This window comes from Paenibacillus sp. FSL R7-0313 (assembly GCF_037969885.1).
Taxonomy (GTDB): Bacteria; Bacillota; Bacilli; order Paenibacillales; family Paenibacillaceae; genus Paenibacillus.
Genome location: NZ_CP150219.1, coordinates 57,672 through 173,014, shown reverse-complemented (window position 1 = coordinate 173,014; position 115,343 = coordinate 57,672). Strand labels below are relative to the sequence as shown.

Annotated in this window: 88 protein-coding genes, 3 rRNA genes, 1 pseudogene and 2 riboswitches (2 of these 94 cut by a window edge); of the genes and pseudogenes, 62 read left to right on the top strand and 30 right to left on the bottom strand. The window is 46.4% G+C overall.

Annotated features, from left to right (window positions below; all coding sequences use genetic code 11):
• Positions 1–154, bottom strand: partial view of a saccharopine dehydrogenase gene (locus tag NSQ38_RS00660; RefSeq protein ID WP_339786206.1) — the beginning only. The gene continues 929 nt to the left of window position 1, outside the view; 154 of the gene's 1,083 nt are visible here — the first part of the coding sequence; the start codon lies at positions 152–154; the stop codon falls past the left edge of the window.
• A 99-nt stretch (positions 155–253) separates the two neighbouring features.
• On the bottom strand, positions 254–574 hold the full coding sequence (locus NSQ38_RS00655) for a metalloregulator ArsR/SmtB family transcription factor (protein WP_017690570.1): 321 nt from the start codon (positions 572–574) through the stop codon (positions 254–256).
• 184 nt (positions 575–758) lie between these two features.
• Here NSQ38_RS00655 and NSQ38_RS00650 point away from each other — a divergent pair, with 184 nt between their 5' ends.
• Entirely contained in the window at positions 759–1,157 is a 399-nt protein-coding gene (locus NSQ38_RS00650; RefSeq protein ID WP_091038905.1) for a DUF1801 domain-containing protein, read from the top strand.
• Positions 1,158–1,308: 151 nt separating this feature from the next.
• Here NSQ38_RS00650 and NSQ38_RS00645 read toward each other — a convergent pair whose 3' ends face one another.
• Positions 1,309–2,760, bottom strand: a complete 1,452-nt coding sequence (locus NSQ38_RS00645; protein ID WP_339786204.1) for a CAP domain-containing protein — start codon at positions 2,758–2,760, stop codon at positions 1,309–1,311.
• A gap of 173 nt (positions 2,761–2,933) precedes the next feature.
• Here NSQ38_RS00645 and NSQ38_RS00640 point away from each other — a divergent pair, with 173 nt between their 5' ends.
• The 3 genes from NSQ38_RS00640 to NSQ38_RS00630 all read left to right on the top strand — a co-directional run bounded on the left by NSQ38_RS00640 (position 2,934) and on the right by NSQ38_RS00630 (position 6,462).
• Positions 2,934–4,517: a glycosyltransferase family 39 protein gene (locus tag NSQ38_RS00640; protein WP_339786201.1), complete on the top strand. Its 1,584-nt coding sequence runs from the start codon at positions 2,934–2,936 to the stop codon at positions 4,515–4,517.
• Between the two features lie 4 nt (positions 4,518–4,521).
• Positions 4,522–5,070 carry a hypothetical protein gene (locus NSQ38_RS00635; RefSeq protein ID WP_339786198.1) on the top strand — a complete coding sequence of 183 codons (549 nt, stop codon included), beginning with the start codon at positions 4,522–4,524 and terminating at the stop codon, positions 5,068–5,070.
• A 405-nt stretch (positions 5,071–5,475) separates the two neighbouring features.
• Positions 5,476–6,462, top strand: coding sequence for a phosphotransferase (locus tag NSQ38_RS00630; RefSeq protein WP_339786195.1), 987 nt, complete (start codon positions 5,476–5,478; stop codon positions 6,460–6,462).
• 143 nt (positions 6,463–6,605) lie between these two features.
• Here NSQ38_RS00630 and NSQ38_RS00625 read toward each other — a convergent pair whose 3' ends face one another.
• A complete protein-coding gene (locus NSQ38_RS00625; protein ID WP_339786192.1) occupies positions 6,606–8,846 on the bottom strand; it encodes an S-layer homology domain-containing protein in 2,241 nt (746 codons plus the stop codon).
• A gap of 234 nt (positions 8,847–9,080) precedes the next feature.
• Positions 9,081–9,683 (bottom strand): hypothetical protein, encoded by a 603-nt coding sequence (locus tag NSQ38_RS00620; RefSeq protein WP_339786189.1) that lies wholly within the window; start codon positions 9,681–9,683, stop codon positions 9,081–9,083.
• Between the two features lie 347 nt (positions 9,684–10,030).
• Between NSQ38_RS00620 and NSQ38_RS00615 the strand changes: the two genes are divergently transcribed.
• The 3 genes from NSQ38_RS00615 to NSQ38_RS00605 all read left to right on the top strand — a co-directional run bounded on the left by NSQ38_RS00615 (position 10,031) and on the right by NSQ38_RS00605 (position 11,603).
• Positions 10,031–10,507, top strand: coding sequence for a GyrI-like domain-containing protein (locus NSQ38_RS00615; protein WP_339786186.1), 477 nt, complete (start codon positions 10,031–10,033; stop codon positions 10,505–10,507).
• Positions 10,508–10,716: 209 nt separating this feature from the next.
• Positions 10,717–11,166, top strand: a complete 450-nt coding sequence (locus tag NSQ38_RS00610) for a hypothetical protein (protein WP_076217251.1) — start codon at positions 10,717–10,719, stop codon at positions 11,164–11,166.
• A complete protein-coding gene (locus NSQ38_RS00605) occupies positions 11,163–11,603 on the top strand; it encodes a hypothetical protein (RefSeq protein ID WP_339786183.1) in 441 nt (146 codons plus the stop codon). Before NSQ38_RS00610 ends, NSQ38_RS00605 begins: the two co-directional genes overlap by 4 nt.
• Before the next feature lie 120 nt (positions 11,604–11,723).
• Here the strand turns inward: NSQ38_RS00605 and NSQ38_RS00600 are convergent, their stop codons facing one another.
• Positions 11,724–12,128: a CBS domain-containing protein gene (locus tag NSQ38_RS00600; RefSeq protein ID WP_047840578.1), complete on the bottom strand. Its 405-nt coding sequence runs from the start codon at positions 12,126–12,128 to the stop codon at positions 11,724–11,726.
• 177 nt (positions 12,129–12,305) lie between these two features.
• On the opposite strand from NSQ38_RS00600, the gene NSQ38_RS00595 reads away from it, so the two are divergent.
• A complete protein-coding gene (locus NSQ38_RS00595; protein ID WP_339786180.1) occupies positions 12,306–14,393 on the top strand; it encodes a penicillin-binding transpeptidase domain-containing protein in 2,088 nt (695 codons plus the stop codon).
• A 101-nt stretch (positions 14,394–14,494) separates the two neighbouring features.
• On the opposite strand, the gene NSQ38_RS00590 is transcribed toward NSQ38_RS00595, so the two are convergent.
• On the bottom strand, positions 14,495–15,250 hold the full coding sequence (locus NSQ38_RS00590; RefSeq protein ID WP_339786177.1) for a class I SAM-dependent methyltransferase: 756 nt from the start codon (positions 15,248–15,250) through the stop codon (positions 14,495–14,497).
• A gap of 278 nt (positions 15,251–15,528) precedes the next feature.
• On the opposite strand from NSQ38_RS00590, the gene NSQ38_RS00585 reads away from it, so the two are divergent.
• From NSQ38_RS00585 to NSQ38_RS00555, 7 genes are all read left to right on the top strand, one after another.
• Positions 15,529–15,945 (top strand): VOC family protein, encoded by a 417-nt coding sequence (locus tag NSQ38_RS00585; protein ID WP_091038947.1) that lies wholly within the window; start codon positions 15,529–15,531, stop codon positions 15,943–15,945.
• 162 nt (positions 15,946–16,107) lie between these two features.
• Complete coding sequence (locus NSQ38_RS00580) at positions 16,108–16,284, top strand: hypothetical protein (RefSeq protein ID WP_339786176.1); 177 nt, start codon at positions 16,108–16,110, stop codon at positions 16,282–16,284.
• 39 nt (positions 16,285–16,323) lie between these two features.
• On the top strand, positions 16,324–16,500 hold the full coding sequence (locus NSQ38_RS00575; RefSeq protein WP_190945045.1) for a hypothetical protein: 177 nt from the start codon (positions 16,324–16,326) through the stop codon (positions 16,498–16,500).
• A gap of 329 nt (positions 16,501–16,829) precedes the next feature.
• Positions 16,830–17,957: an FxLYD domain-containing protein gene (locus NSQ38_RS00570; RefSeq protein ID WP_339786173.1), complete on the top strand. Its 1,128-nt coding sequence runs from the start codon at positions 16,830–16,832 to the stop codon at positions 17,955–17,957.
• 14 nt (positions 17,958–17,971) lie between these two features.
• Positions 17,972–19,120: a trypsin-like peptidase domain-containing protein gene (locus NSQ38_RS00565; protein WP_338591000.1), complete on the top strand. Its 1,149-nt coding sequence runs from the start codon at positions 17,972–17,974 to the stop codon at positions 19,118–19,120.
• A 120-nt stretch (positions 19,121–19,240) separates the two neighbouring features.
• Positions 19,241–19,840: a TetR family transcriptional regulator C-terminal domain-containing protein gene (locus NSQ38_RS00560; protein WP_310342720.1), complete on the top strand. Its 600-nt coding sequence runs from the start codon at positions 19,241–19,243 to the stop codon at positions 19,838–19,840.
• A gap of 32 nt (positions 19,841–19,872) precedes the next feature.
• Positions 19,873–21,093: an MFS transporter gene (locus NSQ38_RS00555; RefSeq protein WP_036668281.1), complete on the top strand. Its 1,221-nt coding sequence runs from the start codon at positions 19,873–19,875 to the stop codon at positions 21,091–21,093.
• A 100-nt stretch (positions 21,094–21,193) separates the two neighbouring features.
• On the opposite strand, the gene NSQ38_RS00550 is transcribed toward NSQ38_RS00555, so the two are convergent.
• From NSQ38_RS00550 to NSQ38_RS00540, 3 genes are all read right to left on the bottom strand, one after another.
• Entirely contained in the window at positions 21,194–22,603 is a 1,410-nt protein-coding gene (locus tag NSQ38_RS00550) for a glycoside hydrolase family 1 protein (RefSeq protein WP_339786171.1), read from the bottom strand.
• 42 nt (positions 22,604–22,645) lie between these two features.
• Positions 22,646–24,544, bottom strand: coding sequence for a beta-glucoside-specific PTS transporter subunit IIABC (locus NSQ38_RS00545; protein WP_339786169.1), 1,899 nt, complete (start codon positions 24,542–24,544; stop codon positions 22,646–22,648).
• A gap of 184 nt (positions 24,545–24,728) precedes the next feature.
• The gene (locus NSQ38_RS00540) at positions 24,729–25,589 is read right to left on the bottom strand and encodes a PRD domain-containing protein (RefSeq protein WP_339786166.1); all 861 of its coding nucleotides are present in this window, start codon (positions 25,587–25,589) and stop codon (positions 24,729–24,731) included.
• A 312-nt stretch (positions 25,590–25,901) separates the two neighbouring features.
• On the opposite strand from NSQ38_RS00540, the gene NSQ38_RS00535 reads away from it, so the two are divergent.
• The 9 genes from NSQ38_RS00535 to NSQ38_RS00495 all read left to right on the top strand — a co-directional run bounded on the left by NSQ38_RS00535 (position 25,902) and on the right by NSQ38_RS00495 (position 35,894).
• On the top strand, positions 25,902–26,069 hold the full coding sequence (locus tag NSQ38_RS00535) for a DUF3934 family protein (RefSeq protein ID WP_074093608.1): 168 nt from the start codon (positions 25,902–25,904) through the stop codon (positions 26,067–26,069).
• Positions 26,070–26,235: 166 nt separating this feature from the next.
• Complete coding sequence (locus NSQ38_RS00530) at positions 26,236–26,667, top strand: MarR family transcriptional regulator (protein WP_074093609.1); 432 nt, start codon at positions 26,236–26,238, stop codon at positions 26,665–26,667.
• A gap of 80 nt (positions 26,668–26,747) precedes the next feature.
• Positions 26,748–27,923: an ABC transporter permease gene (locus NSQ38_RS00525; RefSeq protein ID WP_339786164.1), complete on the top strand. Its 1,176-nt coding sequence runs from the start codon at positions 26,748–26,750 to the stop codon at positions 27,921–27,923.
• A 696-nt stretch (positions 27,924–28,619) separates the two neighbouring features.
• Positions 28,620–30,172, top strand: a 16S ribosomal RNA gene (locus NSQ38_RS00520).
• Positions 30,173–30,489: 317 nt separating this feature from the next.
• Positions 30,490–33,415 (top strand): 23S ribosomal RNA (locus NSQ38_RS00515).
• A 75-nt stretch (positions 33,416–33,490) separates the two neighbouring features.
• Positions 33,491–33,607: ribosomal RNA gene (gene rrf, locus NSQ38_RS00510) — 5S ribosomal RNA — on the top strand.
• Together the 16S, 23S and 5S rRNA genes form the textbook arrangement of a ribosomal RNA operon.
• Before the next feature lie 199 nt (positions 33,608–33,806).
• Entirely contained in the window at positions 33,807–34,430 is a 624-nt protein-coding gene (locus NSQ38_RS00505) for a deoxynucleoside kinase (protein ID WP_017690540.1), read from the top strand.
• Positions 34,427–35,083, top strand: coding sequence for a deoxynucleoside kinase (locus NSQ38_RS00500; RefSeq protein WP_339786161.1), 657 nt, complete (start codon positions 34,427–34,429; stop codon positions 35,081–35,083). The genes NSQ38_RS00505 and NSQ38_RS00500 overlap by 4 nt, the downstream gene beginning before the upstream one ends.
• Before the next feature lie 328 nt (positions 35,084–35,411).
• Positions 35,412–35,894, top strand: a complete 483-nt coding sequence (locus tag NSQ38_RS00495) for a hypothetical protein (RefSeq protein WP_339786159.1) — start codon at positions 35,412–35,414, stop codon at positions 35,892–35,894.
• 568 nt (positions 35,895–36,462) lie between these two features.
• On the opposite strand, the gene NSQ38_RS00490 is transcribed toward NSQ38_RS00495, so the two are convergent.
• The 7 genes from NSQ38_RS00490 to NSQ38_RS00460 all read right to left on the bottom strand — a co-directional run bounded on the left by NSQ38_RS00490 (position 36,463) and on the right by NSQ38_RS00460 (position 43,644).
• Positions 36,463–37,206: a MerR family transcriptional regulator gene (locus tag NSQ38_RS00490; protein ID WP_339786157.1), complete on the bottom strand. Its 744-nt coding sequence runs from the start codon at positions 37,204–37,206 to the stop codon at positions 36,463–36,465.
• Positions 37,207–37,527: 321 nt separating this feature from the next.
• Entirely contained in the window at positions 37,528–38,193 is a 666-nt protein-coding gene (thiE, locus tag NSQ38_RS00485; protein WP_339786155.1) for a thiamine phosphate synthase, read from the bottom strand.
• A complete protein-coding gene (gene thiD, locus NSQ38_RS00480; RefSeq protein WP_339786154.1) occupies positions 38,193–39,005 on the bottom strand; it encodes a bifunctional hydroxymethylpyrimidine kinase/phosphomethylpyrimidine kinase in 813 nt (270 codons plus the stop codon). The genes thiE and thiD overlap by 1 nt, the downstream gene beginning before the upstream one ends.
• A complete protein-coding gene (thiM, locus tag NSQ38_RS00475; RefSeq protein WP_339786152.1) occupies positions 39,002–39,814 on the bottom strand; it encodes a hydroxyethylthiazole kinase in 813 nt (270 codons plus the stop codon). Before thiM ends, thiD begins: the two co-directional genes overlap by 4 nt.
• 1,009 nt (positions 39,815–40,823) lie before the next feature.
• Entirely contained in the window at positions 40,824–41,897 is a 1,074-nt protein-coding gene (locus tag NSQ38_RS00470) for an ABC transporter substrate-binding protein (RefSeq protein ID WP_339786150.1), read from the bottom strand.
• A gap of 162 nt (positions 41,898–42,059) precedes the next feature.
• Complete coding sequence (locus tag NSQ38_RS00465; protein WP_339786148.1) at positions 42,060–42,890, bottom strand: ABC transporter permease; 831 nt, start codon at positions 42,888–42,890, stop codon at positions 42,060–42,062.
• Positions 42,880–43,644 carry an ABC transporter ATP-binding protein gene (locus NSQ38_RS00460; RefSeq protein ID WP_339786146.1) on the bottom strand — a complete coding sequence of 255 codons (765 nt, stop codon included), beginning with the start codon at positions 43,642–43,644 and terminating at the stop codon, positions 42,880–42,882. The genes NSQ38_RS00465 and NSQ38_RS00460 overlap by 11 nt, the downstream gene beginning before the upstream one ends.
• 159 nt (positions 43,645–43,803) lie before the next feature.
• A riboswitch (TPP riboswitch) is annotated at positions 43,804–43,906 on the bottom strand.
• Positions 43,907–44,088: 182 nt separating this feature from the next.
• On the opposite strand from NSQ38_RS00460, the gene NSQ38_RS00455 reads away from it, so the two are divergent.
• The 3 genes from NSQ38_RS00455 to NSQ38_RS00445 all read left to right on the top strand — a co-directional run bounded on the left by NSQ38_RS00455 (position 44,089) and on the right by NSQ38_RS00445 (position 49,073).
• Positions 44,089–44,964, top strand: coding sequence for a radical SAM/SPASM domain-containing protein (locus NSQ38_RS00455; protein ID WP_338591071.1), 876 nt, complete (start codon positions 44,089–44,091; stop codon positions 44,962–44,964).
• A gap of 265 nt (positions 44,965–45,229) precedes the next feature.
• Entirely contained in the window at positions 45,230–48,064 is a 2,835-nt protein-coding gene (locus tag NSQ38_RS00450) for an S-layer homology domain-containing protein (RefSeq protein WP_339786143.1), read from the top strand.
• Positions 48,065–48,404: 340 nt separating this feature from the next.
• Positions 48,405–49,073 (top strand): pectate lyase, encoded by a 669-nt coding sequence (locus NSQ38_RS00445; protein ID WP_339786140.1) that lies wholly within the window; start codon positions 48,405–48,407, stop codon positions 49,071–49,073.
• Positions 49,074–49,262: 189 nt separating this feature from the next.
• Here the strand turns inward: NSQ38_RS00445 and NSQ38_RS00440 are convergent, their stop codons facing one another.
• Positions 49,263–50,216, bottom strand: coding sequence for a copper amine oxidase N-terminal domain-containing protein (locus NSQ38_RS00440; RefSeq protein WP_339786137.1), 954 nt, complete (start codon positions 50,214–50,216; stop codon positions 49,263–49,265).
• A gap of 160 nt (positions 50,217–50,376) precedes the next feature.
• Positions 50,377–50,487: riboswitch (TPP riboswitch) on the top strand.
• A gap of 230 nt (positions 50,488–50,717) precedes the next feature.
• On the opposite strand from NSQ38_RS00440, the gene NSQ38_RS00435 reads away from it, so the two are divergent.
• The 10 genes from NSQ38_RS00435 to NSQ38_RS00390 all read left to right on the top strand — a co-directional run bounded on the left by NSQ38_RS00435 (position 50,718) and on the right by NSQ38_RS00390 (position 64,699).
• On the top strand, positions 50,718–51,311 hold the full coding sequence (locus NSQ38_RS00435; protein ID WP_036672660.1) for an ECF transporter S component: 594 nt from the start codon (positions 50,718–50,720) through the stop codon (positions 51,309–51,311).
• Complete coding sequence (locus tag NSQ38_RS00430; RefSeq protein WP_339786135.1) at positions 51,312–52,883, top strand: ABC transporter ATP-binding protein; 1,572 nt, start codon at positions 51,312–51,314, stop codon at positions 52,881–52,883.
• On the top strand, positions 52,858–53,652 hold the full coding sequence (locus NSQ38_RS00425; protein WP_339786132.1) for an energy-coupling factor transporter transmembrane component T: 795 nt from the start codon (positions 52,858–52,860) through the stop codon (positions 53,650–53,652). The genes NSQ38_RS00430 and NSQ38_RS00425 overlap by 26 nt, the downstream gene beginning before the upstream one ends.
• 100 nt (positions 53,653–53,752) lie before the next feature.
• A complete protein-coding gene (locus tag NSQ38_RS00420) occupies positions 53,753–56,056 on the top strand; it encodes a PQQ-binding-like beta-propeller repeat protein (RefSeq protein WP_339786130.1) in 2,304 nt (767 codons plus the stop codon).
• Positions 56,057–56,187: 131 nt separating this feature from the next.
• Positions 56,188–56,997 carry a methionine ABC transporter ATP-binding protein gene (locus NSQ38_RS00415; protein WP_339786127.1) on the top strand — a complete coding sequence of 270 codons (810 nt, stop codon included), beginning with the start codon at positions 56,188–56,190 and terminating at the stop codon, positions 56,995–56,997.
• Positions 56,994–57,665 carry a methionine ABC transporter permease gene (locus NSQ38_RS00410; protein WP_237176880.1) on the top strand — a complete coding sequence of 224 codons (672 nt, stop codon included), beginning with the start codon at positions 56,994–56,996 and terminating at the stop codon, positions 57,663–57,665. The genes NSQ38_RS00415 and NSQ38_RS00410 overlap by 4 nt, the downstream gene beginning before the upstream one ends.
• A 46-nt stretch (positions 57,666–57,711) precedes the next feature.
• Entirely contained in the window at positions 57,712–58,569 is an 858-nt protein-coding gene (locus NSQ38_RS00405; RefSeq protein WP_339786124.1) for a MetQ/NlpA family ABC transporter substrate-binding protein, read from the top strand.
• A gap of 375 nt (positions 58,570–58,944) precedes the next feature.
• Positions 58,945–60,903 carry a methyl-accepting chemotaxis protein gene (locus NSQ38_RS00400; RefSeq protein WP_339790805.1) on the top strand — a complete coding sequence of 653 codons (1,959 nt, stop codon included), beginning with the start codon at positions 58,945–58,947 and terminating at the stop codon, positions 60,901–60,903.
• Positions 60,904–60,974: 71 nt separating this feature from the next.
• Positions 60,975–61,280 carry a PAS domain-containing protein gene (locus NSQ38_RS00395; protein WP_036672654.1) on the top strand — a complete coding sequence of 102 codons (306 nt, stop codon included), beginning with the start codon at positions 60,975–60,977 and terminating at the stop codon, positions 61,278–61,280.
• Positions 61,281–61,510: 230 nt separating this feature from the next.
• Positions 61,511–64,699 carry a response regulator gene (locus NSQ38_RS00390; protein WP_339786121.1) on the top strand — a complete coding sequence of 1,063 codons (3,189 nt, stop codon included), beginning with the start codon at positions 61,511–61,513 and terminating at the stop codon, positions 64,697–64,699.
• Positions 64,700–64,721: 22 nt separating this feature from the next.
• Here the strand turns inward: NSQ38_RS00390 and NSQ38_RS00385 are convergent, their stop codons facing one another.
• Complete coding sequence (locus tag NSQ38_RS00385) at positions 64,722–65,396, bottom strand: response regulator transcription factor (RefSeq protein WP_091034665.1); 675 nt, start codon at positions 65,394–65,396, stop codon at positions 64,722–64,724.
• A 135-nt stretch (positions 65,397–65,531) separates the two neighbouring features.
• On the bottom strand, positions 65,532–66,395 hold the full coding sequence (locus tag NSQ38_RS00380) for a helix-turn-helix transcriptional regulator (protein WP_339790803.1): 864 nt from the start codon (positions 66,393–66,395) through the stop codon (positions 65,532–65,534).
• 138 nt (positions 66,396–66,533) lie between these two features.
• Between NSQ38_RS00380 and fabF the strand changes: the two genes are divergently transcribed.
• Positions 66,534–67,772, top strand: coding sequence for a beta-ketoacyl-ACP synthase II (gene fabF, locus NSQ38_RS00375; protein WP_339786118.1), 1,239 nt, complete (start codon positions 66,534–66,536; stop codon positions 67,770–67,772).
• A gap of 146 nt (positions 67,773–67,918) precedes the next feature.
• Here fabF and NSQ38_RS00370 read toward each other — a convergent pair whose 3' ends face one another.
• Entirely contained in the window at positions 67,919–69,148 is a 1,230-nt protein-coding gene (locus tag NSQ38_RS00370; protein ID WP_339790801.1) for a nitrate/nitrite transporter, read from the bottom strand.
• A gap of 424 nt (positions 69,149–69,572) precedes the next feature.
• On the opposite strand from NSQ38_RS00370, the gene nirB reads away from it, so the two are divergent.
• The 8 genes from nirB to NSQ38_RS00330 all read left to right on the top strand — a co-directional run bounded on the left by nirB (position 69,573) and on the right by NSQ38_RS00330 (position 86,323).
• Positions 69,573–71,687: a nitrite reductase large subunit NirB gene (gene nirB, locus NSQ38_RS00365; RefSeq protein WP_339786115.1), complete on the top strand. Its 2,115-nt coding sequence runs from the start codon at positions 69,573–69,575 to the stop codon at positions 71,685–71,687.
• Positions 71,688–71,708: 21 nt separating this feature from the next.
• Positions 71,709–73,841, top strand: coding sequence for a molybdopterin oxidoreductase family protein (locus tag NSQ38_RS00360; RefSeq protein ID WP_339786112.1), 2,133 nt, complete (start codon positions 71,709–71,711; stop codon positions 73,839–73,841).
• 342 nt (positions 73,842–74,183) lie between these two features.
• Positions 74,184–74,603: a hypothetical protein gene (locus tag NSQ38_RS00355; protein ID WP_307539717.1), complete on the top strand. Its 420-nt coding sequence runs from the start codon at positions 74,184–74,186 to the stop codon at positions 74,601–74,603.
• A 24-nt stretch (positions 74,604–74,627) separates the two neighbouring features.
• A complete protein-coding gene (locus NSQ38_RS00350) occupies positions 74,628–79,598 on the top strand; it encodes a DUF4132 domain-containing protein (RefSeq protein ID WP_339786109.1) in 4,971 nt (1,656 codons plus the stop codon).
• Positions 79,599–80,245: 647 nt separating this feature from the next.
• On the top strand, positions 80,246–82,957 hold the full coding sequence (locus NSQ38_RS00345) for a glycoside hydrolase family 3 C-terminal domain-containing protein (protein WP_339786106.1): 2,712 nt from the start codon (positions 80,246–80,248) through the stop codon (positions 82,955–82,957).
• 147 nt (positions 82,958–83,104) lie between these two features.
• Positions 83,105–84,673: a glycoside hydrolase family 30 beta sandwich domain-containing protein gene (locus NSQ38_RS00340; protein WP_339790799.1), complete on the top strand. Its 1,569-nt coding sequence runs from the start codon at positions 83,105–83,107 to the stop codon at positions 84,671–84,673.
• Positions 84,674–84,819: 146 nt separating this feature from the next.
• Complete coding sequence (locus NSQ38_RS00335) at positions 84,820–85,290, top strand: acetyltransferase (protein WP_339786104.1); 471 nt, start codon at positions 84,820–84,822, stop codon at positions 85,288–85,290.
• 46 nt (positions 85,291–85,336) lie between these two features.
• Positions 85,337–86,323, top strand: coding sequence for a WXG100 family type VII secretion target (locus tag NSQ38_RS00330; RefSeq protein WP_339786102.1), 987 nt, complete (start codon positions 85,337–85,339; stop codon positions 86,321–86,323).
• A gap of 263 nt (positions 86,324–86,586) precedes the next feature.
• Here the strand turns inward: NSQ38_RS00330 and NSQ38_RS00325 are convergent.
• Positions 86,587–86,737 (bottom strand): annotated as a pseudogene (locus tag NSQ38_RS00325) (transporter); the annotation flags it as partial.
• Positions 86,738–87,327: 590 nt separating this feature from the next.
• On the opposite strand from NSQ38_RS00325, the gene NSQ38_RS00320 reads away from it, so the two are divergent.
• From NSQ38_RS00320 to NSQ38_RS00300, 5 genes are all read left to right on the top strand, one after another.
• The gene (locus NSQ38_RS00320; protein ID WP_053061450.1) at positions 87,328–87,882 is read left to right on the top strand and encodes a hypothetical protein; all 555 of its coding nucleotides are present in this window, start codon (positions 87,328–87,330) and stop codon (positions 87,880–87,882) included.
• 30 nt (positions 87,883–87,912) lie between these two features.
• Entirely contained in the window at positions 87,913–88,521 is a 609-nt protein-coding gene (locus NSQ38_RS00315) for a hypothetical protein (protein WP_047841718.1), read from the top strand.
• 336 nt (positions 88,522–88,857) lie between these two features.
• Positions 88,858–90,912, top strand: coding sequence for a hypothetical protein (locus NSQ38_RS00310; protein WP_339786099.1), 2,055 nt, complete (start codon positions 88,858–88,860; stop codon positions 90,910–90,912).
• 17 nt (positions 90,913–90,929) lie between these two features.
• Entirely contained in the window at positions 90,930–93,326 is a 2,397-nt protein-coding gene (locus NSQ38_RS00305; protein ID WP_339786097.1) for a hypothetical protein, read from the top strand.
• Positions 93,327–93,350: 24 nt separating this feature from the next.
• Entirely contained in the window at positions 93,351–95,465 is a 2,115-nt protein-coding gene (locus tag NSQ38_RS00300) for a DNRLRE domain-containing protein (RefSeq protein ID WP_339786096.1), read from the top strand.
• A gap of 124 nt (positions 95,466–95,589) precedes the next feature.
• Here the strand turns inward: NSQ38_RS00300 and NSQ38_RS00295 are convergent, their stop codons facing one another.
• The 4 genes from NSQ38_RS00295 to NSQ38_RS00280 form a co-directional block, all read right to left on the bottom strand.
• Positions 95,590–96,378: a formate/nitrite transporter family protein gene (locus NSQ38_RS00295; protein WP_017690511.1), complete on the bottom strand. Its 789-nt coding sequence runs from the start codon at positions 96,376–96,378 to the stop codon at positions 95,590–95,592.
• A 75-nt stretch (positions 96,379–96,453) separates the two neighbouring features.
• Positions 96,454–96,981 (bottom strand): hypothetical protein, encoded by a 528-nt coding sequence (locus NSQ38_RS00290; protein ID WP_339786095.1) that lies wholly within the window; start codon positions 96,979–96,981, stop codon positions 96,454–96,456.
• 27 nt (positions 96,982–97,008) lie between these two features.
• Entirely contained in the window at positions 97,009–97,227 is a 219-nt protein-coding gene (locus tag NSQ38_RS00285) for a hypothetical protein (protein WP_339786093.1), read from the bottom strand.
• A 393-nt stretch (positions 97,228–97,620) separates the two neighbouring features.
• Positions 97,621–98,610, bottom strand: a complete 990-nt coding sequence (locus tag NSQ38_RS00280; RefSeq protein WP_339786091.1) for a zinc-binding dehydrogenase — start codon at positions 98,608–98,610, stop codon at positions 97,621–97,623.
• A 181-nt stretch (positions 98,611–98,791) separates the two neighbouring features.
• Between NSQ38_RS00280 and NSQ38_RS00275 the strand changes: the two genes are divergently transcribed.
• The 4 genes from NSQ38_RS00275 (at position 98,792) to NSQ38_RS00260 (ending at position 102,300) form a co-directional block, all read left to right on the top strand.
• Positions 98,792–99,652 carry a LysR family transcriptional regulator gene (locus NSQ38_RS00275; protein WP_339786088.1) on the top strand — a complete coding sequence of 287 codons (861 nt, stop codon included), beginning with the start codon at positions 98,792–98,794 and terminating at the stop codon, positions 99,650–99,652.
• Between the two features lie 53 nt (positions 99,653–99,705).
• The gene (locus NSQ38_RS00270; RefSeq protein ID WP_339786085.1) at positions 99,706–100,806 is read left to right on the top strand and encodes a beta-eliminating lyase-related protein; all 1,101 of its coding nucleotides are present in this window, start codon (positions 99,706–99,708) and stop codon (positions 100,804–100,806) included.
• A gap of 113 nt (positions 100,807–100,919) precedes the next feature.
• Positions 100,920–101,390 (top strand): SMI1/KNR4 family protein, encoded by a 471-nt coding sequence (locus NSQ38_RS00265; RefSeq protein ID WP_339786082.1) that lies wholly within the window; start codon positions 100,920–100,922, stop codon positions 101,388–101,390.
• A gap of 31 nt (positions 101,391–101,421) precedes the next feature.
• Positions 101,422–102,300, top strand: a complete 879-nt coding sequence (locus NSQ38_RS00260; protein ID WP_339790797.1) for a LysR family transcriptional regulator — start codon at positions 101,422–101,424, stop codon at positions 102,298–102,300.
• Here the strand turns inward: NSQ38_RS00260 and NSQ38_RS00255 are convergent.
• Positions 102,297–103,286, bottom strand: a complete 990-nt coding sequence (locus tag NSQ38_RS00255; RefSeq protein ID WP_339786079.1) for an aldo/keto reductase family protein — start codon at positions 103,284–103,286, stop codon at positions 102,297–102,299. The two genes, NSQ38_RS00260 and NSQ38_RS00255, sit on opposite strands and share 4 nt — an antisense overlap.
• Before the next feature lie 105 nt (positions 103,287–103,391).
• Entirely contained in the window at positions 103,392–104,426 is a 1,035-nt protein-coding gene (locus tag NSQ38_RS00250; RefSeq protein WP_339786076.1) for a PocR ligand-binding domain-containing protein, read from the bottom strand.
• Positions 104,427–104,731: 305 nt separating this feature from the next.
• Between NSQ38_RS00250 and NSQ38_RS00245 the strand changes: the two genes are divergently transcribed.
• From NSQ38_RS00245 to NSQ38_RS00215, 7 genes are all read left to right on the top strand, one after another.
• Entirely contained in the window at positions 104,732–105,874 is a 1,143-nt protein-coding gene (locus tag NSQ38_RS00245; protein ID WP_338591140.1) for a glycerol dehydrogenase, read from the top strand.
• The gene (gene dhaK / locus NSQ38_RS00240; RefSeq protein WP_339786074.1) at positions 105,874–107,643 is read left to right on the top strand and encodes a dihydroxyacetone kinase subunit DhaK; all 1,770 of its coding nucleotides are present in this window, start codon (positions 105,874–105,876) and stop codon (positions 107,641–107,643) included. Before NSQ38_RS00245 ends, dhaK begins: the two co-directional genes overlap by 1 nt.
• Before the next feature lie 460 nt (positions 107,644–108,103).
• The gene (locus NSQ38_RS00235) at positions 108,104–109,159 is read left to right on the top strand and encodes a hypothetical protein (protein WP_339786071.1); all 1,056 of its coding nucleotides are present in this window, start codon (positions 108,104–108,106) and stop codon (positions 109,157–109,159) included.
• 503 nt (positions 109,160–109,662) lie between these two features.
• Positions 109,663–110,841 carry an alanyl-tRNA editing protein gene (locus tag NSQ38_RS00230; RefSeq protein WP_339786068.1) on the top strand — a complete coding sequence of 393 codons (1,179 nt, stop codon included), beginning with the start codon at positions 109,663–109,665 and terminating at the stop codon, positions 110,839–110,841.
• Positions 110,842–111,041: 200 nt separating this feature from the next.
• A complete protein-coding gene (locus NSQ38_RS00225) occupies positions 111,042–111,593 on the top strand; it encodes a MarR family transcriptional regulator (RefSeq protein ID WP_133386488.1) in 552 nt (183 codons plus the stop codon).
• Positions 111,594–111,710: 117 nt separating this feature from the next.
• Positions 111,711–112,883 carry an MFS transporter gene (locus NSQ38_RS00220; protein WP_339786066.1) on the top strand — a complete coding sequence of 391 codons (1,173 nt, stop codon included), beginning with the start codon at positions 111,711–111,713 and terminating at the stop codon, positions 112,881–112,883.
• Between the two features lie 86 nt (positions 112,884–112,969).
• Entirely contained in the window at positions 112,970–114,274 is a 1,305-nt protein-coding gene (locus tag NSQ38_RS00215) for a DUF1963 domain-containing protein (protein ID WP_339786064.1), read from the top strand.
• 607 nt (positions 114,275–114,881) lie between these two features.
• Here NSQ38_RS00215 and NSQ38_RS00210 read toward each other — a convergent pair.
• Together NSQ38_RS00210 and NSQ38_RS00205 are read right to left on the bottom strand one after the other, a co-directional pair.
• The gene (locus tag NSQ38_RS00210; protein ID WP_339786061.1) at positions 114,882–115,229 is read right to left on the bottom strand and encodes a DUF1801 domain-containing protein; all 348 of its coding nucleotides are present in this window, start codon (positions 115,227–115,229) and stop codon (positions 114,882–114,884) included.
• Positions 115,226–115,343, bottom strand: the final stretch of a protein-coding gene (locus tag NSQ38_RS00205) for a GNAT family protein (RefSeq protein ID WP_339786059.1). It continues 458 nt past the right edge of the window; only the last 118 of its 576 coding nucleotides appear in the window; the start codon falls outside the window, past its right edge; the stop codon is at positions 115,226–115,228. Before NSQ38_RS00205 ends, NSQ38_RS00210 begins: the two co-directional genes overlap by 4 nt.

Below are 115,343 nucleotides of genomic sequence, written 5' to 3'. Positions count from 1 at the left end.
TTTGGACACGATTGGATGGAAAAGGTGCTGCTTTACCCGCAGAACGGCCTCCCAGTACCAATTCCAGATCAGGATGCCTGTCATGCAAAATGCGGGCAAGCTGTGCACCTACAGCACCATAACCTCCAGCGATAAGAACTCTTTTTCTATTCATTCGATAAACCTCCGTTGATATGTTTATGCACTTATATGTTTAAACTATTAAACATAAAAGAGTGAAGAAAAGGAATGCAGTACACCAGCGCGGTATGCGCTAGCTCTGACATTCCACTTCCACGAGATGAACGAGCTGTTTGAGTAATTCAATCGCATCGTTGAACTCCAGCTTGTAATACATCTCCGTACCTTTTTTCTGAACCGATAACAGCCCGGATTGACGCAATATTTTCAAGTGATGAGAGACCGTAGGGCGTGACATGGGGACATGCTCTGCAATCTGTGATACGTTCATGCTCTCTTGATCAATGAGCAGCGATATGATTCGCTGGCGAACGGGATCTCCCAAACCTTGAAGATAAGGACTTAGATTCTCGAAAATATCAATAACTTTTTGGTTACCCATCGACTCGTTCATGGCTCACTCCGTTATAATGTTTAATTGTTTAAACGTATTATAAGGCTTAGTTCACTTAAAAATCAAATTTAACATTCCAAGTTGCAGGAAATTAGCTGTTCCGCTTGTCCATTTGAAGTACAATATAAGCAAATATGCCCGTACCACGGATCCATTGATGTATCCGTGGTGGAAGGAGTCCAAGATGGCTGAGAGTAACCATTATTCGGTGCTGGTAGATGAATATATCTCGGAGTTTGCACCTGATGTACAGGTGAGATTACAGGCAATAAGACAGATTATTCGTGAAGCGGCTCCGAACGCCGAAGAGAAGATCAGTTACAAGATGCCTACGTATGCACAGCATGGGAATTTGGTTCATTTTGCCGCATACCAGCATCATATTGGGTTTTACCCAGCTCCCAGGGGAATTCAAGCTTTCCAGGAGGAACTCTCCAAGTATAAAGGGGGAAAGGGATCTGTCCAGTTTCCACTGGATCAGCCATTGCCCGAGGATCTCATCCGCCGGATTGTGGAGTATCGGGTAAAAGAAAATGTGGAGATCGCGTTGGAAAAGAAACGCAAAAAAGGAGCACCGAAGTAATTAAAGCTCCTATCACAAAAGCTCGTATCATAAACTATAAAAAAACAGTCGGATGCCTATGCATTCCGACTGTTTTTGTTTTTAGATTCTAGGTTTTACTCTGGTCGTACTTCATTTTACTTTAGTTTATTCCTATGCTCTTGCTTCGCTTCTATTCAAAGGAATACGTAACGTCTGAATTACTTGCTGTAGGAATCAGATACATAAAGCTTGGGTCCACTTGCAAGTAGATGGTCAGGTCGGAAACACCCAGATTAGGGACAGTCAGACTGAATCGACCGTTAGCGTCCAGCTTCACCGTTTCAGTGCGAATATGTTTTTCGTCAGGTGAAGGACCGTGGATCTGGAATGAGAATGTTTTGCCTGCATAAGCCGTGAGTGTACCTCGTACTTTCAGCGTACGATCCGCTGTATATTCGAACTGCATTAGATGGTTATCCAGGTAATCCTCGTTCCCCGTATCCGGGTCCTGGGGCTCTGTTCCAGGGTCTTGTGGTTCTGTCCCAGGATTCTGTGGATCGGTTACAGGCTCTTGTGAAGGATTGATAACCGAGAAGAAACGTGTCTGATATGAAATTTCTGCTTTGGACCCGTCTTTCTTTTTCAAACCGGTAATGCGAACGTTGAACGTGTCGCCTGCCTTCAAGGATTTCAAATTATCTGGGCGGAAAATAACAGCATAGTTATACCCATAACCATCGGAATTTACATTGAAATAGGCCTTTGCAGGATCACTGCTAACCGGGGTTTTTGCTCCCAGTACCCAAGTTTTCTGATCGGATGAACGGACGATCTCCACCTGTACTTCGGAGTTGGAAGGCTTCGCAAAGATGTCCGGATTCAACTGTGCAGACCAGGCTTGTGACACATTGAATGCTTCAATCGGGAATGCCCCTTTATTCGGATACAAGTTGTAATTGTAATTGAGTTTTCCAGACCGGCTCGTATCCATCACTTGCATGGTGCTGAAGTGGCTCGCATAGTTTTTGTTGTCCCGGGATGCAATCCCGAATCCGACCTTCTTCAGTTGCGGACTCAAAATCCAGCGGCGATGGCCGAGTGCAGCAATGTTACTGGCATCCGAATCATCCATATAAGCTTCAACACTTTGGACTGCAAGGTTTCCTTGAGCACTATAGGAAGCGTACAGATTGGAGCTTGAAGCCGATTTGGCTCCCAGATCAAAAAAGTCTTTCGGCATATCTGCCGGACGAGCCGGGAAGTGAGTCAATTCTCCGGTAGAAACAACGACTGCTCCATGTTGGGCTTGACGATTGAGAGCAGCATCGAGAACGAGATCTCCATCCAAACCGGAGAGATAACGATAGAAGTTGGCTGCACCTAGGGCCTGCTCTAATGTGGAATCACTTACTACACCAGCGACATAAGGTGCCTTGGTCGAGGGATTCTGTGTGAATTTGGCAGTTTGGCTCTTGCCACTCATCCATTGCGTCCATTTCTGACTGATTTCTTGCACACTTCGCTCAGGCAGCAGACTGTCGACAGGGGCAGCAGCGATCTGCTGGGTCCCCAGCAGCATGAATAAGAGGCCTGCCAGAGGAAGAGAGAGTAACGAGCGGATGTACCTTTTTTGAATAAACATGTTCTAATCTCCTTCTAGTAAAAAAATATTATTATGTATTCGATGTATATTATCGACATTAAAGGTATAATTCGTTAGTTTAATGAATGCAATTGTTTATTCGAATTCAGCGATTTTTCAGCCAGAGCCATTATAATACTCACGGAATCCTGTAATCGAAAAGGAGTTTTGGCATGTCTAAGATGCTGCATAAGTCGTTTTATCTCATTTTGCTCGTGTTTGTTGCGGTGTTTATTGCTTCGTCCTTATTGGTGAGGGCACAGTACAACTACGCCTTGTATGGGGACAATCCCATTTTGGGCATGCAGCAGTGGAGTGTTTTTCTCCCGGTCATTCTTTTGCTTCTTGGTTCAGGTGTCGGGTTATATGCTCTGTGTCTGAAAATGAACAAATACAGCCCGAAGGTTGTTATTCCGATTGTGTTGTTATGTTCTCTGGTCATTCAGATCATCATCATTTTCGTATTTCCGAGAGTGCCTACCGATGATTCGCAGACCGTTCTTTCACTGGCCATGAACATGCTGTATGACCAAGACTACTCCTCGTTTGAAACGGGTGGTTATCTGCACATGTTCCCGTTTAACTACTCGATCGTGTTGTACTTGAAGACGTTGCTGTACCTGTTCCCGGATAACTATCTGGTCATCAAACTATTTAATATTTTGTTTTCAACGTTAACAACGTTCATGATTTATCTTATTTATAAACAAGTGAATGACAGATCTACGGAACGTGATTACGGTGTGTTGATCTTTGCAGCAACGTACCTGCCTTCCTTGTTCCTTAACAACCTGATCTATAACGATGTGATTGCCACAGCATTTCTGACATCTTGTTTATACTTTGTTATTCGTTTTGTACGTGAAAAGTCTTGGAAAACAATCGTCATTGCCGCCGTTTTTCTTGCGATGGCTAATTACTTCCGAAGCATCGGCGTGATCGTGCTAATCGCTGCCATCATAACTATCCTGCTGAATATGCGGAGCATCGGAATGAAGAAAGTCATCATTTCCATCGGTGTGTTGGGTATGTTGTTTAATGTCCCAACCTGGACTCAGAACGCGGTTCTTCAATCCTCTGGAGCTGTGAGCGAACCTGTTGGAGAGAACTCTGCACCGGTCTATATGTGGCTGAATATGGGGATTAATCTGGAGCGTTTTGGCTTCTGGGACAATATGGAGAGTTATCAGATCTATCAGAGGCAGGCCAACTACAATAAGGCTGAGAGCGCAGATTTATTCAAACAAGAGATTGGCAAGAAGCTGTCTGAAGCAAGTGCGAGTGACTTGGTGCAGATGTATTACAAAAAGATCATATGGACCTGGACCGAAGGGACATACCAGATGGATCGATACGGAATCGGCAATGAAAGTTCCATGGGTGCCGGAAGAGGAAGGGGAGGCGGAATCGCAGGCTCCTATAGTTACACGAATGTGATAACAGAACTGTTGCAGGGGGATTCGGCTTATCGGACGGGGTTACTCTGGATCGTATATGTGATGAATTTCTTGATGTACTGTTTTATTTTCATCCGGTTGGTCGGTAGAATTCGTCGTAAACGGTATGACGAAGTTTCATTGATCCTGGTTATTCTCGGATTCATCGGGTTTTATATTCTGTGGGAGATTAAGTCCAGATACATCTATCCTGTATATCCGCTGTTGGTTGTTCTGTCCTATATGGGGTTCAAAGATACGTATGACTTCATATTCCATCGTAAAGGTACCTTGGAGCAATATTCCCTGAGAAAAAGGTGAGCATATGCGAAAAAATAAATATTTCACATCGGTTACGTCACTCCTGCTGATGGGATGTTTGGTTATGCTGACGGCCTGCGATGTTATAACCGCCCAGAATATTACCAACACCGGTTCTGTGCAAGGCATGAATGGATTCGGCATGCCGAATGGTGGTGGCCTGGGCATGAATGGAGGGACACCGAGAGGTGGAAGGGGCGGCACGGGTATGAATGACCGTACAGGCAGTCCGGACATGACGCAGGGGATGATGAATGCCGACATGATAGGTAGAGTCATTTCTGTGAATGGAAACACAGTCACGTTAGCGTTACTTGAGGTGCAGGATACCTCATCCCCAGGCATGGAATGGAAGGATACCGGAATGGAGATGAAATTAAATATAAGTGATGATGTTGCTATCACGGAAGGCATGGGGACGCCGCGCTCGGGCAGTTCCAGCTCACGTGCGAATTCGTCCATTCAAGTGTCTGATCTTCAAAAAGAAAACATCGTGATGGTGTGGTATAAGGACAACACCGAGACGGTGGAACGGGTGATGGTTGTCCAGTAAAAAATGATGGGATTATCGTCATTTTGTAATTGCTTACATTTGGCTTATCGGCTATTATGGAAACAACTGGTTTTTTGAAGGGAGTGAGCGTCATGAAACGACGGTCTAAGATGGTATGTTCTATCACTACAATGAAGGTAAGCATAAATTGAATAATTCCGGCAGACCATTCAGATACGGTGTGGGACACATCCAGTTTCCCATTCCGATCTGAGATCTGCTGATATATAGGGATATAACTGCTCATTTTTTCTGGCGTATGCGAGTTTATTTGCTTGTGCAAATATCTCATACACTCAGAATTTTTAAAAGCCGCAGGCATAGCCTGCGGCTTTTTGCGCGCAAAAATAGGCATTCGTTGGCTACGAGCAATCCACATGCAATGATTAAAAAGGAGAAATGCCCATGTTAAAATTAAAATATTTATTTCAACATAATGCTCTTGCCGAGATGATTCTAAAGAATTGGAGTTATGATCCTGAGTCGCTGGACATGTTTCAGTATTATCGTATATCCTCCAATGCCGTGTATCCGTTCAGAGATCAGGGAGAAGTGAGATTGCTTCGATTTGCCCCGGTAGAGGAAAAAAATCTAGTCAACCTCAGCGCTGAACTGGAGTTCCTCCGTTATCTTCGAACGAAACAGTATGGAGCCATGGAGCCTGTACCTGCCCATTCAGGGGCAGAACTCGTAGAGGCTCACACCCCATGGGGAGTGTACTATGCTTCCGTATTCAAGCGAGTACCTGGATCGCAGTTAGGAAGTATTGATTTGAGTGATTCCATCCTGTACAGCTATGGTCAGGCATTGGGTGAGCTGCATCATCTATCGCGCGCATTCATGCCTGAGCAGAAGGAGAAACGCTGGACCTATAAGGATGTTTTGAATTGGATGCAGGAGATCTTGAAGGGTTTTCCTGGTGAAACGGCTGCTCTGAACGAGGTGGAGTTTCTCCGAACATATTTTGCGACTTGGCCGATGACCCAGCAAAATTTCGGACTCATCCACTACGATTTTGAATTGGATAATGTCTTCTATGACGAAGATAGCCAGTCTTGTTATGCCATTGATTTTGATGACTCAATGTATCACTGGTACGCGATGGACGTGGAACAGAGTCTGGATAGTTTACGTGAGGAGATCGAGCCTGATCAATGGGAGCAGAAGAAGCAATTGTTCCTGAACGGGTATTGGTCCAAGGCGGGAGAACGTTATGATCTGGAGGATATGTTCCCCGCTTGTCGTCGTTTTGCCAACCTGTACGGCTATGTGCGTATGCTTCGATCTGTTGCAGAGCAGTGGTCACATGAGCCAGAGTGGATGAGCGGACTAAGAGCGAGGTTAGCGAGGATAATGACAGAAAAGGCAGAGCAATTCGGTCATCCGATTTAAAGTCTACACTTAAAAAGTTATATCCACCAACACATTGAACACTAAACATTGAACGTATGTCATGTCTCATATCAAAATCAGTCCTCATAACAAACAAACCAGCTGGGAATTCAATGTAGAATTCCTAAGCTGGTTTTTACATGTTACTCGGTATAATCACTTATCGCAGTTCGCCCCGCCTCTACACTGATCCAGTAGGAATAATCTTCGCGTACGTCCACATAGAGGTTAAGTTCCTTCGCATCAAGGTTACTTACCGTGACTTTAAAATTGCCATAAGCATCTGTTGTAACCTGCTGCGTTTGGATATGCTCTACAGCAGGCGAAGGACCATGGATTTTGATCGGCATCGTCTGGTTGGCATACGCCGGGAACGTACCTTGAAGGACCAGCGTGTGATCGGCAGAATATACAGCTTTCATGGTCTGATCCGGCAGTCCGCCGTTCTTTTCATTCTCGGTAGCTTCAGTGGCATTCTTTGGTCTGCTCCATAGTTCGAAGCCTTTTTCTTTCAGGTTCTGGAGAAAAACAACGGCCTCTGCCCGGGTCAAGGATTCTTGTCCCGCATAACCTTGCACCGTAGCTGCTGTTTTGCCTGAAGAGTATCCCATGTTCAGCAGATACCGGATGGCATCGTCATCCTGGGTATAATTTTTACCGCCAAGCCCCGACACGATTACGGCTACTTCTGTTCGGTTCAAGGCATGATTGCGTATCTTCGGATTCTGTTTGCTGGCATCCAGATTCAGATTCAACGCGGAAGCATAGGTATAATAACGATCACTCCAGATGTTTCCTTTGATAGCTTGTCCCTCTGCAGCATCGATGCTCTGAATGACATGGGAATTCGCATACAGCTTAAACAACATGGAGAGGAATTCGGCTTCACTCACCTGATTGTTGGGTTTGAACGTTCCATCCTCGTATCCACTGACCATCTCCTGTTGAACGGCCCATTGAATGGCATCTTTCGCCCAATGTGTGCGGATATCACTTAATTGGGGAATTCCCGTTACCGTAACAGAGACAACCGCTTCTTTCCCTTCAAAACGAATCCGGATTTCGGCTTTACCGACCTGAAGTCCGACTATTTTTCCATCCTTGATGGCAATGCGATCTGACGTCGTGGTGAAGGAAACGTTAGATTGTGGAACATAGGATGTTCCGTTATCATTCACTGCAGTGATTGAAGGTAGATCAATCTGTTCTCCTGCTCGAACGTTCAGGTTTGGTTGTCCTGGCGTTATACGGGTAAGAGTGGCATCTTGAAGACCGTCAACATGGAAGAAACGTGTGGAGTATGAGATCTCCGCTGCTGTACCATTTTTCTTTTGCAGACCTGTAATTCGAATGTTGAACGTATCGCCGTTCTTTAACAATTGCACATCGTCCGGACGGAAGATGATGGCGTAGCCATATCCATATCCACCTGTCTCTACATTGAAATAGGCTTGATTAAACCATTGTTTATCCGCAGGGTCCACGTTGTAATCACCGGTTGGAAAGCCACTGTTCTGATTCTTGGCATTAAAGGTCCACGTACGTTGATCGGAAGTCCGAGTCATCTCGACCTGTACCTCAGATAGTGATGGTTTCGCGAATACATCTGTATTCAGTTGAACAGACCAGGCCTGTGTACTGCCAAAGGCTTCGATTGGAAATGCGCCCTGATTCGGGAACAGGCTGTAGTTGAACGAAGTTCCACCAGTTCTGCTTTTATCAAATACCTGCATGGCACTATAGTACTGATCATATGTCTTGCCTGCTTCACTACGAGTGGCGAGTCCAAAACCGATTCGTTGCAGTTGTGGGCTCAAAATCCAGCGCCGATGACCGAGTCGATCAATATTGGAGGCGTCTGAATCATTCATGTAGGCCTGTATGCTTTTTGTCAGGACGTTATTCTTGGCACTGCTGGTAACGTACAGATTGGAGCTGCTGGCAGACTTTGAACCGGTGTCAAAGAAATCCTTTGGCATATCTCCTGGCTGCTCTGGATAATGGGACAGGTATCCACCCGTGGAGACCACAACAGCCCCATGCTGGGCTTGACGATTCAAGGTAGGATCAAGGACAAGATCGCCCTGTAGCCCCGTGATAAAACGATAAAAGTTGGCTGCGTTCAGCCCTTGTTCCAGATAGGCGTCACTTACCACACCAGCAGAGTAGGGAGCACTTGTCGAAGGTGTCTCTGTATACAGGGGAGATGTATCATTGCCATTCATCCACTGATTCCACTTTTGAACGATCTCCTGCTGACTTCGCTCAGGCAACAAACTGTCGACCTGTTCCGCATGTGCAGCTTGAGCACCCCATAACAGAAACAGCAGGCCTGCCAAGGGCAGAGCGAACAACGAATGCATTTTATTTTTCCGGTAAACCATGTTTCCAACCCCTCTCATATCTGAACGTACAAAGAACATATGCATGTACAGCATTATGGTATATTCATCGACATTACAGCTGGTTTTGCTTAGAGCCAGACATGGGAAGATAAGGCCGAGCGTATGAAGGAGGGGGGAAATTAGGCAGTTGGTGATTCATCTGTGAAAAAAAGAGCACAGGCTACCCCGCTGATTCGGGACAGCTTATGCTCTTTCTACATATGTATCTACTTTTTAGTCGAGACTCAGGTCGAAATCAGGCTCACACATATAATCTAATGGGTACAGATCATCTCGTGCCGAGATTAATGCACGGAAATGCAGATAAAGATTATTGGGCTGTACCACAATGCCACCAACACGATGGGGCATAAGTTCAGCCACGACGAAGACATCCTCGGCATTGTTACATTTAAAAAGAACATTTTTCGGATGAATGACTTCCTCCAGGTAACTGTATGTCATCACGTGAAATGTTTGTCCGCGCCAGTTTGTCTTGATCACTCTATAGGACTGTGTGCGAACCAGATCCAGATAACGTTCCAGCTGGAACGTATGCTCAAATTGCGTAATGTAACCTTTTTTGTCCACATCAATCGTAAACTCCACATCATAGCTCACATGCATTTCATCTTTATAAGTTCCGTTCATGACCTTCATGTTGTCAAAGTGTGATCCGAATTCCGGATCTTCCACATAGGGAATGGTAACGAGTTCGGGATCAACATGATCTGTAATCTGGCTGTTACTGGAAGGTGGGGTGTAATACTTCGATGGCTGAAGATCAATCGATCCAATCATGCTTCCTGGGAAACCGGGGCTGCAAGTTATTCGCATAGTCATCTCCTTAGTTGTTGGTCAGTATTTAGACGAACGAGTAAGAATAAAGTTGCACCAGAATAAGGCAATGAAGGACGGGAAGAACCCAGTATGTCTATCTCCCAAAACATCGAGCAGGAACGAACGGTAGGCAAGTATTCTTTTAAGTCATGAATCGCACGTCTACTTCTGTTCCTGCTACTTTCATATGAACAGGAGTACTGGCACTATTTCCAATCTACTTACTCTTTTGATACAGTATCGGTAGGACATATCGGAGGTATATATTATGTATGGAACAATGTTTTCATGAATGGGTCATGGAGAACCGTGCCCCGTATCGCTCTCGGAGAGGAGTCCATCTAATGAATGTGAATGAACATGTGATCGAACAACAGTCCCTTACCTTTGTGGGCATCAAACGAACGTTCTCTTGTGTGGATGGTGAGAATTTAAGAGAAATTCCTAAGATGTGGCAGGATGCTTTGGCAGACGGAGTTGAGGAACGTTTAAACGGGTTCAATAACGGAGCTATTCCCGGTCTGGTGGGCATCTGTGTAGATCAGAGAGAGCTGCAGGACAATCAAATGGAGTACTGGATTGCTACCTCTCACTCTGGTGAAGTGCCTGAAGGTTTGGTGTCCATCGAACTTCCCGCGTCCCATTGGGTTGTATTTGAAGCGGATGAATTAAAGCCGGAGGCGATACAACGGTTGTGGCACCATATTATGACAGAGTGGTTTCCTTCCACTTCATATAAGCATGCAGGGATTCCGGAACTTGAAGTGTATAGAGGTCACGGCACACCTCCCCAAATCTGGATACCCGTAAAATCACTATAAGGGGTTGTTCAAAAAGTCCGCTTTTGATTACTAAGGATGCCTGGGGGCATCATCAGCATCGAATATGGAATTCAGCCGAAATGTCCGTTGCTCACGTAGTTATCCCTACGCTCCGCTACTCCATTTCTAGCTTCATCCCATCTTCTCGGTACTGAAAACCACTCTTTTTGAACAGGTATTATAAGCAAAATTGAATTAGGAGGTCTACGATGTTATCCAATAAAGTGATTGATCATTGCCAGGAGCAAGGCTGGTGGCATGAAGATGTTCCAGCAGCATACGAAGAAGCATTGCAAAAGCTGGAGATCGATCTTCAGTCGGATTTCGCACAATTTTATTTACATGCAGAGGATGGACCGACTTTTTACAGCAGGCATCAGGAGTTGTATCAGATCTGCTGGTTTATGGAGAACACCGTATATATGGAAGACATGAATGTAGCACAGCTTACACTGGGACTTCCCGAGGCGTATATTCCACTGGACAGTTTTGAAGGTGAAGGTGGATTTTTCTACAACCGTCAGACGGGAGAAGTGGTGCTGGTGGAACTGGGCGAATCGATTGAACGGTTTCTTAATGGTGAGAGTGAGCCGCAGTGGGCTGATTTCAATGCTTTTCTGGAGTGGTATTTCGTCCTGGAGGAGGAGACGGTGCAATGAAAGATCTGACACCGGAACATGCCGAACTGGAGCGACAAATTGTAGAAACGGTAGAAGCCGGTAATGTGCTGGATGAGACGCAACAACATGAACAAGCACTTATCTATTATGATCAGGCCTGGGGCATGTTGCCCGAGCCTAAGATGGAATGGGAGATTGCAAGCTGGATCGCATCCTGTCATGCGAATGCACATATCGATCTGAAGCAGTATGAACTGGCGAAGCCGTGGGCTGAGAAATCGTTAAGTACGCGGAGTTCGGATAGAAGTACGAGTCCGTTGATCGATCTCGGCATGATCTGCATGAGACTTGAACAGCATGACGAGGCGTATTCGTATCTGCATCAGGCGTATGAGTTCGGCAAAGAGCGGGCATTCCAGGGAAGCCCAAGGGACGTATTGAACTATTATAAGGAAGAGCGCGCCAAGCGTACCTAGATTGATTCCGACCATACCATGAAACAAAAAGGGTACCCCGGTTTGGCCAAACATGACCACAGGAGTACCCTTTCGAGTTGAATATTCGTTTATTACTTATTACAGGATGTTCCACTTCATTTAATCCGAAATGTTACGCGTATAGTATTCAATAATATCCTTACGACGGATAATACCGAGGAAGACACGATCGACATCCACCACAGGCACAAAATTTTGGTCTGCTGCAAGTGTCAGCATATCCTCCATTTCAGCCTCAATGAATACACATTCATTATATACCCGATTGTTAATCTCATGGACTTGAACCTGATCCATCGTATCAAAAGTCAATCCGGGTGTATTTCGCATTTTCCATAACAAATCGCCTTCGGACAGGGTAGCAACATATTTTCCATCCTGGTCAATCACGGGAATGGCGGTGTAGTGTTGCGATTCCAATTGCTCAATAGCATCTTTCATGGAAGCGGTAGACTTGATATAGGCCACTTCGGCTTTGGGGAGTAAAAAATAGCTGATTTCCATCATCGGGCTCCTTTTCAGCCTTTTGCATAGCAAAAAAGCTTTAGTATGTAATCTCACTCTCCTTATTTAAACATATTATGTGAGCTTTCGGCTATTTTTAATGATAAATTCGTCAGATTTGTTTCATTGTTTAAATGGCTCTGGAAATCTATAGTGTATATTAGAGGTGATGTAACCATGAAATCCAAACGTAAATTAATGTACGGACTGCTGCCCATCTTGTTTGCAGGTGGAATCGGAATGTATCTATACATGCAAAATAACAAAGAAGCAGAGGCCAAGCCCCAGACTACCGTGAATCAGTACATAGAGCATCTGCAAAAAAAAGAGTTTGACCAGTTGTACACCTTGATGACACCTGCTTCGCTGCAAGAGTCGGGCATGAACAAGGAACAATTTGTTGAGAAATACAATGCGATCTATTCGGGTATGGAAGTATCCACCGTCAAGGCGGAGGTTAAGCCTGTGGATGTTGCCGAAACGGCTTCCGATGGCAGTAAGACCGATACAGATAAACAAAACCCGGATACGTATGAGGTGGATTATAATCTGCAACTGACAACTTTTTTGGGAGAAGTCAGTGAGACGCATACATTAAAACTGGTCCGGCAGGAGCTTGAGGACGGCAGCAAAAACTGGCAAATTAACTGGCAGCCTTCGCTGATCCTGAATGACATGGTTAAGGGCAGTAAGGTACGAGTGAGGACGCTGTTCCCGGATCGTGGAGACATTGTAGATCGTGATGGTTTGCCACTCGCTACCAAGGGCACGATGAATGAATGGGGCATTGTACCTGAGAAACTTGGTGATAACCCGGACCAGATGATTGCTCGAATCGCGAGCCATTATCAGGTTTCGGAAGATGCCATTCATAAGGCGCTTGCGCAGACATGGGTGAAGCCGGAGTATTTTGTCCCGATTGGTTCAACGGAGGAGTTTGACGTGCCAGAATCTTTAAGCGGGGTTACGATGCAAAGCAAGGAAATCCGTTATTATCCACTCGGTGATGCGGCTGCGCACCTGATTGGTTACGTGCGTAAAGCCACCAAGGAAGATCTGGATAAGGATACGGAAGGGTATTATCGCGCAGAGGATTGGATCGGCAAAGCGGGTTTGGAGCAGTCCATGGAGAAACAGCTGCGTGGTGAACGTGGTGGTCTGATCGAAATCACGGATGAATCCGGTAACTCCCGTTCTGAGCTTATTCGCAAGGATGCTGTAGATGGACAGAATGTTCAGCTGACGATTAGCTCCAAACAGCAAAAGAAATTGTATCAGACATTATCCAGTGGTGGAGACGCAGGTGCAATGGTTCTAATGAATCCGACGGACGGCAACCTGCTGGCGTTGGTCAGTGCACCTTCCTATAACCCGAACAAAATGGTCACAGGACTTACTCAGGCAGAATGGGATGCTTATTCGGCGAATGAGAAGCTTCCTTTTATCAACCGAGTCACTACCCGATACGCACCAGGATCAACCTTCAAAGCAATTACAGCCGCAGCGGGACTGATGGAGAAGGTGACCACAGCGGACAAAACACATGATATCTCTGGCTTGCAATGGCGTAAAGACGATAGTTGGGGCGGCTATTATGTCAAGCGTGTGAAGAGTTTATCCCCGGTTAACATGGTCGATGCTTTGGTGTACTCGGACAATATTTACTTTGCCATGGAAGCGATCGAGATGGGCAGCGCCAAGTTTATTGATGGGATTCAGAAGTTTGGTTTTGGTGATAACTTTGGACTGGATGAAATGTATCTGAAGCCAAGCCAATATGCCAATGAAGCACATCTGGATCTGTCGTCTGAGGTATTACTCGCTGATACGTCTTACGGGCAAGGGGAAATGTTAATGTCCCCGATTCATCTTGCAGCGTCATTTACACCTTTTATTAATGAAGGGAAGCTGGTGAAACCTGTTCTGATCGAGGGAAAAGAAAGCACTAACCCTGAGGTAATTATTACTCCGGAAGCCGCACATACGGTTAAGGATGCTTTGGGAGAAGTTGTTTCCCGGCAGGGAGGCACCGCCCACACCTTGAATTCAATTCCTGGAGGACTCGCGGGCAAGACGGGAACAGCGGAGCTGAAAGCGAAGAAGGGAGAGAAGGGGCAGGAAAACGGATTTTTCGTAGTATTTGATACTGATTCTCCGACCTTCCTGTTATCAGCTGTAATTGAAGAGGTGAACGGCCGAGGTGGAAGCCACTATGTCGTGGATAAATTAAAGCCTTTTTTGGAAAAGTTGGAGATTACGCAGTAACTCCGATTTAATATATAGCTTCGCAAGCATAATTTAAAGACCCGGTCACCATGTTATCGTTCTCACATGTGACCGGGCCTTTTTTGGTTTCATTTTATCATTTATTTCCTTGCAGTGATCATGAAGCGTGCCGAGTTGGTACGAATGCCCTTCTCGTCGTGATTTTCTTTCACAGACTGCTGGAATCGCTCGAAGTCAGTGTCTACCTTTCCGAAATCAGGAATGATGGGTGCATGGGTTAGGAGAAACATCAAATCTTCGGGTGTAGCGTAATGCTCCACCACATTATATTCACTGGCCTGAATGTCATGGAAACCTGCTTTTTGAAGTTCATGTTTGTACCGTTCCATCAATGTACCAGGTTGAATGCCAAGGCTCTGTCCACGGCCAAAAGCTTCTGAAATGTTGGATTTATCGTGTTCGCTGACCTGCTGGGTTAGAAATATCCCGCCATCAGCAAGAACCCTGAATACTTCTGAAGCAGAGAATCCGGAGTGTCTGGAGGATACCACATCAAAGAAGTAATCTGGAAATACCAGTTTCTCTGCGTCCATATGCAGAAAGCGTACATTGGGATGAGCTCCCGCAGTCAGAAGATTATGCTGTGCGGTTTCAATCATTCCTTGAGCGAGATCAATTCCCACCAGTAATAAGGCATCTTCCGCAATGGATAGAATAGCTTCTCCGCCACCTGTTCCAATATCCAGCAACAGATCGGACGATCGCGTATGGCGAACAACTTCCTTATAGAAGTTCCATCCGATTTTCTCCGAGACAACGTTCATGGAGCTGAAGTTCCAGCCATTCGTCCGGCCTACTCGTTCATAAAAGTCAGCGTAATCTATTTTGTTTTTCATTTTCATATTCCTCCAATGTGAGTTTGTTTGAACAGGACAAGAGAGTTGTGCCAAATCGTTCTAGTGTAAATGGTCTAATAGGATCAAATGGGCAGACGTATCCCTTGATAGCTGGTACGCGTTTTGACCCAGCCCGACGACTAATTACTTCGAACAATACGGAGCAACATCCGTGTCACCTCACAAGTTGGAATGTCTCCATTATATTCAATTGACAGCGTATTCGCGAGGTGTTATTTTGAGGTGGAATCTATTCTATGAGTTCGAGGTGATCGATGGTGGCTATTCGTGCTAAGCAGATTTTTGTCAATTTACCTGTTCAAGATTTGAAGAAATCGGTTGAGTTTTTTACCAAGGTGGGGTTTGAGTTTGACGCCAATTTTACGGACGAGTCTGCTACTTGTATGATCATTGGGGAAAATATTTATGCCATGCTTTTGGTGGAGGAACGTTTCCAATCCTTCATCTCGAAAAAAATCTCCAATGCTGCTGATACAACCGAAGTCATCGTTGCCCTGTCTGTAGATAGCCGTGAGCAGGTAGATTCGATTGTACAAGCTGCCCTTGATGCAGGAGCGAAGCCATCCAACGAACCACAGGATCATGGATTCATGTATGGATGGAGTTTTCAGGATCTGGATGATCATCTGTGGGAAGTCTCCTATATGGATCTAAGCGCTTTTCCTTCGGCGTGACAAAATGAAAATAAGTAGAACCTTCCTATAGTATAATAGGAAGGTTTTTTGCATCTTTTCTTCATCCATTTATTATCGGAAGTATGCATTCACACATCCCCATGGACATGGACATGAATAGGATAACCCGAGCTTGTTAAAAACGATCACAGGGAGATGACCATGATTCGTTCAAACGTGAAAAGTTATCGCTATCGTATTGGTAAAAAGCAATATATCGTAATCCAGATTCACCAAACGGCGAAGGGCTATGCTGACTCAGGTAACGTACTTGCAAGTAATGCAGTTAACGTGCAGATTCTGAAACAGAAAGGTCGCCGTTCTTCTCGCAGACGTTAGTCTGGCAGCAGAGAAGAGAAGTAGGGAGGGGGATGAATAATGAGTACACGCAAAAAGAAAGCAAAACAAGTTAACCGGGTGGACGTGGACAAAAGCCGTTTGAAATTCCAAGCACGACAGTCAGCCAAAGCTTCGGTTGGACAGGGCGGTAATGCATTCGCGATCAATGCCAACGAACTGGGCAACATCCGGGTGCGCGCAGGACAGCAGGGCTGAACAGGAGGAGATACCGCGTGTCGGTATCTCCTTTTTCGTTTATGGAAACACGCACAGAATTTATCCGGATTACATATGGTGTATTTTACCTTTTTGCTATATGATAAGTGTCGATTCCTGTTGACACTAAGTATCGAAAGATGCCTAAAGCTGATGTACTAAAAAGTTAGAAGGTAAGTATACATACGTTTCTTTTTGATGGAGGGATTAGGATGTATTGTCACATATGTGGGACCAAAAGTAGTCCTGGGGATAGTACGTGCAGAAAGTGTAACACAAAACTGAAAGATGCAAGCTCCACAGAGGAACAGATCTGGGCGGAAACAGCCGTGGGTTTGGAAAAAAGAACAGAAGAAACAGCCGAATTATTATCCCGGCAGCAACAGCCTGCACCCAGACAGAGCAACACCAGTCAAGGCCGCGCATTTAGTTGGATCATTCCACTGCTACTTGCAGCCGTGATGGGGGCTTTACTAACGTTCTACTACAAGCAGGAGATGAGTATTAATGCGGAGGTGAAAACTCTGCATCAACAGGCGGAACAAGCTGCACTAGAGGGGAAATATAAAGAGGCTCTTCAGCTGCTGGACAGCGCTCTAACGAAACGACCGAACTATGATGCACTTATACAGGATCGGCAAATTACGGCGAAAGCGTTCAATCTGATGAATCAGTTGGATGAGGCATCCATAAGTCTGAAGACAGGAAAGCTGTCCGCAGGAGACAAGACCATTCAAGCTGTAGCCAAAGCGTTGATGGAGCGGGAAGAACCTGTTTTTGCCAAAGTGCGTGCCGCATTCAACAACAGAAAGGTAACGCTGGCCGTATTGAAGGTGAAAAAGGAAATCGACAGTTTGACAACAATTGAGGCACTAGCTGAGAAGCTGGATACCGTATCAAACTTGAAAGGCAAGGAAGCTGAGACGGTAGAGAAGCAAATTGTCGACAAGCTCGCAAGCATAAGTTATAAAGAGGCGGAACAGCAAGTAAAGCAAAAGAATTTCACAACTGCTTTACAAACGGTCGACCAGGGATTGTCCTATGCTCCGGAAAATGAAAAACTGACTTCGTATCGTGAACGGGTGCTCAGTGAAAAAAAGGCATTTGAAAAAGCGGAAGCGGATCGCATTCAATTGGCGGAGCAACAGGCTGCAGAAGAAGATCTGATGAATCGAACGGCGGCAGTAAGTGTCGTGAACGTTGATGCGACGCTTGATATGTACGGGGATCTTTATATTAGCGGTTCATTGATCAATAATGCAACTCGTCCGATCTCTTCCGTTACAGTTTTGATTGATATTTATGATATAGACGGTGTATACCTGGGCCAAACTTATGCAGATGTGTATCCAAGCTGGCTGGATGTAGGTGAAGAAGGTTTCTTTGAAACCTATTATTATGGTGTGTACGAGGAAGCGGAAATCTCTGTTGTGAATGCAACGTGGTATCTCGAATAGGGGGACAGGTTGGAATGGCCAAACGAACATGGAGTACGATCATATCCAGTGCTATTATCATTGGTGCTGGAGCAGGAGGCGTGTTCTGGATACACCAGCATTCAGCAGATCAGTTGCAGGATGGGCCCAGACTGGCAGTTGTTGCCGCTAAGGAAACGGAAAATGCGGCAGCGACGACTGCCTCCAAGCAACCTGTGAAGAAGACACGCAAACAGATTATAGAAGAAAGCCAGAAGAAAGTGGTAACGATCGAGAGTAGCAGCGGATTGGGCTCCGGTTTTATCTACAATGATCAGGGAGATGTCGTGACCAATGCGCATGTGGTGGAGGGGGCGAATGAAGTAACTATTCGGACCTTGAACCATGAGGAATACAAGGGGACGGTTATTGGTATTGGGGATGAAACAGACGTAGCTGTAGTCAGGGTTCCTGATTTGAAAAAAATTAAGCCGTTAATCATCGCCAAATCCAAAGCTGAGACCGGAGACGAGATTCTGGCATTGGGTAGTCCACTTGGGCTAGAGAACACCGTAACAACCGGAATCATCAGTGGATTGGGGCGTAGCTTTGAAATAGCGCCTTACATCTATAGTAACCTCTATCAGATTTCTGCACCAATAACACATGGCAACAGTGGTGGACCACTCATTAGTGCGGAGACTGGTGAAGTGATCGGCATTAATTCGGCGGTCGTGGAACAGGAAGGGGGAATAGGATTCAGTATCCCTATGACTAGTGTGCTCAAGCAGGTGCAGGCGTGGTCCAAAAATCCTTCTGGCACAACGTCGGTACGGACGGCTGGAGATACTAACTTGGGTTCAGCCACTAAGACATTGCAAGCAGAAGGAATTGTAACGGACTTTTATACAAGCCTTAATCTGAGTGATTATGTCACCGCTTATGCACTGCTCGGAAGCGAGTGGCAGAGTGCTACAACATATGCCAAGTTCAGAGAAGGATATCTGAATACAAGTGAAGTGACCATCAGTGAGGTGTCCTCAGTCAATAAAGGCGATGACGAGATGGAAGTGAAGGCAATGATTACAGCAAATGAACGCAAGGATGGGGAATATATACTATCGCAATATCGGGTCGAGTATCAATTGGGTTATGAGAATGGTCAACTGAAAATATTGCATGGTAAAGGTAAAAAAGTGAAATGATTGTGGAGGGAGAGTTGGCCTATGTGCCAACTCTCCTTTTTGATTGCTTATATTCGATGTATCTGTTAAAATACAGAACGAATGTTCAGTATGTATGGGACGGAGTGAAATGGAATGAATATGAATAAAAAGCAACTTCAAACCGAGCAGACCAAGAAGAAACTTGCGGATGCTTCCAAAGCCCTTTTTGTACAAAAAGGTTATAAAGCAACGTCCATCGAGGATATTGTAGCTGCGACGGGCAGCAGCAAAGGCAATATATATTACCATTTTAAAAGTAAGGAAGGTCTGTTCCTCTATCTAATCGATGAGTGGGATCGGGAGTGGGAAGAGAGCTGGGCGGCCAAAGAACATCTCTACCGCACCTCTACGGAGAAGATTTACGGCTTGGCGGAACAATTAGTGCTGGATGATATGAATCACCCGCTGACGAAGGCAGCTGATGAGTTCTTCACAGGGGAAAAGAAAGAAAATGATATTGAGGAGCGGATCTCCTTAATGTTTGAGCGGCATATTCAATTTAATAAACAAATGATAGAGCAAGGCATTGAGAGCGGTGAGTTCAAAGCAGACAATGTAGATAATCTCGCGCTCATATTGGAAAGTACCATTATTGGTCTTAGTCAGATGTCACGGGGCATGGAGCCAGATCAGGCTCTTGCGTTATACCGCCAGGCCGCCAGTGTATTCTTACATGGGATTGCAAAAGATAAAGATTAAGCAACATTTTGACAACTACGGAGGATGGAATCATGGCATTACTTACACGGAACAGGGGCGCACTGCTGCTGTTAATGTTTAATATTTTTCTTGTTTTTACAGGTATTGGTCTGGTTGTGCCGATCATGCCTGCGTATATGGATCTACTGCATATCACCGGATTCACGGTTGGATTGCTTGTAGCGGCATTTTCCTTCACCCAGTTTCTGTTCTCCCCGCTTGCGGGTCGTTGGTCGGATACGTGGGGACGTAAAAAAATTATCGTTGGCGGCATGCTGATCTTTGCCGTATCGGAGTTTATGTTTGGTGCGGTCAATGCACCAGTCTTGCTCTTCGCAGCCCGGATGTTAGGCGGTATTGGTGCGGCGATGATCTTCCCGGCAGTTATGGCATACACTGCGGATATTACAACAGAGGAAGAACGTGGCAAAGGTATGGGCTTGATTAATGCAGCGATTACAACCGGATTTATCATCGGTCCGGGAATTGGCGGGTACATTGCGGACTTTGGCATTCGAATTCCGTTCTACGCCGCTGGGGTTGCCGGTTTGCTGGCATCCATCATTACATTGATTATCTTGCCTGAATCTACGCGAAGCACAGGAGAACAAAGTAAACCTATCCCTGGCTTAACGAAGGTCAAAGCTCCAGGTATGGTATCCCAATTGCTGAATTCATACCGTGAACCATACTTTTTTAGTTTGATCATCGTGTTTGTTATGGCATTTGGTCTGGCGAACTATGAGACGGTATTTTCACTATTTGTGGATCACAAGTTTGGTTTCACGACCAAAGACATTGCATTTATCATTACATTTGGTTCGATCGCGGGTGCGGTTGTGCAAGTATCCCTGATCGGTTGGTTACTCAATCGGTTTGGTGAAAAAATGGTTATATCGGTCTGTCTGTTATTTGTAGCCGTATTTGTACTGTTGACCTTGTTTGTAAGTACGTACTGGATGATTCTTGTCGTAACGTTTATCGTCTTTCTGGGTATGGATATTTTACGTCCGGCGATCAGTACACAGATGTCCAAACTGGCACAAGAACAACAGGGCTTTGTAGCCGGACTGAACTCGGCGTATACCAGTTTGGGGAATATCGCAGGTCCAATCGTAGCTGGAGCACTGTTCGATGTGAATATTAACTATCCTTATGTTTCAGCAGCAGCCGTTCTGGCGATCTGTTTCCTGTTATCCCTGCGGGTACTCAGAGGGGCCAAAGCGGTAAAGCAACCGAAGGCTGAAATGTAATTCTATAATTTGAAAAGAAGTACTTTAATACGAAAAAACAGTCGATCACACCTAACGTGTGGTCGACTGTTTTTTATTATGATATTAAAGGATTACAGTATTAACGGATTTCTCCATTCGTTTCAATCAGTTTTTGATACCAGTGGAAACTCTGTTTGCGGATACGTCTCAATTCCTTGATATCGAATTCCTCACGATCCACATAGATGAATCCATAACGTTTGCTTGATCCTTGATGTGTGCTAACCAGATCGATCGCAGACCAAGGGCAGAAGCCAAATACATCCATGCCGTCCGTGATCGCCAGTTGAATCTGATCGATATGTTTCTTGAAGAACTCAATACGATACGGATCGTTAACCACGTCGCCTTCCTCCAGTTTATCAAAGGCACCCAGACCATTTTCCGTAACAATCAATGGCAGGTGGTAACGGGAGTAGATCTGGCGAAGGGTAGAGCGGAAGCCGACCGGATCAATTTCCCAGCCAAACTCCGTTTTTTGCAGATTGGGATTCACAGATCCTCTATATGCGCCCGGTTCACCTACGATTTCATGCTGATCTCCTGTATGGGAGAAGTCATTACCATCGTTCAGACTTTCACCAACCGTTTGAGAAGTATAGTAGTTAAACGCAATAAAGTCAGGGTTTCCTTGCGCCAGGATATCCATATCTCCGTCTTCAATGACAGGCGTATATCCTTTCTCTTCGAGATAACTCCAGGCAATATGATTATAACGTCCATATACCGCCATATCGAGATAGAGCCAGTTACGAATGGCAGCATAGTTATCAGCCGCGAGTGTGTCTTCTGGTTTGGAGCTCGCCGGGTAAATTACACCGATATTAGGAGCTGGGCCAATTTTGGCTTCAGGCAGCATTTCATGACATAGCACCATGGCTTTAGCTTGAGCAACCAGCATGTGGTGATTTTGCTGATACAGTGTTTTTTGCGGATCAACAAGTGTTGTATCCAGTGTCCCCAGAGAGCCGGGATGCAGGATCAGCATGTTTTGTTCATTGATGGTCAGCCAATATTTGACCCGATCTCCGTAGTTCTCATAAAGGGTCTTGGCATATTGTTCAAAAGCATCAATCGTTGCACGGTTGGACCAGCCACCTTTTTCTTCAAGTGCATAAGGAAGATCGAAGTGATACATCGTCACAATGGGTTCAATACCGTATTTAATTAACTCATTAATGAGAGAATCGTAAAAGGCGAGCCCCTTCGGATTAACCTCACCCGCTCCTTGCGGATAGATGCGTGTCCATGCGATGGAGAAGCGGTAGGCTTTAAAGCCCATTTCGGCGAGCAACGCCACATCTTCTTTGTACATATGATAGTGATCACTGGTTACCTTGAAGTCGGTTACGCCTTCCACATGATTGCCCATGTCGATGACAGAAGGGCCTTTGCCATCTTCATTCCAGGCTCCCTCGATCTGATAGGCAGAGGTTGAACCTCCCCAGAAGAAATCTTTAGGAAATGGTTTCAGTTGAGTATGTTTCATGGTTAGTTCCTCCTAAGTTGAATTCATAATATATAAGTTGGGTCAGACAACGAGAGTCAGCAGGACATCATTTTTCTGTACCTGTTCCTGAGTCGTTTCGAACACATCTACTTCTTGCTGCGTTAGGGTCACAATGACAGGTGTTACGGTTTCGTATCCGGCTTCCTTGATCTTATCGATGTCAAACTGGATCAACAGATCGCCCTGTCTGACGATATCCCCTTCCTGAACGACAGGAGAGAAGTGTTTTCCTTTCAGTGCTACTGTGTTGATGCCAATATGAATCAGGATTTCCGTCCCTGCGTTGGTGGTTAGTCCAATGGCATGTCCGGTCGGGAAGAGGGAGGTGACGACACCATCCACGGGAGCAACAACTTCGCCAATCTCAGGGACAATGGCCAAACCTTTACCCATGGCACCAGTCGAAAAAGCCGGGTCATTAATGGTACTCAGTGCTACGGCTTCACCTGTAAGTGGGCTATAAATTTGTTCTTTCTTGATTTCTGTTGTTTTGGTCTCAGGTACGACAGGAAGCTCTACCGGCGTACTTTCAGCAGATGTGCTGGAGACAGATTCATTTTTCTCGGAAACTGTGTCTTTCGTTTTGCTTTCATAACCAAACATCACCGTTAATACCGCGGCTACCGCAAAGGAGCAGGCAATTGCAATTACGTAGACAACCGTTGGTGTATAGACAGGAATGGCAAATATATTGTGGAACACATAAGCAGTCATTTTAACACCAAAGTGACCATTGATGGCACCGCCGATCGCACCTGCGATAACCACGATAGGAATCACACGTTTATAACGCAGGATCAGACCGTATACGATTGGTTCAGTGACTCCTGCAAGTAAACCTGTAAGGCTGGTCGAGCCAGCAAGAGTGCGCAGGGTTTTGTTTTTTTTCGCTTTCAGGAAAATACCGAAGGCTACACCGATTTGTGCAAATACAGCTGCAGCAGCCATGGCTTCAATTGGATCGCCGCCAACCCCGATATTCTGTATCGTGATTGGAGTGAAGCCCCAGTGGAGTCCGAACACAACCATGAAGGTCATGAATCCACCCAGTACAACCCCTGATAATATACCGCTGACGCCAATGAGCCAAGTTACGCCGGAGGAGATCCAGTCACCTACCGTAGTGCCGAATGGTCCAAAGGCCATTGCGGACAGCGGAACCATAATCATCAGAGCAATCATCGGTACAAGGAACAATTGCAGGTCTTTCAAAATGATTTTCTTGAGTAACTTATCGAGAACAGCGTAGATACTAATCGATATGAAGATTGGGAATACGCTGGCTGAATAATTCATCATGACAACCGGTATACCCAGGAACGATACATCTGAGCCTTTATCCATCAGTCCGGTGAAGTTCGGCTCCATCAGAGCGGCACCAATTACACCAGCTACATAAGGATTGGCTTTCAGCTTCATACCCAGTGTGATGCCGAGGAAAATGGGCAAGAAATAAAATACAGCGTTGCCGGCAGCAGATAAAATCAAGTATGTGTCACTTGTATCCGACATCCATCCGAGCATGGTCAGGACAGTCAGCAAAGCTTTTAGCATACCTGATCCTGCCATAGCCGGGATTAACGGCGAGAAACTTCCCGATATAATTTCAAAAACTTTGGATAATAGCGAGGTTTTTTCTCCTGTGGACTCAGCCGATGAGGAGGAATCTCCTCCGAAATCCCGGTTTTTCATGATCTCCGCATATACATGAGCCACGTTACTACCGATGACAACCTGGAACTGGCCGCCGCTTTCGACAACGGTAATAATGCCTTCATGCTTCTCAAGCGTTTCACGTTCGGCCTTTTTCGAATCTTTCAGGTCGAATCTCAGCCGGGTCGCACAGTGGACAAGACCATTGATATTGGCTTCTCCGCCGACGAGACGAACGATGTCATCCCCCATTTTTTTATGATTCATGTTCATTCTCCTTTGTTGTTAAGATTGCCTGAAAACAAAAAAATACCTAAACGAATGGCTATGATCATCGGAAAGATGATCTGTTGCCAATCATTTAGGTATCGCCTGCTTGAGCAGTAACAATCCTTGTCGTTAAGTTGTGAGACCTACTATATCTGACGCCGAAATCGTTTGCAAGCTTTTTTTATTCCACGTCAAGCAAATCGTTACGGGAAGTGACACGTTGAATATGGATCGTCAAATACACCTTTTCATCAATGGACATGGCACTTTCAAACTTATCTTCAAGGTACTGATTGATCCGTTGTGTGCACTCAAAAGCCTTGCTATATTTGTCCTTCACCTGCTCATACAGAAAGTTATCTCCTGAAGCAAATTGCTCCTGTTCATTACTCAACATTCGCTGCACAAAATATTGAAGATGGGTAATAAACCGGGAATAATTAAATGAATTTTCATCCAGGGCGATGTAGTAATGGTTGGTCACAATGTTGAAGATATCATCAATTACTTCAGTGATTTCAACGGTTTGTTTCATGCCTTGAGCATCTTGACGAGCGTTAACAAAATGCATCGCAATAAAGCTGGCCTCATGTTCATCCATCTGGATGCCGAATTGTTCCTGGATCAGCTCCACAGCGTTCATGCCAATCCCAAATTCCTTTTTGTAAAACTTCTTGATCTGCCACAAAAGGGAATTTTTCAGCCCGACGGATTTACGGTACCGGGTAATGGCAAACTGAATATGATCAATCAATGAGATATAGATATTATCACTAAAAATATCGCCCATTTCCTGTTTGGCATGGCCTACAATTTCGTCTGCTAACTTCAAATATTCGACCGACGTTTCCCCAATCAGATCGATTAATTTTTGCGGTATTTTATCCGATTTCAGCACAAAGGTTTTTTCGATTTTATCCTCATCCACGGGCTGTCCATTTTTCTTTTTGAAGCCAAGACCGTTGCCAATGACAACAAATTCGTGACCAACCTGGTTCTCAGCCCGGATGACATTGTTGTTAAAAATCTGACGGATGATCATATATGTGTTTCACCTCAATTGGTCGTAATAATAACAAAAAACCCAAACTAAGGCTTAATAGACAGCCTTGGTTTGGGTATCGCCTGCTTACCAGTAACAATCCCGAAGAAGACGCAGCTTCCTCTTTCAATTATGTCCACTATACCGCTTTCATAACAGAATAACAATACAATGATTTATGGAAATGGACGTAAAGGCGTGGATTTTTGGTATAATAAGAAATGCTGGAAGTGAATTAGATGGGCTGGGTTGCATGATAAGTTACCGAGGACGGTCATTTTTAAGCATATACAGGATTATTGGAGTGATAACATGAGCAATGCAAAAGGAAAAGGCGGCACCGGCCGTGGTACGGGTAAAAAAGGCTGGAACCGTTGGCAAGCCGCTGCTAACCGGGCGAAAAGTGCCCCGAAGCCTTATAAAAGCAAAGGTACCAAGAAGAAGGACGATACCGAAACTTCAAGTGGCAAGCCCGAGTAAGTGTGGCTTGACGATGCCAGAGGAGAGAGCTGCCTGACTATCGGGTGGGTCTCTTTTTGCTTGAAAAGATAAAAAAATTAAATTGACAGTATTGTAGATATGGTAATAATATAGAGCTTACGCAAATTAGATGGTAGTGCTACTATATAGAGAAAGGAGCATCAGCATGCCTGTTAATATGGATGAAAATCCACTTGGACTGATTCTGTCACGGACGTATCTGGCATACAAAAAAACAACAACCAGAAATCTGAGTGAACAGGATATTACGCCGGAACAATTTGCAGTTCTGAATGAATTGAGCAAGGCTGGAAGCCATATATCACAGAAAAAACTGGCTGAATTAACAGTGCGGGACCAGACAACGGTAGGCAAAATCATAGACAAGTTGATTCGCAAAGGTCTGGTGACAAGAGAAGAAGATCCACAGGACCGCAGAGCGGTTTTGCTTTGTTTGACGGCGGAAGGACTGGAAATGAATAACGTTCTGACACCTAAGTCAAAAAAGCAAGAGCAAGAGGCACTCGCCGATTGTTCCCCTGAAGAGCTTGAAGCATTTATGAATGTGATGAATCGGATCTACGAAAAGATGAAATAAATTTTTTTGGTCTAATATGTGCATGTGCATATATATGTAGTGCAATTATTTTAATTTTAACTAATGGGAGTCGTGAACGAATGAAAAGCTTCAAAGATTTTCTTAAAGTGCCACAGACAAAAATAGGGTTGGTTTTTGCATTGATTGTTCCGCTGTTATTTGTTGTGATCTGGATGACGGGTTATCATCAAGCCACGGAGAGAGTGGATCAACTTCAAGTAGCGCTGGTGAACGAAGACGGGACACAGGGAACAGAGGTGCAGAAGCAGATTGAAACGCTCGCGCCTTTCCATGTCAATGTACTGGATTCTGCCCAGGAAGCCGAGAAACAGATGAATGCAGGTAACTATGCGATGGTTATTGTTATTCCGGAAGGATTCACTGACCGGATTGAAGGCGGTACAGAGACGAGTTTGTCCTTCTATATTAATCAGGGAAATGCTGATGTAGCCAAATCCATTGTGGAACACGCGGCGACTGGAATGACTGCACAAATGGGACAAGGGATTCTGGAGTCCAAGGTTCAAGTCACCCTTAACCAGGATAGTATCAACAACGATGAGTTGAGTGCAGCTATTGGACAAGCGATGGCAAAGATGAATGAAGGGCCTGTAAAGGCTGAAATTAATAAAACGAACAGTGTGAGTGATTTTGCTACATCGATGCTTCCCATGATTCTGGGTTTTATCACCTACATTGCTGCGATGACTATGAACATTCAGTTTAATATTACGTCGAATATGATGAAGCGTACCCATTCCAAATGGGAAATCTTCTGGGGACGGCAAATGCTGTTATTGTGTATAGCAGTGATCGTTCCTCTAATAGTGGATACAGTTGCTCTTCTGTTCACGGATGTGGCGAGCTCCTTCGGCGCGTTGTATCTGTATCATGTGCTGGTGAGTCTGGCGTGTATCTGTTTTACACAGATGAGTTTTGCCCTGTTTGGCAATGCAGGCCCTCTATTTAATGTTGCGATGGTTCCACTCCAGTTGATGACAGCAGGAAATATCATTTCAGCCGAGATGCTGGCGCCATTCTACCGTTATATCGGTAACTTTCTGCCCGCTTCAAATGGGGTACAGGGATTTATGCGTTTGATCTATAGTGGAGAGGCAGTAGGTGGATACATGGTTCATCTTCTATTGATCTCCATTATTACGTGGGGAATTACGTTGCTGCGAGTTGGCATGCAAAAAGCAGGTAATGGACAGCTGACGATGACGCCTCCAGCATCAGCACAGGCACAACATTAAGAGTTTCCTTCTATATATAATGTAATAACACACAAGAAAGTGGTTCACGTATAGTTATATGCGTGCATCATTTTTTTTGTGTATCTTCTATAATACCTCTACTTATACTCGTGGTAACTTACAGTCACCCCAGTAATCTTGAAAGACGTTGATATGAGGGATAAGTATAATTAAGCATATTAATGAGGCTAAAATATATTAGAGAAGATTTAGCCCTATTAATTCTAAAAACAATCAGACATGTATTGCGTTGTATGAATGGATTTTAGGGTATAAAAACGATGCAACTGGGATAGAGGAGAGCAACACAGTAAAGGTGGTTGATTTGTGGTAAATGAATTTTATTAAATTAAGTATTGTAATTAATATCTATACGTGATATATTATTAATCCGGCCAAGAAAACACGGTTTAACACTGGTGCGGCAAGCAAATGAATTAAGCTTCGAAAGAAACTTGAAAAAAAGAGCTTGCAAAGTTGGTTCGGACATGATATTATATAAGAGTTGCTGAAGAGAACGACATTCGGTAACAAAATAAGTTTGATCTTTGAAAACTGAACAACGAGTGAGTAAACATTCTGCTTGCAGAATGAACGCGAAAGTTCGAGACAAGCCTTGGCTTGAATCGACTGGAGCACAAATGAGATTTTTAATCTCGTCAGATTCAAAATGAGCTTATCGCTCTTTTCAATACTTTATTGGAGAGTTTGATCCTGGCTCAGGACGAACGCTGGCGGCATGCCTAATACATGCAAGTCGAGCGGACTTGATGAGAAGCTTGCTTCTCTGATGGTTAGCGGCGGACGGGTGAGTAACACGTAGGCAACCTGCCCTCAAGTTTGGGACAACTACCGGAAACGGTAGCTAATACCGAATAATTGTTTTCTTCGCCTGAAGGAAACTGGAAAGACGGAGCAATCTGTCACTTGGGGATGGGCCTGCGGCGCATTAGCTAGTTGGTGGGGTAACGGCTCACCAAGGCGACGATGCGTAGCCGACCTGAGAGGGTGATCGGCCACACTGGGACTGAGACACGGCCCAGACTCCTACGGGAGGCAGCAGTAGGGAATCTTCCGCAATGGGCGAAAGCCTGACGGAGCAATGCCGCGTGAGTGATGAAGGTTTTCGGATCGTAAAGCTCTGTTGCCAGGGAAGAACGCTTGGGAGAGTAACTGCTCTCAAGGTGACGGTACCTGAGAAGAAAGCCCCGGCTAACTACGTGCCAGCAGCCGCGGTAATACGTAGGGGGCAAGCGTTGTCCGGAATTATTGGGCGTAAAGCGCGCGCAGGCGGTCATTTAAGTCTGGTGTTTAATCCCGGGGCTCAACCCCGGATCGCACTGGAAACTGGGTGACTTGAGTGCAGAAGAGGAGAGTGGAATTCCACGTGTAGCGGTGAAATGCGTAGATATGTGGAGGAACACCAGTGGCGAAGGCGACTCTCTGGGCTGTAACTGACGCTGAGGCGCGAAAGCGTGGGGAGCAAACAGGATTAGATACCCTGGTAGTCCACGCCGTAAACGATGAGTGCTAGGTGTTAGGGGTTTCGATACCCTTGGTGCCGAAGTTAACACATTAAGCACTCCGCCTGGGGAGTACGGTCGCAAGACTGAAACTCAAAGGAATTGACGGGGACCCGCACAAGCAGTGGAGTATGTGGTTTAATTCGAAGCAACGCGAAGAACCTTACCAGGTCTTGACATCTGAATGACCGGTGCAGAGATGTACCTTTTCTTCGGAACATTCAAGACAGGTGGTGCATGGTTGTCGTCAGCTCGTGTCGTGAGATGTTGGGTTAAGTCCCGCAACGAGCGCAACCCTTATATTTAGTTGCCAGCACTTCGGGTGGGCACTCTAGATAGACTGCCGGTGACAAACCGGAGGAAGGTGGGGATGACGTCAAATCATCATGCCCCTTATGACCTGGGCTACACACGTACTACAATGGCCGGTACAACGGGCTGCGAAATCGCGAGATGGAGCCAATCCCAACAAAGCCGGTCTCAGTTCGGATTGCAGGCTGCAACTCGCCTGCATGAAGTCGGAATTGCTAGTAATCGCGGATCAGCATGCCGCGGTGAATACGTTCCCGGGTCTTGTACACACCGCCCGTCACACCACGAGAGTTTATAACACCCGAAGTCGGTGGGGTAACCGCAAGGAGCCAGCCGCCGAAGGTGGGATAGATGATTGGGGTGAAGTCGTAACAAGGTAGCCGTATCGGAAGGTGCGGCTGGATCACCTCCTTTCTATGGAGAATCGTTTCCTGCAACGGAAACATTCAAATATAAAATCTAGCCAGGTCGGCTAGTTACTCACTCGTTGCTCAGTTTTGAGAGCTCAAACTCTCAAACAGCTTGCTTTTGCATGGAGCTTGTTCTTTGAAAACTAGATATCGAAACGAAACAAACGCGAATTAGAACATTCCTTTTTAGCTGAACTTGTGTTAAACAAGTTTCAATAAAAACGGTAGTCAAATTGCTTTTGTGATGGTATTGGATGGGAGCGACTTTTGGCTTTGCGCAAGCAAAACAAGGGAAGCGAGCAGTCAAAACCGGAACAAAATGGTTAAGCTACTAAGAGCACACGGAGGATGCCTAGGCGCTAGGAGCCGATGAAGGACGTGGCGAACAACGAAACTGCCTCGGGGAGCTGTAAGCAAGCTTTGATCCGGGGGTGTCCGAATGGGGAAACCCAGCTGGGGTAATTTCCAGTTACTCACAACTGAATACATAGGTTGTGTAGAGGCATACCAGGGGAACTGAAACATCTAAGTACCCTGAGGAAGAGAAAACAATAGTGATTCCGTCAGTAGCGGCGAGCGAACGCGGAGAAGCCCAAACCAGAGAGCTTGCTCTTTGGGGTTGTGGGACGTCTCACATGGAGTTACAAAGGAACCGGTTAAGCGAAGAGGTCTGGAAAGGCCCGCCAAAGAAGGTAAAAGCCCTGTAGTTGAAAGTCTGTTCCCTCCGAGACGGATCCCGAGTAGTGCGGGGCACGTGAAACCCCGTATGAATCCGGCAGGACCATCTGCCAAGGCTAAATACTTCCTAGCGACCGATAGTGAAGCAGTACCGTGAGGGAAAGGTGAAAAGCACCCCGGAAGGGGAGTGAAATAGAACCTGAAACCGTGTGCTTACAAAAAGTCAGAGCCCGTTTTAGGGGTGATGGCGTGCCTTTTGTAGAATGAACCGGCGAGTTACGTTCCCGTGCAAGGTTAAGGTGAAGAGCCGGAGCCGCAGCGAAAGCGAGTCTGAATAGGGCGACTTAGTACGTGGACGTAGACCCGAAACCGGGTGATCTACCCCTGTCCAGGGTGAAGGTGCGGTAACACGCACTGGAGGCCCGAACCCACGCATGTTGAAAAATGCGGGGATGAGGTGGGGGTAGCGGAGAAATTCCAATCGAACTCGGAGATAGCTGGTTCTCCCCGAAATAGCTTTAGGGCTAGCCTCGGAAAACAGAGTCGTGGAGGTAGAGCACTGATTGGGTGCGGGGCCCGCAAGGGTTACCAAGCTCAGTCAAACTCCGAATGCCATAGACTTACTTCCGGGAGTCAGACAGTGAGTGCTAAGATCCATTGTCAAAAGGGAAACAGCCCAGACCATCAGCTAAGGTCCCCAAGTGTGTGTTAAGTGGGAAAGGATGTGGAGTTGCACAGACAACCAGGATGTTGGCTTAGAAGCAGCCACCATTGAAAGAGTGCGTAATAGCTCACTGGTCGAGTGACTCTGCGCCGAAAATGTAACGGGGCTAAACACACCACCGAAGCTATGGCTTGATGCTTTGCATCAGGGGTAGGGGAGCGTTGTATAAGGGTTGAAGGTGTACCGTAAGGAGCGCTGGACATTATACAAGTGAGAATGCCGGTATGAGTAACGAAAAGATCAGTGAGAATCTGATCCGCCGAAAGCCTAAGGGTTCCTGAGGAAGGCTCGTCCGCTCAGGGTAAGTCGGGACCTAAGGCGAGGCCGAAAGGCGTAGTCGAAGGACAACAGGTCGAAATTCCTGTACCACCGTAAGCCGTTATGAGCAATGGGGGGACGCAGTAGGGTAGTGACGCGGACTGATGGATGTCCGTCTAAGCAGTAAGGCTGATGTGTAGGCAAATCCGCACATTGTAAGGCTGAGCTGTGATGGGGAGCGAAAATTGTAGTAGCGAAGGTCATGATCTCACACTGCCAAGAAAAGCCTCTAGCCAGGTGAAGGTGCCCGTACCGCAAACCGACACAGGTAGGCGAGAAGAGTATTCTAAGGCGCGCGGAAGAACTCTCGTTAAGGAACTCGGCAAAATGACCCCGTAACTTCGGGAGAAGGGGTGCCCCGGTAGTGTGAATAGCACGAGGGGGCCGCAGTGAAAAGGCCCAAGCGACTGTTTAGCAAAAACACAGGTCTGTGCGAAGCCGTAAGGCGAAGTATACGGGCTGACGCCTGCCCGGTGCTGGAAGGTTAAGGGGAGTGGTTAGGAGCAATCCGAAGCTGTGAACCGAAGCCCCAGTAAACGGCGGCCGTAACTATAACGGTCCTAAGGTAGCGAAATTCCTTGTCAGGTAAATTCTGACCCGCACGAATGGCGTAACGACTTGGGCGCTGTCTCAACGAGAGATCCGGTGAAATTTTAATACCTGTGAAGATGCAGGTTACCCGCGACAAGACGGAAAGACCCCATGGAGCTTTACTGCAGCTTGATATTGAATTTGGGTACGATCTGTACAGGATAGGTGGGAGCCTTTGAAACGTGAGCGCCAGCTTGCGTGGAGGCAACGTTGGGATACCACCCTGATCGTATCTAGGTTCTAACCTGGTACCGTAATCCGGTGCGGGGACAGTGTCAGGTGGGCAGTTTGACTGGGGCGGTCGCCTCCTAAAGAGTAACGGAGGCGCCCAAAGGTTCCCTCAGAATGGTTGGAAATCATTCGAAGAGTGCAAAGGCATAAGGGAGCTTGACTGCGAGACCTACAAGTCGAGCAGGGACGAAAGTCGGGCTTAGTGATCCGGTGGTACCGCATGGAAGGGCCATCGCTCAACGGATAAAAGCTACCCTGGGGATAACAGGCTTATCTCCCCCAAGAGTCCACATCGACGGGGAGGTTTGGCACCTCGATGTCGGCTCATCGCATCCTGGGGCTGAAGTAGGTCCCAAGGGTTGGGCTGTTCGCCCATTAAAGCGGTACGCGAGCTGGGTTCAGAACGTCGTGAGACAGTTCGGTCCCTATCTGTCGTGGGCGTAGGAAATTTGAGAGGAGCTGTCCTTAGTACGAGAGGACCGGGATGGACGTACCGCTGGTGTACCAGTTGTTCCGCCAGGAGCACCGCTGGGTAGCTATGTACGGACGGGATAAACGCTGAAAGCATCTAAGCGTGAAGCCCCCCTCAAGATGAGATTTCCCAGTATGTAAGACCCCTTGAAGACGACGAGGTAGATAGGCTGGGGGTGGAAGTGCAGCAATGCATGGAGCTGACCAGTACTAATCGGTCGAGGGCTTATCCAATAGCAAGTGATAATTCGCGTGTTTCGTTTCGAATCTAGTTTTCAGAGAACAACACTCTGAAATGTAAGCTACGCGTTTGGTGGCGATGGCGGAGGGGTTCCACACGTACCCATCCCGAACACGACCGTTAAGCCCTCTAGCGCCGATGGTACTTGGACCGCAGGGTCCTGGGAGAGTAGGACGCCGCCAAGCAACAGGAAGACACACTTGATGATATCGAGTGTGTCTTTTTTATTTCAATGTAATTCATTTTATGTAATTCATTAGTTCTGATTTGACTTGTTATATACATAAAATACTGGCGTTCCAATCCTTAAAGCTGTGATACAATAGGTGAGGTCTATATAGAAAACGGAAACACGCATAAGTACGAGGAGGAACAGTGAACACGATGAAATCAGCCCCGTTTATTGCCGTGGAAGGTCCGATCGGAGCGGGGAAAACAACGCTGGCAACGATGCTTTCCCATGAATTGAATCTTCCGTTAGTTAAAGAAATCGTAGAAGAGAATCCATTTCTGGCTTCCTTTTATCAGGATATCGACGAGTGGAGTTTCCAATTAGAAATGTTTTTTCTGTGTAATCGGTTTAAACAGCTGGAAGACACGGGCGCTCATTATGTAGAGCAGAATACCCCAGTTATTTCAGACTATCATATCTATAAAAACATGATTTTTGCCGATCGTACCTTAAAGGGAACGAAACGGGATAAATATCGTCAAATTTATCATCTGTTAACAGATGATCTGCCAAAGCCCAATCTGGTGCTCTATATTGAAGCTGAACTCGATACGTTGATGTACCGCATTAACAAGCGTGGGCGCTCATTTGAGCAGGATATGGACCCGGCATATATGGAACAATTGATCGCTGATTACAAAACAGGCATGGATTATCTGGCGAATAGCTCAAATCCACCAGTAATCATTAAGGTCAATGCAGAGCAACTCGACTTTGTGGAACATCCTGAACACTTCAGGCAAATTGTTAATCAGGTAAAGGAGTATATCATATGAATAACTATGGCATTCCAACGAATGCATTAATTACGGTAGCAGGTACGGTTGGAGTGGGTAAATCCACGTTAACAGCTGCGCTTGCACAGCGTTTGAATTTCAAGACTTCTCTGGAGCAAGTTGATCATAATCCATATTTGGAGAAGTTCTATCATGACTTTGAGCGTTGGAGCTTCCATCTGCAGATTTATTTCCTGGCAGAGCGCTTCAAGGAACAGAAAAAGATTTTTGAACTAGGTGGGGGATTCGTACAGGATCGTTCCATCTATGAAGATACGGGCATTTTTGCACAAATGCATGCAGATCAAGGAACCATGTCTGCTACAGATTTCGAGACATACAGCAGTTTGTTTGAAGCGATGGTAATGACACCGTATTTCCCACATCCAGACGTGCTGATCTATCTGGAAGGCAGTCTGCCTTCAATTTTAAACCGTATTACGGAACGTGGACGCGAGATGGAAATCCAAACGGACCGTTCGTACTGGGAGCACATGCACGAGCGCTATTCCGTGTGGATTGATCAATTTACGGCTTGCCCTGTGCTGCGTCTGAACATTGATGAGTATGATGTGCATGATCCGGCATCGGTGGATGCCATTTTGGCACAGATTGCAGCTGTCATTCAGTCTTCCAAGGAAGTGCAAAGATAAGATAGAGCGAGTTTTCCAATATAGTTTTCTGGATTACAGAGGTTATATCTATGATATAGATACGGACAACGTCCCTTCTACGGCTATTATGCTGTTGAAGGGATGTTTTTTTATGTGCCAAGGGAATGATTATGAGATGTTTGTGGACAAAACTAAAAGGATATATTCGAGCGTATAAGGAAATGGATGCTTAATATATCTTTTCTATTATATAAATACATGGTCACCAAAAGTAGAAAAATGTTGAATAATAGGTCTTTTTGTGGTTTCATAGGAAAGGTGAATTCTGGAAAAGAAGCATATGCATGACTCAGGAGGGAAAGACAACGTGGAAGAGAAACAAGGAGTTAAAATCGGTATGCCGATCATTGGTGGCTTAATTGCAGCCATTCTGGGAGGCATCGTATGGGCAGCTATTGCCGCAATGACCGAGTATGAGGTGGGATTAATTGCGATTTTGATTGGGGCGCTCACGGGCTACGCAGTTGTGTTGTTCTCCAATAAACGAATTGCGACGGTGCATAAAGTCATTGCCGTACTTTTTGCGCTCGTCGGCATTCTGCTGGGGAAATATCTGACGGTGGTTTATTTTACTTCCGAACTGTTTGGTGATGTAGGCGTGATGGAACTCGTGTTTGATAGCGAGATGATCAGTGCGTTTGTGGAAACCTTCCAGGACTACTTCAGTCAACCGATTGATTTGTTATTCATCGTGCTTGCAATTGTATCTGCATGGCAGATTCCTGGCCGGATGGCGAGAACCAGTTTAGCTACGGATGCATCTTCATCGGATCACGCGCCAAGAGCTTAATCGGATGGACGGTGGACGCTTGGCAGTAAAATGAAGAACGTTTGATAGAAGAAACTTAATGCTCATCATCCTAAGCACTTGTGAAAAGGTTATATCGAAGGACTGGTAGCAGAAGAAAAACGTAGTATAGAGCATCTGCTTTAAAAGATATTTATAAAGTACTCAGAGTGAGCAGCAGTTAGGCATGTTCACATTGCGGCTGAGTTACTTGCATACATAAAAGGGACGATACGCCTTAGGGTGTACGTCCCTTTTGTGTATCCACTGGGCAGTAGGCGGGAAATGGCTCATAACCGATGTAATAACTCGGATCGATTAAAATTACTTACCACGACGTAACCCTAGTATATATCCAGCATGTTCATAAGGATAATTACAAGAAAGATATGTTCACCCCAGGAGGTAGGTTCAAATATCCGAATGGTCATTTACAGCTATAAAGCTGATGATGAGAGATTACTTTTACCACTAGAGGACAGAGCTCTAAGTTCCAGATTATCGTTTAAAGCGCATATCTTACGGCAATGAGAGTTGAATAATACTGTATGAAGTTGAAGACAGGGCTATATTATTTGTTTTGGTCAGCAAATACAGCCATGGCATCTCGCATGAATACTGCCAATCCATCGCCAAACTGATCAATATTACGAGTGAAGCGTTCATCGTCTACGTACATCTGACCAAGTCCTCTAAAGGCCTCAGGTGAGTAGCTTCCCATTTGGTTTAGCCAAGTGTACCACTCTTTGATGCCTGCCTGTGCCTCCGCAGATGCTGGTTCTGTGTGACGAAGTGAAGCCAGATGTTTGTAGATTTCGTTCATTTGATCGGATAGAGCTTTCTGATCCGTGGTTGATTTACTGTGCAGCTTCTGGTTTGCCTGATCAACGGCATGGTCTCCCCACCGTTCACGCGCTTCCTGTTCATACGGATTCTGGCTAAAATCAAATCCTTCGAATTGTTCTTTGGCTGTCATTTTAATTTCTCCTCTCACGTGTAGAACTGTTCTATCAATAGTAGCAATCATCTGGTCCAAGCGTTGGCGCTTCTCCAGCAAAATAAGTCGGTGCATATTTAGTGCTTCTTCTGGATCGAAGGAGGGGTTGGTGATAATGTTTTTGATCTCCTTCAGAGAGAAGCCGAGTTCCTTGAAAAACAAAATCTGCTGCAACCGTTCCAGGTTGGCATCTGAATATAATCGATACCCGGCAGAATTCACTTCGTCCGGGGTTAATAGTCCGATCTCATCATAGTGATGCAGTGTGCGCACACTGATCGAGGCAAGTTCGGCAACTTCCTTTACCTTCATGGCCATGTGTGAAACCTCCTTACAACACCGATTGTACAGTGTCACGTTACGTGAGAGTCAACCGTTGAAAATGAAAAAACAAGATGCAAGCATGGAGGCTGCATCTTGATTATGGATTGGTGACTGGATGTGAATAGATGTGATGAAATTATTGTATCATTCAGTCACTAGAGGGGGGCGGCTGTGCTTCTATGTCGGAGACATGGGTTGCTGCCGCGCCGCAGGTGTTTGGAGGCTCCTCTGTTATGGAGAGGAGCGTGAGCGGTTGGTGGGCTGCACCATGTATGCGGTGCAGCCCACGGGGCTGGCAGTGCAGGGAGAGCAGGGCTACGCCTGCATCCCGCGCACTGCCGCAGCGAACTGCGCAGCCGCTGCGCGCACATCGGCCGCGCCCGCGATGGCGGAGATGACGGCTACGCCGTCGGCTCCAGCCGCCATCACGGCGGCCGTGGTATCGGGCGTAATGCCGCCGATACCCACAACCGGAACTGCGATGCCTGCGGCGCGCAGTTCTGCCACCCCTGCGGGGCCCAGCACAGCATGGGCATCCGCTTTGGAGCGCGTCGGGTATATGGGCCCGACGCCAAGATAGTCGGCGCCCGCCTGCACCGCACGGCGCGCCTCATCCACGGAGTGGGCGGATACGCCAAGCATCCGCCCATCTCCAATGCGGGCGCGTACCAGCGCCGCGTCCGCATCTTCCTGGCCGACATGCACGCCGTCGGCCTCCACCGCTACAGCCAGCTCCACATCATCGTTCACGATGAACGGCACCCCGTGCTGGCTGCACACCTCACGAAGCCGCATCGCAAGCGTGATGCGAGCTTCGTGAGCCAGGGCGCCAGTTCCCTTTTCACGGAACTGGAACAGCGTGATGCCGCCAGCAATGGCCTGGCGCAGCACTTCCACAGGGTCTTGCGTTGTATTAACGCTGCCCATCACCAAATACACCTGCATCGCGCGTCGTACTGCTTCTGCATCCCAAGGGCGCATCACTGCTCACCCCGCTGTCTGCGCTGATACGCAAAATGATTTGTCGGCCCATGTCCGGCCCCAATCCCCAGCTCATCTTCGATGGCCGCCTGAATGAATGCTCGCGCGGTCGTAACGGCAGCCAGAACAGGTGAACCCTTGGCTAACTCTGCGGTGATGGCAGCAGAGTATGTACACCCTGTTCCGTGTGTATGACGTGTTACCACACGAACATTCTCCAGATAATGAAAAGACTGCCCATCGTAGAGCACATCCACGATCATGCCACTTCCTTCATCATGACCACCTTTGACCAAAGCATACGTTGAGCCCATCTGTACAATCTGTCTTGCGGCTTCTTCCCGCTGATTCAGATTCGTGATAGACATCTCGGTAAGCAATTCCGCTTCCGGAATATTAGGTGTTGTGATCAGGGCATGGGGCAACAGCTCCGTAACCAACGCCTGTACAGCTTCCTGCTGGAGAAGGGGGGCGCCACCTTTGGCTACCATCACAGGGTCGATGACCAGATTTGACCAACGGTATTGCTGCCATTTCTCAGCCACTAGACGAATAATCTCGGCACTATATAACATGCCGGTCTTCGTTGCGATTGGTTGAAAGTCTTCGCCGGTCGAGTCCAATTGCTGGGCAATGCCATCGTAAGGGATGGGAAAAACGCCCTGCACACCTGTGGTATTTTGGGCAGCAATAGCCGTGATAACGGTCATGCCGTATACCCCAAGTTCCTGGAACGTTTTCAGATCGGCCTGAATGCCTGCGCCGCCCCCGTTATCAGAGCCTGCAATGGTTAGCGCTTGAGCAATGCTCATATTGCACCTCCACGTATCTGATGGATCTGTGCGCGTTCTGCCAAGAGGTCTGGTGTTACTTGTGCCAGTTGATTCAACAATTCAATCTGGAAGCTGCCCGGCCCCTGATGAGCTGTCCGCTCTGCCGCCAGTTCAGCTGCTATACCATAAAACGCAAGCGCTTCAACAACACTGCCTAGAAGATCGGCTCCTGATTCCGCTATGGCTGTAAAAGCACCAATCACCGAACTTAGCAGACAACCTGCACCCGTGACCTGAGTGAGCAGGGCATGTCCATTACTTGTGAGGAATGTGGATTGTCCATCAGTAATGATATCTTCTTTTCCGGTAATGACCACGACACTGCCAAGTTGTTGCGCTGCCCGCTCCGCAATGCCGATTCGGTCGCCCTCACCTGATCCTGCATCCACACCTTTGATACTCCAACTCTCACCGATGACATTGGCGACCTCCGCCACATTGCCGCGCAGTACTGTGAGACGAAGTTCACGAATGAGCATCTGCACGGTTTCCGTGCGATAGGTGGTTGCGCCAGCTCCAACCGGATCAAGCACCACAGGCACGTGATGCGCATTAGCCGATTGGCCTGCCAGACGGATCGCCTGAACGACTTTGTCATCGAGAGTACCAATGTTGAGTACTACAGCTCCTGACATCTTGGCGACATCAGCGACTTCTTCATGAGCATAGGCCATAAACGGGGACGCACCTAGTGCAAGCAGGCCATTGGCTGTGAAGGGAGCCACGACAAGGTTGGTGATATTGTGTACCAGCGGATTTTGCGTACGAACACGTTCCAGATAAGACATATAATTTCCTCCTTGTTTTGAATTAACCCCATCGGCAGAAGTCCGATATCTGGAGTAACTCAGCAGAATAATAGGATATGAGTCTCCTTGTTGAGTAGGGGCGCAAGTATAACTACAGCCAGATGCATTAATACGGGAAAAGCAGAAACGTAAAATCTAAAACAATTTCATAACTCCCTAAAAATGGATTTTTGTAAATGGATATAGACAAATTGAATCATTTTGATCTATATCCAGCCTTGATTGAAACAGCTAAAAGGTGGATCCGTATAAAATGTAAATTCGCGAAAAGCAACAGTACAAATACGAAACAGTAAAAAACGAAACAGTATAAAAGACAGAATAAAGAAAGTGGAGCCATGGTATGTCTGCAAACTCAGGCAAGCGATACGGTGATGGACGTTAGCGTTCAAAGAGAGTCCTAAAGCCCAGGATGTCGATACCCGACTGATCGGGGCGCGAAGGTCACACGATGTTTCTAAAGAACACAGGACGTCTTATATGGCTGTCAGATCCTCCTTATGAAATGTAAGGAACACAGGACACGTTATTTCCCAAATTCCCCTGACCGAAACACTATAAATTGCTATTTTTTCCGATATAATATGTCTCAGGTTCCTTAGATTTCTTCAACCGCTCCAAATCCTTGAATAGGGCGCCTCAGATTCGTTAGCGCTCGCTCCATGTTCTACTCTGGGCATATTAGGGCGCGATTCAGCTCATGGTAGGCTTGAAGATAGGCGCAAATTTACATTACCAAATACATATCAACAAGCTACCCAAACGCATATCAAGCCACCAAAACGCATATCAAGCTGCCCAGATGCACATCAAGCCACTTAGGATTGTTATAAATTCTGATCCTCGGATGCTTGCTACAGGCCAATTCCATTTCGCAAACCTTCATGCATCCGATCCTCACGTTTTTGCTAACTTTGCTTTCAATCCCCTTGCGTTCATTCACTTTTCCTTCATTCACTTTTCCTTCATTCACTTTGCTCTCTTTTACTTACTCTCCTTGCAGATTAATAAAAGCATCCTCGGCTTTCACCGATTCAGGAATCAAATCCTGTTCAACGAGCCATGCGCGTACATTCTCCCAGGACTCCATTTCCTGCCGACCAAACATCTGACCATCTTCATTCATAAATGGCAGTAAAATAGCCAGACTTTTGGTTTCAATCTCCGGGTCAAGCGGAGACGTTTCATTCTCATGAGCGAGCAGAATATTCAAGGCTTCATCTGGATGCTCCGTTACATGTTTCTGTCCTTCCTGGACCGCTTTGACGAACCGGGTAAGTTGGTCTTTTTTTGCTTCAATGCCAGCTTCACTCGCGGTCAGGACCAATTCATAATAATCAGGCACACCATAATCGACGGGGTTAATGGATTTCATGGCATGTCCTTCTTTCTCCAGAATCAGTTGCTCATGGTTAATAAAACCACCCATAATTGCATCCGCCTGTCCAGAAGCCAGCGAAGGAATCAGATCGAACCCAACGTCGACCAGATTCATGTTGTCGGGATTGCCACCATCGTGGCTGATCATCGTACGCACCATCGCTTCATACAGGGGAATTGAGGAATAACCAACAGTCTTTCCTTCAAGGTCTTTGGGTGAGCTCACGTTGCCATTTGCTTCGGTCAACAGATGCACAAGCGGGTGGCGAACAACAGCAGCAATGGAACGTACAGGAATGTTCTCACCACGAGCGAGCAAAATTTGGGGCTGGTAGCTTAGAGCCAGATCAATTTTTCCAGCAGCAACAAGTTTGAGTGAATCATTGGTATCCGCAGGCATCTGAATTTCGACATCGAGACCTTGATCTGCAAAGTATCCTTTTTCTTGAGCAACGTAGATGAAGGAGTGTACTGCATTCGGGTACCAGTCGAGCATAATGGACAGTTTATCTTTGGTGTCAGATGCTGTTTCGGTTGCAGACTTGCCTGTTTGTTGTGCATTGGTTGCAGCGTCTGTTGTTGGCGTGTTTTTGCTGGTATTCGTGGTGCTGCATCCGCTAACGATCAGCAAAAGGCTAATGAGCATGATGGGAAGCAGGGAGTATATACCTTTGTTATTCATAAATGAAGGTCCTCATTTCATCGTTTTGATTTGTAGAAAATGGACAGCAGCATGTTAACGACAACGTGACAGTGAACTGATTGAAGATGCTGCTGAATTTGTGCATAAGGTATGTTCTGAAGATTGTAACTTCTGTATTTACATCTAATTTCTGTCTAAGTATTATCCAACTTTTCTTTTGCCTCCATGTCCATGCCGCCGTATGCTAAACCGTTTCTCCAGCCAGGCAATCAGTACAAACAAAACGATCCCAAGCAGGGATAACAGCACAATAGCGGCAAACATCGCATCCGTGTTCATGTTGCTGGACATGCGGCGGCTGAAGTAGCCGAGACCTTTGCTGCCACCAAGCCATTCGCCAATCGTTGCCCCAACCACGCAGTACACCACGGACATCTTTAACCCCGAGAAAAAAGAGGGAAGTGCCAGCGGAACCTGGAGTTTGCAAAAAATATCCCATTTGCTGGCGCCCATGGTGAGCAGCAGTTCACGCTGCTCCGGATCGCCATGGCGGAGTCCATCGTAGGTACTGACCACAATGGGGAAGAATGCGATTAGGAACACCACGGCGACTTTGCTCCACAACGTGTAACCAAACCACAAGATAAATACGGGAGACAAGGCAATCAGCGGTATGGTCTGACTGATCACGATGAAGGGATAGAAGGCCTTTTCAATCGATCGGTTCATATGCATGCCTGTTGCCAGCGTAATTCCAGTCACTATGGACAAGACAAAACCAACAATAACCTCCATAAAGGTAGCAGGCAGATGGATGGTCAACAGCAGATGACGATGATCAACCAGTGAGCCTATGATGGCCGTGGGTGCAGGAATGATGAAGGAGGGCACCCATCCCATACGCACAATCACTTCCCAGATCGCCAGTAATAAGAACATGAGCACAATAAACAAACCATATTGGGAAAACGACCTCGAGAGCCACTTAAAACACCACGTCCAGACGCTAACCTCAGCTCTATCATTTTGCATGCAATTGTTCCTCCAGTTGTTGCCTCATCTGCACGAGAGCCGGTTCGTAGATCATGTCCGAATGCCTTGGGCGTGGTAAAGGAACCGTTATCTCCCGTAACTGCTGACCTTGCCCTCCTGGAGTTAACAGAATGATACGGTCACTTAACAGCAGGGCTTCCTCGATGTCATGTGTAATGAACAGCACGGTTTGTCCAAAGTCCTTCCACAGCTCCAACAACCAGCGATGCATTTCTCGTTTGGTTAAAGCGTCGAGTGCACCGAAGGGTTCATCCAGCAACATGAGCTGCCCGCCTGTAAGCAAGGTACGCAGCAGTGCCACCCGCTGCCGCATGCCGCCGGATAACTCATCCGGATAGGCCTGCTCATAACCGGACAAGCCGAACCTTGCCAATCCAGCGATGATATCGGCTCGTAGTTTGTCCTTGTCCTGTCGGCCTGGTGCCAGCTCGGCAGGCAGCAGGCAGTTCTCCATGACGGTACGCCAGGATAACAGCAGATCTTTCTGCGGCATATAGGCGACTCGTCCGAGCCGTTGTCCTTGCGGTACATCAGCAATATCGATGGTGCCGCCGGTTGGCTCGTGCAAGCCTGCGAGCAGCTTGAAGAGCGTGCTTTTACCTGATCCGCTGGAGCCAATGAGCGAGACAAATTCTCCTTGTTGAACCTGAAGCGACACATTGGAGAGCACGGGTGAATCTTTTTTTTCGGGAAAAGCGAAGCTAACGTTCTCAATGGTTACATGGTTGCTCATCTGATCCTCACCCCCTTGATGTCAGACTGCTGGAATAACAACGGCATCCTGTACTCTGCAAAAGGAACAAAAAAGACCCACCCATTTCCGGAGAAATGAGTGGGTCTGTAAGTTAAATCCGCAATTTATCTTCACATACATTGAGAAAATTCCGCTTACTAAAAGGCCGCTCCACTTCCCTCCGCTGGTATGATCCAGATCAGGTTCAAAGGGTCCGAATAGTCATATTCGTCTCAGCCGCAAGGCTCCCCTAGTGCAAATGTACAAGATATGCAGTTGTGTGTTCAGCATATATCACTTGAACATGAACTGTAAAGAGGCAGCATGATAACTGAACAATTTACCTCGGCTCATGAACCCGATATAATAGGGATGGCCCGTATAGGCCGGATCACAAAATGCAGGTGGGATTGTTCTCCCTCCTAGGCAGAATGGGGACCCGAGTTGAAAACGTTCAAAAAAGTATATATTGAGATCACGAGTATCTGCAATCTGGCTTGCAGCTTCTGTCCGCAGACGCAGCGTGCCAAAGGATTCATTGACCCTGAAGTCTTCAACAATATACTGGAACAAGTTAAACCACATACCAATCATATTTATCTACATGTCAAAGGCGAACCCTTGTTGCATCCCAAAATAGATCTGTTGCTTGATTCCGCACATGAGAAGGGACTCAAGGTGAACATTACAACCAATGGTACACTCTTGCCCAAGACTCAGCATAAATTGCTTGGCAAACCGGCGCTGCGGCAGATGAATTTCTCCCTGCACAGCTTCGATGGGCATGAAGGTTCAACAGACCGTGACGGATACCTGCGTCATATTTTGTCCTTTGTACACGAGGCCGTTAAGCACAATGTCATCATCTCATTCCGACTGTGGAATCTGACGCAGGATAACTTCACAAATGCTCAGATGAATCGAAATCGGGAGACCCTTGAAGTGTTGGAACGTGAGTTCAATCTGGACTTCCGCATTGAGGAAAAAGTAGTTCCAGGCAGTGGGGTCAAAATTGCCCCGAATGTATATCTGAATCAGGACCATGAGTTCCAGTGGCCAAGTCTGGATGCACCTGAAGATGACGGCAAAGGCTTCTGCCATGCATTGCGTGGTCAGGCAGCTGTGCTTGTAGATGGAACGGTGGTTCCATGCTGTCTCGATGGCGAGGGTGTAATTAACTTGGGTAATGTGCACGAGAAGTCATTCTCGGAGATTATTGAGGGTGAGCGAGCGAACAATCTGGTATATGGTTTCTCCAAGCGGGAAGCTGTGGAAGAGTTGTGTCGAAAGTGCGGTTATCGTCAGAGATTCGGAGCCTAGAATATATAAATTTAGTTAAAAACGAACCTACCGAAAATATTTGTTTCGGTAGGTTCGTTTTGTCTTTATTGCGAAATTATTTAGATAATAAGAATTGAAATCAATTCAGGATAACAACTTTTTTGTAAAATCATAGTCTATTAATCTTGTTTTTATGAATTTGCATGGTATTATTATCCTATTGATTAGGAGGTGAATTAGTTCTAAAGATTCATATATTATTGGATTTACCTACCAGAAGCTTACTGAGGAGTGTGTTTTAGTTTTGAATTCAAAATGGAAAAAGTTTAATCACAAACTATCGTTAATGCTTTCTACGTCGCTGATTGTTTCTATGTTATCTATCAATTTATCTGTATCTGCAGAAGTGGCTACATCTAAAACTTCTTTTACTGACATTGATAATTCGTATTCCAAAACGGAAATAACCAAATTAGTAGAACAAGGAATACTCACAGGATTTACTGATGGGACATTTAAACCTTCCGATTCGGTAACACGAGCTCAATTAGCAAAAATTATGGTCGGTGCGCTTAATTTAAAGCCTGATAATGTCGAAGTAAGTCAATTCAGAGATGTAAAGGAAGATCAATGGTATGCCGGATATGTAGGTGCACTTGTCAAATCTGGAATTGCTCAAGGTACCTCCAAAGATAGCTTTTCGCCTAATAAAAATGTGACAAGAGAAGAGTTGGCTGTATTTTTTGTTAGGGCCTTTGGTTGGGACATTCAAGATGTAACGAGTCAAACATCCAAACCACAACTCTCAGATTTGGGTCAAGTATCTAACTGGGCGAAAGATTCTGTAACACTAGCCTATCAATCTGGTTTTATCAAAGGATTAGTTCAAAAAGATGGAACAGTAAAATTTAATCCATCAGGCGTAGCAGATCGACAGGCGCTAGCGAGACTTGCATATGAGTTTGTGACAAATAAGTCTACATATGATAGTTACATGGCTCCTGCCAAGACAGAGATTGATACTGAAGATTCAAATGAAGCAAAACCTGAAACAGCAAAACCTTCTGAAGGTAACAGTAAGGGAAATAGCGGTAGCAGCTCCGGAGATAAAGGGAACGGAAGTAACAATGGTGGAAATAGTGGAGGAGGGGAACAACCCCCTAGTAATAATCTCTCTGCTCCAGGTACATATACTCTTGGTAATGTAACTGGAAATATAACTATTAGTTCTCAAGGTGTCGTTCTAAAAAATACCAAAATAAATGGTAGGCTGAAGATACTTGAGTCCGTAGGAAACGGTGACGTGACTCTTGATAATGTTAGTGTCACGGGAACAACTGAGATTCAAGGCGGAGGACCAAATAGTATTCATGCAGTGGACTCGGTTCTTGCAACAGTGATTGTTGACAAAGCGGACGGCAGTGTTCGTTTGGTCCTTGAAGGTGGAAGTAATGTTCAGCAGATTGAAATTAGATCTGGTGCAATCGTACAGAATGTCTCCACGGGTGATGTCGGACCGATTGAAATAGCAGAGTCGATTCCCCATAATTCTTCGGTAGTGCTCAGTGGAAGCTTCGACTCTGTAATGGTTCATGCAGAACAAGTTTCAGTGGAGTTCGGAGATAATTCCACCATTGAAAATCTTGAGGTGTTCCAAGAAGCATTGAACACAGTGTTTAAAATTAACCATGGTGCTGTAGTGAATCGGGCTATATTAAATGCAATCGTACAATTTTCTGGAGCGGGAACATTATCTTCAGCTCTGGTCAATGTAGAAGGTATTGATTTTAGTCAACTTAATCACCCCCCAGCTATTGAGGTAGATCCTACAGTGACTAGTATAGTTTATTCACCTCAAGAAACAGAGTTTTCAGCAATTGATTCGACCCGTCAGATCGTATTCACGGGTATCGCTACCTCAGCGATCAAAGATATCACTTCCATTGCAGAATGGAATGTCGAGGATAGCACCATTGCCATTGTTGACTCAGGCAAGATTCAAGCTAAAGGCAATGGTACGACAGTGGTAAAAGCTAAATATGGAGATTTCGAAATCAATGTTCCGGTAACCGTTGCAGTCTATAACGAAGGAACAGTCTATCCGACACTCAAAGGGATTCAAGTTACAAATGGAAGTGTAAAGTTGAATTTTTCTGAGGGTTTGGAACCTTCCGAACTGGCTGCAAATGATTTCGTAGTTCGTGCCTATTTTGATGGGGCGGAACAACAATTGAATAACTTGCAGTACCGCAATGGCGAATTTACTTTTGATGCTATTGATAACTATGGTGCCACATTGTACATCACTGTGGAGTCAGATGTTAATAAAACACATTTTGCAGGAAGTCAAAGTGGTGCAATCAAACTTACTGGATTCGGTGGTCACATCAAGGATGTAGCTGGAACACCGGTTGCCAATTTAAGTATTTCTTTTAGAAGAGGCCTGGACAACAAAACAGGTGAAATTGTTGGTACTGTCAAAACGAATACTCAAGGAAACTACTATATCAATCTTCCCCCAGGCATCTACACAGGTGAACTTGGAGGTGGAGATACAAAATATATTACAACTTATCTCATTGGTGTCTCGGCAGTAAATGTGGAGAATAAACGTGAGAATCAAACTGCTATTGAAATACCTACACAAGATGAAACACGCTTCGTGTTAACTTGGGGTAAAGATCCAGTGGATCTGGATTCACACCTCGTAGGTCCAGCAGGTGATGAAGGAATGTTCCATACGTACTACTCTGATAAACAATATTATAATAATGGTGAACTTATGGTTGATTTGGATTTGGATGATGTAACGTCTTACGGACCTGAAACAACAACCATTCGTCATTTACTTCCTGGAACGTATACATTCTATGTTCATCATTTTTCTGGATCAAGCACAATCAAGAAATCTGGTGCCAAAATTGACGTGTTCCGTGGTGCTGTAGCCACTCCAAGTGCAACGTATACTGTCGCAGATGCCAGTGGTAATGAAAGATACTGGGTTGTTCTCAGAATGATCGTTTCTGAAGAAGGTGTGGTTACTTATGAAACAGTAAATCAATTTACTAATGTTGATCCACTCACTTCACTTCAACCATCGGATGAAATTAACGAAGATGAATTGGAAACTCTAGAATAAAGAGAGTACTTAGATTAGTTTTAAATGTATCATGTAGAAACCCTGTCTATAAAAAGACTAAGGGTTTCTTTTTTTTGTCGGAAACTTTTGGTTGCTTAAATAGAGCATATCCGAAGTTGATATCGGTACATAACAAGTAGACATGATACCTCAAAGCATGCTGAAACATCAGGCTCAATGCTGGAAAATACAAACGTGATCTAATGATTATTCTAGTTACCTTCCTTATTTGGTAGGATTAGGTTGTGGGTCGGACAGAGGTGCACCTCTGACGAACTTCCAGGACAAGCTTAGGCTTGTACACTACCAAATAACGAGAGAATAAGGGAGGAATAAAATTATGAAAAAAATATTGACGTTGTTGTTGTCCGCTGGTTTGGTTGCTTCCATATTTGGTGCAGTTCCGGTTGCTGCTGCACCTACAGTTGTTAATTCAACGATTGTTGTTCCAAAGGGCACGACCTATGACGGTCAAGGCAAAACATTTGTAGCCAATCCTTCCACATTGGGTGACGGTTCTCAAGCAGAGGGCCAGAAGCCAGTCTTCCGGCTGGAGGCAGGGGCCACGCTCAAAAATGTAAATATCGGATCACCTGCTGCCGATGGTGTTCACTGTTATGGTAACTGTAATATTTCGAATGTAGTCTGGGAGGACGTAGGCGAGGATGCTCTGACATTGAAGTCGGCTGGAACGGTTAATATTACCGGTGGGGCAGCGTACAAGGCTTATGATAAAGTATTCCAGATGAATGCAGCTGGAACAATTAACATCAAAAATTTCCGTGCAGATGATATTGGCAAACTGGTTCGACAAAATGGTGGAACTTCCTTCGCAGTTAATATGACGCTGGATAACTCCAACATTTCCAATGTGAAAGATTCGATTATGCGTACAGACAGCAGTGTATCTCAAGGGAAAATTACGAATACCCGCTATTCCAAAGTGCCAACCCTGTTTAAGGGATTTGCTTCAGGTAAGACCAGTCAATCCGGCAATACGCAATATTAAACAGGAGATTGAATCGCTGGAGTTGGTACAAGTTTAAGCTCCACGTGTGATTTGAAGTTAAAATATAACGCCAAAAAGAGCGTCCCAAGGTCATTGCCACACTGACTTTGAGGGACGCTTTTTGTAATGCGATGTCATAGTATAGTTCTTATCGTTCTGCTGAGCCATGTATTATAGCGGAGGCTCAAATTATTTTTCTCCCGGAACTTCAACGATGACTTTGCCTTTCTCGGGGGCAACAGAACCGGTATCAATAGAGCCCAATTTGTTCATGATCTCGTAAGAGGTTTCTTCAAGCATGCGAGAGTACTTGAATGATACGAGTGTTTGACCTGCTACGGAAGGACGAGTCCCTGCTTCAGCAACGGCTTTGGTTTTAATAAAGAACAGGTCACCGATGGTTCCAGCACTTTTGCTGATGTTGGCCTGCCATTGTAGTAGGGCACTTCCATTTTTGAGGATATAATAACTGATCAGATCGTTATCCTCAACAACGAAGAAACGATCTTTTTTGCCTTGTTCAAAAATGTATTCAATAGATGAATCCACTGGACCCAAAGGGTTGCGAATGTCCAGACGTGCTTGTCCCAGTTCAGAAAAGCGGGGCAGATGCAGTGCGGCTTCACGCGCCACAGTCAGATCGGAACTGTTATATTCTTTTACAATCGTAGCATCGGTAGTGTAAATGTAGGCTTCCTTGGCCTTCTGGTTCCACTGCACCTTGGCACCAAAAGCTTCACCGATGGCACGGAGCGGAAGCATCGCTTTACCATTCACCAGAATCGGCGCTGAGGATAATGTCGCATTCTGACCGTTTTTCTTCATTGTTTTGCTGTTAGGTGTAAGGACATACTTATCGCTGCCTGTATTAATGCTGATCTCTTTTGTTTTGTTATTGTAACCAAACGTATAGTTGCCGAGGAATTGAAGCTCCGTCAATGCCACGTACGTAATACCCTGCCGTATGACAACATCATATTGAGCTTGAACATTGTTAATATAAGCTGTCGGTTTAGGTTTGGTTGCTGCGGCTTCCGCCACAGTGGATGAGAGTAAGGCAGGTGCCGTGCCTGCGGTGAGTATCGAAGCGGCAAGGACCATTTTCCATGTTTTAAGCTGCCAAACAGAGTTGTAATCTTTCATCACTATCAATCTCCCTTCTAATGTTTAAGACGGACTACATAACCTAAATGTTTCATATTATGGAAAGTGAACCATCCGATGTCCTGTTCCCTGTTACCCCAAATAAAGCTTTTTCTAGGGATTGCCACAAATACCCATCTGATGTACATTAGAAGCAATGAAATAAGTGAACCGGGAGCTCAATGAAGTTGGGCTGAGAGAGTGGCCTTGTGCCGCTGACCGTACATCTGATCTGGGTAATGCCAGCGTAGAGAACATAGATTTGCGATATGTAAGGGTGAATTGTGGGGAATGAACGTGGATGAACATCTGACTCTTTGAACTGTGGTGATGTAGCTGCCAGGGCGGAGGGGTGCTGGTTGATATTCCGTATTTTCGACATCCATCCATTACATCATTGTGAGGATTGTACACTGTACGTAAGGCCTGCCCGGAACCGGGGAGGCTTTTTTCGTTTATTTTGATAACCCTCACAGGGAACAGAGGAAGGACGTAGAGAACATGGCAACAACAGCAGGCAACAAGCGATTGAAACTAACGGATATTCTGGTAACCATCGTGATCGCAGTGGTATTTGGGGTGATTTACAAGATATGGGGACCTACATATGACTTGATGAAACCATTTGGCGTTCATGCGGAGCAGATGATCTACGGCATGTGGTTTATGGCGGGCACGTTTGCTTTTGTTATCATTCGTAAACCAGGCGTGGCTATTCTTGCCGAAGTTGCGGCTTCAACGGTAAGTGCCTTTCTGGGCAGTGAATGGGGCATGTCCACACTTGTGTATGGTTTGTTGCAAGGGTTGGGAGCCGAGATATTCTTCGCCGCATTTTTGTATCGAAAAACCAATCTGTTTGTCACTTGTCTTGCAGCCATAGGAGCTGCAGCGGCTTCGCTTTTGCTGGATTATCAATACGGGTATATTGATTCACTCTCGGCTTGGAATTATACGTTATTTATCGGATTCCGCTTCATCGGAAGCATCTTGATTGCCGGAGTGTTTGCTTATTATCTCGCCAAAGCATTGGAACTGACCGGTGTAACACGCTCCCTCAGACCGGTATCCAAACAGGATTATGAGGCGTTGGATTAGATGAGCGGAGAGGGGAATTCGCAAGCGGTAAGTGTGACAAATCTAAGATGCAAGTTCCCGGGAGAGAAAGCCTTGGTATTTCAAGGCTTGTCTCTTTCTGTGCGTCAAGGAGAGAAAGTGCTGTTGCTTGGCCCGAGTGGCTCCGGTAAATCGACGTTATTGCAAATTCTGAGCGGTCTGATACCACGTTCGGTTGAGATTCCAATGAAATGTGATGATATTCAGGTTCCCGCCAAAGCAGGAGTGGTCTTTCAAGATCCGGATACCCAGTTCTGTATGTCCTTTACGGATGAAGAGATCGCATTTGTGCTGGAAAACCGAAATATTTCGCGTGAAGAGATGGCGGGTATGATTGAATATTATCTGGATCAGGTGGGGTTATCCTTTGAAAAGAATCGTGTATTAATCCAGTCCATGTCTCAGGGGATGAAGCAGCGTCTTGCGATTGCTTCGATGCTTGCCATGGACCCGGAGGTATTGTTTTTGGATGAACCCACTGCACTGCTGGATGATGAGGGTACTTCTCAGGTGTGGGATACCGTTAAACGGATCGCTAGTGATAAAACGATCATCATCGTTGAACACAAAATAAACAAGATTGTGGATATGGTCGACCGCATCATTGTGTTGTCACCTGAAGGAAAGATTGTGGCGGATGGGCCAGCGCAGCAGGTATTCACGGATGAACGAGGCAAGCTGAAGGCTTATGGAATCTGGTATCCAGGCATATGGGAGGAGCAAGAGCTGGCAGCTAAGGAAGAAGAGGGAAGTGCTTTTGGAGAGCTTCAAGTGTGTGTGGATCACGGCATCTCAAACTTGGAAGCACAGCAATCGTCTGGCTTATCCGTTACACCGGGTATATCCCCCATATCTCACGTCTCATCCTTATCACCTGGATCACCCACCTATCAGCCTGCACTGGACTTGAAGCAGTTCACCGGATGGCGTGGGAAAACACCCTTCATTCAGGTCGAGCAGGCCAAAGTATGGTATGGAGACTGGATTGGTATTGTCGGAGCTAATGGAGCTGGAAAGAGTTCATTGTTGTTATCTCTGATGAATATCCTGAAAACAACAGGTCATTATGAGGTTGTAGGCCAGCCTTCTGGCAAAACGGAGCAGCTTGCAGATCAAATCGCGTTTGTATTTCAGAACCCGGAGTTTCAATTTGTGACCAACACCGTCGCGGAAGAAGTGGAATTCTCATTGCTGGGGGGCAGGCTTACAACGGAAGAAAGACTTGTCAGGACTGATCATATGTTGAATCAATTTGGATTAATCGACCTGTCCGAGCGTCATCCCTACCAATTATCGATGGGGCAGAAACGACGCTTGAGCGTTGCCTCTGCACTGGTGAGAGAGCAGCGAATACTGCTGTTGGATGAACCTACTTTTGGACAGGATGCCCGCAATACGTTTGCCATGTTAGCACAACTGGAGCAATTGCGGAGAGAGGGAACAGCTATTGTTATGGTTACCCATGATCGTGAAATTGTAAAAAGATATTGCACCCGAATCTGGACGGTAGATGAGGGGAGGTTAACTGATGCAATTGTCGTTTCCTCACCGTGAAACCTGGCTTCATAACGTCAATCCGGGATTAAAGATGATCATTCTGACGATGATGTTTGTCATCGTTATCCTTATTCACAATCTGAATGTAATGGCCAATGTTGCTGTGGCGATGATGTTATTACTGTGCTGGACAGGTCACCCATGGTATAGATTGATCCTGTACGCGTCCCCATTCATTCTGGTGTTTATCTCCACATCTACAGGTATGATGATGTTTGGTAAGGGAGAGACCACATGGTATAAATGGGGACTGATTCACATAACCGAAGAGAGCTTTTATCGCGGTCTACACTTGGGTTTTCGCTCGCTGAGCATGGCGGCGGCTGGGTTACTCTTTGGTCTTACGACCAAGCCAGTACGGCTGTTTTATTCCCTGATGCAGCAGTGGAAGCTACCTGCAAAATATGCTTATAGTTTTCTGGCCGCGATGCGCATGATCCCAATTCTGCTGGATGAATTCCAGACGCTCCGTTACGCTATTCGCATTCGGGGGACACGGCAACGTGGTTCTCGCTGGAACGTGTATGGTACGCTGAAGCGTTACGCTATTCCGCTGCTGGCACAGAGCATTCGCCGTGCACAGCGAATGGCGGTAGCGATGGAAGCGAAGGGATTCACGGATGGGGCCAGCCGGACGTATTACATTCAGATTGGCTATTCCCGAGCTGATCTGTGGTTTGTATTTTATTATATCCTCACCTTAACAGCTGCTTATTACATCGGGGTTACCTTTCCTTATCATGCTACGATGGTGGATGTAAGGTAATACAGGGAGATAGAGAGAAATATATTGAGGTAACCGGTAACTTTTTCCTGTTTGCAGCGTCTATATGGAAATAACTTCTAATGGATGGGGATGAACGAGAGTGAAGACGGGTCCTGACTGGCAGAGAATGGGGTACAAGTGGATTACCATGACTGGATTATCAGCTGTACTGTTGACGGGATGGATACTCCTGGATTCCAAAATGGTTGTGCTTGGAGGACAAGCTTCGGTTACGACACCGCAAGCCTTGGGGGCAAGCCCTCAAGCTTTATCATCACAGTTAGCCTACAAACAAGGAGATATCATTACACTCATGAATGACATCCCTCTGTTCAAAAACAGGAGGGACGGCAGTGTGGCTGCTGACCAAATGGGAATTGAATATTATACAACAAAAAACGAAAAATATACGTTGGCCTCGGTTCGAGGCGAGTGGATGCAGCTTAAGTCAACCGATCATGGAGACTTCTGGCTGCCGAGTTGGTATGCATTGAAGGAGAGCAGAAGCATGACGGAAACAGCTCCCCAAAGCTTCACGCTCCAATCCGGCAGCAAGCTGTATCTGGCTCCAGACAGTGCTACAACCTGGTCTTTTGAGAAAGCGCTAACGGATAAGGCTGTTATTGTTGCAAAGTGGAAAGGATGGTACGGGGTCTCCATTGCCCCACGAGTCTGGAATAAAGAATCCTCCACGTATCGGCCAGGACTCTTCTGGATCAAGGCACAGGCTATAGAACAGCGGATGAATGTGGCTGATGGCTGGTTTAATCAGGAGGTATCGCTGCCAACTTTGGTTATACGCCATCTGACAGATATTAAGCTGAACAAGGCAACCACCTCCAAACAAGTGGCTGGGTGGTTAGGCGAGCCGGATTGGAAAGAGAGTTCTAGCAATCTAAATTTCACGGGTTATTCAATGAGTATTGGGCAGACCTGGAGATATGAGCGGGAAGATGCGCAATTCCTGGTCACGTTCAACAAGAATGGCAGACTGGTCAGAACACGCTGGAATTTAGCACAGGATAATCGAAATACTGTCGTTTCCGATTGGAACATCAGTCGGGCGGATGAATATGGGTTCACGACAAAAATCTATGGCACAACGCTGCCGACGACAATACCTTGGAAACCGGTATGGACGAACCAGGGAGATATTAACTACACTTTTTTACAAGCAGCCACGGATGATGTACTCCTGATGAAAGGCGATGACGGTGGATTTAGCGGAGGTTACTACGAAGGTTCCATATATGCTCTTGACCGACATTCGGGCCAGAAATTATGGGGGATTAATGGGGGCTTTGGAAGACAGCAGGCAGAGGTGGATGCAGAGCGTAAATACGTTACAATCTACACCGATTATGACCCTGATAAGAAAAAATACGTGGATCGTATTCGTCATCTGAACTTGAAGAACGGAAAGGTCACGTGGACGTACACCCCTAGGCAAAATTTTAGACTTAATGGTATCACCGCTGCTAAGAACGTTGTGGTTGTGGATAACCCGGTTGTTGAGAGCTCAAGCAACAGTTGGTTAACGGTTCTGGACAGTGCAAACGGAAAAACATTGTGGACGCGAAAACTGGCTACGGGTTATGAATTATTGAACAAGAGTGCAGATGACCCCTATGTGTTGTATTGGGAAAAGAATAAGCTGGTTGCAGTCGATCCGCAATCAGGGCGAACCGTATGGAGCTTAAAGGGCAAACGATCCACCATAGAACAATTTTGGAATGATCCATATACTGGTGGAATTGAACGTCTTGATCCCTTTGCAACCACGAATGCTGAAAGATGGCTATCACTAGATAATCAGTGGTTTCTGCTTGATCTGAAGACGGGGAAAAAGCTTGCCCAATTCCCTGCTCGGGTAGGACAGCGATTTGAGGAGCTGAATGATGGCATGTTGTTGATCCGTGAGAACAAAAACGGCGATCATTACGGAGAATATGAAGATTTTACAACTAGCCTGTATGATGCCAAGACAGGCAAAACCCGCTGGACGCTCAAGGGCAAGATTGAACGAGGACTGGTGGAAGAGAATCAGTTGTATGTGATTAAGAATGGCTACCCGGCGGCTGTGGATTATAAAACGGGGGAGACGCGTTGGAATGCCAAAGATACGATTGCAACACTAAGGCATCCGACGAATCAGGGAAGTTATCTAGTCATTGATGATCATTTGCTGTTGCCCATGGACGAGAATTTGCTCGTAATGAATAAAAATAATGGAGCACTGTTAGGTCGTGTACATGATGTTGTGATGGGAAACCCGGAGCATCGCGACCGGGATGCGAAGAATGGAACGATCAACCGGATCGGCAATGAAGTGTACGTGGGTTCGTCCAACGGACGTTTTCGTGTATATGAAGCCAGCCGCCTGCACGAGGCAATCTCACCTTAAAAGCTTGTCTCATCAGGGATGTTGATTTATTATAAATGAACAGGATTGCTCGCGCTCCGGTTATCGGCTGTGCGGGCTTTCTTCATGTGTTCTTGAAGAACCATGCATGATCATTCACGGGAGGACTCTCCATGATCTCATTATATGGTGTAAGCAAACGTTATAACGAGCGCGGTTCCCGTGCAGATCAGGGGTTCGAAGCATTAAGCTCGGTGTCCCTCGAAGTGGGACAAGGCGAAATACATGGCATCATCGGATCGAGTGGTGCGGGTAAATCCACGCTTCTGCGAATGCTCAACGGATTGGAAAAGCCGGATGATGGTGAGGTTGTTGTGAATGGGCAGCACCTGACCCAGATGAATGAACAGAGTCTGCGTCAGGCACGAAGATCCATTGGCATGATCTTTCAACACTTCAATCTGGTCAGTAACCGAACGGTGAGTGGCAATGTCTGCATGCCGCTGGAACTGGCGGGTATATCTCGTGCGCAGCGAGTTGAACGTGGACTTGAGGTACTGCGGTTTGTTGGACTGGAAGACAAGGCAGATCAATATCCTGCTCAGCTTAGTGGAGGACAGAAGCAGCGTGTGGCGATTGCACGGGCGCTCGCCAGTCGTCCGGATGTGCTGCTCTGTGATGAACCGACCTCTTCGCTTGATCCACAGACCACAAACGGTATCCTGGATGTGCTGCGTCATGTCAATGAAACGCTGGGCGTGACCATTGTTGTAGTGACGCATGAGATGGAAGTGGCTCGCAGACTATGTCACAGGATATCCGTCATGAAGGATGGGCGACTCGTTCGTACGTTGTCTAAAGCGGAAGTGAGCAGTATCCCTGCTCCACAGCCTGATCTGCTGACCTCCTTGCTTGCGGGTGACGAATACGGGATGACAGGTTCGTCTTTGTTCCGTCAGGCAGAACAGGAGGACAAGTCATGAGGTTACCTGAGTCTGTGCTGAAGTATCAGCATGAGATATGGCAGGCGATCGGAGAGACTTTTGTCATGGTGGGCATCTCCATTGCGGCAGCTGTTCTGATCGGGTTACCTCTGGGTACACTGCTGTACTTATTCCGGAGAGGACAACGGTATCAGAATCAAACGCTGTCTTTTGTACTCGGCAGTATCGTCAACATCGTTCGTTCGTTTCCGTTCTTACTGCTGGTTGTATTCATGATTCCATTCACACGGATTGTCGTGGGAACGTCCATAGGTACGCTGGCGGCAACCGTGCCACTCTCGGTCATTGCGATTGCCTACTACGCCAGACTGGTGGAACAAGCGTTGCTGGATGTACCTAGGGGAGTGGTTGAAGCTGCTGCTTCCATGGGGGCATCGACGATGCAACTTGTGGTGAAATTCTTGTACGTGGAGGCACGATCTGGCCTTGTACTGGGACTCACGACAGCTACGATTAGCTTCATCTCCTACTCGACGGTGATGGGCATTGTAGGTGGCGGAGGGGTTGGCGATTTTGCCATTCGCTACGGTTATCAGCGCTTCGAAACGGAGATTATGGTATTTACGATCATCATTATGATTATCCTGGTACAGATGATCCAATTCACAGGCAGCAGACTGTCCCACTGGCTGGATCGCAGATCCTGAACGGTTGGACCGCGCATTATCACGAATAACCAATACAGATTATACGATGAGGGGTAGACATGAAATGAAAGCAAAAATGATGCTTATGTTGCTTGCAGTAATGCTGGTTGTAGCTGCTTGTGGCAAAAAAGAAGAAACACCTGCGGCTGAAGGAACGAAGGAAGACACACAAGCTGCACAAGAAGTTACGCTGAAAGTGGCCACATTGATTCCGCCGATGACAGACGTACTGGATATTGTTAAACCGCTATTGAAGGAAGATGGCGTCAACCTGGAAGTTGTTGTACTGTCCGATAACGTTCAACCAAATACGGCACTCGCGAACAAGGAAGTGGATGCAAACTTCTTCCAACACGTGCCTTACATGACTCAGTATAATGAAGCGAACAATGCGAACCTGGTGGCCGTGCAGCCTATCTATAATGCCATCTATGGGGGCTACTCCAAAAAGTACAAAACGATTGAGGAATTGCCAGAAGGTGCAACGATTGCAATTGCAAACGATCCTTCCAACATTGGTCGCTCTCTTGTGATGCTGGAGCAGAACGGGTTGATTAAGCTGAAAGAGGGCGTAGGTTTTAACGCCACACAGGCAGACATCACCGAGAATACAAAGAACTTCAAGTTTGAGGAAGTGGACTTGTTGATGCTGGCTCGCATGATGGATGATGCTGATCTGGTAGCCATGACACCTGCATATGCAAGTCCGCTCGGTCTTACACCGAAAAAGGATGCATTGTTAACCGAGAAGGATGATTCCCATTTTGCGATTACCCTGGTTGCTCGTGAGGATAATAAGGACTCCGAAGCGATCCAGAAGTTGGCTAAACGCATGGCGGGTCCAGAGGTCAAAGCCTTCTTTGAAGAGAAATACGCCGATATTGCGATCCCGGCATTTAAATAGAGAATACGTTGGTCCAATACTAATAGCCTTTAGATCTGAGCGATAACGCTTGGATCTTTTTTTTTGTCATCTGCGTGCTTATTAACAAGTATTTAGAAAGTTAACAATTTGGTCATATCCCCGGAACACTTTATTTAATAGTTTTTTCGTATAATTTGTTTGAAAATAGTTCTTTTGGATTATAAATTAAGAGATTTGTTCGAGTTTTTTAGTGTAAAAAGTGTTTTTTACAAGAATGGAGACCTAGTTTTTTAGAAAGATGGTTTACAATCTATGAGAGCTTTACAAGAGTTAGATCAAGTAAATCTAAAATTAATCTGGAAGAGGTAGAGAAATTTGTCCCAAAAAAATAGCAAATCGAATTGGTTCAACAAGATGCATAATAACTTTAAGACGAAGTTGATCGTGTCCTTTATTGCTTTCCTGGCCATTCCATCGTTCAGTATTGGAGTTTTATCGTATAACAGTGCAAAAGATGAAGTGGAGAAGCAAATTTTACATAGTGCGATGGAAAACGTGAACCTTGCCAGTGCAACGATTGATCTTTCGATCAATGCCAAGCGGAATCATATTGAATACTATGCGAATACACTTGCAGAGCAATTACGACAAGAAGATGCCGAAGTTCGGGTTGTGAATGAATTGAAGGGGTACGCTGCGCAGAACACCGATATCATCACCATAGGTGTGGGAACAGAAGCCGGTGTGTATCTGATGTCCTCTGATGCAGAGATGCCCAAGGATTACGATCCCCGAGTAAGACCATGGTATACCGAAGCAATGGGAAATCCAGAGCAGGTCATTGTTACAGACCCTTATATTTCAGCCGAGACAAACGAGATCACCATCACCATCGCCAAGGCATTGAATGACCAATCTGGTGTAGTCCAGCTGGATCTGAATCTGTCGAATATCAGCACCTTGGTGAGTGGAATTAACGTGGGAGAACAGGGATATCTGATTCTATTGGATGCCAGCGAAAAGTATATCTATCATCCCACGGTAGAACCCGGAACAGATGCAACAGAGGATTTTTGGAAACCGGTGTATGCGAATGAATCGGGGAACTTCAACTATACCTTTGATCAGGTTGACAAGGTCATGTATTACGCCACGAATGCATCCACGGGATGGAAGGTCGCTGGCACCATGTTCTCCTCTGAAGTAGAGGATGCCGCTGCACCTATTCTGAATCGAACGATTATGGTCATCGTTTCTTGTCTTGTCATCGGGATTTTGATCATCTGGCTGGTGATGCGATCGATTGTTAAACCGATCCGTCAATTGAAGGATCAGGCGATTCAGGTGAGCGAAGGGGATCTGACCCAGACCATTACAAGCACAAGTCATGATGAAATAGGTGAACTGAGTGATGCCTTTGGCAAAATGCAGCACAATCTGCGTGTGTTGATTCAAAATGTGGAGAACAGCGCCAGTCAGGTAGTCATTTCATCGGATGAAATGACTCAGAGCGCAGAATCAACCAGTGCAGCCAGTGAGCAGGTAGCGCGAGCCATTCAGGAAATTGCGAGTGGTGCGGAGAAACAGACTCAGGGTATCGAACATAACCATCAGGCCATGAATGAAATTACGATTGGTATTACAAGAATCGCCGAACGTTCCATACATGTCGCTGATTTGGCGAAACATACAACCGTACAAGCAGAAGAAGGCGGTAACACCGTCAAGCAGACGGTGAGTCAGATGCAATCGATTCAAGAGACGGTAGAACAGACAAACCAGTTGATTCAGGCGTTATATGAACGATCACACCAAATTTCAGCGATCACGGAGTTAATCGGAAATATAGCCAAACAGACAAACCTGCTCGCGCTGAACGCATCCATTGAAGCTGCTCGTGCAGGTACACATGGCAATGGATTCGCCGTTGTAGCAGCAGAGGTTCGCAAGTTGGCAGAGCAATCCGGGCAGTCCGTCAATGAAATCACCGTGCTGACTACGGCAGTACAGGAAGATATGGCTGCTTCCGTTCGCATGATGGAGAAGGTGACTTCAGAGGTTGGAGAGGGTATGGACATCTCTACAGAAGCGATTCGGAAGTTTGAACGTATTCTGGATAGCATGCGGGAAACGACACCTCAGATTGAAGAGATTGCTGCCACGTCGCAAGAGATCACAGCAGGTGTACAGGAAGTATCTGCTGTATCCAATGAGTTGGCAGGCATTGCGTCAGGCAACGCCGCAACTTCCGAAGAAGTGGCCGCTTCCTCAGAGGAGCAACTGGCAGCAATGGAGCAGATTTCTGCCTCGGCTCGTGGCTTATCTACCCTGGCTGAAGAGCTACAGCGCCTGATTAGACAGTTTAAGTATTAAACGGGATCGTAGAAGGGAGTATCACACAGGGACAGCATCACATCATGTTTCATTAGAGGGAGTGGACAACCATGCAACTGGAACTCAAAGCCTTCTTACTGCTAACGGATGCGGTCATGATTACGGATGAGGAGGGTGTGATTCTGGATGTGAATTCCGTTTATGTAACCAAAACAGGATTCTCACGGGAGAGCACCATAGGTCAGCCTGCCCGATTGCTAATGGATACCCACTGGAGAGGCAATCAGACCTGGTCGGGCGTAGCCAAACTGATGAAGGCTGATCAGGAAGTGTGGGAAGCCCAAGTTACGATTACATCGGTTCATTTGGATGATTCTCTTTTTTATATCAGCATATTTAATGATGAATTTTCATGAAAAAAAATCGTTGTTTGGTGATAAGGGTATGTTAGCTGAAATTAGTAATTATTTTCAAGAAAATGGTCAATATCGTCAATTGAATAAGGGAGCCTGGCATACTATGATTTGTGTACTGAGGAACTGCGACCATGAATCGGACAACATTCATTGAATGCATGAAATCCTGAAGTCGTAATGTGGACGGTGACCATTTGCTACGCGATCTTGTATTAAATTTCACGCTAATTTTGATCTTTGTTTTCCTAATTCATCACTATCTGAACCATACAAATGCTACCCGTTCAACATCCATCACGACTCGGATCATTATTGGTATTACGCTGAGCATGTTGGGCACGGCGCTCTATTATTTCTCTATTGTGCTTGAGGATGGTACATTGTTGAATTTCCGGGCCAGTGTGTATCTGCTTGCTGCTTATTTTGGTGGGAGTGGCTCTGCGTTCGTTACTTTTGCATTCATGTGGATTTTTCGGATTAATATGGGGCGTAATCCCTTGTTGGAGAACTGGCAGTATGCGTTGACAGAGTTGTTATTTGTTGTAGCCATATGTCTGATCTTTAAGTATATCAGGGGATTTATGCAGAAGTGGTTGTCCGGAGCGTTGCTGCTGATTACTGTGTATGAACTTTCTGTACTAAAGACAAATTCTCCTTCTCTGCTAACGATGGGGCAGATTCTCTTTTTTCAATGTATCTGCCTGCTGTCCGTTATATTATTCCTGTATTATCTGAACCAAAATCATCGATATAGGAGATTGGTCATTCAGAGGGATCAGGAAATGCTGGAGATGCTTCGGATGCAGCCTGGTTTTACTTTTAAAATCCGAAAACAGAACGGAAAATTCGAGTATCTTGTGCTTGAGGGAGAGATGCTCTCCCGACTGGGCTTGGATATGAGTAGTTTGAAGCAAGATTACAAACTGGGCACATTGGATATTTTACCTCAGGAAAAGGTAGAATTTCTGCGAAAGCAGTTTAACCGGGCATGGGAAGGGGAATCTTTTTTTTACGAGATTGAGCATGGAGGTTACTATTCGTTGGTGAACGTTCGCCCTCTGCGAGAAGAGGGCGTGGTGAAATATGTCGTGGGATATGGACTTGATATTACGGAACACAGAGCGGTTAAACGAAGGATTCAAGAAAGTGAGGAGCGATATCGAACACTTGAGCGAGTGTCGGCAGACTGGTTTGTCGGATTGGATAACAACAGATGTATTGTGTCGGTTAATCAGAAATTTCTGGATGTTCTCGGTCTCGGCAGGCAGGAAGTGATTGGGCGTCAGCTTGAAGAATTGTTGTTCATTGAGCAGCTGGAGAACTGGTTGTTCGTTTTCCAAAAAGCCTTACATCACAATATAGCACAGGATACGGAACTGAGTTTCATTGTTGGAGAAGGTCATGAGCAGCAGGTTCGGGTTCACCTATACCCTGTTAAAGTATTAAACTCGAGTGAGAAAATTAAGGCAGTCATTCATGACATTTCGGATCACTATAGACGTGTTAAGGCCGACAAAGCAAGCCAGGCGAAGAGTGAGTTTCTCGCATTCATGAGCCACGAGATTCGTACCCCACTGAGCGGTATTATCAACTTTTCGGTGTTGCTTCAACGAACGGATCTATCTCCACAACAAAAGGATTATTTGAGTAAAATCAACGCGTCCTCCCAAACCTTGCTTGCCCTCGTAAATGATATTCTTGATTTTTCAAAAATAGAGGCAGGCAAGCTGATGTTGGAGAAGGTCTCTTTTTCACCAGAGGAAGTGATCAAACGTGTGGCAGATCAGATCGGTGTGGCTATTGGGCACAAAGATATCGAAGTGATCTTTACAACCGATCCCGATCTGCCGTTAACGGTAATTGGTGATCCATTCCGACTTGAACAGGTGTTATTGAATCTTCTGAGTAATGCGATTAAATTTACGGAGCATGGATATGTAACGTTGCAGGCAGAGGTTCTTTCATTGGAGACGGAGCGAGTTCATGTCCGTTTTGAGGTAGAGGACACGGGAATCGGAATGTCACCCGAACAATTGGAACGGCTCTTTGTCCCGTTTACTCAAGCGGAACCCTCGACGTATCGAACATATGGTGGCTCTGGTCTTGGGCTGGTCATCTGTTACCTTCTGGTCACCTCTTTGGGAGGAAGCTTGCGGGTGGATAGTGTGCTCGGAGAGTACAGTCTGTTTTCATTTGACTTGATATTTGAACTCGCAGATTCGGAAGAAGAAAGTTCCTTCCTGCAAACATACCCTCTTCTATATTCTGCCGATGATGTGGTTATCGTTGAAGAAGATGAACGAATGGCCGAAAATCTGAAGCAGTTACTCTACTCATTCGGAATGAAGCCGAAGCTGTATCCTTCGTTGAACCATATGATGAAAAGTGATTGGTATGTTCCTCATGTAGATGGGGCAAGTTCCATGTTGATGATGATGGATATGGATGCAGAGGACACCGTCCACGATTCGTCATGGGACAGCTTCATGAAGCGATTGAATCGAACCAAATTTCAAATGGTGGGTTATACCCATGCTTTTAGTGAAAATGCCCTGTGGAGTGCGGAGAAATCCTTTCGCCCGGATCTCATGATGATCAAACCGATTACTCGTCTGGGATTGTTCGAAGTGTTACTTGCACTTCAGGGTGAAGGGCCATTGGAGAAAAAGCGGATGATAGAAGGCGATGAATCTTATTTGCTTAAATCCAAAGGGCACATTCTAATCGCTGAAGATCATGAAATCAATCAACTGGTCATTCGGGCCATGCTGGAACATACCGGATTCAAGGTGACGCTGGCAGACAGTGGCACAGAGGTTTTGAAGAAATTGGACGAACATACATGGGAACTGATCCTGATGGACCTCTATATGCCAGATATGAACGGAATTGATGCAACGCGACACATTCGCAAGATGAGGAAATATGATCGTACACCCATTATCGCGCTTACAGCGAATAGTTTAAAAAGCGACCATGAATTATATCTTGAAGCAGGCATGAATGCCATATTGACTAAGCCCATACATGAACAACAGATCGCAGACATTTTGGAAATATGGATTGATCTAAAAGGCATAAGGGAGATCAATGGAATTGATGCAGATAAGGCGATCAGACAGATGGACGGCAAGCCGCATATTTTGCAATATGCGCTTACGAAATTCAGAATGGAGTATGGCTCGTTTCAGAAAAAACTGGCGATTCAACTTCAGCAACAGCAGATTGCTGATGTCATTCGTAGTGTTCATTCTCTTCGAGGCGTAGCTGCGAATCTGCATGCAGTGGACCTGATGTGTGCGGTTCTCCAATTGGAATCGCTCTTGTCCCGTCCGTTATTTAAAGAAGATGAACTGCGTTCAGTATTGGAGAAGGTACAACAGGAAATTGATAAAATCACCGAGTCCCTGCCATGGTGATCGGAATGAAGCTGTGTTTGTTTTAAGGTGTGAACTTATATCCGACCCCCCAGATGGTTTGAATGTATTGGGGGTTTTTTGGATTGTCCTCAATTTTTTTACGAAGCTTGGTAATGTGCACATCGATGGTGCGATCATTAATGTACGCATCAATACCACGAATGGCTTCAATCAGGGCATACCTACTGTAGACCTTGCCAGGATTGAGAATAAACAGCTTCATGATCTCAAATTCGGAAAACGTCATCTCTACGCGCTGGTTATTCAACAGAACAGTTCTTCGGGCCAGATCGAGAGATATTCCGGATTCCTGTTCAGTGACAACAGAGCTGTTCAATATGGAGTAGCGGCGCAATACGGCCTCAATACGTGCCTTCAGCTCCTGCATGCTGAAAGGTTTACATACATAGTCATCAGCACCATCTGTTAATGATCGAATCCGCTCAGAAACCTCGGTTAACGAAGAGATGACAATAATGGGGATTGCCGTATGCTGGCGCATGAGAGAACAAGGATTCTTATTACCCGAATCAGGGAGCATCAAGTCAAGAAGCAGGATATCAGGCCGCGCTTGAAGCTGTAGAAGACCATCTCTTGCGTTATCGACACGGATAACATCATACCCTTCACCTTGCAAATACAAGGATAATGTATCGCCTAACATGTTGTCGTCCTCTATGATAAGCACTTTCGTCATGATATTCCTTTCTGAACCCCCTTCTTGTAGAAGGACTAAGATCCATGAATTACTTAATATACCTGATATTTAAAACATGCAACATGAGGAAGTCAAGACTCTAACATGACTCCAAGAAGTTGAGAGACTCCGAATTTAATGCTTGCCAAGATGTGGATCAGTTTCACGCTCGATCAGGCGCATCAGTTTGCGCTCGGTAGCGCTCTCTGGCGCAGGGGTGTAGACACTGCAACGAAGATCGGAACTACCCTGAACCTGCAACGAAGTCAGATCAAACAACATTTTGCCTGCTTTGGAATGTCTAAATTCGATTAATACGTCCGGGGCACTGCTGACACTGCTTTGTTTCCAAAGGGTATGAAAATCAGGATGTCTGTTCATCATGTCATCCAGAAATAAATTATACCATTCATCATCAACGTACTGGCCATAGTAAGCACGAAAAATCGCCAGAAATCCGCTAACAAAATCCTCCCAGTTCACCGCGAGCCTGCGAAACTCCTTTCGATCAAATAACAGACTGATCATATTCCGCTGTTCGGGGGCAATCTGTTCAAAATCCATAAAAACATGCCGGGCTGCATCATTCCAGCCGACAATGTAACAACGCCGATCCGAGATCACGGTAGGGCAGTGGTGAAGCTCTTGTAAAATTTTCTGCAAGGAAGGGTGAAGTTGAACCGGTTCTTCTTCCAGTGTGGGCAGCTCCGTATAATGGTCCATGGCGAGCGAAAATAGATACTTTCGTTCATCTGCAGTAAGCCTCAGTGCCGAAGCAATGTTATCCAACACGGAATGGGATACCTGAATATCCCGACCTTGTTCAAGCCAGGTATACCATGTTGTACTCACTCCTGCCAGTTGGGAAACCTCTTCTCTTCTCAGCCCAGGCGTTCTTCTCCGACTTCCAGTGGGTAAACCGACCGATTCGGGAGAAATTTTGGAACGCTGTGTTTTCAGAAAAGTGGACAATGCCTGTAACCTGACATCGTAGTTCACTCCATCACCTTCAATCCTCGTTATCATGGTAGTCATTATACTATTATAATTGACAACTTGTAATAGGATATTCAAAAGTGCACTATTAGTGGCAGAGCGTAAGAATAAGGTGGACAACAGCGCTGAAGGAGGATGGACATGGAACGAGTCGTGATTACAGGTATGGGAGTCATCTCTCCTTTGGGAAATGATGTACATACATTCTGGAATGGATTAATTGAAGGTAGATCAGGTGTATCGCCTATAGAACATTTTGATACAGCTTTGTACAAAACCAGAATCGCTGGTGTAGTCCGTGATTTTGATGGTGAAGAGCGTTTTGGACGCAAGGAAGCAAGGCGTATGGATCGATTCGTTCAATTTGCTGTTGCTGCTGCGGATCAGGCTGTATCACAATCGGGTCTTGTGATGGATGAATTGGACCGTGAACGGGTAGGTGTATATATTGGTTCAGGCATAGGCGGCATCCAGACATTGATGGAACAAGGCAAGGTCCTGTCTGATCGGGGACCTGCGCGAGTCAGCCCAACACTGGTACCGATGATGATATCCAATATGGCGGCAGCTATGGTCAGTATGAGGTTTGGTTGCTGGGGGCCGACATTGTCACCAGTAACAGCTTGTTCCATTGGCAATACAGCCATTGGAGAGGCTTTCCGGTTAATTCGTCATGGCGGAGCTGATGTCATTATTGCCGGCGGGACAGAAGCGGCTGTAACGGAAGTGTCACTGGCAAGCTTTGGTAATGCAACAGCGTTGTCAACAAGAAATGAAGCGTTCCAAGCAGCAAGTCGTCCATTTGATGCGGGGAGAGACGGTTTTGTCATGGCGGAGGGCGCTGGAATTCTGGTTGTTGAGTCACTGTCTCATGCACTGGGAAGAGGGGCGAATATTCTTGCCGAAGTGATTGGATATGGTGCCAGTTCAGATGCGTATCATATGGTAGCTACCCACCCGGAAGGGCGGGGTGCATATCTGGCGATGAAAGCAGCACTGAAAGAAGCTCAGATTGAGCCTGAAAACATTGATGTGATTAATGCTCATGCCACCAGTACGGAGGCAGGTGATCTGTCTGAGACGAGAGCGATTAAGCAACTTTTCGGGACAGGTGCCTATGATATTCCGGTCACAGCGAATAAGTCCATGACGGGACATATGCTTGGTGCAGCTGGTGGTGCGGAGGCGATCTCACTTATTCAAAGTCTGCGGCATGGCATCATTCCTCCAACAATCAATCAGGAGCAGAGTGACCCTGAATGTGATCTGGATTATGTACCAAACGAGGCAAGAAAAGCGGATTTGCGGATTGGGATGTCTAATTCCTTTGGTTTTGGCGGTCATAATGCGGTTATTGTTCTTCAAAAATATTCTTCTTAAGCCAAAAAGAAAAAGCAGCTTTAAGCAGAAAGAAAGCCGTAACCAAAGAAACAGCGCTGCCTGATGGGGCAACGCTGTTTCTTTGGTTACTTATGGATCACTCGTAAACACCGTACCATTGGTTAACGGCCAAGTGGTTGTACGCCTCAGGAAGAGAGGGATGTTGATTCCGCCATGCCTTTGCTGCCCCGATTCAACCAGCTCATACGCCAGCGGGATTGCATGAAGAGAACCAGGAACAGGGAAGCTGCTGCAATCAGGCTAAGAATGACAAAACCTGGTGTATAGGATTGATAACTGCTATACAGTTGACCGATAATCAGTGGCAGTGCATACCCGCCCAATCCGCCAGCGGCACCTACAATACCTGTCATCAGACCAATCTCGTTACCGAAGCGTTGGGGAACCAGTTGGAACACCGAACCATTTCCGGCTCCCAGACACATCATGCCGAGGAACAACATGACTACCACAACGGGAAGTGGTGGCATGAAGGATACACCGATCAACATGATACAGGCTCCTGTGTACAGGAAAGTTAGCATGCGGGTTCCGCCAATTTTGTCCGCCAAGTACCCCCCAACAGGTCGGAAGAAACTGCCTGCGATTACACAGAAGGTGGTAATGTCTGCGGCACGAACAGGAGAGAGTCCATACTGGGTGTTGAAGAAGATGGTGAGATAGTTACATAATCCAACGAAACCACCAAAGGTTACACAATAGAAGGCACAGAATACCCAAGCATCTTTTTGTTTAAGCAGACTTCCATATTGAGACAATTTCTTGGGTTCAGGCCGGTTAGGGCTATTCTTGGCAAAGATAGAAAACAGAATAAATACGATAGCAATCGGTATAATAGCAAGTCCGAACACAATTTCCCAGCTGCCAAAATGCGTAGCCAAGCGATTGGCAAACAACGTCGCGAGTACGGTTCCGCTGTTACCCGCTCCGGCAATACCCATGGCCAGACCCTGATGCTCCTTGCCATACCATTGGCCTGCCAGAGGTAGCGCAGCAGCAAATGAGGCGCCCGCGACACCAAGCAAGAGTGCCACCACGTACAGTTGGCTTAAAGAGTCGACCCATAACCAGCCGAGTAATAAAGGAACTAAGGTGACGAGCATCCCGATCTGTGCGGTCAGTTTCGGACCAATATAATCAGACATGAAGCCAAGCACAAGGCGCAGGATGGAGCCGCCGAGAATAGGCAATGCGACCAGATTGGCCTTTTCCAGCGGAGTCATCGGATAGTCCAATGCAATGACAACTGCGAGTGGACCCAGCATCCCCCATATCATAAAACTGATGTCAAAATACATAAACGCCCCGAAGAGGGTGGGCTTATGCCCGCTTTTCCAAAAACTTTTGCTCTCCATCATCCATCATCGCTCCTCATCCAATTGAGATCTTCGTGATTTGTCTATGTGCGTGTTAAGGCAGAAAAAGGCCGCAATTCGTCCAGATATGAACGATTTGCGGCCCCGTTGCCGACAGGCGGTACACGTCATTGTGTTCCCGCATCTGAGTTGATCACAGCACTGTGATTTTGATTCAAATTATAATCAAGAGAAAATAGGTATGTCAACAAAAATTACATGTAATTTTAAATAATTCATTTTTTATTGTATTTCGGAGTTTTGATGTTAATTTAGTTGACATTATATTGAGATTCCCTTAATCTGAATCTAATATGAATCCACACAAAGGCGTGTGGATTCCGGAGGCAACGGTGCCCTTTTCCGAATTATGGAGAAGGGATTTTTCTGTTTATTTTCAGGTGAGAGAGATAGGGGGCAGCCCATGAGTAGAAGCAAACTGGTGATTATCGGGAATGGCATGGCTGGAGTGAAGTGTGTTGAAGAGATTATCGCACTGGAGCCTGATACGTATGAGATTGTCATCTACGGCAATGAACCCCGTCCCAACTACAATCGGATCATGTTATCGAAAGTATTGCAGGGTGAGAATTCGTTACAGGATATCATTATTAATGATTGGACTTGGTATGCCGAGCATCATATACGGCTATGTACAGGTGAAACGGTACACCGCATTGATACCCGTGGAAAATATATAGAGACTGAATCCGGACTAAAAGAAACCTATGATATCCTGATTCTGGCGACAGGGTCTTCACCTTTTATCCCACCGATTCCGGGGATTGATAAAGAGCGGGTCATGTCCTTCCGAACGATTTACGATTGTACGCGCATGTCTGATTATTCCAAAATCTATCGCAAGGCCGCCGTCATTGGTGGCGGATTGCTTGGGCTAGAGGCTGCGCGCGGGTTACTGCATCTGGGCATGGAAGCTGTGGTGGTCCATAACGCAACTTACATTATGAACCGGCAGTTGGATCAGAAGGCTGCCGCGATGCTTCAGGAGGAACTTGAAGCGCAGGGCATGTCCTTTCTTTTGGCCAAAAATACGCAGAAAATTACCGGACGATCGCAGGCCCAGGGGCTGCTATTCACAGATGGTTCCAAGCTTGAAGCTCAGGTTGTCATTGTCGCTGTAGGGATTCGGCCAAATGTGGATCTGGCCAGACGAAGCGGAATCGCAACCAATCGGGCCATTATGGTAGATGACTATATGCGCACTAGTGTACCGGATATATACGCAGTCGGGGAATGTGCCGAACATCGGGGGATCAGTTATGGTCTGGTGGCTCCCTTATACGAGCAGGGGAAAGTACTCGCACGTACGCTCTGTGGGCAGGAAACGTCTGAATACAAAGGATCTATTCCCTACTCACAGTTGAAAGTATCGGGGGTTGATGTTTTCTCGGCGGGTGAAATCAGTGGGGAAGGCATGCAGACCGCAATTCAACATCTGGATGGCATTCAAGGCACATATAAAAAAGTACTGATGCAGGCTGGCAAAGTGCGCGGAGCCATTTTATTTGGAGATACAACCGAAGGAACGGCATTGCTTGGACTTGTGCAACGAGGTGCGGATGTGGCGGAATTGGCTCCGCGTGAAGGGGCCCCAGACCCGGCTGAGATGGCTGCTGCGGCATTACCGGCTCAGGAGACCGTATGTGCCTGCAACAATGTGACCAAGGCGGCCATTATGAAAGCTATTCAGGAACAGGGTCTCGAGACGGCAGATCAGGTGAAGGAGCAGACTAAGGCGTCGGGTTCATGCGGTGGCTGTCGTCCGATGGTGGCTGCTCTATTGAAACATACACATAATCTGAAAAATAACGGGGGTACAGGCGTGGTAGCCACACCGGATAAACCTGCTCCAATGCCTGTATGCAGTTGTACGGATCTTGGGCATGCAGAACTGAAGGATATACTGGCTGACATCGTTGTTCTGGAGACAGTGCTACCAGACATATCTTTGATCTTGCAGAAGCTGGGTTGGGGTTCGGAGCTTGGTTGCTCGGTATGTCGCCCCGTAATTCATTATTACTTACGGGTATCCGGTGGAACGATTAATGACAGAGAGATCGAAGGTCACTCAGAGATTCAGGTACGCTGGGATGAGCGTATCCCACAGTTGTCCTATGCAAGAGATGCGGGTGGCTTGGCTGCACAGCTTCGTGCGCGTTGGATCGACGCAGCGATGCCGTCGCCGGTGAATATGGGAGTCGCACCAGGACCCGGTTCATTGGTGAGCGCACTAGTGCAGGATATCGGCTTGCTGGCTTCACCGGCTGGATGGGAGATATACGCAGGCGGTCACGCAGAACATCCGGTCAAGCAAGGTGGCTTGATTGGGGTGGCTGAAACAGAGATACAAGCGGCAGCACTCGCATCAGCCTGCCTTCAATGGTATCGCCAAACTGCCTGGTATGATGAGCCGTTATGGGCATGGGCGGAGCGTTTGGGGTTCATGACGATTCGGGAAACGCTGCTGGATGACCAGTTACAGAAGGAACTTGCAGCTACACTTCAAGCTGATATATAGATGAAAGGCGGGGATGGAAAGATGGGATTATCCGTGAGTTCAGAACCAACAGCCTCCAAGCTGTATGTAAAGGAAACCCAGTGTCCGTATTGCAGTGTGCAATGCAAGATGACTGTTGAAGAACTGGCTGCACCTGTTGCGGGCCAGCGTCGTGGTGAGTATACGGTTCAGGGTGTCCCGAATGAAGCCTCTCAGGGCAGGTTGTGTGTGAAGGGCATGAATGCTCATCAACATGCGCTTAGTGGTCAACGATTAATGCATCCGCTCATTCGTCGTAATGGCGAGCTTGAACCCTGTTCCTGGGAGGAGGCCATTCAGACCATCGCAGAGCGGGTTCAGGACTTGAAAGATTCATACGGAGCAGATACGGTCGGAGTCTACGGAGGAGGATCTCTGACAAATGAAACAGCCTATCTGCTCGGCAAGTTTGCCAGAGTTGCATTGGGGACAAAATATATCGACTATAATGGACGGTTCTGCATGTCAGCTGCGGCTTCAGCTGGCAGTAAAGTATTCGGGATGGATCGTGGATTGACGTTCCGTCTGTCCGATATTCCTAAGGCGGGCTGCATTGTACTTGCAGGTACCAATATTGCAGAATGCCAACCTACCCTTCTGCCATACTTCAACCAAGCGAAGGAGAACGGAGCCTTCATTATTGTTATTGATCCACGTAAGACGGCAACCGCAGCCATTGCCGACCTTCATTTGCAGGTGAAGCCTGGCATGGATGCTCTGCTGGCAGATAGCATGTTGAAGGTGATTATGGATGCCGGATTGGTGAAGCCTCATTTTATAGACAAACGAACGCATGGTTACGATCAATTGATACAAGGGTTGGCTGATCTGCAACTCGAACAGGCGGCACAAGCGTGCGGGGTTGATCTGGCGCTGATTCGTCAGGCAGCGATGGCCTATGGTGAGGCGGAGACAGGCATGATCATGACAGCACGTGGTGTGGAGCAGCAGACGGATGGACATATGGCAGTGAGACACTTTTTGAACCTGGTGCTGGCGACTGGCAAAATTGGTAGAGAAGGCTGCGGATATGGTGCCATCACAGGTCAAGGCAATGGGCAGGGCGGACGGGAGCATGGGCAGAAGGCTGACCAGCTGCCGGGCTATCGATCCATTGAAAATGAAGCCGATCGTGCCTATGTGGCATCCGTCTGGGGTGTGGACCCTGCAAGTTTGCCAGGCAAAGGGGTATCCGCCTACGAGATGATGGAGAAGGTCCATGATCAGGAGATTCGGGCATTACTTGTAATGGGCTCCAACCCGGTCGTATCTAACCCCAATGTGCGTTTGGTGGAAGAAGGTCTGCGCAAGCTGGACTTTCTGATCGTGGCAGACATGTTTCTGTCCGAGACAGCGCGAATGGCTGATCTGGTTCTCCCGGTTACATCTTATATGGAGAATGAAGGTACACTGACCAATCTGGAGGGGCGTGTTCTGCTCCGCGAACAGGGGCGGCCTGCACCGGGAGAAACGCTTGATGATTGGGATATATTATGCCGGATTGCCGCGCAATTGGGTAAAGCTTCTTATTTTGAATATGACACTGCTGAGGATATCTTTAATGAGCTTCGGGTGGCGAGTCGTGGCGGAGTGGCTGATTACTATGGCATTACCTATGAGCGTTTGCGTAACGAGAAAGGGGTATACTGGCCGTGTTCTGCCCTGGATGATCAGGGAGAAGGACTGTTGTTCGGTGAACGATTCGCACACCCGGACGGCAAAGCGGCATTCACATTCGAATCAAGTCCAGGATGGAATGATGTATCGCCGAAATTCCCCCTAATTCTCACCAATGGGCGTGTGCTGCCTCATTATCTTACAGGGGTGCAGACACATCGAAGTCCGGCACTGGCAGCTCGTGAATTGGAGAACTTTGTTGAACTTCACCCGGCTACCGCTGCCCGTTATCGTATTCACGATGGAGAGTGGGTTGAGATTCAATCGACGTACGGAAGCTTCACGGTTCGTTCGCGCATCAAAGATTCGATTCGGGAGGATACCTTGTTCGTGCCGATGCATTGGGGTGGCATTCAGAATGTGAATCGGGCCACCAGACCAGAGCTAGATCCGTTCTGCCGAATGCCTGGGTTCAAGACAGTGGCCGTAACCATTCGACCTTTGCGCTTGGCCAGATGATTCATGCAGGTTTCAGTTTATAAAGGTTCTCAGGCATCATAAGCTGTTCTAATGGTATCTAAGCGGCTGCACAGTCCATATTTATATGAGACTGTGCGGCTATTTTTGCGTATATGTACGCAAGTAGGCCATAGTTCCGTGGTTCCACGTAAACATGAGGATTGGCTCATGAATATGGATTGAATTTTAGTTATGATGTTCATTAGGGGTACATATGTACGTATTTTATATTTTATTTAGAGACAGATCGTCATTTCGAGTTTAGGTTATTCCGCATCGTGGTATAGATATCGGGGCTTATGGAAGCTTCTTCAAATATAGTAGGACAAGGGAGGGAATGCGGTGAACGTATGGATAACGGTAAAAAGTCTGGGTAAGCGCAAGCCGGTACTTGCCAAGCAAGCTGCCGAACTTCCGGAAACAACTCATACGTTAAGGCAGCTCATTGAGAACATGGTGGCTCTGCAAGTAAAAGCGCTTCAGGACAAGAAACAACAGGCAGAATTACTCGCCTACCTGATGCCGGATGATATTGAGGCGCAAGGAGCGGCGGGGAAAGTCGGGTTTGGCGCAGTATACAATGAGGGTGTTCCTGATCTGAATGTTGCGATGGAGACAGCTATAACCGCCTATGAGGATGGGTTATATAAAGTGTTTCTCAACGATGAAGAATTGCAGGAACTGGATGAGTCACTTGTTGTAAAAGACGGTGATAACGTGGTGTTTATTCGTTTTACAATGCTTGCCGGACGTCTGTGGTAGAGAGCGATGAAGGAGGAGAACAGGATGAATCAGGAAGAGCGAGTACAGGTGTATATGGAAGGATTGCAGGAAAGAGCCAAGTCGTTAACAGGGGTACAGCTTGAGCTGGCAGGCTATGTTGTGGAGATCGCCGGGTCTACCTATTTGCGTGGAGATGAAAAGATGTTTTTGAATACTGATAAGCTGCTTGGAAGGCTGGCTGCAGAAACGCAGAAACCATTATTCCAGCCACTATTGGATGTACTCGAGCATCTGGCGAGCGAGTCATTGGTTGCACGATTCCGTTATATCGCAGAGCGTGCGACTCGTTTCCCATACAGTAACAACTATGAACGCCGGCCTTTCCGCACATCCGATCCGGAGCAGCATGTAGAACAAGTCATCCGTAAACTGATGGGATTGTTCCGTATGGAAATGAAAAATTTCTCCTTGGAAGAATATGTGTCACTACGTGAGTACAAGCTGGATTATCTGCATGAGATCCGTTGGGTCCTGGCCGATTGTATCGCTTATGAACTGGATCATCAGGGTGGAGATATGAAGCAGGCACTGCACGATATTATCTATGGTGACAATCAGACGGCGTTGTTAACCCATGAAATGATCAAAGGTATATTCATGAGCGATCAGGCAGATGCCTATCAGATGGTGGGTGAGTTGCTCGTTGCAGCAAGGTTGCAGGAAGGGCTGCGCCAAAGCATTGTGGAGCGGATGGATGAAGGAACACTGGAAGCCTATATTTACATATTAAAAATCATCATCGACAACAACCTGATCCGTTTCAGTTCGGTGGTAAGAGCACTCGCCGTATGGACGGGAATTGGTATAGAAGCAGCCAATCAGCGTGTTGCTGCACAGCTGATTGAACAGGCGTATGAGGCGCTTGTGCAACCAGAAGTGCGCGAATCCTGGCAGCAGGAAGCGAACGCCAACAAGCTCTTTATCAGCCTGTGGGCGACAGCGGTCATTGAAGAGAATGAACTGACGAGCAAGATCATCGAGATTATGGATCAAGGCCAATTATATCAGAAGATTGTTGCCCAATACGTACTGGCTAACAGCCAGAACAGAGAGCTTCGTTTGCACATTGCACGTCGTTATCTGGAGGCGCAGGATACCGAGTTGATGCACTGGATTGTGACCAACTATGATGCCATGTATATGTACAACTGGAGTTTCGAGAATGGAGAGAATCAGCGTAGTGTCTACGTGTGGCCATTGCCTGCGCTTGAAGATAAGGCATTGAGACGTCAGGACTTTGATCAATTCAAACAGATGTTGGCTGTCATTCCAAAAGGCGGATCAGGTGGACCATCGGGTGTACTTGAGTATGTTCACTACCGGATTGATACAGATGATGTAGTGAAGAAAATGTTATATCTGGCCGCTTATGATATGGACCCGGAATGGATCGGCGAAGTCATCGCAATCAAGGACCGTTTGAGCCCAGAACTGCGCGGGGAACTGTTGTCCCAGTTTGTTCAGCATCCCGATAATGAGGTGCAAAGACAGTTTGTGTTTGAGAGTTTGTCTGATAAAAGCATCAGTAATAGGGAAAGTGCGCTCTCCAAGGCGAAGCAGCTCACGTTGACGGTTGAAGAGATGAAACAGATGGAGGCGCTGATGAAGCTCAAGACAGGCTCACTTCGTCAGAAGGTCATCCATGTATTGTTACTACAACCCGTGGACCAATTGACGGTTTCACTGAAGCGACTTTTGCAGGCCAAGAGTGAGTTGCAGCGTCTAGGCGCGCTCGAATTGTTGACCGAGATTGCGGCAGATCCGGATCGGGCAGATCAGCAGGAGCAATTGCAGCCATTGGCACAGCTGATTGAGACGCCAACCGCGAAGGAACAGAAGTTGCTCGACAAGCTGACGGATCAGGGGAGTCGCTATACGGCCGCTAATGGGTTTAATTTATTCGATCCGAAGCGACGTGAGCCATTGCTGGATGAGAAGCGTGACCTCAAAGGCCACAGTCCGAAGGATATCTTTACACTTTCTCTGGATAAGACCAGACCATTCCTGCAGGGGCTCGATGAATTAGTGCATGAACACAGGGATCATGAGTATGAAGTGGAGTACTATGCTGGCTACAAAGACACGTTGTTAGTCGGAGCGAGTCTTCGCTCCAAGGTTCCGTATGGAGAGCGGAATGAAATGAAGCAGATGGAACAGTTCCCGCTACATGAGATATGGGAAAACTTTATTCAACATGCTGGGTTTAGCAGTGTGGAACTGATGCAGCTATACATGGTTATACAGCTCCGGGATTTCAATGGCAAATTGAGTGACCATTACAGTTACTTCCATGATCAGTATGGCTATGATGAACTGCAAAAGATTCCATTATTGGAAGGCTGGCGCAAGTCGTTTGCCGACCAGATCTATCCTCTGGATGACATCGAAAAGCTACAGCAGATGCTGGATTCGTTAACGTATAAGGATCAGGTAGTGGCACTGATATCGGCGGCATTTCTGGATAGCGATCCGATCGACACGTTTGAAATAGCTGAGAAAACCTGGGCCTCCATCATCGCGAGTATGCCTGCTGATCGACTCGAGAAAGAGTCAGGCATGCTTCATATTCTGACTGGACCTTGGAATCATGTGGTTCGTGGCAAAATCCATGACGATAACAGCTTCAAACGTTTCTTCCAGACAGCCTACCAGTTCGCCAGTCTTGTAGAAAATAGTCAACCGTTGTCCTTGCTGTCACTTGAAGATTTCCTGCGCGCGTACCAGCTGAACCTGATTGATGAACAGGAGATATATCGACAGGTTCTGGTCGGTGGGAATCGTCTGATGTTTATTCGGGACTTAACATCCACTCGTACAGAAGTGATCGCAAGTGATCCCAAGCTGATTCATTTACGGGATACGGTCGTTAATCGGATTCTGGAGATCGAGCTGACCCGGGGAGAACTCTCTACAGAAGTAAGTACACTTGCCATGAAACTGGAACGAATTGAAGGCATGGAACACTGGGTACATCTGGTCTCGGCGATGGATCAGGATACATTTGTCCGTGGATATATCTACAGTTATGGGGACAACACAACACGTAAAGAGACGTTTAGCTATCTAATTCAGAATTGTCATCCACGGGATGGAGAAGATGAGAAGCGTCTTGGAGAATTACTCCAGAAGTATCCGGTGAATGAGAAAAAATTGCTGGAAGCGGCTATGTACGCCCCGCAGTGGATGGAGATTGTTGCAAAACATCTGGGATGGGAAGGTCTCCGCAGTGCGGCATGGTACTTCCATGCCCATATCAATGAACGCTTTACTGCGGAGAAAGAAACCATCGTGGCCCACTATTCTCCAATCTCACCACAGGACTTTAATGAAGGTGCGTTTGATATCGCTTGGTTTGAAGAAGCCTATGCTGCTGTCGGTGAGGAACGGTTCAATCTGTTATACGATTGCGCCAAGTACATTTCCGGGGGAGCTAACCACCGCAGATCCCAATTGTTCGCAGATGCTGCACTGGGCAAGCTTCGATTGGACGATATGCGTGATTCCGTGTCAGACAAGCGAAACAAGGATCATTTGTTAACCTACAGTTTGATCCCATTCGCCGTAAATCGGGAACAGGATCTGCGTGAGCGATACGACTTCATTCAGAAGTTTCTGTTGCAGAGCAAGCAATTCGGTGCACAACGCCGTGCCAGTGAAGGTGTAGCATCACAGATTGCACTGGGCAATCTCGCTCGTAATGCAGGTTATGCTGATGTTACGCGGCTGATGTGGGACATGGAAGCACGTAAGTTGGATGAGATGAAATCCTTCTTTGAACCTCATGCATTAGATGCTGACACGACAGCACAATTGGTCATTGATGAGGAAGGCCAACCCGAAATGGTTATCGTTAGCAAAGGCAAGACACTCAAATCTGTACCTGCCCGGTTCAAAAAAGATGGATATATCGCTGAACTGAAAGAGCTCAAATCGGATCTGGTGGATCAGTATCGCCGGGCACGGCAGGAGCTGGAACGTTCGATGACTGCTGGAACATCCTTTACACGTGAGGAAATTACCAGTCTGATGCAAAATCCGGTTATACATCCGCTGGTAAGAACGCTTATATTCCAGTCAGGTGACAAGACGGGACGATTCGATGTATCATCCAATGGTTTGGTTGCTCCTGGGCCGGAGGGTACGAACCATGCACTATCGGAACAGGATCAACTGTTGATTGCTCATCCGCTTCATCTGTATCAGAGCGGAAGCTGGAGTGAATTCCAGCGGGATCTGTTCACCCGTCAGGAGCGTCAGCCCTTCAAGCAGGTATTCCGTGAGCTGTATCTTCCTAACGAGGACGAATTGGCTAATGGTACGGTGTCTCGTCGATACGCCGGATATCAGATTCAACCGAAAAAAGCAGTAGCTCTGCTTAAAGGACGCCAATGGACTGTCAGTTATGAGGAAGGTCTGCAGAAGGTAAGTTACGAGCACAATCTGATTGCGAATCTCTATGCCATGGCAGATTGGTTCTCACCAGCAGATACGGAGGCACCTACCTTGGAGACGGTGCAGTTCTACGATCGTAAGAGCTACAAACCTGTAGCGCTGCAAGATGTGCCGCTGACGTTCTTCTCGGAAGTTATGCGTGATATCGATCTGGTGGTCAGCGTTGCACATGTGGGAGGCGTAGATCCGGAAGCCAGCCTGACAACAATCGAGATGCGTCACGTCATTGTGAACGAGTCGTTGCGTCTGCTGAAGATCGACAATGTACGTTTGGACGGGAATTACGCACGAATTGATGGTGAATTGGGTGAGTATGCTGTTCATCTGGGGAGTGGTAATGTGTTCAAACAAGCTACAGGTGCACTTCATATTGTTCCGGTGCACAGTCAGCATCGGGGTCGAATCTTCCTGCCCTTCCTCGATGAAGATCCGAGAACAGCTGAGATTCTGTCCAAGGTGATGTTGCTCGCCGAAGATAAAAAGATCAAGGACCCGCAGATTCTTGCACAGTTACAGAACTAGAATTGAACCGCCCCACGGGGCGGTTTTTCTATTTGTTACTCCGATTTTAATGTAACTTCGAATCTCAATATAACGAGTGTAGAACAAGAATCATGGACGGAAAGTGGACAATATGGAGCAATTCCAACATAAAGGCAGCTGAAGAACCTGTTAAAAGGGACCTCAGTTGCTTTTATATTTTTGGATATTTCAATGGACCGGATTGGTTCCGTTTTCAAATAGACTTAGGACCCAGAGTGTGTCGACATATTCCTTAATCTGATAATTAATTGCATTAATTGGTTGATCGGGAGTGGGTCGAACCGACTGTTTTTAAAAGTAAAGAATTTGTTCGAAAGTAGTTACGGAAATGTAAATAATTCGTTTTCTTGTTTTGTTATCTGAATTGTTAATATGGTGATTCCAAAGAACTAGGCTTGTTCTAATCGGTCATTTACCAAATTTAAGGGGATGTAATTCATGATCATGTCGGCTATCGTTAGGAAGCGAAATCTGCTGACTTGCTTGCAGGCTGCAGTTTCAGAAGCCATGTGCAGGACAACCTGAATGCTTGAAAGACTGGGATCAAGCCAGTTTGCATTCCCTTGTATACATGTATTCAATATGTGCACAAGAAAAATGATCAAGAGAGAAGGAGAACTTACAACATGAACAGAAGACTCAATCTGATTTTCCTCAAACGATGGTTTATGTTATTAATCATCGTGGCGGTTGCGGCTATGCCGCTGCACGCCTTCGCCGCGGAGGCGGAATCTGGGGCCAATCGTCCTTGGATGAACAAATCCTTGTCTGCGGAGGAACGCACCGAGCTGCTGCTCAAGGAGATGACGCTGGAGGAGAAAGTTGGATTCGTAACCGGTAAAGTCAATAACTATTATGGTTTCTATAATGATGGATTGGAGCGCCTCGGCATTCCGGCATTACAGATGGCAGACGGACCTGCAGGGGTACGTGTGGCTAACCCGGATGTGCAGGACAAAAAGTCCACGGCACTGCCTGCACCCATCGCGCTTGCCGCTTCCTGGGATACCAATCTGGCCAAGAAATATGGCGATCTGATCGGTCAGGAAGCACATGATACAACACATAATGTAGTGCTCGGCCCTGGGCTGGATATTGCACGTACACCATGGGGTTCCCGGAACTTCGAATCTCTCGGGGAAGATCCGCTATTGGCTTCGGGCATGGGTGCAGCGTATGTGAACGGGATTCAAAGTAATCCGGTTATCGCTACAGCGAAGCACTACATCCTGAACAACCAGGAGACGGAACGTTTCACGACCAATGCAACAGCCAGCGAACGTGCCATTCAGGAAGTCTATGCACGTCCGTTCCAGGCGATGGTTGAAAAAGCGGATCTTGGTTCTGCCATGTGTTCATTTAACCAGGTGAACGGTACATATGCTTGTGAGAACAAGGAGATGCTTACCAATGTCCTTCGGGATCAGTTTGGCTTCGAAGGGTTTGTTATGAGTGACTACGGTGCAAATTTCAGCACAGCCAAATCCGCCAATGCGGGTCTGGATCTGGAGACACCTGGAGAGCCGTATGGCAAATGGGGAGACAAATTGCTGGAAGCCGTGAACAATGGCGAAGTCAGCGAGCAAACCATTGATGAGAAGGTTAGACGCATTTTGCTTCAAATGTTCGATAAAGGGCTGTTCGATAACCCTGTAACGAATACACAAATCAATGCCAAGAAAGACGGCAAACAGGCACGTGAAATTGCAGAAGAGAGCATGGTTCTTTTGCAAAACAACGATAATGTACTGCCGCTGTCCAAGAATAACGTGAAATCCATCGCTGTCATCGGACCGGATGCAGATAACGCATCTGCTGCTGGTGGAGGTAGCAGTTTGGTTAATCCGACGTATACTGTAAGTCCGCTTCAAGGCATTCGTAACCGTGCTGGTAACGGTGTGGATGTAAAATATGCTGCCGGAACCGATCCTATCTCCGCAGGAGATGCATTTAATGGACCATCCGCCGTACCTTCTACTCTTTTATCACCAGCGGATGCTCAGGAAAGTGAAAGAGACTATGGTACAGATCGTGCGGAATATGGTCTGCGTGCTGAATACTGGACGAATAAAGATATGGAGGGTAATCCTTCTTTGGTCCGTACAGATAATCAGGTCAACATGAATCTTGGATTCTACAACTATGAAGGTTTTAACGCACAATCTTCCAAGCTTCCAGTGACACCAACGAAATTCAATGCCAAAATGTCTGCTCGTTGGACAGGGGCGATCACAGCACCTCAAACGGGTGAATATAAACTGTCCCTGACCAGTCTAGGTTCTGCGAAACTGTATGTGGATGATAAGTTACTCGTAGACAATCAAGGTGAAACACTGAGTACAACAAAGAAAGAAATCACATTCAAAGAAGGCGAGTCCCACAATATTCGAATTGAGTATCGTACGGATTTCCCGGTACAGACCAATCATGATATGGGTGCACAGGTTCGTTTTGGCTGGGAAGCTCCAGAAGACGCTGTGGATATCAAAATGCAAAAAGCAGTTGATCTGGCGAAAAAATCCGATGTTGCCGTCGTGGTAACTCGTACGTATGACAGTGAAGGTTACGTCGACCGTTCCGACCTGGAGCTGCCGAATAACCAGGAGCAGCTGATCCGCAAGGTAGCAGCAGCCAATCCAAAAACGATCGTGGTGCAAATGAGTGGTCGCGCTGTTGAAATGGATTCCTGGCAAAAAGAAGTGCCATCCATCGTTCAGGCTTGGTATGCAGGTCAGGAACAAGGTAATGCAGTGGCACGTGTTCTGTTCGGCGATGTGAATCCATCCGGTAAGTTGCCGGTGACGTTCCCATCAGATGATTCCCAAACTCCGGTATCCACTGCGGAACAATTCCCGGGTGTGAATGGGGTGGGCAACTATTCCGAGGGTATCTTTGTAGGGTATAAAGGATATGACAAAGAAGGCATGACACCGGCGTTTGCCTTTGGACACGGACTGTCTTATACCGATTTTAATTATCGTAATCTGCATGTGAAAAACACAGGCAAAGGCGACAAAGCAACCGTAGAAGTATCCCTGAACTTACGTAACACCGGTAAAGTTTCCGGTGCAGAAGTTGTACAGGTCTATGTTGGCAATCTGCCAACTAAAGTTGAAACTCCAGAGAAGCAGCTTGCTGGTTGGGCGAAGGTAGATCTGAAAGCAGGCAAGCAGCAACGGGTCAACATTCAACTGGATCGCAGCGCATTGTCCTATTGGGATGAAACATCGCATGAATGGTTAATGCCTAAGGGTAAGGTTCAAGTGTATGTTGGTAGTGCATCCGATGATATTCGTCTGACAGGTAGTGTGAATATCGGAAGCAAGTCCGGTAAATAAAAGTGCAATAAGGGAGTTCGGAAGGTTGTTCTCCCCGTTGAATTCATCTGTGTCAAATGCAGTTTGTTTTAATTCATATAGATTAGGAAAATGAGTCGTGGCCTAGTGGCCGCGGCTTTTTCCACAATGGAAGGAGAGTGAAGCGTGATGAACATACGCTGGCGAGAGCATCCCAAACGATGGATGATCCTGTTGATCGCAGCTGTTTGTAGTGTTGGTATAGGAATCTGGCTTATCTTCAACCGAGGTGAACACCCCGTACCGCCACCGGTTGCGGACAAGCAGAGAGTGGTCGAAGTCTGGTTAACCACGGGAGATCAGCAAAATCTGCTTACACCACAGAAGCCCATTCCAATTACCGATCACCATGATGCAGACACAAGCTCTTCCGTTTCTTCAACGCAGGAGTCAGACACGTCTTCCTCGGTGTTCACCATACAGATTGACCCGGACAAGACGTATCAGACTATGGATGGATTTGGCGCAGCGATGACAGGTTCATCGGCACATCTGATCAACGAGCTTCCAGAGGAACAACAAGAGCAACTGCTGAAGGAACTGTTTACGACGGAAGGGCTGAACATGGATATGGTGCGTCATACGATTGGTGCTTCCGATTATTCGGTAGATGAATCAGGTGCGGCTTCAAGTCATACCTATGATGATATCGAGTCCGGCACGGACTATGAGATGGAACACTTTTCGATCGAAATGGATCAGGAAGTCGTGAATATGCTGGAGCGTGTAGCTGGTTTGAAACCGGATCTTAACGTACTGGGCACACCGTGGACGGCCCCTGCCTGGATGAAGTATGGGGAGAAGACCACGAACGGTTGGTATCTGGATTACAACGATCCTCAGGTGTACGAAGCGTACGCAAGATATTTTGTGAAATATATCAAAGCTTATCAGACAAAGGGCATTCCCATCTACGGGATCACGTTGCAAAATGAACCGGAGTTCACCTCGGATAAATATCCGAGTATGAGTATGGGAGCTGAAGAACAAGCGATGTTCATTCGGGATTATCTCGGCCCGGCGCTACAGGATGCAGAACTGGACACGCGAATCATCGCGTATGATCATAACTGGGATCATGCGGTTGAATATACCGGTAAGGTGCTTGATGATGAGCAGGCTGCTGCCTATATCGATGGATCTGCTTTTCACTGTTATGCAGGTGATCCATCTGCCATGTCGGAAGTGCATGAGCGCTTCCCAGACAAAAACATCTATTTTACCGAATGTAGTGGTGGGGAGTGGAGTCCTGATTTTGGCGAGAATCTGAGCTGGCAGATGTCCAATCTCATCATTGGTGCACCTCGCAACTGGGCGAAAAATGTACTGCTCTGGAACATCGCACTCGATCCGCAAGGTGGACCCACGAACGGTGGCTGTGAGAACTGTCGTGGGGTTGTGACGATTGACCCGGAGCGTGATGAAATCACTAGAAATGTCGAGTATTATGCGTTAGGCCACATCAGCCGTTATGTACGTCCGGGAGCCGTAAGAGTTGCTTCTACGCAAGAACAGGGCCAGCTCGAGAACGTAACCTTCCGCAATCCGGATGGAACGATGGTGCTAGTTGCAGCTAACACGGGCGAGGCAGAAGTTTCCTTTGGTGTAGTCATAGATGGAGATTTATTTCGATATATACTGCCATCCCAATCGGCAGCAACCTTCCGTTGGAAGCCAAAAACGGAGGTAGAACGTTGACTCAAGATTGGAAATTATGGGTACAGATTGAATGATGGACATGGTAAAATAAACGTAGAGTTATTTCAAATTTGATGTATTAAACAAGTCCGATCCCAGGATCGGGCTTTTACATAACTTTTACTTTTTATAGAAAGGAGCTTACGTTGGACATGTTAGTCGTTGCATATCGGGAACAGGATCATGACAAGTTGGTTGGAATCTGGGAGAGTGCTGTGCGGGCAACCCATACGTTTTTGGAAGAGCATCACATTCAGTTCTATAAACAAGTGGTGAGTGATGTGTTGCAACAAAGGCAAGTCGAGGTTTGGGAAGCGCTGAATACGGAGCAACAACCCGTGGGTTTTATTGGTCTGGATGATAACTTTATCGAGATGTTATTTGTAGATCCGAGCCAACACGGACAGGGTCTGGGACGTCTGCTAATAAACCATACCTTCAAAATCAAAGGCCGTCACCTCAAGGTGGATGTTAATGAGCAGAATACTGGGGCAGCCCGATTCTATGAAAAGATGGGATTTGTACAGACAGGACGATCCGAAATGGATAGTTCCGGTAATCCGTTCCCGCTGTTGCATCTGGAGATCAAACAGGAACAGGCCGAGAGATTGTCGTAATGGATAGACCACGTGATATAAATGACCAGGATGAGGAGTGTGCAGGATGACACAGATCAAGGTGACACCGGAACAACTGGAGACGGTCAGTGGGCAGTTCGCTCAGGCACATCAGCAATTATCGGGCTTCATGTCCACATTGGACGGCAAGATGAGTGTCATGCGGAGCAACTGGGATGGCATGGAACGGGAACGCTTCTATAACGATTATTCAACCGCTCAAGGCACGATGAAATCTGTTCTGGAACTGGTTCTGTCCATTCAATCGGAGCTTAAGAAGATTGCCGAGCGTTTCCGCACGACAGATGAAGAGGCGGTGAGCCAGGCAATTATGACGGCGCTGACCGCAGCGCGGGCGCTATCAACCATGGGCAAAAATAAAGGCGATGATCTGAACAAAACGCCAGGTCCACCAAAGAACATGGATGAATGGGCTGAGAAGGATGCTGAGAAATACCAGAACTATGAGGAAATGCTGAAGAAAGCCAAAGAGATGGGGGACGAAGAACTGGCGCAGCAGATTCAGGCCAGCATGAACATCATTCGGCTTCAGTATGAAGATGTAATCTATCAGACTGACCCCAATACGGGCAAGACGGTGAAAATTACCGAGGATTCCATCGTAGGTACGTATCAGGTGAAAAGCGACAAGGGCGAAACGACCACCATCAGTCTGGATAAACAGGGCAATGTGGTGGACTATACCAAAGATACGGAAAAGTATAAGTATTCGGAGCAAACGCACACCACCAGTCAAGGCGAGCATCTCTTTGGCAAAGCAGCACAAACGGCTACAGCCTACGGGATTGGTCTGCTGCTCACAAGCAAGACGGGCTCTGCCTTCACGGAACATGCGACAGGACTAGGTTCATCCTTCGTCGCGGACAAATTCCTGTTCTCCGTGCCGGAGGAAGGCGAGACACGTACGATGATCTACCGTACCAATAAGGAAACGGGCAAAATGGAAAATATGATCGTGGTCACGCGTGGCGACAACGATATTGAATATACGCCGTGGCGGGATTACTTCTAAGCCACGGATGGGGTCGGCAAGCGGGCAACACAGGGCTACCTGATTGCGGCCTGCTTGCCGACCCACCGCATGGAGCCATGTGGTTGTGTATCACATGGCTATGCGTGTGGAGGGCAGGCGGCTTATCCGTGAGCCTGCCTATAGAAAAACACCCCGGCGACCTTCTCCCTGAGATGGGAAGGTTGCCGGGGTGTTTTGTGTTTTCCTTACCGATTAGCCACGGTCGAAGGACGGGCCGGAAGGGAGTCTTTTTTTGCCAGAGATTAATGTGTCTCTCCATCCAGAAACGGTTTGTTCACCGCATAATACATAAAGCCCATCAGCAGCACACCACCTACCAGATTACCGAGCGTCACAGGAACCAGGTTATGGATCCCCCCCTTCAAACGAGATGGTTCCCAAGTGGTTCAGTACACTGGACAAGTCTATGTATCAAGTAGCTGAGGACTTGCAGCAGACAAAGATTATTCTTGCTGAGGGCATGTTCTACAGCGGTGATATGATGCGGACAGGTCAGCGACAGACTTGATGAACTGAACAACGTGGATCAGCTTAATAAGGTAGGACTGCCTGGCGGGGATAGAGCGGTCTGATCCGGACAATAACGCGTTCATCATTCTATACGGATGGTTGATGCAGTTTACAAGAGTATAGTAGACACTTGCCTTACAACTGCGGCGACTGGATTCATTTACGCGACGGAGGACAGATCTACATTCCTGAAAATGCGAGAAATACCAGAGTTAAGTTCGCCCGAAAGCAGGTACGACAAATTATTTTCCGTTGCTGTCCTCTGCTAGTGTTAAAAACACTCCGTAACTCCTTATATTGAGAGGTAGTTTAGTAGGTGTTTCTATGTTCAGAAAGGTGATCACGTTGAGAAGGACATCCATAGCACCTGTGATCATTGTGACTACTTCCGAGTGAATGTTATCTCAATTGGATTTGAGGTGGACTGGTGGACAGTCCAAGTGGTCAACAAACAAATATAAGGAGTGATTGTAATGGCTGACGTTAAAGTGCCAGTGCCATTGGCATCGTGGTACAAGCCGACCAACGGTGATGAAGATCAGCTTACCCGTTGGGATATTGGCGTTGTAGATGCTTCCCAAGCATCTGAGATTGACACTTTCTTGATCTTTAACAACCGTAAGGGTCTCGAAGATGTACCGGACATGCAGAATGCGGCAATCATGACGAAAGACTCGAATGGCGGAAATACCGGAGAATTGGTAGAAGGTCAGTGGATCGAAGTCAGAGTTGACGAGATAGATACTGGATTCAACAAAATTGGGTGGGACTCCATCGAAAACGTTGCAGTTTCTCGGCCAATTAAGACCACCGGTAGCACGACAAATGTGGACGGTACGTTTACACCTAATGTCGGTTCACACACAACAACGAGCGGTGAAGTCAGCTTGCTCGGAGTCAAGAATGACGGAGATCTAATCAACGCCAAAGGTAACTACGTCAAAGTGCAACTCCTCTGCCGAATTCCAGGTAATGCTTCGGCTGGTCTAATTAATTTTCGTACTCGGATAACTTACCAGTACGTGTAAGAAAACATCCAATGCAATGGAGGTTACCCTATGCTGACAAAAATTAATCCATACTCTTTTGTGGATCAAGACTATATTTGGATGGGTGAGTATTCCGATGGTACTCACCTTTCTGAGTACCACTATCAAACGAAAAAACGAGGAGATTTCAACACGATTAGAAAGGAGTCGCTCATTCGCTTCGGTCTTATCGGAAACGGCATGAGACTTTATCACGAAGTGCTTGGCGGTTTCTTCCATCTAAGAGGTCAGATTTACGAGATTGTCTACAAGGTAGGCGATAAAGAATACTACCTGACAGGTCAAAGCCAGCTTTATAACGATATCATTACGTACAAGGATGCGGAAGCGTGGGCGAATTTTAATCAGCGAGATAATACGAATTTCCCAAGCAGGGTTACTGCTTTCAACACTGGATACAAAAAGAGCCTTAAAATTGATGGGATCAACTTCAACTTTAAGGCCATTATTAGTGTCCCGTGCAACAACGTACCAATTAATTTGACGGTAAGGATTGTAGCCGACACGGATCTTGACGGTAGGTTGGTGATTAAGCGTAACGGAACGCAGGTCGCTGAGTTCGATGCTCCCCTGAGAAAGGGTATGGGAGGGCAAGTCATGTGGTATGTGAGGTGGTAACGAATGGCTATTTACTCAGGTAAGTCTACACTCCACGACTACTTGGTGGGGGAAGACATCCCAAATGGTACTCATGTACTTGAAGTCAATGGCGTGAATATAGACATTGAGATGTGCAACTACTTGGATGACTTTGAAGTAGATACTCAGGGGGTCGAAAACATCGTACCCGTGCTAACCAGCAACACTGCCAACGTAAACTTCAAGGCATCTGCAAGTTCAGAATATACCGTATCCCCTGGCTACCTAGCATGGAGAGCATTCGTTAACGGTGTTAATGGGACACTCTGTTGGGCTACCGCGCAGTTCAATACTACGGGCTGGCTTCAAATGACCATGGTTACAGCTAGACGTGTGTCTCTCTACTATCTGTGTGGGCAGACAGGTAGACCCCTGGGTAGTCCTAAAAACTGGACATTTGAAGCATCTGACGATGGGGAGAAATGGACTGTGATAGACACCCGTGAACATGTTACAGGTTGGGTGGACAATACTTGGAAGGGTTTCGCTGTACCTGTTCAAAATATCGGGCTGTATAAAATGTATAGGCTCAATGTGACAGCCAACAACGGGGATACCAATTTCCTGACCATTGGTGCTATGCAACTGATTGACTCATTTGGAGATGAGACCCTTGACTCTAAAATGCTCGTGCTTAAGTTCCATAAAAACCTAACGGTCAATACTGGCGCTACCCTCATACCGAGGGTTAGAAAGAAGGGCATGACCGTTTACGTAGGAGGCAAGCTAACCAACAAAGGGACGATAAGTATGACGGCCAAGGGAGCTATAGCAACCGGACAGAACGTCTACCTTTATCAGAACAATGACGGGTCATTTGAGTACGTTCCAGCTATGGGGGCTGTCGGCGGTACGAGCGTTACAGGTGGAGCACAATCGGTTACTAACGCTGGCCGGACAGGTGTAGCGGGCACGGCAAGAAGAACCGGCGGTGGGGGATCTGGTGGTGGAGGAATGTCAAACCCACATACAGGTACTTTCATTACAGGCAGGGGCGGTACTGGAACATCCTATTCCGGTGGAGCAGGTGGCGGTGGAGCATGGTGTTACAGTGGCAACGCTTGGGCAGGAGCGGGTTCAGACATAGGCGGTGCTGGCGGTAACGCTGCATCAACCTACGGAACTTCTCGTCCTGTTGGTGGCGGAGCAGGTAACGGAGGAGGCACAGCTCTCGGCGGTTTAGTAGGTGGAGCAGGGACGGGAGGTCTCCTAATCATCTACGCAACTATTTTTGATAATACAGGCACCGTTTCTTCTATAGGATCGGTCGGAGGTGCTGGCGGTAACGGGGGCGGTGGTTCGTCAGGAGGTGGCTCGATCAACGTCTTCTACACAACCCTGGTTAACAGGGGAACCACAAATGCTAACGGGGGAGCAGGGGCTACTGCTGGTAGTACAGGTGGAGCAGGGGCGATTACCTTCTCTCTCATGGAGAATACAACAAGATTTGATGGTGGTCTGGACGTAACATCTACACACACTAATGACGTACTTCTTTCAGGAATCATTAATGACACCATGGGACTGGATGTACAGTACCGAATCACTGTAAACGATGACCAAGTATTTCCTCAAAGTGGATTTACGGACTTAGCCCCAAGAGATCTGCCTGTTAGGTATGACATAGCGAATAGCTTACTCCGTTATGGGACGAATACGGTCAGATTGTTTGTAAGAAACAGCAACGGCAAAGTGTCAGTGTACGTGTACACTGTCGCTCTAGAAAGCGTGGAGCCAAGTATTACAGCTTCAATGATAGGGATGCGACTGGATGTTGTTGTCGAAGATCCTGAGATGGATAGAGTTAGAATCCAAGTGATTCTAAATGGGGTTAGCATCTATCCTGAGCATGAAGGGTACACCGAACTTACTGAATCCCCACTAGTATACGGCAGAACGCTGTACAGTAACGAGGTTGTAATTGGTGCGGATAATACGGTTGAGGTCCTTGCTATGGATTCGTATGGGGCACAGACGAGTGTTACTCTGCCATTTACAGGCTCCTACTCAGGAGTTATGTTCTCGGATGAAAATGGAGTCTTCTATTCGGATGACCTTGGCAATGTACTTAGCTACCTAAACATCGGATGGCTGGCCTTCGGAGAGACGTCGGCAGTACATGCAATAAATGTCATTAACCGGACGGGAACCGTGCTGGGGGGATTCGCTCTCACGTCGAATATGGACGAACTACCCGCTGATGCAGCAATCGAGTTCTCCCTAAGCAATGAACCATTTACACCTTCCACGTCCATCTCTTACTCAGAAGCCTTGTCTCAAGAAGACGTTGTAACGTTCTACGTCAGGATGATTGCAGGAGAAGGAGAAGATACGGGCGTTGGGGAGTTTGAAATAGCAGTTGACTATTAAAGGAAGGTGGCAGTGTAATGGACATCTCTGGAAATTTTGTGTACGACGATAACTACTGGAAGCGGTGGGTATCGGCTATTGAGGGGAATATAATCACTCTCGTCGCTGCGACTGGTGAAGTAGCTATCCATCCTAACACTTGGGCATTAATACATGTCCGTTATGGAGCGGTTACGGAAGCGGGTCTTTACGATTTGGTGTACATCACAGACGTAGAGGATGACACGAAGTTGACGTTGCTTCGTCCTCCAGTCTCTGTGCAGAGTGGGCACATTTTGAATGCCACCTCCGTATCCATTCATGCATGTATTAGTGACAAACAGGTTAATATCACCAAGGGTAGTATTCTTACAAGTAATAATCTTGTCGGGGGGGCTGCCGGAGGAATTATCCCCATTATTTGCGAAGAACTCAATCTTGATGGCGTTATCAACGTAACGGGGAAAGGTTATCGGGGGGGAGCGGCAGCCACTGCTTTATCTCAGGTCGGTATGCGTGGCGAGTATTACGCAGGAGGATGGAACTCCCGAAGCACAGCGCAGCAAGGTAATGGCGGAGGTGGAGGTAGGAACAACTACAATGACGGATACATCGTAGGTACACCTGGCGGAGGTGGCGCGAATGCTACCGCTGGTGGTGCAGGAACTACTGGCGGTGCCGGCGGTACAGCTTACCCAAGCCTGAGCGCGTATCGTGCTCCTTTTGGTGGCGGTGGCGGTGCAGGTGGATCTGACAATGGCCGTAGCAGTTCCGGCAAAGGAGGGAACGGTGGTGGTGTCATTGTTATCCTTACTAAGCAACTGAACGTGGGAGCTGATGGTAAACTCATCGCCAACGGAGAAGACGGTATCACAGCATTGAGTGAGTCGGGAGCAGGGGCTGGAGGTGCGGGCGGGACTATAGTGGTCATCAAGGAGAGCGGCGACACCCCATCAATGGAAGTCACTGGTGGAGTTAGAGCATCGAATATTGGATACCCAGGGAAAATTTATTACTCTGGTGCTGGTGGATCTGGTAAGAGTTATATTGTTCGGTTACGTGACGTTGCAGGAATCACAGGGAGCAGTCTGTACCTTGACGGCTTGACCATCTCTCCTACGACTATTAGCGGGGAGGACATCACGATCACCGGAGATATTCCAGATAACTCCCCAATTCGGTACAAGGTCCTTCTTAACAGCGTCGATGTAGACTGGTCGGCATACCGTAATCCTTCCACTTTAAATGAGACCATCTTCTACGATGCTGAGAAGTACCAGGTTGGCAATGGGAACATCGTAGAGGTATTCGCGGAGTCAGTGGATGGGAGGACAGGTTATTTGTTCTCCCCGATCAATGTAATCAACGACCTTCCCACCATTGAGATCCAAGAACAAGGTCTCCAAGTCAGAGTTATCCTCAATGACCGTGATAAGGTAAAGTACCGAGTGTCAGTAAATGGAGTACAGGAATACCCGTATGTGGGGATTGTTCCGCAGGATATTATCATAGAAAACGATAGTGTTGAAGGTTTTTCTTTAGTAAATTCTTGGACTAGAACCTCAGGGTGGGCGGAAGGACAATCACCTTTCAGTGGCGCATCCTTCCATTACGCTGCCAAAGACACCGGAGCCAGTGCGACATATGTCCCTGAGATCCCAGTGTTCGGTCAATACAAAGTGTACATGATGTGGCCAAGTCATTATAATCGCGCTACGAATACTCCTCTTGATATTAGCTCTGTGGGCGGCAAGGAGACGTTGGCCGTTAACCAGCAGGTGAACGGGGGGGTGTGGCACCTACTAGGAACTTATACATTTGGCGTAGGAACAGCAGGAAGCGTAACGATTCGTTCAGATGGCGCTAATGGCTACGTTATAGCTGATGCGATCAGATTCGAGTATGTCCCTCCATTCGCAGAAATGAAGGAGACTCCAATCGTATGGGAGAAGCAGTACTTGAGCACTCAGGTAAATATTGACGCGGATAATGTTGTAGAGGTAACAGCCATCGACTCCTATGGTGATCAAAGTGTCAGATCGTTTACATTTGTAGGAAAGTATGCGGGACTCATGTTTTCGGATGTCAATGGAGAATATTACTCCGATGACTTTGGAGATGTGCTTAGGTACTTGGACGTAGGTGTCCTGATTGTTGGTCAGATTTCGCAGACATATCCTATACGGCTTACTAACAAGACATCTAATGCACTAACGAATCTGCTCCTGACACCGAACAACAAAACTCTGCCGGAGGGGGTGAATCTGGAGATAAGCAAGATAGAAGATCCCTTCACTCCACAGGATTCACTCTTTTACACTGAGATGCTGAATTACGATGAAGCTGTGCCGTTTTTTACTCGAATCGTAACGGCTCATACAGCACGAACCGGATACGGGGAGTTCGACATCTTTGTTAAGGGTGATCCGGCATGATAATCTTGATTCCAATACAATGGAATGGTCGTGGTATCAATGGCAAGGAATAGAATGAAGGGTAAGGTCGTCCTCAATGTACGTAAAAATGATGACCTTGATTCAAGCGTATTCCCACGAATATACAACGAGTTGCTCTCCAGCGTTTCAGTCCGAACTTATAACAAAATGACCGGACAGGTACTCGTTATCGGGAACACGAATGATGACATGCCTTCACTAGTACAACCTCGAATATACAACGAGTTGCTCTCCAGTGTTTCAGTCCGAACTTATAACAAAATGACCGGACAGGTACTCGTTATCGGGAACACGAATGATGACATGCCTTCACTAGTACAACCTCGAATCCACAATGAGTTGCTATCCTCTGTGAAGGTTAGAGCTCATAACAAGATGTCAGGTCTCTTGGAAATCGTAGAACCTCCTTCAATTACGGTAAGATTATCACCGATTGAGGATACATACGCCAGGCAGGACATGCCTAAGCTGAACTACGGATATGATCACGATACGTTCGTAGGCGTGAGATCAAACGGCCAGCTATATCGGACCTTCATGAGGTACGACATTAGTTCGATTCCGAAGGATAAGAAGATCAAGAGCGTGACGTTGAAGCTGCACCTTCTCAACTCGCTACCTGCTATTCCGATAGCCATGTATGATGTGGCTAAGGGGGAAAAGTGGAACGAGTATGGACTGACATGGGATAACCAACCAGCAGTGGGTGATCTCATTAAGACTTATGACGGAGGGACATATGCAGGTGAAACGGATGTGGATCTCCTGTCCTATGTGACCGAATGGTATGAAGGCAAGCGTCAACATAACGGCTTTTCTTTAAGAGCACTCAGCGAAGCAATGCCTGGACGTTTCAAGCAGTATGGAACCCGCGAGAGCGACCTAACACCAGTGCTGGAAATTACATACTTCGATCCAACGGTGTACAGCTACAACCGAAGTGAACTGCGAAGCAGTGTATACGTTGTCGGTTTGAAACACTACGACCTCGTGTCCTCAGTAGTCGTTGCAGGATATGTAGGGGAGTGCTATCTTAACGCCAGCGTAACTGTCAGAGATCCGAAGACTCCAGTTAGGCATGAGATGCCTTCATCGGTGGCCGTCAAAAGGGACTACCTTCCGTCGTCAGTATTCGTCATGGAGGTTGGGGAGAAGGAGATCCATGCTTCCGTATCCGCTCGTGTTGGAGACGGAGATGATCTCGTTTCATCCGTCATTGTGAATAGACTTTATACTGATGGCGAATTATACGTTAAGCCTCATGAGGACCTGGACTCTACTGTAGTTGTCAAAGGGGAGAATGAGGACGACTTATACGGAGCGGTCATCGTCAATGCCTCTAAGCGAGAAGGTATTGTTTACATAAGGCCATACAGCGACCTCGGTGCCACTGTAACAATTCGTCCAGAAGAGTACGATGAATTATCTGGCTCAGTCATTGTATGCGTCCCTGAGAGAGAAGGATCGGTCTATGTAAGGTCGTACACTGACTTGGATGGTAGTGTTACTTCACGGATTTTGGGCAATGACTGGTTGTCTTCAAGCGTCTTCGTAAACTCAGAGATCATTAACTCAGTAGTCATTGTTAGACAGTCCGATGTGGTAGACATGCTGTCATCCGTTTTTCCACGTTTATTAGACAAAACAGATTTGGATAGTAGTGTTACTACAAGGGTTCCGAAGGATAGTGATCTTCCCTCATCCGTGGCCATCAGAAATGAACAATTCTATGACTTAGATGGATCGGTTATCCCGCGTGTATTGACTGCTTCGGATATCCCATCCAACGTAGAAGTTGAAATCGCGTCTAACTTGCCATCCGGCGTAACCGTTCGTGCATGGCTGGATTCGGATATCCCTTCTTCCGTTGGGGTCAGGTACGGCGGAGAACACGAGATCAAAAGTTCCGTCTTCGTTAGGGCATTAGGCTACCGGGACATAGACTGCTTAGTGACTGTTAGAGTTCAGAAAGATACAGACATTGATGCGGCAGTACAGGTACGTGGAGAACATCTAAAGGACCTACCTTCCATCGTCAAACCAAGGGTGGCAGGAGCTGAGGATCTCTCTTGTACTGTAGATGTGTCAGGTGATGTAGGGTATGCCTTTATTATGTGACACCAAGAGCCTATCCTTTATTGGATAGGCTCTTGGTGTCACTAATTGTAAAAGTAAAATAGGATATTATTTAATGTAAAATTGACGGGGGACAGGCTGGAAGGGACTCTTTTTTTGCCAGAGATTAATGTGTCTCTTCATCCAGAAACGGTTTGTTTACCGCATAATACATAAAGCCCATCAGCAGCACACCACCCACCAGATTACCCAAGGTCACGGGAACCAGGTTGTGAAGCACACCTTCAAATGAGATCGTTCCCGGATGGTTCAGCACAAGTGCAATCGCGAATGTACACATATTGGCGATGCTGTGCTCGTATCCCGAGATGAAGAAGCAGAACACAAAGAGCATCATGGCGAACATTTTGGCTCCATTCTCCTTCATGAACATCGGGACAAAGAACGCCATACATACAAGCCAGTTACACAGAATTCCCCGGAAAAAGAGCTGCATGGTCGGAACTTCCATCTTATGCTCCACCACGCTTAGCAGAAAACCGTTCACCTGGGACGAGTCGAACAATCCCGTCAGATAGATTAACAGGGCAAACACAGCTGCGCCCATCAGGTTACCGCTATAACTCGCAATCCACAGCTTGATCACTTCGAACCAGCGCAGTTTCTTGCGCAGCGCCGCATACGTGTAATAAAACGTATTGCCCGTGAACAGGTCACCCCCGCCATAGGCGATCAGAATGATGGCCGCCCCAAACGTAATTGCCGCCATAGGATAGGTAAATGGGGACTGCTCCATATAAAAGAAGTTACCTGTCTTAAACGCCACGATGACGCCGAATCCGATAAACATACTGGCCAGCATGGAGCGTGCGAGGTACCTAATTAAGCTTTGTTTGTAAATCTTGTGTTTCTTCAAAGCTAGTTGTTCCACGTTGCGTAAAGCTTCCGTTTCCATAATTCTCCTCCAATAGCATGGTGTCTTGCTTACCATTATAACGAAATTATGGAAATTGGGGAGGGTAAACTTGGTTTATTGATTATTACTTCCTTGTTTCGAATGTAGTACCCGTATTGCAGAAGAGCCAAAATCAGGATCGGATTGAAGTGATTCTAACGCGGATGTTGCACCATTAACTTGTTGATGTGCAACAAGAATAGCAAAGGCTGCTCCTTTGACTAAGATGTAGGCATTTCCCTCCAGAACTTCCTGAGCCAATTGGATCTCGGCTTCTGTGATGGGCAATAGAGCGAGAGTTTGCAAGACGTAATTCTGTACATCCTCATCTTCTTCTGAGTCACGAACAAGTTGCGCGGCAGCATGAAGGATTTCACCCAGAAGAGCAGAGGAGCCTGCCATGCCTAAAGCTCGCCATGCTTCGATACGGATGAGATCTTCTTCATGTGTATCCATGCCAATAGCGAGAACTTGCTGAGTCAGGTGATCATCGGTTAGTTCGATTAGATCACGAAGTGCTTGTAGTTTTTCTTCTCCGCGAATTTCGTTAATATCAGGGTGTTCATTGTTGTTATTATGATTTAAATCAGACATGTCAGACATATCCTATTGTTCACCTCCTGAAGAATATTAAGATTGGGGTGGAAGCAGGATGGGACGGGCAGCCAAGGCTTCTTCCACAATCTGTTCAGGCGTCAGGTCTCGATCATCCCAGAAAATCAAATTGCTGATCTCCGCATGTGGAACCTGCTGCTGTAGCTCCGTTAACATGTCATCCAACTCGGCTTCCGTTCCTTCGGCATCCATCAGTTTGCGAACCAATTCTACCAAATGTAATCGATTGTCCATATCGATACCTCCTGAATGATTCATAGTGTGAACCAACTAGTCTTTCATGGGCTGATTCAATGGATCATACGTGATGAGCACCGGAAAAAATTTGGGCTCAAGCATCAGACTAATGAGCTGTTCGTCTTGATCAGTAAAAGAAATGAAATAGTTCCCGAAATGAGACTCGTAGATGAAGTCTTGGAATTGAAAGGATTGTTCGGGATACTTTATCTTCACATATAACGTAGTAACTCCTCGGGCTAAGGTCTCTTTTAACATAGGAATTTGGGCCACAATGATAGTAGCAATAAGAACAATTAGTATACGTTTAGCGAGACGGGTCAGATGGATTCACCCCATTATCGTAAATCAATTTTCACCAATTCATGAAGGCCCATCTCAAAATAGATGTCACTCCATAAGGATAGCCAGATTACCAAACTGCTCGCCTTTTTCCATACGTTCGAATGCTTTCACTACGTCTTGCAACGGATATACGCTATCGATTACAGGATGTATGTCATGTTGCTCTACGTATTGCAGCATCTGGATAAACTCCTCACGGCTGCCCATAGAGGTGCCGATCAGACTGATCTGCGGGAAGAAGATAGAGCGAATGGGTACGGTCAGATCATCCCCGGAACTTGCACCATACATCACGATACGTCCACCTGGTCTGATTATATCAAAATATTTTGGGAACATGGCTTGTCCGATGCTATCCAAGATGATGTCCACAGGTTCCAGATCGTTCTGCAAACGCCAATCGGCATGACTATCCAATGCATGGGTAGCACCCAAGCGCAGTGCCTCATTTCTTTTGGCTTCACTTCTGGAGGTGACGGTCACTTTGGCACCAGCCGCTACTGCCATGAGCAGGGCGTAAGTTGCTACACCACCGCCAATGCCGGGAATGAGCGCATGTTCACCTTGCTTTAATGCGCCGCGAGTGAATAAGGCGCGATAGGCCGTCAGCGCTGAAAGGGGCAGCACGCCTGCTTCCTCCCAGGATAGATGGGCTGGCTTAGGCAGGGCATTTTCAGCAGGCAACGTTATATATTGAGCGAGTGTTCCATCCGTAGGGCCACCAACAATATCGGGTACAGTTGGCACTTCAGATGCATGTTCCCAACCGAGTGTAGGATGGATAATGACTTTATCTCCTATCGCGAACCCTCTTACGCTTTCGCCAATCGCTACGATAATACCTGCTCCATCGGAACCGGGAATAAGCGGGATGTCCTGGGTTTCGCGTTCTGCCATGATGAATAGATCCCGATGGTTGATTCCAGCGGATTTTAATTGAATCTGCACTTCCCCGGCTTTTGGTGCCCGAGAGATTGAATCTGTATATTGAAGACCTGCAAGGCCGCTCTGGCCCGAATGGATAATAGCTTTCATGTTCAATATTCCTCCTGTCTGTGTAGCCAGAATTCACTACTGAGCCTCATTGTACAGACGGGGCAGATTCACGTAAAATGAACAAAAATGATTGTCAGTATCATTGAAAATAATAGATAAGCACTTTGCATGAATCGGATGATGCAGAATGCCGATATAACGACGAGCAGGTGATCAGGGTATGGATGCAGGTGATTTGAAAATATTTCAGGCGGTTGCCCGCGAAGGTAGTATCAGTAAAGCTGCGCTCTCACTTAATTATGTGCAGTCCAATGTAACAACACGGATTAAACAGTTGGAGACTCAACTGCAAGTACCGCTATTTCATCGTTCCAATCGGGGGATGTCGCTTACACCAGCAGGCGAGAACCTGCTTGGGTATGCGGATAGAATATTGGAATTATTATATGAAGCAGAGCAAGCCACGCAAGTGGGTAACCCACCAGCTGGCATGCTTCGTCTAGGTGCCATAGAGACAGCAGCTTCCACTTTTCTGACGCCGCTCTTGGCTGAATATACTTCATGCTACCCGGAAGTACAACATTCGCTTGTCACGGGTGGAACCCATGAACTGAACCAGAAGGTCATCCAACATGAATTGCATGGAGCCTTAATATATGGCCCGATTGATCATTCTGAGCTGAACTATATGAAGATGTATGACGAGGAATTGGTATTGATCGCTGAACCTGGAGTACATGAGATGTACACGTTATTGTCCAGGCCGATGTTGTTTTTTGAGATCGGATGCACACATCGCGATCAGGCGGAATTCTTTTTGAAAGATCAGGGTATCCACACGCTTAACATCATGGAATATGGAACACTGGACACGATTCTGAATGGTGTATCTGCCGGGCTCGGTGTATCATTGCTGCCACGTTCTTCGGTTACAAAAGCAGAATCAAGAGGTGAGATCGCGGTGATGTCTTTGCCTGATCCTTATTGTCGGTTGGAAGTAGGATTTGTGTATTCCCGTGGTGAACATATATCTAGTGCGCTGAGTGCTTTGGTACAGATCATTACAGAACCAGAACTATAAGAGGTTGTTCAAAATTCCGTTTATGAACATGCACTATAAAGGAGTGAGTGATCTTGAAAGAAACTCAGTTAACGTTGGCTGATGCATTTAATCAGGCAGACTTTATTGTAGGCGGTCACGGCAGTCGCCAAGTGAAGGTGCTTCAGAACGTACTGGAGCAGATTGATGGGGAGTTGTTTAGTGACCACTATGGCAACGGGTCCATCATCGAAGAATTTCAGCAACAGATGGCTGACGTTCTTGGCAAGGAATCGGCGGTGTTTTTCCCAAGTGGAACGATGGCGCAGCAGATTGCATTACGGATCTGGTGTGACCGCAAAGGGATAAAGCGAGTAGCTTACCACCCTCTGTGTCATCTGGAAATCCATGAGGAAGACGGATTGAAAGAGTTACACCAGATTGAATCGATTTTGCTGGCGGACAAGGATCGTTTGATTCGTTTGCAAGATGTACAAGCGCTTGACCAGGACATTGCCTGCCTGCTGTTGGAACTGCCGCAACGCGAGATTGGTGGGCAATTGCCAGCATATGAAGAACTGGAAGCGATCTCGGCCTATTGCCGTGAACGCGGGATTAAGCTGCATCTGGACGGGGCGCGTCTGTTTGAAATTACTCCCTATTACCAGAAGACTCCTGCGGAGATTTGCAGTCTGTTTGATACAGTGTACGTGTCCTTTTACAAAGGCATCGGGGGCATTGCGGGGGCCATATTGGCGGGAGATCCGGATGTGATGCAAGAATCAAAAGTATGGAAACGTCGGCACGGCGGAGATCTGATCGGCCTGTATCCGTATATTCTGAGTTCCCAGTATTATTTCAATGAACGGATTGGCAAAATGGAGTTGTATTACGAGCAGGCTCAAGAACTCGCCTCCCTACTGAATGCGTGTCACGGGATACAAACCTTGCCCGAGGTACCAGTATCAAATATGTTCCATGTACACTTTGCGCTCGCTGCCGCCGAAGTTGAACCGATACTTGTGCAAATGGCTCAGCAGTATGGCATAGGAATGACTTCATATCTGAACAAAACGAGTGGGAACAGCTGTGCCTTTGAATTGTCTACGGGTGATCGTTATGAGAAAATTCCCCAGGATAAACTGCGTGCAGCACTGGAATGGCTGGATCAAGCGTTGCGTAAACAAGTGAGATAAGAAGTTGATTTTAGTGTTCGACTCTTTTTTGGGTAAGGTATTGCGCTTCAAGCAGAACTATTGAAATCACAACGGCTGATCAGTGGGGAAAAGTATCTTAAGGGGGAGTTCAAGTGACGTCGATAGAATTGGAACCGATTCGTGATCTTTTGGTGAAAGCCTACGATACAACAATGGGAGAAGGATGTACTCCTGAGACGCAACAGAGCATTGAGGATTTTGAGCAAAAGCATAATGTGAGACTGCCCGGAGCGTATCGTGCACTTTTGCTTGACTTCGGTGCATGTAACTTTGGCGATCCTGCCTTGTATTCGGTGAAAGAACTGAGCTGGGCTTATCCTGAATTTCTGGAAGTGTACCGTGAATATGAGGAAGAATATGAGTTGCCAGCTGACCTTCAACCTTTCCCGATTGGTGGATTTGGTGAAGGAAGTATGGCTATACTGGATCAAAGTTCAGGCAAGGTGCTGATGTTGATACACGATGCAGGGGAAACTCCTCTGCGGGAAATTGCTGTGGACTTTAATGAATTGATGACGATGCTGGCTGAGTCGGCAATCTGGGTTCAGGAACAGATGAATTAACAGGGTAGACGGAAGGATGCGCAATCGGCTTATGGATATTCGGAAGTTAAGATACTTTATCACCGTGGCAGAAGAACTTCATTTCCACCGTGCAGCGGAGAAATTAAATATGACGCAACCACCGCTGAGCCAGCAGATTCAGAATTTAGAGGAAGAGCTTGGCGTAAAGTTATTGGAACGTACGAGGAAAATGGTTCGTCTCACCCCGGCAGGTGCCGTATTTCTGGAACAGGCAAGACTGATCATGGCCCAACTCGAACGATCCATTCAGCTTACACAAAAGGCAGATCAGGGCATCATCGGGCATATATCCGTAGCTTTCGTGGATTCGGCTTCGGGGAGCATTATGGTAGATGTGCTCAGGAAATTTCGTGCTGCGTATCCGCAGATTGAATTGACGCTGCGTGAGATGACTTCATCCCAACAATTGCAGGCACTGGAAGACGGACAGATCCATATTGGATTTTTGCGATATCAGGAAGATACCCGCCATGTCTCGTTCCGCCCCTGCCAGATGGAAACGTTGATTGCCGTATTGCCAGATCATCACCCGTTGGCTTCTCAGACTCAAGTTTCAATTCGAGAACTGGCGGATGAAGATTTCATTTTATTCCCACGGCATCTGGGTTCTCCGTTCCATCGTCTCGTTCTGGATTATTGCAGGGAGCATGGCGTAGATCCTCGAATTACACAGGAAGCGATCCAAATGTATACGATTGTGAATCTCGTTGCGGCGGGCATGGGCATTTCTATTGTTCCTTCTTCGGTGGATGTGTTCCAGCGGAAGGGTGTAGTCTTTCTTCCATTAGAAGAAAATCCGCCCTCCGTACCGTTGTACACGGCATGGCGGACGGATATGAATCAGGAAGTGGTTTCCCGCTTTATGAGCATTGTTAATGAATGTGTTTAACCCGTCTTGGTTGGATCACGCTCAATCCATGGATTCAATATTTCGTCGATACGAGTCATGATGGCAGAGTCCAGTTTCACACCGGAGGCTTTTACATTTTCCAATACCTGCTCGGGCCGGGATGCACCGATAATGACGGAACTGACATACTTATGCTGAAGAACCCACGCCACAGCGAGTTGGGGGAGCGTTAGACCAATCTCTTTAGCGAGTGGAACAAGCTGTTGCACAGCGGTAAGAACATCTTCACGTAACCACTGTCCAGCCAATTTATTGAAAAAGGGTGCTCCTGCCTCAGCAGCTGCACGTGATTCGGTGGGCAAGGCTTCGTTAGGCGCATATTTGCCCGATAGTATACCCTGAGCCAGAGGAGACCATGTAATCTGTCCAAGTCCTGCTTGGTCGCTTGCAGGCACCACTTCTTGCTCAATCACACGCCACAACATCGAATATTGGGGCTGACTTGCAATGAAGGGTATATGAAGTTCCTTCGCCAAAGCGGCTGCTCGTGCAATCTGATCTGCGTTCCATTCACTTACGCCAATGTAATGAACTTTGCCCTGACGTACCAGATCGGAGAATGCCAGAAACGTCTCTTCCAGCGGAGTGTTGTAATCATAACGGTGAGCGTAATAGACATCGATATAATTCGTCTGTAGCCGCCGTAATGAACCATTGCAGGCTTCCATGATGTGTTTACGTGAAAGTCCACGGTCATTATGACCTGTGCCGGTTGGGTGACAGACTTTGGTGCACAGTTCAATACTTTCTCTTCTTACATCCTTAAGAGCCTGTCCCAGTACGGTTTCTGCCTTGGTATTGGAGTACACGTCTGCGGTATCAAATGTAGTAATGCCTGCCTCCAATGCAGCCTGAACACAAGCTTCTGCTATACCATCCTCGACTTGCGCTCCATGCGTAATCCAGTTGCCGAGTGAAATCTCACTGACGGTTAATCCACTGTTTCCTAATTTGCGATATTCCATTCATGTCGCCTCCCTAAGTCATCTGGACTCCATTGTAGCAATGGTAGATTAATAGGTGAAATATCTTTTAACCTCATCTTTGATACGAAAAAAGTATCAGTGGACCTACATTTTCTCCTGGATGTATTTGCGATAGAGAGCGGGCGTAATTTCCTCGAACTTTTTGAATATTTTGATAAAATATCCCGATTCATTAAATCCCAGCTCATCACTGATCTGTGAGACAGGCATGTCGGTGACCTCTAGCAATTGTTTAGCCCACTTAATCTTGAGTTTTGCCAAGTAGGTTGTGAAGTTCTCACCGGTTTCCTTGGCAAACAGTCTGCTGAAATAACTCGGACTCAGGTGGCATAGATCGGCCATTTGTTTGAGTGAAACTTGTTCGCTTTTGTGACTGTGAATGTACTCAAAAGCAGGCTGGAGCACCGGGCTGGAGCTTTCCGCATCACTTGGGCTGTTCTTCAGATAAGCATCCGCAATGGCATTGGTCATCTCTTTTTTGATTGACTCGATATTGCGAATGGAGTACCCGGGCAGAATGGTGGAGAGGTTTAGAGACTCCTGATTGCCTGAAGCTTTCTCAAACATTTCAACTAACAGATTTTTGTTAAGCGCTTCTTCCACAATGTAGTTGCAGAGTAGGGATAACATGTTGGAGATTTTCACAATCTCTTCATAGGTCATTACAGGCAGCTGGGCGTAATCATCTTTTAATTCCTCCAGCTTGGCTGCATGCATGGGTACGTTTTTGGACGTGACAATTTGCTCCAATTCGCTACCCTTTTCCGGATCGGCGAGTTTCACTTGTCCTGCCATGACGGCGCCGATATATTTGCCATCAATCGTGATCGGAATCGCGATATCAATAATATTGAAATGGCATAGATATACATAAGGCTCATTCAACCGAACGGCTTCCAGACCACCGCGTGAATCACATTTTTGACAATAGGGGAGAAGCTCAGGGTCTTTACGCACATTCTGGCAGAAGGCCTGACAGCTGCTGTGACTGGTTACGGGAATGCCTTTATAATCAACGGTGAGGATCGCCAGTTTGGTTACTGTTGCGAGAGAATCTTGTAGACGCTTCCATTTATTAAGGTCGAGAATTTTGTTGATATGCAGATATTCTTTGATCATTGGTGCAACCTCCATAGGCTAACCTGAATCATAATTTAGGCCGTTAAAAGTTAGCAAGTTGTACATATTAAGATGTAATGATGACGGGTAATGTATAATGGGAGGTCAAAATTCAACCATCTCATGACAATAAGATACCATGATTGTGCCAAAAAGCAAAAAATTACGATTGTAAATTATAATAATTTGTTATCAAAGTCCACTGTAAACCTGCTGCTCATGCGTTATATTAAGGTCAATTGTAAGAAATTAAAATTTGATGTAATCACTACACTATTTCATATCCTTAGGAGGTATATATTATTATGAGAAAAGCATTTATCAGCCCAACCAAATATGTACAAGGCGAAGACGAGTTGTTGAACCTGGGGTATTTTGTTAAATCCTTCGGAGAATCTGCCTTGTTAATCGCACATCCGGATGATGTTCAGCGTGTCAAAGCAAAGCTGGATGCAACAGCGGAGAAATTCAATATTACGTTTGTTGAAAGCGGTTTTAAAGGGGAATGTTCCCGCGAGGAAGTTGCCCGTCTGCAAGCAATCGCGAAGGAAAAAGGATGTGACTCTACCATCGGTCTTGGTGGCGGTAAAGCGATCGATGCTGCCAAATGTGTAGCTGAAGGTGAAGCACTAATCATCTGCCCAACGATTGCGGCAACAGACGCACCGACAAGTCACTCCGCTGTATTGTACACACCAGAAGGTGCTTTTGATGACTATGCTTATTTCAAACAAAGCCCAAGTGTGGTTCTCGTTGATACAACGGTAATTGCGAATGCACCAACACGCTTCCTGGTATCCGGTATGGGAGATGCGCTCTCTACATACTTCGAAGCAAGAGCAACAGCGAAATCTTATTCCCGTGTAAACGCAAGTCTGCCAATGGGTTCCCGCGAAGGATATACCCCATCTGCAGTAGGTACCAATGCGGCACTCGCATTGGCAAAATTGTGTTATGAAATGCTGCTGACTGACGGTGCAAAAGCAAAAGTAGCCAGTGACAGCAACGTTGTGACTCAAGCGCTGGAAAACATCGTTGAGACCAACATTCTGTTGTCTGGTCTTGGATTTGAAAGTGGCGGTCTGGCCGCAGCACATGCGATTCACAACGGCTTGACTGTTCTGGAAGGCACACATCACTTCTTCCACGGAGAAAAAGTATCTTTCGGTACGATTGCACAACTCGTTCTTGAAAATGCACCTACTGAAGAGCTGCACGAAGTCATGGACTTCTGTCTCGAAGTGGGACTGCCGATCAGTTTGGCGGATATCGGTGTAGACACGATTAGTCAGGAAGAGTTGTTGAAAGTTGCAGAGATCGCTTGTATTCCGGAAGAATCCATTCACGCCATGCCGTTCCCAATCACCGTTCCTGAAGTGGCTGCTGCCATTGCAGCGGCTGACCGCATGGGCCGTGAGTACAAAGCAGCTCGCCGGGAGGTAAAATAATGAAAAAAATTATTAACCAGGCCGAACATGTTGTTATGGAAATGTGTAACGGTATTGCCCTTGCACACCCGGAGCTGGAATTTCTGAAAAAATATAAAGTCATCAAACGCAGAGAGATTCAGGCCGATAAAGTCAGCCTAATCAGTGGCGGCGGCAGTGGACATGAACCGGCTCACGCTGGTTATGTCGGTAAAGGCATGCTGGATGCAGCGGTATGTGGAGATGTATTCGCATCTCCATCCCAAATCCAGGTGTATCAAGCGATTAAAGCAACAGCCAGCAACAAGGGTACACTTCTGATCATCAAGAACTACAGCGGCGACATGATGAACTTCAAAAATGCAGCACATCTGGCTGAAGAAGATGGCATCGACGTACAGTATGTGCGTGTTGAGGATGACATCGCTGTACAAGACAGTTTGTATACCGTTGGACGTCGCGGCGTTGCCGGAACTGTACTGGTTCACAAGATTGCCGGAGCAGCAGCAGAAGAAGGCCGCAGTCTGGCAGATGTGAAATCCGTTGCCGAGAAAGCAGCTCAGAACGTGCGCAGTATTGGTTTTGGATTCACATCCTGTACCGTACCCGCCAAAGGCACGCCTACATTCGAAATTGCTGAAGATGAGATGGAATTCGGTGTAGGGATTCATGGTGAGCCAGGGATTCGCCGGGAGAAAATCGTATCGGCTGATGAATTGGCAGGACGTATGGTCGAAGCATTGCTCGCAGATATGAAGTTGGATAAGGATGCATCCGCTGAGATTGCGGTGCTCGTGAATGGTTTTGGTGCAACGCCACTCCAAGAACTGTACCTGCTCAACAATTCCGTTCAGCGTGAGCTTGCTGGACATGCAGGTCTGAAGGTTGCTACTACGTTTGTAGGCAACTACATGACAAGTATCGATATGGCGGGAGCATCGGTTACGATCCTGAAACTGGATGAGGAACTAAAAACGCTGTTGTTCAAGGAAAGTGATACACCTGCATTTAAAGTGTCTGGCCCTCCAGTAGCACAAGTGGCGTATTCCGAAGCACTGGAAGCTGTTGTGGGTGAAGACGCTCCCGTATCTTATGAAGTGGAGACGGATGCATCAGCTGCGGTAATCGAAGGCAATCAATTTTCACTGGACAATGTCGTCTATCTGATCGATAAAATGGGTGAGATCATCATCAAGAACGAGGTACCGTTCTGTGAACTGGATTCCCATGCCGGTGATGGCGATTTCGGTATGAGTGTGGCAAAAGGCTTCCGCCAGTTGAAACGTGAATGGAATCACATCATTAACGAAGATAAAAAAGACATCGGATCATTTCTGGATGCATGTTCCTTGGTCATCATGGAATATTGTGGCGGCGCATCCGGCCCGATCTGGGGTTCGGCATTCCGTGCGGCTGGCAAAGCAGTAGGGGATAAACAGCAATTAAACGTTGCTGAATTTGCTGAGATGATGCATGCAGCTGTACAAGGGATTCAGTCTACTGGAGAGCGTTCCTTCGGACGTGGTGCCGTTGTAGGCGACAAGACCTTGATTGATGCACTCGTTCCATGTGCTGATTCCTGGACACAAAGTGCGGAGTCTGGCGATGACTTCAAAACAGCATTTGCCAAAGGTGCAGCAGCAGCCGTTGAAGGTGCGAAGAAAACCGAAGACATCGTGGCACGTATGGGACGCGCGGGTACCGTCGGCGATCGTAGTCTGGGCTACCCGGATGCTGGCGCGTATGCGCTTGGTGTTATTTTCACAGAGTTGTCCGAGTCCATGAAGTAAAGTTGTCGGCAAACTCGTAACTGTAAAATTATGTTTTCTCTACAAAATGCAGTATCACATAGTGATACTGCATTTTGTTGTATTTGATTTGTTTATTTGAGATACATAATAACTTACTGAAGACAGCTGATCTTATTATTCAAGTTATGGAACCTGATTCTGAACAAACAATTGTCAACGTAAATACACTTATCGAAAACTTCTATAATAAACTCTATATGGAAATTACAGGTGAAAATTCATATACTTATAGGAGTAAGGAGTCTGCACAAGCGATCAGATTTCTCACAAGCGTATCTGGCGGAAGAATCTTAGAATGCTTATACGGAGTGCATGGATGTAGACTATAGTGAAAAATTTAATGTTCTGCCTGCAAGCACTTGTAGTGGAGGAGTTCTATAACGATTCAAGGATCTCTATGAATGTTATGCTTTTGAAAAATAATACGGAGGTAGAAGTTATGAGTGATATAAAACTGCCAATGATAAGACCTTCTGTGCATGGCTACCTATGTAATGCCTATCCACTCTCAATTGTAATGCAGCATAAACAATCTGAAGATTGGTTTTACAGTAATTATATTCAACTAATTTGTGCTGGGAACTTTCCAGAAGGGAAATTCTTTTCGTTTTATACATCTAACTTGCCTTGGTATGATTTCTTTATGAGTTGTCCTCTCATTACTTATCAAAAGATCAATCAACGCTTCTTGGAAAAATATATGGGGGGGATCATCAGCTTTATTTGTGATTCTATTGATCAAAATCAATATATTCATTTGTATGTGGATGAAAGTTATATTGCCCATAAAAAGGCGTATAAAAAATATGCTTTGCCCCATGAAATGTTAATTTTCGGCTATAACAAAGAGACATTAGAATTTTATGTATCAGGCTATGATTCAAATGTTATATTCGGAGAATATGAGGTAGGCTTTGAAGAGTTACTGGTAGCTTTTAACAATTGTGATAAAACTAAAAATAGAGAATATGTATCTTTATTATCTTATAACGAAGAGCATAACTATCACTTTGATCTAAAATTAATTATTAGATCTTTGAAGGAGCTTAGATTCAGTCTCAATTCATCTTATCATTATCGTTCTATGAGCACTCCTTCTGGTTGGATCTTTGGATTATCTATCTATGATCATATTATTGAATATTTAAGTAATCAAGTTAGTACATTAAGGGAAAAGATTGATATTCGAATCTTTCATACATTGTGGGAGCATAAGCTTGTGATGTTGAATAGATTAAATTATTTGAAAGAACATCATTATTTGGACGATGCTGACGAGCTTATAAAAATATATTCAGAAATTGAATCGGATTCAAAAATTTTAAGAAATTTGGCTATAATATATAACAAAAATGAAAACTCCACTACTGTAACTTCTATAATGGAAAAAATGAAAAAAATCAAAAATCTAGAAGAGAATGCATTAAGCGACTTAATTTCAAAGTTGGAAAGTGTGGAGATCAATGAAAAGCTCCTGAGTCATTATTATCTATAATGTATAAAGGTATGAGTTATAGGGATCTGTGACGCGTATTTAGTACAGCCAAAGGCCTTTAAAAAGTTGTCTGATTTAATGTTGGCAATCCACAGATAGCAATTTATTAGCTACATCTAAAGGGGGGAAGCCAGAGAAAGCGGACTTAGCTCCCCTTCGCATCAACTAATAAGCCTCCAATTTCCTTCCGAATGTCTTGTTCTCTGCACGCTTGAATCACCGATACATAACCATGTTTAATAAACAGATTATAGCCCGTTTCCAACCCTAAAACTGCACTTCCTTTGATCTAAAGAGGATTTCAGACAATGGATAGAACAAAGCTCAGCATGCTGAGTAGGCGTTTGAGCTCTATCACACTGTTACTCTAGTGCTATTGGCTTGATAATGTAAAATAGTGTAAGCTTGAGAGCGGATATAAGGATACTCTTGAAGTGTAATGCTACATGTCAAACGGCGACAGAATTGGTATCTATATGAACGAGAAGGGATCGGGATCATCAATGACGCAAAAAATCTATTATGACTCTGCTTATACAAGAGAGTGGCATACAACAATTACAGGCAAAGTGGACAAGGAAGACGGCGTATATGTCACGCTGGCGGAGACTGCTTTTTACCCGCATGGGGGCGGACAACCTTGTGATCTGGGGCAAATTGGCGGCATTGCTGTTCTGGATGTGAACATCGAAGATGGCGAGGTGTGGCATAAGCTGGAACGCACCCCTGAACAGAACGAGGTACATTGTGAGCTGGATTGGGAGCGAAGATTCGATCATATGCAGCAGCATACGGGTCAGCATTTGTTATCGGCAATCACTCTGAAGCTGGCTGAAGCGATGACGCTCAGTTTCCATCTTGGAACGGAGTATGACACGATTGATGTGGCTGCGCCTGAGCTGGGCGCGAATCAATTGACCGCGATTGAACAAGAAGTGAATCGTCAGATCTATCGTAACGCTCGTATCAACACTTCTTGGGTTACAGCAGCAGAGGCCGCACAATTGCCACTGGTGAAGCAACCTACGGTAACGGAGGACATTCGCATCGTCGAGATCGAGGGTGTGGAGTATAACGCCTGCGGTGGAACGCATGTGTCGGCGACAGGTGAGATCGGCATCATCAAACTGTTGAAAATCGAAAAAGTGAAGGGTGGCACCCGCATTTATTTCAAATGTGGAACAAGAGCTCTGAATGAATTCACATCCACACAAAACGTGCTCAACAGCATCATGGTTAAATTAAAGACCAGCAAGGACGAATTGTTGGAGCGCATTGAGAAAATGGAACTGGAGCAAAAACAGCTACAAACTGAGCTTAATGCAGTAAAAACAACCAATGATGCCTATTATGCGGAGGAACTTCTTGCTGCTCGGCAGGGGCTGGTGATTGCTCAGGTCTTTGAAAACAAATCGCTCAAGGATATGCAGAGCCTGGCTACCAAGCTAACGGCAGACCATGAGGGGCTTGTACTCTTTGCCAGTATCTCAGAGGCCAAAGTTGTTTTGGCACAGAACGGACAACCGCCCGAATGGGCTTGTGGACCTTTCTTCAAAGGCAATCTTGGAGCCTACAATGGCAAAGGTGGCGGCAGTGAAAAGATAGCTCAGGCAGGCTTTGCCAGCAGTGAAGATGCGCTTGCTTTTTACGAATTCACCAAGGACCAGTTGGGACATCACTGATGTACAACTTCTCGGCTAGAGATAGCGAATGTTTGCAAATTTAAATTCAAGTACGTCACGATGTGGCGTGCTTTTTTTGCAGTGGATAGATGTGTTTTTATGAACTGATCTATTTTGAACTTGTAAATTCTCGTAATTTGAGATAAAATCACATTTAGTTAGATAATCTAATTATATAACGAGTATTGGCGGAGGTCACGATGAAAGGAAAAAATAACAGGGAACATACAACAGAACCACTCCCTAAGTTGGGGCCTGAACCCTATGTAGAACTGATGCAAAAGACGGCAACGAAAGGTACGGATCAAAAGTTAGCCTATATAGGTTTGCTCTCACTTTGGTTTGGCGATAACATACTGGATGTCATGGATCTGAATCTGGATCAGTATGATATTACCGAGAGCAAGTTTGATCTGTTACTACTCTTAACCCTGCATGAGGGGAACACGCAAGTGACGCCATCGACATTGGCAGAACGTCTCGGTATTCGCAGGGCATCTGTCACAGCATTGCTGGATTGGTTGGAAAAAAGGAACTGGATTATTCGGGAATCAAGTGCCCGGGATCGTCGTAGTGTTCATGTACGCATCTCACCAGAAGGTAGGGACTTGGTAGAAAAAGTGTTACCTTCGTTCTGGTCCACCTGTGAATCCCTCGTGGAGGACCTGGAGCCGGATGAAAGGGACGTATTGGAGAAGGTTTTATTAAAATTAAATACAAACATAGAGAAGAGGCTGGGTATGGGGAGATAAATTTTTTTTGGATATATAATTAGATTATCTAACTAAAATGATTGATACTAAAGTTTATAGAGGTGTACGATGTCGAAATTAATGCAAACTGGAGCTATCTCCAGAAATTATCTCATCATGACTATTATTTTATGTTGGTCTGGTCTGGTCGTCATGTCCAGTCTATATGTTACAGTTCCGCTCATCCCCGTGTTTGCTGATCAATTTGGAATAACACCAACCCAGGCTTCGGGCGCGGGCAGTATATTTTCGCTAGGGTTTGCAGTAGGGTGTTTAATGTATGGCGCGATATCTGAGAAGTATGGATGTAAAAGAGTGATTTTGATCGGCATGCTCATATTATCGTTCGTTTCATTCATGCTGGGTCTGGTACATTCTTTTGCCTGGATTATTGTGTTGAGGGGAATACAGGGGGCAGCTGCGGCCACTTTTTCTCCGGTTGCATTGGCGTATGCTGTGGAGATGTATCCGGCGAATCGTAGAGTGACGGCGATCGGATTCATCAGTACCGGATTTCTGGTAGCTGGCATTGTAGGCCAAATCATTAGCAGCATAATAAGTCAGCAATACGGGTGGAGCACACTATTTGTTTTGCTGGCTGTTGTGTACTTGATTACTTCATTGGTAGTCTGGTTACTGTTGCCGCGAGATGAGATCAAACGAGGAAAAGACACTTCGATCTGGGAATCTCTTCTACAGATCGGCACTGTACTGAAACAGCCCAAATTACGGTTGAGCTACGTGGTGGCTCTGGTTCTGCTGATGTCCTTTGTCAGCATGTATAGTGTCCTTGGTAGTTATTTGAGCGGGCCTGAATTTGGATTAAGTGCGCAGCAGATTTTGTACGTTCGTGCAGCAGGTATACTGGGCATGCTTGTTTCGCCTTTTGCAGGGAAATTAACTCAGCGACTCGGTGTACGTTCGGTTCTACGATTAGGACTTACAATGGCGGTGGTTGGACTCGCATGTATGGGCTTCTTCACCGACTTATCTTTGCTTATCCTAATGAGTTTACTTTTTGTGACCGGGATCGCTGTGTCGGTTCCTTCTTTGGTAGCTTTGGTGGGTGAGCTTGGAGGTAAGTCACGGGGAATTGCGGTTTCAGTGTATACGTTTATTCTGTTTGCCGGTACAAGTATTGCACCAATCCTCTCCATTCAATTCATGCGAAGCGGCAGTTATCTGCTCACGTTTCTGATGCTTGCTTTTGTCTTGGTAATCGGGCTGACGGCAGCCTGTTTTATAGGGAAAGGGACGACGGAAGCAACTCAGGAACGGATAACATCCTAATTGACTATCCGTTCTCTAAATGGAGGCCAATTCCTACTATGATATACTCCAATGATAGCCACTACATGCAGAGGGGGTACCTATAGATGACAGAACGAATTCCGTGTATACGGGAGGGGTGTGCAAATACCATTTTACCAGCAACGGCTGCGAGAACAGGTGGTTATTGCATGCCTTGCAAGCAGGAGATGGAACGCGAGGAGCGCCAGAGATACATTGAAGCGAATCGACGTGACGTGAACTTGTATGCAGGTATCACAGACCCGGTCGAAGTTTTGAAAGTCATGCACAAACCTCAGGTTCGCGATCCACTAATTCGTTATACACCCTATGAACAATCCGAGGAACAAGTATATCTATCCTTGTCTGTAGAGCAACAAGATCAGATGAAGGATTACGCGATGCAACGGATTCGTACAGGTGATGAAGATACGGGCAAAGACGTTCTGGTATATCTGGTCTGCTACCATGATATATCGTTGACTGAGGAAATTCCTGAGCTGCTGGAACAGGAGATCTATTATCCTGCCATTTTGTATAAAAGTGCCTCGGGGGAGGTTCGTGATCGTCTCTTGCAGCAGGTGAACACCGATGATGAAAATCGGAATCACATATTGCTCATGCTGGCCCATATCGGGGATGATGTTGTCGTGCAGCAGTTCCGACAATGGAGACAGTCTCCGCCATCTTGGGAGAGTGATTTGTACGTGGCACCTGAGCATTACACCACTGAAGCTGGTTGGGAGCTTACAAAAGACGGGCAGCGCAGAGAATTATTCACCACCCCAAGTTATTCACTCTATAAAGTAAAAGAGAATGAAGGGCCTAACGTGGAGTCAACCGGAAATTCACTCTCGATGCTGACCTCAAGCACCAATTGCTGTCCATGGTGTGGCAATGCGTTAACCACCTTAATTAGTCTGGATGTTACGCATCCCGCTTTGAAAGACGTGTCTTGGTATGCCCAGCGACTTCAGTTACAGACTTGCGTGATATGCAGCAGTTACGGTGTGGTTTACATGGAGCTGGACGCAGCAGGGGAACCGTTATGGAGTTCACATAATGTCATGCCTGCGGGAATGGACGAGATTGACCTGGACGACTATGGTAAACTTGCACCGGATGTTGGCCGGCAGTTTCGGATTGCGAATGCATCGCGTCATGCATTCCATGCCAGTGAGTGGGCGATGGAGCCATCGCTATCTCAGTTCGGCGGCCATCCAGGATGGGTTCAAGATGCGGAGTACTCACCATGTCCACGCTGTTCCGCAAAAATGAAGGCTATCGCACAACTGGATTGGGGCGAGGTTGAGGAATATGGTGAGGGTATGTATTATATGTTCATATGTGAGCCGTGTCAGATGACCGCCGTATCATACCAGCAATCTTGATGGTGGAAGCGAGTATAAAACATTATAAGAAATTTTAAGCAGTTATCTTAACTATAATATTAAAGGACCGTTTAGGTTGTTATAACAGTAGTAGACAGACTATAACAAAGGGGCATCCCGAAGTTCTTGGAACTTCATGGGATGCCCCTTTGCCCTGCGCAGGATGGATGTGAGATATTTTTGCTACAGCCAGTCGTTTATGCTATTTATTTAGCCGCCAGAGTGAGAATGGGTTGTTTTTTCTACGTGCAGAGGCCGCTTGTCGTACTCACACAGTCTAACGAACCTAGCACGTCTTATTGGGCGATTTTGAAGCAGTATAGAATTCTAACGAATCGTAGCCACGTTATTGCTTCTAATAGCAAGGATTTTTGAAGCAAATCGAAGTTTTTTTCTGTCATAAGACTGCTGAGATTCGTTAGAATTTCATATGCTTGTAAAACTGCGACATAAGGTGTGTCCGATTCGTTAGCGCTTGCCACAAACCTAACCCTAACCCTAAACTCACCCCATACATACCACCCGCACATTACGGCCCACACCATACGTTCGGCACATTACTACCTAAGTTACTACTGGGGCGTATGTGCCTCTTCACTACATCCGTCTACAAGTCCGCAGATGCCTGCTTTAACAAACCAGCCAACCATTCATAATCCGGCGTATCTTTTTCCTTGAGTTTGATCGTTTTGCGTTCTTCCGGGCCTTCAAATATCCCATCGGGTAGATCAAGTCCGGATGCATGGAAGATGGTGAAAGACACGGCCTGTTTGGATGGCGAGATGACCGCAGCATACTTTCCATTTTTCAAAAAATGAGGTTTCTTGTATTGCACGCGTTCTTCTACATCAGGGATGGTATCATGCACTAACTCGCGCAATTGTTCAGAGACTTGTATTTGCCAGGGGATCTGAATCTGTTCAATAAACGCAGTAACTTCTGCATTCTTGGTCATACTTGTTTACCCTCCGTATGGATCTGATTGTGTGTTTCCCATTCTGGTCTTAGGATTCCCATCATCAAGCGGTCATAACGCTTACCATCACGAAATACAGCTGAGCGTGCCCGA

Bases quoted from the DNA above. Each gene is read 5' to 3' on its own strand.
- NSQ38_RS00655 (WP_017690570.1), bottom strand. From the start codon at position 574: ATGAACGAGTCGATGGGTAACCAAAAAGTTATTGATATTTTCGAGAAT.
- NSQ38_RS00650 (WP_091038905.1), top strand. From the start codon at position 759: ATGGCTGAGAGTAACCATTATTCGGTGCTGGTAGATGAATATATCTCG.
- NSQ38_RS00645 (WP_339786204.1), bottom strand. From the start codon at position 2,760: ATGTTTATTCAAAAAAGGTACATCCGCTCGTTACTCTCTCTTCCTCTG.
- NSQ38_RS00640 (WP_339786201.1), top strand. From the start codon at position 2,934: ATGTCTAAGATGCTGCATAAGTCGTTTTATCTCATTTTGCTCGTGTTT.
- NSQ38_RS00635 (WP_339786198.1), top strand. From the start codon at position 4,522: ATGCGAAAAAATAAATATTTCACATCGGTTACGTCACTCCTGCTGATG.
- NSQ38_RS00630 (WP_339786195.1), top strand. From the start codon at position 5,476: ATGTTAAAATTAAAATATTTATTTCAACATAATGCTCTTGCCGAGATG.
- NSQ38_RS00625 (WP_339786192.1), bottom strand. From the start codon at position 8,846: ATGGTTTACCGGAAAAATAAAATGCATTCGTTGTTCGCTCTGCCCTTG.
- NSQ38_RS00620 (WP_339786189.1), bottom strand. From the start codon at position 9,683: ATGCGAATAACTTGCAGCCCCGGTTTCCCAGGAAGCATGATTGGATCG.
- NSQ38_RS00615 (WP_339786186.1), top strand. From the start codon at position 10,031: ATGAATGTGAATGAACATGTGATCGAACAACAGTCCCTTACCTTTGTG.
- NSQ38_RS00610 (WP_076217251.1), top strand. From the start codon at position 10,717: ATGTTATCCAATAAAGTGATTGATCATTGCCAGGAGCAAGGCTGGTGG.
- NSQ38_RS00605 (WP_339786183.1), top strand. From the start codon at position 11,163: ATGAAAGATCTGACACCGGAACATGCCGAACTGGAGCGACAAATTGTA.
- NSQ38_RS00600 (WP_047840578.1), bottom strand. From the start codon at position 12,128: ATGGAAATCAGCTATTTTTTACTCCCCAAAGCCGAAGTGGCCTATATC.
- NSQ38_RS00595 (WP_339786180.1), top strand. From the start codon at position 12,306: ATGAAATCCAAACGTAAATTAATGTACGGACTGCTGCCCATCTTGTTT.
- NSQ38_RS00590 (WP_339786177.1), bottom strand. From the start codon at position 15,250: ATGAAAAACAAAATAGATTACGCTGACTTTTATGAACGAGTAGGCCGG.
- NSQ38_RS00580 (WP_339786176.1), top strand. From the start codon at position 16,108: ATGATTCGTTCAAACGTGAAAAGTTATCGCTATCGTATTGGTAAAAAG.
- NSQ38_RS00575 (WP_190945045.1), top strand. From the start codon at position 16,324: ATGAGTACACGCAAAAAGAAAGCAAAACAAGTTAACCGGGTGGACGTG.
- NSQ38_RS00565 (WP_338591000.1), top strand. From the start codon at position 17,972: ATGGCCAAACGAACATGGAGTACGATCATATCCAGTGCTATTATCATT.
- NSQ38_RS00560 (WP_310342720.1), top strand. From the start codon at position 19,241: ATGAATAAAAAGCAACTTCAAACCGAGCAGACCAAGAAGAAACTTGCG.
- NSQ38_RS00555 (WP_036668281.1), top strand. From the start codon at position 19,873: ATGGCATTACTTACACGGAACAGGGGCGCACTGCTGCTGTTAATGTTT.
- NSQ38_RS00550 (WP_339786171.1), bottom strand. From the start codon at position 22,603: ATGAAACATACTCAACTGAAACCATTTCCTAAAGATTTCTTCTGGGGA.
- NSQ38_RS00545 (WP_339786169.1), bottom strand. From the start codon at position 24,544: ATGAATCATAAAAAAATGGGGGATGACATCGTTCGTCTCGTCGGCGGA.
- NSQ38_RS00540 (WP_339786166.1), bottom strand. From the start codon at position 25,589: ATGATCATCCGTCAGATTTTTAACAACAATGTCATCCGGGCTGAGAAC.
- NSQ38_RS00535 (WP_074093608.1), top strand. From the start codon at position 25,902: ATGAGCAATGCAAAAGGAAAAGGCGGCACCGGCCGTGGTACGGGTAAA.
- NSQ38_RS00530 (WP_074093609.1), top strand. From the start codon at position 26,236: ATGCCTGTTAATATGGATGAAAATCCACTTGGACTGATTCTGTCACGG.
- NSQ38_RS00525 (WP_339786164.1), top strand. From the start codon at position 26,748: ATGAAAAGCTTCAAAGATTTTCTTAAAGTGCCACAGACAAAAATAGGG.
- NSQ38_RS00505 (WP_017690540.1), top strand. From the start codon at position 33,807: ATGAAATCAGCCCCGTTTATTGCCGTGGAAGGTCCGATCGGAGCGGGG.
- NSQ38_RS00500 (WP_339786161.1), top strand. From the start codon at position 34,427: ATGAATAACTATGGCATTCCAACGAATGCATTAATTACGGTAGCAGGT.
- NSQ38_RS00490 (WP_339786157.1), bottom strand. From the start codon at position 37,206: ATGGCCATGAAGGTAAAGGAAGTTGCCGAACTTGCCTCGATCAGTGTG.
- thiE (WP_339786155.1), bottom strand. From the start codon at position 38,193: ATGCGCCCTTGGGATGCAGAAGCAGTACGACGCGCGATGCAGGTGTAT.
- thiD (WP_339786154.1), bottom strand. From the start codon at position 39,005: ATGAGCATTGCTCAAGCGCTAACCATTGCAGGCTCTGATAACGGGGGC.
- thiM (WP_339786152.1), bottom strand. From the start codon at position 39,814: ATGTCTTATCTGGAACGTGTTCGTACGCAAAATCCGCTGGTACACAAT.
- NSQ38_RS00470 (WP_339786150.1), bottom strand. From the start codon at position 41,897: ATGAATAACAAAGGTATATACTCCCTGCTTCCCATCATGCTCATTAGC.
- NSQ38_RS00465 (WP_339786148.1), bottom strand. From the start codon at position 42,890: ATGCAAAATGATAGAGCTGAGGTTAGCGTCTGGACGTGGTGTTTTAAG.
- NSQ38_RS00460 (WP_339786146.1), bottom strand. From the start codon at position 43,644: ATGAGCAACCATGTAACCATTGAGAACGTTAGCTTCGCTTTTCCCGAA.
- NSQ38_RS00445 (WP_339786140.1), top strand. From the start codon at position 48,405: ATGAAAAAAATATTGACGTTGTTGTTGTCCGCTGGTTTGGTTGCTTCC.
- NSQ38_RS00440 (WP_339786137.1), bottom strand. From the start codon at position 50,216: ATGAAAGATTACAACTCTGTTTGGCAGCTTAAAACATGGAAAATGGTC.
- NSQ38_RS00435 (WP_036672660.1), top strand. From the start codon at position 50,718: ATGGCAACAACAGCAGGCAACAAGCGATTGAAACTAACGGATATTCTG.
- NSQ38_RS00430 (WP_339786135.1), top strand. From the start codon at position 51,312: ATGAGCGGAGAGGGGAATTCGCAAGCGGTAAGTGTGACAAATCTAAGA.
- NSQ38_RS00425 (WP_339786132.1), top strand. From the start codon at position 52,858: ATGCAATTGTCGTTTCCTCACCGTGAAACCTGGCTTCATAACGTCAAT.
- NSQ38_RS00415 (WP_339786127.1), top strand. From the start codon at position 56,188: ATGATCTCATTATATGGTGTAAGCAAACGTTATAACGAGCGCGGTTCC.
- NSQ38_RS00410 (WP_237176880.1), top strand. From the start codon at position 56,994: ATGAGGTTACCTGAGTCTGTGCTGAAGTATCAGCATGAGATATGGCAG.
- NSQ38_RS00405 (WP_339786124.1), top strand. From the start codon at position 57,712: ATGAGGGGTAGACATGAAATGAAAGCAAAAATGATGCTTATGTTGCTT.
- NSQ38_RS00400 (WP_339790805.1), top strand. From the start codon at position 58,945: ATGCATAATAACTTTAAGACGAAGTTGATCGTGTCCTTTATTGCTTTC.
- NSQ38_RS00395 (WP_036672654.1), top strand. From the start codon at position 60,975: ATGCAACTGGAACTCAAAGCCTTCTTACTGCTAACGGATGCGGTCATG.
- NSQ38_RS00385 (WP_091034665.1), bottom strand. From the start codon at position 65,396: ATGACGAAAGTGCTTATCATAGAGGACGACAACATGTTAGGCGATACA.
- fabF (WP_339786118.1), top strand. From the start codon at position 66,534: ATGGAACGAGTCGTGATTACAGGTATGGGAGTCATCTCTCCTTTGGGA.
- NSQ38_RS00370 (WP_339790801.1), bottom strand. From the start codon at position 69,148: ATGGAGAGCAAAAGTTTTTGGAAAAGCGGGCATAAGCCCACCCTCTTC.
- nirB (WP_339786115.1), top strand. From the start codon at position 69,573: ATGAGTAGAAGCAAACTGGTGATTATCGGGAATGGCATGGCTGGAGTG.
- NSQ38_RS00360 (WP_339786112.1), top strand. From the start codon at position 71,709: ATGGGATTATCCGTGAGTTCAGAACCAACAGCCTCCAAGCTGTATGTA.
- NSQ38_RS00350 (WP_339786109.1), top strand. From the start codon at position 74,628: ATGAATCAGGAAGAGCGAGTACAGGTGTATATGGAAGGATTGCAGGAA.
- NSQ38_RS00345 (WP_339786106.1), top strand. From the start codon at position 80,246: ATGAACAGAAGACTCAATCTGATTTTCCTCAAACGATGGTTTATGTTA.
- NSQ38_RS00340 (WP_339790799.1), top strand. From the start codon at position 83,105: ATGAACATACGCTGGCGAGAGCATCCCAAACGATGGATGATCCTGTTG.
- NSQ38_RS00330 (WP_339786102.1), top strand. From the start codon at position 85,337: ATGACACAGATCAAGGTGACACCGGAACAACTGGAGACGGTCAGTGGG.
- NSQ38_RS00320 (WP_053061450.1), top strand. From the start codon at position 87,328: ATGGCTGACGTTAAAGTGCCAGTGCCATTGGCATCGTGGTACAAGCCG.
- NSQ38_RS00315 (WP_047841718.1), top strand. From the start codon at position 87,913: ATGCTGACAAAAATTAATCCATACTCTTTTGTGGATCAAGACTATATT.
- NSQ38_RS00310 (WP_339786099.1), top strand. From the start codon at position 88,858: ATGGTTACAGCTAGACGTGTGTCTCTCTACTATCTGTGTGGGCAGACA.
- NSQ38_RS00305 (WP_339786097.1), top strand. From the start codon at position 90,930: ATGGACATCTCTGGAAATTTTGTGTACGACGATAACTACTGGAAGCGG.
- NSQ38_RS00300 (WP_339786096.1), top strand. From the start codon at position 93,351: ATGGTCGTGGTATCAATGGCAAGGAATAGAATGAAGGGTAAGGTCGTC.
- NSQ38_RS00295 (WP_017690511.1), bottom strand. From the start codon at position 96,378: ATGGAAACGGAAGCTTTACGCAACGTGGAACAACTAGCTTTGAAGAAA.
- NSQ38_RS00290 (WP_339786095.1), bottom strand. From the start codon at position 96,981: ATGTCTGACATGTCTGATTTAAATCATAATAACAACAATGAACACCCT.
- NSQ38_RS00285 (WP_339786093.1), bottom strand. From the start codon at position 97,227: ATGGACAATCGATTACATTTGGTAGAATTGGTTCGCAAACTGATGGAT.
- NSQ38_RS00280 (WP_339786091.1), bottom strand. From the start codon at position 98,610: ATGAAAGCTATTATCCATTCGGGCCAGAGCGGCCTTGCAGGTCTTCAA.
- NSQ38_RS00275 (WP_339786088.1), top strand. From the start codon at position 98,792: ATGGATGCAGGTGATTTGAAAATATTTCAGGCGGTTGCCCGCGAAGGT.
- NSQ38_RS00260 (WP_339790797.1), top strand. From the start codon at position 101,422: ATGGATATTCGGAAGTTAAGATACTTTATCACCGTGGCAGAAGAACTT.
- NSQ38_RS00255 (WP_339786079.1), bottom strand. From the start codon at position 103,286: ATGGAATATCGCAAATTAGGAAACAGTGGATTAACCGTCAGTGAGATT.
- NSQ38_RS00250 (WP_339786076.1), bottom strand. From the start codon at position 104,426: ATGATCAAAGAATATCTGCATATCAACAAAATTCTCGACCTTAATAAA.
- NSQ38_RS00245 (WP_338591140.1), top strand. From the start codon at position 104,732: ATGAGAAAAGCATTTATCAGCCCAACCAAATATGTACAAGGCGAAGAC.
- dhaK (WP_339786074.1), top strand. From the start codon at position 105,874: ATGAAAAAAATTATTAACCAGGCCGAACATGTTGTTATGGAAATGTGT.
- NSQ38_RS00235 (WP_339786071.1), top strand. From the start codon at position 108,104: ATGAGTGATATAAAACTGCCAATGATAAGACCTTCTGTGCATGGCTAC.
- NSQ38_RS00230 (WP_339786068.1), top strand. From the start codon at position 109,663: ATGACGCAAAAAATCTATTATGACTCTGCTTATACAAGAGAGTGGCAT.
- NSQ38_RS00225 (WP_133386488.1), top strand. From the start codon at position 111,042: ATGAAAGGAAAAAATAACAGGGAACATACAACAGAACCACTCCCTAAG.
- NSQ38_RS00220 (WP_339786066.1), top strand. From the start codon at position 111,711: ATGACTATTATTTTATGTTGGTCTGGTCTGGTCGTCATGTCCAGTCTA.
- NSQ38_RS00215 (WP_339786064.1), top strand. From the start codon at position 112,970: ATGACAGAACGAATTCCGTGTATACGGGAGGGGTGTGCAAATACCATT.
- NSQ38_RS00210 (WP_339786061.1), bottom strand. From the start codon at position 115,229: ATGACCAAGAATGCAGAAGTTACTGCGTTTATTGAACAGATTCAGATC.